Genomic DNA, 115,343 nt, shown 5'->3' on the forward strand with positions numbered 1-115,343 from the left:
GGTATAATATGAAAGGACTGATTATTTATATTGGTCCTTTTTGTTTTATGAATGTATAAGATAAAAAAAACACGCTTTAAGCGTGCGACAAATTGTTTATAAATGTAGGTTAATCTTCACCCGATAATAAATCATCTCCATCAAATGTAAATTCGATTACATCCGTGTAGCTTTCTAATGTTTGTACTTCAAAATCTTTAATCATCTTTCTGTTTTTTATTTATTATAAAGATAAGTATCGTTTTTAATCTCTGCGTAAAATGTATGTGAAGTTTTTGTTAAGTATTTTGTGTATTTGATTTTGTTAACATTGGAGGTTTTTTTTTCATTCTAAAACCATCATTATTGAGGCAAAAAACCTGTTATTATAAAAGAAAAACTTATCTTAGTAGAATTACATAGTTAAAGTTCCGCAGTCATTTTGGAGCTTGTATATTTCCTTATTGATCACTAAATGAAACAGTCTTCATGTCAAAATTAATTAATCTAAAAATTTTTAAGCAGTTTTTACAGTCTAGTAATATTGGCGGTATTCTGTTATTTATCTGTGTTATTCTTTCTTTAATAGTAGCCAATAGTCCCTTAGCAGATTCATTCAGTAAGCTATTAAATACAACTCTAGGTTTTGAAACAGATCATATTCAGTTAAACTATTCGGTACTGCTTTGGATTAACGATGGTTTGATGGCAATATTTTTCCTTTTGGTAGGTTTAGAGATCAAGCGTGAATTGGTAGAGGGTGAATTATCTTCTCCAAAGAAAGCATTACTCCCCATATTAGCTGCTGTGGGTGGAGCTATTTTACCAGCCCTTATTTATTTGTTTATTAATAAAGGATTACCAACTGAGCATGGTTGGGGTATCCCTATGGCTACAGATATCGCTTTCGCCTTGGCTGTGATCACTTTATTGGGTAATCGGGTTCCGGCAAGTCTAAAAATATTTTTAGCGGCTTTAGCAATCGTTGATGATTTGTTGGCTATTTTAGTTATTGCATTGTTTTATAGTGGCGATCTGCATTATAATTATTTATTCATTGCATTAGGAATTTTTGCTTTCTTATTGTTGCTTAATTTTTTTGGAGTAAAAAAAATATGGGCCTATTTGATACCAGGAGTATTTATCTGGTATTTTATTCATCATTCAGGGATACATGCCACCATTGCGGGGGTATTGGTAGCACTATCATTACCAACAAATGCAACAGACGATGAATCACCGTTAGAAAAATTGGAACATATACTCACTTCTCCCGTCAATTTTATCATTATCCCTTTATTTGCAATCGCAAATACCAATATTACTATACAAAGTGAAATGGTGCACGGATTGACCACTGCTTTGGGTATTGGTATAATAGGCGGTTTATTGGTTGGAAAATCTGTTGGGATATTAGGGATATCTTTCATTGCTACGAAATTAAAGTTATGTACGTTGCCTGAAGGTGCAAATTGGAAACATATTTTTGGAGTAGGTTTACTAGGCGGTATAGGGTTTACGATGTCTATCTTTGTATCTATATTAGCTTTTACTGATCCCATGCTTATTGAAGAAGCAAAATTTGCAGTACTCATCGGATCTTTATTTTCAGGAGCAATCGGCTATTTATTTTTAGCAAGTATTGGTAAAAAGACAGCATAGCTAAATAAAAACTAAGCAGATAAAAGGCAGTCCTAATATTAGGACTGCCTTTTTATGTTTTGAACATATCTATGATTTCTGTCATTAAAATTTGAAAATAAATCGAATTAAATAGATTCTGATTATTTTTTTTTCGAGGTAAATCATTTTTGTTAAGAATTAATCTAGAGTGGATCTTGATCATTTAAATTCATTCTTTAAACTAATGGATATTAAGTTAAATTGTCTTTTTTTTGTTACATGATGTACTTGTTACAATAAGGCTTTATAATTTTAATCGTTAATTATCAATATGTTATGGTAATGTTAAAAACATTTTTTCGGAATAATTATGAAAAATCAATCGATTGCGTACATTAGGTAACAACTAAACATATGGTGCTAGGGGAGATTCTTTCAATAGGGTTTAGCACTGATTAAATTACCAAATTAAACCTTTTTCACATTATGAGAAAACTATTACAGTTTCTTAACGAGGATTTTATTGAGCATAAAAAATCGATAAAATACTCCCTTTGGGCGTCCACAGCGCTCGTGTTAATTAGCCATCAGTCATTAGGTAATCCGATGTCAAAATTTGCTGATGTGTCAAGTTATGTAGTCAACACACAGATTACGCAAAACCCTGTTCGAGGAAAAGTTCAGGATGCCGCGACTAAAGAACCCATCGCTGGAGCAACAATTAGAGTCGTGGGAAAGACTTTAGCGACCTCTTCCGATGCGGAGGGTAATTTTCAGATTGATGCAGCCTTAAATGATGTATTGGAAATTACCTATGTCGGTTTTTCAAAGCAATCTGTGAATGTGACATCAACATCACTTCCACTAATTGTTGGGATGCAAGGACAAACTGGTGATTTGGATGAGGTAGTTGTGACAGGATACAGCACACAACGTAAAAAAGATCTGACCGGATCTGTTTCAGTTGTGGATGTTAATCAATTAAAAAGTACACCAGCCGCAAGTGCTGTAGAATCTTTACAGGGACGCGCTACAGGAGTTCAGGTTGTTACAGATGGTGCTCCTGGTGCAACTCCTCAGATAAAAATTCGTGGATATAGTACAATCAATAATAATGAACCATTATATGTCATCGATGGTGTACCTTATGAAGGAAAATTAAGTTGGCTGAATCAAAACGATATTGAAAGCCTGCAGGTCCTAAAAGATGCATCCGCAGCTTCTATATATGGTTCACGAGCCAATAATGGGGTTATCATTGTAACCACCAAATCAGGTAAAACTGGTAAACCTCAAATTAACTTTGATAGTTATTATGGTGTACAATCTCCAAATAAGAGCCGTTTTCCAAAAATGCTGAGTCCACAACAAATTTTAGATATTAATAATGGTCTTAGTAAAGGGAATGAAGTTTTACCGGATTATCTGCTTGCTGGGGCTAAAATAGGAGCTTCAATCACTGCTGCTGATGTTGATATGTCTAAATATAATTATGCAGACAATAAAGAAGAGTTTTATCAAATTACCAAAGCAAATAAGGCTGGTACCAATTGGTTTGATGCATTATCGAGAAATGCACCTACACAATCTTATCAATTAAGTGCTACAGGAGGAGGGGAAAATGCTTCTTATGCAGTCTCTGGAGGTTATTTAGGGCAAGAGGGGACAATTATCCATACTGGATTTGAACGTTTTAATGTGCGGTCAAACACCAATTTCTCAGCTTTTAATAAAAGATTGCGTTTTGGCGAAAATATGCAATATAGTATGACAAAGGGACATGGTATAGGAGTAAACACAAATACAGCAGGTGATTATATCGGTGAAGGAAGTGCTTTAGGTTTTGCTTACCGGATTAAAAATATTATTCCTGTCTATGATGAAGGAGGTAATTTTGCGGGATCTAAAGGTGGTTGGGGAAATGGCGAAAGTCCAGTTGCTATTGCTTATCGTGCAAAAGACGATGTGAACAAAAGTAATTTGTTTTTTGGAAATGCTTTTGGGGAATATGATATCATTAAAGGTCTGACGTTTAAAACAAGCTTTGGTATCAAATATGAAAACTATTATTCAACAGATTATACTTATCCAAATTTAGAGTTTCAGGAAGGTAGTGCAAATAATGGTGTTACAGAAACGTCTGGTTATAATACCGAATGGACCTGGACTAATACATTAAATTACAAGGCTAATTTTAATGATATTCATAAACTAAATATTTTATTGGGTACTGAGGCTATTGATAATACATATCGTCAGGTTCAGGGTAGAGGAAATGACTTTTTTATCAGTGATAATACCGATTTCTTTTACGTGAGTGCTGCTGCCAAAAAATCTGGTGAAAGTGAAGGTGCTTTTGGTTCCTTATTTTCCATTTTTGGAAAGGTAGATTATTCGCTGATGGATCGCTATATTTTTAGTGCTACAGTTCGACGTGATGGATCTTCTAACTTTGGTTCGAATAATAAATATGGTACTTTCCCAGGAGTAAGTGCTGCTTGGCGTCTATCCGAGGAAAATTTTATGAAAAGCGCTACTTGGTTAAGTGATTTAAAGGTTAGAGCGGGTTATGGTATCACAGGAAATCAACGCATACCATCTTTTCAATATCTAAAAAGATACCAGCTTTCGCAAAATTCATCTTCTTATCCGATAAACAGTGCATTGGTGAGCGGGATGTGGATTAGTGATTACCAAAATGAGAATGTAAAATGGGAGCAGGTAAAATCACTGAATATCGGTCTAGATTTTTCAATATTGAATGGAAAATTTGACGGATCATTCGATTGGTATAATAAAAAGACTTCCGATATGCTCTTTGCTTTGCCACTTCCAGCAACTGCGGCAGGTAGGGGTGCATCACCTTATTTGAATATTGGTGATATGCAGAATCAGGGAATTGAACTTTCTGTCAATTACCATCATCAGCAAAAAGATCCAGAAAAATTTAATTTTGATTTAGGCGTGAATTTTTCTAGAAATAAAAATGAAATCTTGTCCTTAGCCCCTGGAGTGGATGAAGTGATTTATGGTGCATTTAGAAGTATGGAAACTTCTGTTATGAAGACAGGTCAACCATTTGGTGCATTTTATGGATATCAGGTAGCTGGAATTTATCAAAATGCGAGTGAATTGGTTAATTTGCCATCTTACGATAAAGCACGTGTTGGCGGTTTTAGATATCAAGACTTAAATGATGATGGTAAAATTGATGCCAATGATAGAACGGTGATCGGAAGTCCTCATCCTGATTTTACCTATTCGATTAATTTTAATGCTAATTACAAAAATTTTGATATGATGATGTATTTCTACGGATCTCAGGGGAATCAGAATTATGAAGCAACACGTTATTTTACGGATATGGGTGTGTTTGATGGACAAAAAAGCGTTCGTGTATTGGATGCATGGTCAGAAGAAAATACTTCAGGTAAAGTTCCTAAGCAGGAATTACCAGGCTATGCTTTTGTAGACATCGAATCAGCTTCATCAACTTATTATATTCAAGATGCAAGCTTTTTTAAAATGAAAAATCTGCAAGTCGGTTATAACTTCAAAACTGAAAAATTATTTGGTGCTGACACGGGAATTAAAAAATTGCGTGCTTATTTGGGTGTAACCAATTTGTTTACGATAACTAAATATGAAGGATTAGATCCTGAAATTACGGCAACACCTTCAAAATATCCAGCATTGGGTGTAGATTTTGGGGTGTATCCACAATCTAGACAATATATGTTGGGCGTGAGTTTAGGATTTTAATTTAATTTTTAAAGTAAGTAAAATGAAAAATATAAAGATATTAATTGGTATTGCTGGGTTAGCAGTCGTGGGGATAAGTGGTTGTGGTAAAGGTTTTCTGGAGAAAAATCCTCAAGGTCAACTCATCGAAGAGCAGGTCAGTATTAAGAAAGGTGTGGAGTCCTCATTAATAGGTGCTTATGCTATACTAAATGGAAATGTTAACGGTACCTGGGGTAACTATGCTTCGGCACCTAGCCAATGGGTTTTTGGAGAAATGATATCGGATAATGCGCACAAAGGCTCTACTCCAACCGATCAGCCTAACATGAATAGTTTAGTGAACTTTGCTCCATTTTCATCAAATGATAATTTGAGTACAATGTGGCAGGTATATTATGAAGGGGTACTTAGAGTTAATAGTACTTTAAAATTACTGGCTCAGGATCAATCAGCAGGTAAAACTGTTCCAGCTGAGCGTGCTAAACAAATTGAAGGAGAAGCGAAAATGTTACGCGCCCATTATTATTTTCTGCTTTGGCGCGTATTCAAAAATATTCCTGTTATTGATGAAAATGTATCGATAGAGGATGCGAAAACGATTAAAAATGATCAAGATATTTTACCTTTAATCGAAAGTGACCTTAAAACTGCTGTTGCAAACTTACCTACAACCAAAATTAATAGTGAGGCTGGACGTATGGATCAATTTGCTGCGAAATCATATTTAGGAAAGTTTTATCTGTATCAGAAAAAATATAAAGAAGCACTTGATTTATTTAAAGATGTTTTATCAGGAAGGGATATTACTGCTATGCCATTTCAAGATAACTATGATGTATTGAAAGAAAATGGTCCTGAAGCGATCATGGTGGCTAAACATGTTATTAATCCAGATGGTTCAGGAGACAATGCTAATGTTGGAGATATGTTAGGCGGTTTAAATGGCGGACCTGTTGGTTGCTGTGGATTTTATCAACCTAGTATTGATTTAGTCAATGCTTATAAAGTGGATGCAAATGGTCTTCCTTTATTAGATGGTTCTTATCGTACTAATCCGTATATTTCAGATTTGACATTGACAGGCGCTGCTCTCGATAATTATAAAGTTAACATTAATTTACGTTTTGATCCACGATTAGATTATACCGTTGGTAGAAGAGATGTTAGTTATTTGGATTACGGAATTTTTCCTGGAGATCCTTGGTTAAGATCTGATAAAGGAGCGCGCCCCCATGCTGGACCATTTTCAGGACTGAAAACAATGATTCCCAAAGCACTCTTTTCTGGTCATACTTCAAATGATGGAGCTTATTTGACTGATTTAGATGTTAACATTATCAGATTGGCTGATGTAATCTTAATGGCAGCTGAATGTGAGGTCGAATTGAATAACTTATCTGAAGCTTTAAAGTATGTTAATTTCATCCGCTTAAGGGCAGCAAAATTACCAGGTAAAACGACCTCTGATGGTTCTCCGGCAGCAGTATATGTTGTAAAGCCGTATCCAACTTTTTCTTCGCAGGATTATGCACGTAATGCAGTTCGTTTTGAGCGTCGATTAGAACTGGCAATGGAAGGGCACAGGTTTTATGATCTGGTAAGATGGGGGACTGCAAAACAAGTAATTGAGAGCTACTCTGCATTTGAAGGTGGGTTTTTGCCCACATTTAAAGGGATTACATTTACACCCAACAAGAATGAAATTTTCCCTATTCCTCAAGTTGAAATCAATGCAAGTATGGGCAACTTAAAACAAAATACAGGTTTCTAATAGTAGTAAAACAAATAAATAGTAAAAGGGTTCTTCATATACTGAAGAACCCTTCTTTATTCTCGATTATTAAGTTAGAGAAATTTAGTATTTGATTGTTAGCATTTAAGTAATAAGGTCTTTCTACAAAATATTTTAAATACCATTAAAGTTGCTTTAAATCATTAATAAATGCATCGACATATTGTTCGTCTGTTGCCCATGATGTTATTAATCTAATGGCAGCATTGTCGTCATCTATTTCTTTCCAAACAAAGAACAAATAATTTTCGTGGAGTTTTGCAATCATATCTTTGGGTAAAATAGGAAAGATCTGATTTGTAGTTGAATTTGTTAAGAAAGAAAAACCTTTGAATTTTACAGTTCTTGCTATTTTCATGGCCATTTTGTTAGCATGATCTGCCAATTCGAAATATAGGTCTTCCTTGAATAATTCAAGAAATTGTATCGCAAGTACACGTCCTTTCGCTAACATTGCACCTCTTTGTTTCAGTACATAATCAAAATCTTCTGCCAGATGCGGATCTTTAAAAATAACAGCTTCGCCTAATAATGCACCATTTTTCGTTCCACCGATATAGAATACATCTGTTAATTTTGCAACATCAGCGAGTGTTAAATCATTATCTTGAGCCATTAAAGCGTGTCCCAATCGAGCACCATCAAGAAATAACAACAAATTATGCGAAAGACAACATGCTGCCAGATCTTCTAATTCTTTTTTGAGATAGATCGTGCCGATCTCAGTTGAATTGGAAATATAAACCATCCGAGGTTTTACTACATGTGGTTTTAGTGCATATTCTTGCAATGCTCTTTCAATAGCAACTGGATTAAGTTTGCCATCAGCGGTTTCTACAGTAATTACTTTATGGCCGGTTGCCTCAATAGCTCCTGTTTCATTAGCCGAAATATGTCCGGTTTTAGCACTGATCACCGCTTCATGGGGGCGTAAAAGAAAAGAAATAACAATTAGGTTGGTCTGCGTGCCTCCGGAAAGAAAATGTATGGTAGCTTGTGGGTTATTGAACTTATTTTTTAAAATATCTTTTGCTTGGATAGCATATTCATCTTCTCCATAACCAAGTTGTTGAACAAGATTTGTTTCTATTAATTTATTGAGAATATTTGGGTGTGTACCCTCAGAATAGTCATTTTTGAAATTGTACATTTTTTTATTTTAATATAACCAAGATAGAAGAGGCATAGTGGTAAATAGCTTCCTTCATTATTTATAACTTACAGCGCCACTCAATAGATCTGTAAAGATAAAATATAATTAATGATTTTATAACAGGTTAAATTTCATTGAATCGTCACAAGTTCACAATTAAATAGGCTAAACCATATCGGAATGATCTATATTAAGCCAAAAAACAAAAAATCACGGAGTGATAGTTCCGTGATTTTTAGATTTTATATGAAGGACGATATTTAACCCTTTTTCTTCTTCATGGTCATCTTAGCTTTTTTGCCGGCACCATAATTATATGTTTTACTATTACTTTCTTTCTTTTGATGGAAAGCTGCACCACGTGTTCCATCATTATCATCATCAATTAATGAGGTATTTCCCTTTTTTGCACTGTAAATTGATAATTTTTCTGGTAAATCAAGAACTTCCATTTTTTGACCTACTGTATGCTCAATTTTTTTGATTTCAGGTAACTCCAAATCTGTTGCAAAAGTAAATGACAGTTGCTCTTCTGTATTTGATTTAATGATTCGTTGTATAAGCGTATCGTTATTCTCGGGGATTTCAAAATGAAAAATATACGGTATTCCCGACAGATCTAATACTTCAGTTCCTTCATTGGCAACGATTAAGATCCGATGAGCATCCTCTTGTTTAAATAATTCGATGTCAGAAATGCTTTTATCTTCAAAAAATAAAGGGTTAAATATAACGATCTCATCGTTATATTTACGGTGTAAGCTTTTCCCTAATTTTTGTGCAGTAAGTTTACTATTAACAAAAATGATCACTTTATCAAAAACTTCGTTGTCCAGCATTAAGCTGTTGAGAAGATTGATTTTAGTTGTGAAATTTGGAACCTGATATAGGAACATATCATTTACATTAAGTTTTTCTGCAGCAAGTTCTTCTACTTCGATCAGGGCTGGTGAAACCATAAAACCATCAATCATCTGGTGCAATTTTTCATGCTCCACTGTACTAAAAACAAGATGCTGACACTTTTTAGCACTTTGAACAAGTTCTTTCACCGGAGTTATCATACCATTTTTAATTACCTCTTCTGCATCATCGATAATTATGGTATGTATTAAATTAAGATTTAAGCCCAATTTAAGGTAGACAGCTCTTGCTCTATTTGGAGTAGAAACAACGATTTCAACACCATCGACAAGTTTTTCAATTTCTTGCTCCATACTACCTCCAGCACGTAATCCAATAATACTAAGGTCTTTATTTTTACTGATCAAATAAAATTGATCAACAATAGCCTGAACACATTCTTGATCAGGAGCTAAAATCAAAACTTTTGGAGCATCAGGAACGTTGAATTTAAGTCCAGAAAGTACACTTAGGATATAAGTTGTCGTTTTACCTGAACCGTCAGGACCTATAGCGATAATATCTTGGCCTCCTAATATCCGAGACATTGATTTCACTTGTATTTCCTTGGGTGTTAAATAACCCAAACTTTCCATGGATTTTTGTAACCGCTTGCTTAATTTTAATTTATCGAAAGACACCTTATTGTCGTATTTAATGAATAATGGACAAAGTTACTTAAAAAATAATTGCAAATAGATGCTTATGGTTCTTTATGGAATATAACTAAATTCAGAGATTTAAAAGCGAAATTTATAGCAGCACCAGTAAAGGTAAAACTACTTTATTTATGACATCATGATAGTTTTCTTCAATTTAGCCTTAAACCGTTCTCAAAATAAGCCATTACGTTTTTCTTATTACCTTATTATGGTTATCTTTAAAAGGAGTCAAAATCATTAGAGAAAGGAATGGAAATGGTCACAGAATTAGAAAAATATTCATTGGTATTTCAACCCTGTGAAAAGGGTATTCAGATGGTAAGGTCAATCAAAGAAAGTTTAAAGAACAAGATTGGATGGTTTTCCAGTTGTCACTCATTGGCACATATTACAATTTGTGAGTATCTCGCGGATCGTGCGACTTTATCAAAGATAAAAAAACAAGTCACAGAGATTCTTAAATATGAAAATTCACAATATGTCTATTTCGATGAATATAGCGCTTTTCCAAAAAATGGTGCTTTTTTCATTGCTCCAGCATTAAAATCTAAACAGTTCTTGAAAAATAAAATGCAGGCCATAACCAGTATCGATTTTGATACGGAAATGTTTAAAAGTACTGAACCTCATTTGACAGTTGGGCGTAAGTTGGATCAGGAAAAGCTTGCAGTAGCTTTTGAAAATTTCAAAGCAATAGATTTAGATTTTTTTTGTTCTAGTATTTTCTTGCGAAGATTTAATCCCATTAGAAAACAATATGATACAATAGAAGAATTTAAATTTGGCAATCTTCCTAAACCTCCTAAAGAAGAGGGACAGTTGTCTTTTGATTTCTAATAAAAGGATAAAAATGTAGTTTTTCGTTTTAGGATTTATATCTTTATTTCCGCAAGATAGATGGCATATTAACGACATAGCAATCCTAATGAGTAAAGATCCTTACCAGCATGAAAAATCTCTTTCAGATGTGCACGAAAGTGTTGAAATCAGTAAGGGCAAATCAAAAATAAAAAAAATCCTCAGTTTTTTTGGACCGGCCTATTTAATTAGTGTAGGTTATATGGATCCTGGGAATTGGGCTACAGATTTAGCCGGGGGAAGTCAGTTTGGCTATGCCCTATTATGGGTTTTGTTGATGAGTAACATCATGGCTTTACTCTTGCAGAGCCTTTGTACCCGTCTAGGAATAGTGAGACGAAAAGATCTCGCACAGTGTAATCGGGAGACATACCCAAAGCGCATGAATTTTGTGCTTTATATCTTGGCAGAAATAGCAATCGCGGCCTGTGATCTCGCGGAAGTATTGGGAATGGCGATCGGATTAAACTTACTTTTTGGAATAGATATCCTTTGGGGCGTATTAATCAGTTTTGCAGATACATTTTTGATTATGTATCTACAGAAGTTAGGTATGCGAAAGATGGAACTTTTCATTATTGGTCTAATTACGATGATTGGTCTGTGCTTTATGGTAGAGATGTTTTTAGTTCAACCTGATTTCGGTGAAGTAATGACCGGCTTTATTCCAAGCTTACCCAATAGCGCTGCACTTTATATTGCAATAGGAATTATCGGAGCTACTGTAATGCCACATAATTTGTATTTACATTCAGCCTTGGTACAAACGCGAAAAATAGACAGAGATGACCATTCCATAAGAAAAGCACTCAAATATAATTTTTTTGATAGTGCAATTGCTTTAAATCTAGCCTTTCTGGTCAATGCCGCTATTCTCATCCTCGCATCAGCCGCTTTTCATAAAAACGGAATGCATGATGTAGCAGATCTGGAAGATGCTTATCACTTATTGGGGAAAACATTAGGAACAGATCTCGCTCCTAAATTATTTGCAGTAGCGTTGATATTGGCAGGTCAAAGTTCTACCGTAACTGGAACCCTTGCAGGACAGATTGTAATGGAAGGATATTTGAGATTACGGATCAGTCCCACCCTCCGAAGAATTATTACTAGATTATTAGCAATTATACCAGCAGTATTGGTCATATTAATTGCTGGAGAATCTCAAGTTGGCTCTTTATTAATTTTTAGTCAGGTTATATTAAGTATGCAGTTGGCATTTGCAGTTATTCCATTAATTCATTTTGTAAGTGATAAGGAAAAGATGGGAAATTTCGTTATAAAGCCTTATATGCAAATATTGGCATGGCTTATAGCTATTATCATCGCCGTACTTAATATCAAACTGGTATATGAGGAAATCTCAACATGGATTATTAAATATGATGTACTCTGGTTAACTATTTTATTAATTCTTGGGGCCGCAGGTATGATCGTTTTGTTGATTATGACCTTTATTTATCCTATACTTCATAAAAATAGAGCAATTGTATTGGATGTCCACCCCCCATTTGAAGATTTAAAGTTTGATGAACCCATATCGTTCAATAAAGTTGTACTTGCTTTGGACTACTCAACTTCAGATACAAAAGCAGTACAGTATGCCCTTTCTATAGCTAATACGAATTCTCATTTTATCTTGGTGCATATTGTTGAAAGTGCAGGCGTGAAATATACGGGAGAAAGTACGGATGACTTAGAGTCTAGACAAGATCTGGAAAGATTAGAGAAATATGCACATTTCTTTTCCGATAGAGCTTATCAAGTTAATTTTGAACTGGGTTATAATAATCGGGTTGCTTCTATTGCGAAGATATGTGAACAATATGAGGCTGACCTATTAATTGTTGGGAGCCATGGACATACGGGAGTTAAGGATTTTGTTTTCGGAGAAACTGTAAATAAATTACGACATGCAGTGAAAATACCCGTTTTTATTGCGCAATAACCTGAAATGATAATTATTTAAGATAAAAGATACTTAAACTGTTAACGATCTTTTTTATATTAGAGAATAAGATAAAATGCGAATGGATAATATGAAACAGGTTTATATAGAAAGAGATGTAGCAGAATTTCTAAATCTTTCTATGTATCAAAATCAGATTACTTTTTTGAGCAATTTGATGCTCTCTTCTAAGAGTGATCAAATTTTAGAAAAAATCCGAATTGAAATTGATACTGAGGGAGCGTGGATGGAACCCTTTTCTTATGAATTAGCCTATCTACCCGTCGGATTATCTGTTAAGATACCCACGGATAAAATTATTGTCAAGCCAATTTATTTCCTTCAATTAAGTGAGGTCGAACGAAGTACTTTTCAAATTAGAGTCTATCAGGACGAAAATTTATTAATAGAAGAAGTAGTGTCTATAGCATTGCATCCCTTATCATTTTTTGGAGGTTTTAATACTCTTCCAGAATTATTAGCATCTTATATTACACCTAATCATCCTTACATTTATGCTGTTAAAAGTAAGGCGATTGCCTATCTAGAACAGCAAAATTTACCTGTTAAATTTGAGGGGTACCAGGCTACAGATCCATCTCGGATTCTTGAAATGATGCGGGCGATATACCATGCTTTGCAAGCGCAAGAAATAGTATACAGCGCATTACCGCCTAGTTTTGAAGAGAATGGACAACGGCTGAGGATGGTTGATGTTATTGCAAAAAAACGTTTTGGTAATTGTATTGATATTAGTTTACTCTACGCAGCATGTTTGGAGGCCATTGATTTGAATCCAATAATAATAGTTACTAAAGGACATGCTTTCGTAGGATGTTGGCTTCATCAAGATCGATTTGCGCAGATTATTAACGAAGATAAAACCGCTATTACTAAACGTTTTGCTAAAGGAATAAGTGAAATTGTTGTTGTTGAGTCAACAAGTGTTTGTAAAGGAGCTAGTATTAACTTTAATCAGGCAATTGATCTTGCGGAAGCGAGCCTGATAGAAAGGAATGATTTCTTACTTTCCATCGACATAAAGCGTGCGCGTGCCAGCGGTATCAAACCGCTGCCATTAAAGATAGATGATTCTTTCGATCTTGAGCATGAGTTTATACGAAATCAAGTAGATTTGAAGATGCAAGAAGAAACGATTGAGGTAGGAAAAATTTATAAAGAATTTGAGGGAAATGATAATAAATCCATCAGTAAGCAGAAAGTCTGGGAAAGAAAGCTGTTAGACCTGTCATTGCGCAACAATCTTCTTAATTTGCGTATGACAAAAAATATGTTGCAGATTATGGATGTAAATATTCATGACCTGGAAGACCTGTTAGTTGATGGTAAAAGTTTTTCGATTAGTGCTAGTGCTGATGCTCCCATACTGAAGCAGTACAATATCTTGAATCCTTCATTACATCCTTCATCGCCAGCCTATCAATTGGCAAAAGAAGAATTAGCACATAACCGTTTATTATCTTATTATCATGCTGATGATTTAGATACAATTCTGACTCATATATCTCGCAATGCCAAATTATCGATCGAAGAGAACGGCTCCAGTACTTTATTCTTAGCTATAGGACTGTTACAGTGGCGGGATAAAAAAACGCTTGCCCAAGTTCGATCTGCTCCAATTATATTAATTCCGGTTGAGCTGATGCGACGTTCTATCAACAGTAAATTTGTCCTCAGAAGCCGCGAAGAAGAGGCGATGATCAATATTACCTTATTAGAGTTTCTTCGTCAAGAACACGGTTTGGATCTCCGGGATCTCGAAGAGCTTCCTAAAGATGGAAAAGGAATCGATGTTGCACAATTGATCGCACAGATGCGAAGAGCAATCATGGGACTTAAGGGATGGGATATTGTAGATCAGGTGATTTTGGGTAATTTCTCTTTTAACAAATTAATTCTTTGGAATGATATTGCACATCAATCTGAAGAAATTGCAAAAAGTAGCATTGTTCGTAGCCTTATCGATGGCCAGTTGCGATTAGATATTGGAAAAGAGGAAGTTCCATTAGATTTTGATAATATAAACCCCTCTGCTTTAGCGTTGCCTATAGCAACAGATGTATCCCAATTAGAAGCAATTTTCACTTCTAATCAGAATCAAAGTTTTGTTTTACATGGTCCTCCTGGGACAGGTAAATCCCAGACGATTACTAACATTATTGCAAATGCACTTTATCAGGGCAAAAAAGTATTGTTTGTTGCTGCGAAGAAAGCCGCATTAGATGTTGTATATAAGCGATTGGCAGCAATAGGTCTATCCAATTTCTGTTTGGAACTCCACTCCAATAAAGCAAAAAAATCAGATGTACTTTCACAGCTTGCAGAAACTTTGGAACAGCCACAGTTGAAGGGTAATTTTAATTTTCAAGATGAGGCCAATCATTTAATAAATGCTAAAAAAGAGTTACAGATTTATATTAGCCAATTGCATAAACAGCAACCTATTGGCTGGAGTTTGTACGATAGTATTACAGCATTAACAACTTTAGAATCTTATCAGTTCGCTAAAATCGATCTCCCTCAAACATTTTTTGATTCTTTGACAAATGAGAAATGGCGAACATGGAAAGATTTGGTAATCGATTTAAATTCTGTTTCAAAGATTATCGCTAATCCTAGTCAGAATCCGTTCAAAGGTATTGCTCTTGTGCAATACTCAAGTGCTATTCAACAGGAAGTTGTATCTTCTGCTGTAGAATTAAATCATACTCTGTTGGAGTATGGACAATTGCTACGTCAGTTCATATCAAATTTTGATATGCCTATTCAGAACTTATCTTGGTCAGATTTGTATTTATTCGATCAGCTTATTAAGTCCTTAACGGAACTTCCTGAGACGGATTTATCGCTTTGGAAGATGCTATTAAGCAAATCGCAAGAAGAGCGATTACAGAAATGGATCTCTGATTTTGAAATATATCAGAGTAGACGTCTGTTTTTATTAAATCATGCCCACAAAAGCGTGCTCGATGCTAATTTGACAGCATTAGAGTCTTTATGGAATGAGGCAAAACAGACCTGGTTTTTACCAAAATGGTTTAAAAAAAGAAAAGTAAAGAAAGGTTTGTCAGCTTTTAGTACCATACCTTTACATGAAGATGAAACCTTCGATCAATTTTTTGCTTATGTCAATGCCTTTCAACAAATAAGGACAGTAGTTGAGTCTAAAGAGTATGAGGCAATCCATCAAGGCTTAGGCAGCTCTTACCTTCAAGAAGATACTAATTTAAAACTTGTGCAGGAGCAAATTGAGACACTGAAAATAATTAATGGACAATTATTAGCATTAAGTAATGTTACAGTAACTGATATTGTACAAAAGTGGATTGAAAAGTCGAAAACAAAAACAACCCAATTGATCCCAAATCAAGAATATACTTTACACAGTTTAACAAAGGTATGGGGTAAACTACTTATTAAGAGTAGTGATTTTCAAACTTTAACGCAATTAGATATTCGGTCTTATCCTGTTCAGGTCGATTGGCTGACTGAAATCGAAGGTAAAATGTCTGGTATTATTGATCAAATTGATTATTTAAAGAATTGGACAAATTATTCGAAAACAAAAGAAAAAGCTATATCATTAGATTTAAACTGGTTTATTGAATTGTATGAAAAAGATGATCTTAAACAAGAACATCTTTTGGAACATTTTGATTACATCATTCATTACAATCTGGCCAATAAAGTGATCGCTTCGCATGAAGCACTTAATATGTTTAATGTCCGATTATTTGAAGATAAGATCGAAAAGTATAAACAAATTGCAAATTCTTTCACTGAATTGACTAAAAAGGAATTATTGTTACGACTAAATGAACGGTTGCCAAATAATACTATTGAAGCTCTTCAAGGATCTGAAATAGCAATTTTACAGCGTGCCATTAAAAATCGGGGACGTGGTGTAAGCATTCGAAAGCTATTCGATCAAATTCCAGCACTACTGCCTCGTTTAGCTCCGTGTATGCTTATGAGTCCAATTTCAGTTGCTCAATATTTTGAGGTAAATCCGGACCAGTTTGATTTATTAATTTTCGATGAAGCTTCTCAATTACCCACTTGTGAAGCTGTCAGTTCTTTAGCTCGATCTAAACATGCGGTTATAGTAGGTGACCCAAAACAAATGCCTCCAACATCATTCTTCATGACGAATAAAGTAGATGAGGAAAATATGGAAATTGAGGACCTTGAAAGTATTTTAGATGACTGTCTTTCTTTATCATTCCCTTCAAAATATTTGTTACGTCATTATCGAAGTAAACACGAAAGTCTTATTGCTTTTAGTAATGCACATTATTATGACAATAAATTATTAACATTTCCATCAGCAGATGATCTAAATAGTCGTGTCACTTACCAGCATGTATCAGGTCATTATGACAAGGGTAAAACCCGACAGAATAAATTCGAAGCACAGGCCATTGTTGAAGATGTCGCAAGACGGTTTCAGAATGCAAAAACTCGAAAACAAAGCGTCGGTATTGTCACCTTTAGTCAAGTACAACAGAATCTTATAGAAGATAAGCTAAACGAGTTGTATCGACTTGATTCGGAGCTGGAAGCATGGGCTACGGAAAGTGATGAACCTATTTTTATTAAAAACCTAGAAAATGTTCAAGGTGATGAACGAGATGTAATTTTGTTTTCAATTGGATATGGACCAGATGAAAATGGTCAAGTGAGTATGAACTTCGGACCGTTGAACAGGGAAGGTGGTTGGAGAAGACTGAATGTTGCGGTAACTCGGGCTCGAGAGGAAATGAAAGTTTTTGCAATACTTAGATCTGATCAGATAAACTTAAATCGTACCGCTTCAGAAGGAGTCGCGGGTTTGAAAAATTTTCTGAATTTTGCCGAAAAAGGACACCTTGTACTAGATGCTAGCCAAATAACCACGACAGATAATCATGCTAATTTAACCCAAAATATCGCAAATAGATTACGTGCCGAAGGATTAATCGTCAATGTCAATATAGGAACATCTGACTATAGAGTTGATTTAGGTATTGTTCATCCCCAACATCCCAAACGCTATATTTTATCGATTTTATTAGATGGACTTAATTATTTTCAAGCGGAAACTACCAACGACCGTGAACTGGTATTACCAAAAATGTTGGAAAGTTTAGGTTGGAATATTTTTAGAATCTGGACATTGGATTGGATTGAGAATGCGGACCTTATAGTGGAATCCATTTTAGAAAAAGTTAATGCATTGCTATTAAAAACAGAAGAGCATGACCATATTTTAGCTAACGTCACAGAAAGTATTCATCAGAATGGATATCATATTGAAGAAATTGATTATTCTCCTATAATTTCTAAACAGATCCCTTATGAGAGCACTCATTTGCCAAAAGCATTTGCTATCGGAGAAGAGGGTTTAGAAGATCTTGGAAATAGGGCATTGATCCATAGACAGATGGAGTTGCTTATTCATCATGAATCACCCATAAGTAAGTCTTTTTTATATAAGCGTATTATGGAACATTGGGAAGCGAAACCTAGTGTTAAAATCGAGCGAATTCTATCTGAAATAATAGTAGATGTTCCTTCGCATGTAACCAAACACCGTCAGCCATTTTATTGGAAGGAACAAAGTGTGGTTGATATCAACTATTATCGGTCAAATGCTGGAATAGGAAGAAATTCAGAAGATATAGCCCCAGAGGAAATTATAGTAGCATTGCAAGAAGCCGTCGAACAGAATTTAAGTATCGTTGAAGATGATTTAGTCCGATACTTGGCTCGTCAATTTGATTTTCAGAAAATGGGTAAGCAAATTGAATTTTCGATGCGTTATGCGATTGGCATAGCTGTCGAAAAACAACTTGTAACACAGGAAGAAGGCCGTATAAAGATGATCGATAATAAATAGTTTTTTTTAATCATTGTTAAATTGTAATGATCAGTTTTATAAAAAAACGAGCGTTATTCTTTAGGATAACGCTCGTGATTTGAAAATTATTTTAATTAAAATTTATAGCCCACCATGATGCCTACCGTTCTGTTTTTAGCATCAAGAGTTTTATCAATACTGCTAAATCCATGACTATAATAGGCATCTAATGTCAATTTGCTAATATCAAGACCTAATCCAATTCGACCATCAAAAGAAAACTTTTTATAATCAGTAGTTGCTGTTGATTTAACGGTTTTAATGTCATAATTCAATTGTGGTCCCAACATAGCACGTAAATTAAAATCGCCATCATTGATTAACTTATATCCTATCTGAAGCGGTAAATTTATCTGATAGAATTTTGGCGTTTTCTCATTCTTGTCAAAAGTATATTCTTTACGTAACAAGCTCACTCCTAAACCCGGTTGAAAGAATAATTCATTTCCAATACGGGCAAACCCAGCGACAGAAACACCCACTTTTCCATTATTATCTTTGACGGATTTGTTACCAAAAGATGTCATGTTATAATTGCTTCCAATTTGAAGTCCATAAGTAACTTCTTGTGCTTTTGCTGCGGCGGACAATCCTAATAATGTCAATCCCATAAGGGCAGTTTTTAATGTTGTTTTCATTTTTCTAAACGTATTTGTATTGATTAATTATTCGTCTTTCCTTTATGACAACATAAAATCATGATACCCTTGAAAAAAATTAAATTATTATCGTTTTATATATTTTAGATTTGAATCAATAAAAAGAAATGAAATTAGTATAAGGGTATAGGCCAGTTCAGTTGTCATAAATAAAAGTAGATTGTTTCATGAATCCGGAAAATTCAATCAATGTCAGAAAATAAAGAAAAGAAATTTGAGCAACTGTTTCGTTTGTACTATAAGGAATTGCACCGTTCTGCATTTCGTTATTTGAGAGATAGTGAGAGCGCTGAAGAGATCGTACAACAAGTATTCTTGCGTCTATGGGAGAAAAATTGGGAGGAAGAAGTACATACATCTTTAAAGGCTTACTTATATCGTGCTGTTTATAATGAAAGTATGAATTTTTTAAAAAAAGAGCAGAGAAAGATGAAATATCAGTCTTATCAGCAAAGTAGGCAAGAATTTGTTCCTGCTGTCGATCAAAGTGCAAAAGATCTTGATCAAAAACTACAAGTAGCACTAGCTAAGCTACCTGAAAAGAGTCGTACTGTTTTTGAGCTGAGCCGTTTTCAAGAGATGAAATATAAAGATATTGCTCAGACATTGGATCTTTCCATTAAAACTGTTGAAGGACATATGACCAAAGCGTTGCGACACTTACGTCTTGAGCTGATGGATTATTTAACTATAATTATTTTTTATATCATTTATATATTATGAATAAGGAATTGCTAGAAAAATACATCATTGGAGAAACCAATGAAGAAGAAAATATTAGAATCAAAAACTGGTTAGAACAAGATATTAGGAATAGATCTGAATATTTAAAAATAAAAGATATGTGGGACCGTTTACCTAAACCACTTGAAGCACCAGAGGTAGATGTCGATCAAGCTTGGGAAAATTTTAAATTCGCTAGAGAAAATAGAGTTGCTGGAGTAATAGAAGTTGCTGAGAATAAAACAGTAATGATGAAATGGAACTGGTGGGCAGCGGCTGGAGTGCTTGTCATCTGTTCATTAGGGTTTTATTTATTTAATAATAGTTATAAGCAAGAAAAAAATCTTTTTAGTGCTACCGCTGTTCTTTCAGATTCACTGCCAGATGGTTCTCAGGTTACACTTAATAAGAACTCAGAAATTGTTTATTCCCGAACATGGATGAGTAAACGGAGAAATGTAAAATTAGAGAAAGGAGAGGTATTTTTTGATGTGTTTAAAGACAAAGAGCATCCTTTTGTGATTAAATCAGGTAAGAGCCAGATTACTGTTGTAGGCACGAGTTTTAATGTGCGTCGTCATGAAGGAGCTACCGAAGTGATTGTAGCAACAGGTTTGGTTAAAGTTTCATACAGCAATAAAGAGGTTTACTTGCATCCTAAAGAAATGATTACGATCCAAGATAATGATACCACTAAAGTATCAGTCAAAAAGATGCCAGACTTGTTTTATAAATACTATGTAGATCGTGAGTTTGTCTTCGAAAATACCAAGTTAGAGCGTGTCGTAGAACTATTAATTAAGGCGTATGATCAAAAAATTGTTATTGATCGCGAAGCAGACAAAAAGCTTTTGTTAACGGCAACATTTCAACAAAATAGTCTAAATCAAATTTTACAGGTCATATCGGACACATTTAAATGTAAGGTTATTATTAAAGATTCAATTATTCATATAACTAGATAATCATGTTTTTGGTAAAATTTATCAATCATATCACTACGAAGCCACTTTTAAAAAAGTTTAGTTACCTATTCATATTTTTAGTTTTGTTTAGCTTTTCAAAAGCGGATGCACAGCAACAGTTAGCGACCCAGATTCAAATGCCTGCTTATTCGAATATGACAGTAGGTCAAATTTTTCAGGTGCTGCATGAAAAGCATGGTACTTTGTTTTCTTTTAATAGCAATATATTGCAGACTGATAGTGTGATTCAAGTATCGGCATATAAGGGATCATTATATGGCTTTTTGGATCATACGTTAGGAAAGGAATATAGTTTTAAGGAAATTGGCAAGCATATTATTATACAATTTACACCGCAACGAATGGCAGTAGACGTTGAAGTGCAGTCGCAGGATAAAAATAAAGTTGTTATCACGGGCTATATCAAAAATATCCGAACCAACACACCTATTTCTGACGCTAGTATTTTTGATCGCGATGCACTACTTTCTACTTTAACCGATAAAAACGGTTATTTCGAACTCGATGTTAAGAAAAAAATTAGCTTGATTGCTGTTAATGTAAGTAAAGCAATGTTTCGTGATACAAGTGTTTTAGTAATTTTTCCCATCGATACAGAAGTTGGCAGTAAAAAAAGAAAGTTTGGTTACTTTACGGAATATGAGCAAGACAATGGTTTTTATCGATCTTTTTTTGGACGAGTATTTTTATCACCGGCTCAAAGTATTCAAAATATGAATCTTGGCGGACTTTTTCTATATAGTCCATATCAGATATCGATGACTCCGGGATTAAGTTCGCATGGTTTTATTCGCTCACAGATTGTTAATAAATTTTCAATAAATATCCTAGGAGGTTCTACTGCGGGGGTAAAAGGTTTAGAAATTGGTGGAGTTTTTAATCTCAATCAATACGATATGGAAGGGTTACAGTTAGTAGGAGGGTTTAATGTCGTGGGAGGCGATGTAAATGGTGTTCAGGTAGCAGGAATATCGAATCAAGTATTTGGTGATGTCAAAGGAGTGCAATTAACAGGAGGGCTAAATAAGGCCGATATGGTGAAAGGAGTTCAAATTTCTGGAATAGGCAATATGATGAAAGAAAGTGCAGGAGCGACACAACTAGCAGGTGGATTTAATCACAGTAAAGGTACTGTCAGCAATCAAGTTGCAGGTATAGCCAACATTGGCAATAAAGTAAAAGGTATTCAGCTTGCTGGGGTAGTTAATATTGCGGATAGCAGCGACTATCCGATTGGCTTATTAAATTTAATTAAAAATGGTGAGAAGAGTATTTCTATTGCCATTGATCAAGATGCATATTTAGGTGTGCAATTCCGATCTGGTGGTCGTGTTCTCTATAGCATTTTAGGAGTACATGCATCATTAAAAGATGATAACACTGCCCGTTATGCTTTTGAAGCAGGTTTAGGAGCGGTTTTTTTACATGGGAACAGGTTTATGCTACGTGCTGAGATATCCAGCCGGAATCAGGTTACAGACAAATTTAAATTATTATCCAATAACCATTCTAGTTTTAGATTAATTCCGGAGCTACGTCTAAATAAAAAACTATCCGTATTCGTAGCCCCTAGCTTTAATTACGTGAGTAAAGAAGATGATGCAGTTACACAGGCGGGGAAAACCCTATGGAAAGTATGGGGACGAGATAAAAACAGAAATTCATTGTTTGGTGGTGGAGCAGTAGGTCTTATGTTAAAATTGTAATCCTGATATTATGAATTTTATAGCCGAGCTTTGTGTATGTACTCATTTTATTGAAATCCTTCTGTATAGATTTCATCATATGGATGAATGAAAAAAGAGCGGTATTATAAACTAACATAGCAATTTCATATTGAACTGAAATATGGAAAACTAATCTAGGAATATGCATAATATAAAAGAGGGTAATCATAAATAATATGATTACCCTCTTTTATTCCAGTAGATAGACAGACTGCTTTAATATAAGCACGATCTACGTCATAAAAAAAGGAGATAACCAAAATTATCTCCTTTTCTATATGTTAAACTGAATAAGAATTACTCAGCAATTACTTCGAAAGGAACTTGAACTTTCACTTCTTTGTGTAAGTTTAAGTTTGCTAAGTATTCACCAATTTCTTTAGGTTCTACTTCGAAAGTAATACGACGACGGTCAACATCAAAACCTTTAGCTTTCAAAGCATCAGCAATTTGAATGCTGTTTACTTTACCGAAGATTTTACCAGTTTCACCAGCTTTAGCACCGATTGATAACTTAATAGTTTCCAACTTAGTAGCTAATTCAGTAGCGTCTTTCTTAATTTTATCTTGTTTGAACTGAGCTTGTTTAATGTTTTCAGCTAAAACTTTCTTTGCTGATACAGTCGCTTGAATAGCAAATCCTTGAGGGATTAAATAATTACGACCGTAACCTGGCTTTACATTTACGATATCATTTTGCTCACCTAAGCCTTTGATATCTTGTTTTAAAATAACTTCCATGTTCTCTAGTCCTCCTTATTTTAATGAATCAGCTAAGTAAGGTAACAAGCCGATGTGACGAGCACGTTTAACCGCTTGAGCTACTTTACGTTGGAATTTCAATGACGTACCAGTTAAACGACGAGGTAAAATTTTACCTTGATCATTCACAAATTTCATCAAGAAGTTAGCATCTTTATAATCGATGTATTTGATACCATTCTTTTTGAAACGGCAATACTTTTTACGATTGTCCTCTACTTTAGGGGCAGTTACGTATTGGATATTTTCGTTAGCCATTAGTTTGATCCCTCCTCAGTTTTAGTTTCCGCTTTTTTGTTGAATGCACCGCTACGTTTTTTCTCGCTATAAGCTTTAGCATGTTTGTCTAAAGCAATAGTTAAGAAACGCATTACACGCTCATCACGTTTGTATTCAACCTCTAATTTATTGATTAATTCTCCTGGAGCCTTGAATTCAGTTAAGTGATAAAACCCAGTTGTTTTTTTCTGGATTGGATACGCTAATTTTTTCAAACCCCAATTGTCTTCAGCGACAATTTCGGCTCCGCCTTCTGCTAAGATGTTTTTGAATTTTGCGATTACTTCTTTCGCAGCATCTTCAGAAAGCAACGGGGTAAGAACGATTACAGATTCGTACTGTTGCATTTTGTTAAATAATTATGTTTATTAATTTTTCTCCGTACTTACGGAAGTGCAAAGATAATTAATAGATTTTAAATATACAATGATTATAGTATGGTATTTTATTTTAGTTTTTGCATTTCTGCTTTAATAGCAGTCTGAATGTTTGCTGATACCGGTATTAAAGGTAGGCGCACATAATCTTGACCGATACCCTTTTCTTGTAGAATATATTTAACCCCACAAGGATTTCCTTCAACAAAACAAAGATCTGTTATTTCAAGCAACGCATTGTGGATCGTCCTAGCTTCAGTAAAACTACCTGCAGTACATAAAGCAGCTAATTTTGAAACTTGAGCTGGATATGCATTTCCAACAACAGAAATGATTCCCACTGCACCTAAAGCCATCATAGGTAAGGTTGCAGGATCGTCACCCGAAATCAGTAAGAAATCAGCTGGTTTATCTCTTAAGATCTCGTTAAACTGAGCAAAGTTGCCAGAAGCTTCTTTTGTTGCAACGATATTCTTAAAATCTTTTGCTAAGCGTATTGTCGTGGCAGGAGTCATGTTGCTTCCTGTACGTCCTGGTACATTATATAAAATAATAGGTAGGGGAGAAGCCTCAGCTATTGCTTTATAGTGCTGATATATTCCTTCCTGTACGGGTTTATTATAATAAGGAGATACGGATAGTATAGCACAGAATCCTGTAGGATCAAAATTTTTGATCTGCTCTACAATCTCTGCCGTATTATTTCCTCCGATACCCGCAACCAATGGTACGCGAGCATTCACCTGTTTGACAGTGAAATCCCAGATACGCTTTCGTTCGTCTTTCGTTAATGTTGCTACTTCACCAGTAGTACCTAAAGAGACTAAATAATTCATACCTGAGTCAATTTGATAGTCAATTAGCTGTGCTAAAGAATCAAAATCAACTGTTCCATCTGCGTTGAAAGGTGTAACTAATGCTACACCAGCTCCATGAAGCTCGTTCATTGTGTTGTTTGTAAAGATTAATATTTAATTTATATACTTGTTGTATCTGCGATCAAAGCTAATAATTCATCTTCAGTGATCATCTTGATGTTTAGTTTTTCTGCTTTTGCTAATTTTGAAGGCCCCATTTTATCTCCCGCTACCAGGTAGCTTAATTTCGCTGAAATACTGGAAACCATTTTACCCCCATTACTTTCTATAAGTGCAGTTAATTCTTCTCTCGAATGATTTGTAAATACACCCGATATCAGAAATGTTTGGCCAGTTAATGCATTACTGTCCAAAATTACTTCTTTCTCTTCAATTTCAAACTGTAAACCGTAAGATTTTAGTTTTGCTATTAAATCTTCGTGGGCCGGTACATGTAAGTATTCATGTATACTTTCCGCAATGCGGATCCCGATATCTTGCACAGTAGCTATTTCTTCAACAGAAGCAGCCTTAATCGCATCGATTGTTTTGAAATGTTGTGCTAGTTTTTTAGCAATTGTTTCGCCAACATGTCGAATTCCTAATGCAAAGAGTAATTTTTCAAATGGCTTTTCTTTGGACTTCTCAATTCCCTTCAACATATTGTCGATAGATTTTTGTCCAAAACGCTCCAATTGCTGTAATTGATCCTGATGATCTTTTAAGCCATAGATATCAACAACATTCTTAAGAATCCCTTTCCTATAGAAAGTTTCTATAGTTTCATCGCCTAATCCTTCTATATCCATCATTTTACGGCCAATGAAGTGTTGCATTTTTCCTATAATCTGAGGCGGGCATCCATCTTCATTTGGACAATAATGAACGGCTTCGCCTTCCTGACGAATCAGTTCGGTATTGCATTCAGGGCAATGTGTCGGATATGCATAAGGTTTGGCAGATGACAATCTTTTATCTACATTAACTGCAAGTATTTTCGGAATGATTTCACCACCTTTTTCTACGAAAACAGTATCTCCCTCATGAAGGTCAAGTCTTGCGATTTCATTCGCATTGTGTAAAGAAGCTCTTTTTACAGTTGTCCCTGCTAAACTAACAGGTTTTAAATTGGCAACAGGAGTTACTGCACCAGTACGTCCGACTTGGTAACTGATGGATTCGAGCTGTGTTTCAACACGTTCAGCCTTGAATTTATAAGAAATAGCCCAACGTGGATTCTTTGCTGTAAATCCCAGTTCCTCTTGTGCGCCATAATCATTTACTTTAATGACAATACCGTCGATTTCATAACTCAGGTCATGTCTTTTATCATCCCAGTAATTGATGAAGGAGAAAACATCATCTAGCGTCTGGCATTTTTGAGTGTGTTCACAAACGTGAAATCCCCATTCTTTGACAGCTTCGAGGCTTTCCCAATGATTATGGAATAGTTTATTTCTGTTTTCACAATATAAAAAGTACAAGAAACAATCCAAAGGCCTTTTGGCGACTTCGGCAGAGTCCTGTAGCTTGATTGTTCCTGCAGCAAAATTACGTGGATTAGCATAAGTTTGTTCCTCGTTCTCTTCCCGCTCTGCATTTAGGCGCAGAAACGCACTTTTATGCATAAAGATTTCACCTCTTATTTCAAACTCTTCAGGATAATTTCCCTTTTTTAGATGAATAGGAATGCTCCTTATTGTTTTGATATTATTGGTCACTACATCGCCCTGTGTTCCATCTCCGCGCGTGACCGCTTTTACCAGTTTACCATTCTGATAAGTAAGGCTGATGGACAACCCATCAAATTTTAATTCACAGATGTATTCAAAGTTATCGCCGATTATTTTACGTACCCGTTGATCAAAATCACGAAGATCGTCTTGATTATAAGTATTACCTAATGATAACATTGGCCAGCGATGTCTAACGGTCTCAAATTTTGTCGTTACATCACCACCAACACGTTGTGTGGGCGAGTTGGGATCTGCGAATTCAGGGTATTGTGCTTCTAAGGCTTCCAATTCTTTCATTTTCAGATCAAAATCATAATCTGAAATAAGGCTTTGAGCTAACACATAATATTGATAATTATAATGGTTGAGCTCTTGCGTTAGTGAAGTTATTTTTTGTTCAATATCCATGGATGACATGTTGCGAATTTACAAATAAAAAGTACGTTTGATCAATTTGTAAACATAAATTAATGAAAAATGCAGCTATTGATGAGAGCTGCATTTTTATGCGTTTTTACATCTTCTTAGTAAAACGTTTAAAAAAAGTTCTCTTGATCCAGATCAGAAAACTTTTGCTTCTTATCTAGGTAGAAATCAGTAATTATTGATTTTTTATATTGTCCAGTTTTATTTTCTGTTGGCATATGATTTTTTCTCTTTTTAGCGTTTTTGAAAATATTCAGGAAGAAAGCCTGATGTGCTCTGCTAACAGCCCAAGCATCTTTAAATTTGCGATCAAAAGCAAATTTAAATAAGGCTGCAAAATCAAACCAGAAACGGATAAATATAACTGTAAATAATTGCCCTATGGGTAGGTTTTTTTGCAACATAAACAAATTGTTCCTGAAGTTTAAATAAGTCTTTTGTGGGTTACTGGCATTTAATGTTCCGCCTCCTACATGGTACACAGTAGAGTCGGGGCAATAACCAATACGGTATCCCATTTTTTTTAAGCGCCAGCAAAGATCTATTTCTTCCATATGGGCGAAAAAATCTTCATCTAATCCTTGTGCTTCTTTCCAAGCCCAACTTTTGATAAATAGGGAGGCTCCTGAAGCCCAAAATATTTCTTTTTCATCATCATATTGGCCAAGATCATATTCTACCTTGTCCATAATACGTCCACAGCAGAATGGGAAGCCATACCGATCGAGGTATCCACCTGCGGCGCCGGCATGTTCAAATTTTGCTTTATTATGGAAAGCAAGTATCTTCGGTTGTGCGGCAACAAGATGTGTATCCCTTTCGAGCATTTCGATGACAGGTTCTATCCAGTTTGGTGTAACCTCGACATCAGAATTAAGCAATACAAAATAATCTGCTTCCACACGCGAAAGGATATGATTATAACCACCCGCAAAACCGTAGTTTTCGGTGTTCTCTAAGATGGTAATTTTAGGATATGAAGCACGTACAAATGATAAAGAGTCATCTGTAGAAGCATTGTCTCCAATTACAAATTCTATATTAGGGTAACTGCTGTTGTATACAGAAGGTAAAAATTTTTCTAAGAAAAATCTCCCGTTCCAATTTAAAATAACAACTGCTACTTTAGGGTAATTTTTCATTTTCTACGTTTTCTTTTCCATCTTCTGTGCGTCCAAAGCCAATATTGTGGCTCTTCACGGATTATTTTTTCCGTAAAAGCATTATGGATATGGGTGATTTCCTTTTCGGAGTAAGAAGATGGATTCTCAATTAATGTTGTAAATTTACAAAAATAATATCCTCTTTTTTCTTTTCTTCCGATGTGGCAAAAAACTACAGGACCATTTGTCATTTTAGAAATTCTTTCAACACCTGTGTAAACAAGCGTTTCCTGATTAAGGAATTGCAGAAAATAGTCGGCATCGGAATATAATGGAGCCTGATCTGCTACAAAAACGCTGACACTTGGTTTTCCTCTTAATTTGGCTAGATGTCTAACGATTTGTTTCATAGGAACCATAATTGCACCGAATCGAGAACGAACCTGATTGTAAACATTATCTATGGTTTTATTATTAAGAGGCTTGTATACAATGAGGGTAGGAGCTTCAGTAATTGCTCCCAGACGATGGATGCCATATTCCCAATTGGCATAATGTGCGGTGACGGCAATAACTGTTCTATTTTGGTTCAGGTGCCTGGTTAATTCATCTTCATCAACTAGTGTGATTCTTTTTTTTACTTCGGTAAGACTGATGTTTTTGAATTTTAGACATTCTAAAATCATATCAGGGAAAAAACGATAAAATTTCTTCGCTATTTTAATGATCTCTTCGTTACTTTTTTCTGGAAAAGAATTTCTAAGGTTATCGAATACGACATTTTTGCGATATCTTATGATATAATAGAATACATAGTACAACACATCAGATATCATATAGATGAACCAAAATGGCATCAAAGCGAAAAGGTATAAAAGTGCTGCTAATGCTTTTTGTTTCATGTAAACGTTGTAACTATTGTAAATCTTACCTGCAAATATCCCTAATTTAAGTTATTTTTGCAGTAGATAAAGTAAAATTCAACGTTTTTTTATGTCAACTCATTTATTATTAACGACTTGCTACCTTCCGCCGGTTTCTTATTTTCATTGTATCCAACAAAATGCATTACCTGTATTGATTGAGAAGTATGATAATTTTCAAAAACAAACTTATCGTTCTAGAACACGGATTGCAACAGCAAATGGTATACAGGAATTAATTGTGCCTATACAGCATAGTAAAAAGGAACGTTCACCAATGTCGGAAAAACGTATTTCTTATGAGTTTGATTGGCAACGATTACATTGGTTGAGTCTTCAAGCAGCATACCGCAATTCTGCTTATTTTGAATATTATGAAGATGATTTTGCACAGTTTTATAATAAGAAGTTCGATTTTCTCTTTGATTTTAATATTGCACAGCTTGAGCTTTTGTTAAAATCATTGAAATTAAAGCGTGAATTGTCGTTTACAGATGAATATTTTAAATCTGTTCCAGATGCGTTAGATTTTAGAGACCGTATACATCCCAAGAAAGAAAGTCTCTTATTAAACCCGAAACCTTATTATCAAGTGTTTGAAGAGAAAAATGGATTTTATCCAGATTTGAGCATTGTGGATTTATTGTTTAGTCAGGGACCGCAGTCAAAAAATTATTTTTAATATAATTGATCATATATAAAACTTTTAGAGTCTATTATTGTAATACAATAATAGATTCGTTTTTTATGAAGAGTATTTTAACAACTGTATTTTGTTTGTTCTTGTGTTGCTCTGTTTTTGCCCAGTCGGGTGTAGATACACTTCATTACCGCAAAGTGTATTATTTTGGTGGAACAGGAATGGGCTTTCCGTTAGGTAAGACAAAAGATGTTCTGTCTCCAAAGTTTTCAGGAAGTTTAGGTTTGGATATTTCATTGAAAAATCCAAAGTATTATCTATATCCAGCTTTGTATACATTATCGTTTGATTACAAGCAAAAGATTCAGGACAATCAGTATCCTTATAAGATAGAGGATGCTAATGCTAATTTTTACATGTTCTCCCTAGCTGGGGGTATTCGTAAACAGCTAAAGAAATTAAATGCCTATGCTTATGCAGGTCCTGGTGTTGGATTCTTGACAGAACCAAGAGTGAAGGTCGATGCTGTCAACAGTATGGCTAAAATTGAAAATCAGAAGAAATTCTCTTTTTCGGGAAAACTCGGGGTTGGTGCTGATTATCGATTTAATGGTTTTTTCCTTGGTTTAGAAGTTGGTTATTTGCATTCTTTTAATAAAATACAGGAAACTCCAATCAATATTATGACTGTTATGGTTGGGCTTAAGTCAGATATAACAAGATTAGGTGATAAAGTAATTAAAGTAATAGGAGTAGATGGTTCAATTAGCGGAAAAGAGACGAAGTAGCGTACTCTTTTCCGATTACGCCTTTAATTATGGATTTTAACAAAATCTTCTGTTTTTTCTCTCTTTTGATTTGCAATCTGATTAATGATGATTTTGAACGCTTCAAGACGGGCTTTTTTCTTGTTATCCGTTTCAATTTCTATCCAGGGTGATAATTTGGTGCCGGTAGTTTTAAATAATGTCTTGATGTAACTGGTATAATCACTCCATTTTTCTTGTGCCTGTTGGTCAAGAGGGCCAATTTTCCATTGTTTTAAAACGTCTGTTCTTCTTTCTTCCAGTCGCTTCGCCTGCTCTTCTTTAGATATACTTAAAAAGAATTTAATGACGATAACTCCATCCTGTATTAAAAGTTCTTCTACTTCATTAACCTGTTTTAAAAATAGCATATGTTGTTCCGGAGTACAGAAACCAAAAACTGGTTCAACAACGGCCCGGTTATACCAGCTTCTGTCAAAGAACACAATTTCCCCTGCATTGGGAAGCTGTTTGAAATAGCGTTGAAAATACCACTGAGTAGATTCTTCTGCAGTCGGTTTAGGGAGGCTGACTACCCTTAATTTTTTGGGATTTAAATATTCTACCAATCTTTCTATTGCGCCACCTTTACCAGCGGCATCTCTACCTTCAAAAATAATCAAAACACGTTTATTGTCTGCAATGACTTTATTTTGAATCGCCGTTAGCTCAATTTGCAGCTCATGTAATTCCTTCTCGTATTCATATGTCTCTAAAAACTTTTTTTCCTTGATTACTTTCTTATCAATCAAGTACTGAAAAACCTCTTTATTGTTTAAAATATTTACAAAGTCTTCTAAATTGAAATCTGCCATATCGATTGTGTTTTAATTGAATTACTCTTTTACAACAATAAATATACCTTAGAAGTTTAATATTCAGTGGAATTTGCATTATTTTTTTTGAGACATAATAAAAACATCCATGCTGTCGTTATAAATACATCAACTCTAATAATGGAATATTTAGGGAGGATAGAAGTTATTAACAAATATTAATTTTGATAATAATTATAAAAAAAATAAAACGAAGCACAATAATTTAATAAGTCAGTCGTTTTAATTACAAATACTTTTCATAAAATAGGTTAATATATGGCTAACGATAAGCTTGAGGTTCCCCACTTCAAGCTTTTCTATTTTTTAGCTAGGCTTAAGCAAGTATAGGTGGTTATATGTAAATAAGACGTCAATTTTTTTTAAAACAGAAGAGTTTTCATTTTGAGAACCTATTTTTGCTTTCAAATCATAAGATATGGAATACATCAATAATGTTAATGCCTTCATTGCTGCCGAGCGAAATCAATTACTTGCACACCCCCTTTATTATAAAATAAAAACTATTGAAGATCTTCAAGTGTTTATGCAAGGGCATATATATGCTGTGTGGGATTTTATGTCGTTATTGAAAGCATTACAGCAGAAATTAACCTGTACAACAACGCCATGGTATCCTTCAAAATTTCCGAATACAAGATATTTAATTAATGAAATTGTTGTTGCCGAGGAATCCGATGAATATATAGACGGTCGTAGATTGAGCCATTTTGAAATGTATCTGGACGCTCTAGATACAATAGGGGGGGATAGTAGTGAAGTTAATAATTTTCTACAGAATGTTTATGAAGGCGGTGATATTTTAAAAGTTATTGCCGAAAGCGCTTTGCATCCAAATATTAAAGAATTCTTAGCATTTACTTTTGATGTTATTGAAAATGGATCAGCTCATGAAATCGCCGCTGCGTTCACTTTTGGAAGAGAAGATTTGATACCGGATATGTTTTCTTCTATTTTAAAAGAGATCCAACTTAATTTCCCAAATTCAAATTTGGAAAAACTGCTCTATTATTTTGAAAGACATATTGAATTGGATGCAGATGAACATGGACCCTTAGCAATGAAAATGATCATGGAGCTGTGTGAGACTGATCCTGTAAAATGGAAGCAAGTGGAAGAGGTTTCAAAAATTGCTCTACAAAAACGTATTAAATTATGGGATGCTATTGACCAGATGCTGTAAACAAAAATGATTTAATGAAGTTTAATCATAGGGTTATTGTAATTTAATATGGGCGTTCTATATTTGTCATTGAAAATAGACTAGTTGTAAGCATATATGTTTTTTCAATATCTACATGAGTTATGGAAATCTTTGATAAGAAGGAAAGTCCGTGTTTTTATCCATGAACAAGAATATGAATTGTCCGATGATAGATCGGGCAATTTTTCTATTATAACGTATAATATTGCAGGTTTACCTCAAGTTATTTCGGCAGCCAAAACAAATCGGTCAACTAGTATCGCGACTATAGGTGTGCTATGTAATGAATTTGACATTGTGCATATTCAAGAAGATTTTAATTACAATACCTTCTTATACGAAGGCGGTAATTCTCATCCTTACCGTACCATCAGTATGGGGTTAGCTATTTTTGGGGATGGCCTGGATAGTTTGTCCCGATATCCGATAACCGATTTTAAGCGAATCGAATGGCAGAATAGGACGGGTTCAGATCGTTTAACACCAAAAGGCTTTAGTCATTGTACTGTGCATTTAGGCTTAGGTGTTGAGGTAGATTTTTATAATATTCATGCTAATTCTCAGGATCATCCGCGTGCAGCAAAGGCTAGGCGGGCTAATTATTTGCAATTGGCTACTTACATCAATAAGTTTTCAGTAGGAAAGGCAATCGTAGTTGCCGGTGATTTTAATTCTCACTTCTCATTCTCTGAAGATAACTTGGTGGAGTTTATGGATAAGACAAAGCTGGCAGATTGCTGGATCATGTTGCAACGTGATCACGTGATTCCAATTATTGACCCCCTGTTTTTATGTGTTGATATTATGGATATTAATAATGAATCAGAATCAATTGATAAAGTCATGTTCAGAAGTAATGATAAGCTGACGTTAATCCCAAAAGTTTATGAAGTAGAGAAAGAAAAGTTTGTCGATCAGTATGGCGAACCTTTGTCTGACCATTGGCCTATTTCAGTTGTTTTCGACTGGAAATTGAATGATGAGGTATAGATTGATATTTTTCCTAAGTAAAATAATTCCTTACAACAGATAGGAAATCAATAATTTTGTTTCGCATGAGATGCATTTATTATTATAGATAATACAAAATTATCTATGTTTGAAAGAAAAAAATATGGCTAACGCGACAGGATATTTAAAAAAGTTACGCTTAGAGGCAAAAAGAAATTTGGTAGAAGGTGAAGTATTTCTTAAAGAAAATGCATTGCGTGATACTGTGGTCAGCCTGCCTTCTGGTTTGCAGTATGAGATCGTAGAAGAGGGCAATGGTAAGAGTCCTAAACTAACCGATAGTGTGAAATGTTTTTATGAAGGACGCCTTATCAATGGAACTGTTTTTGACTCAACCGCCAAGAAGAAGAAACCTGTATCTTTTCCAGTGAATGAAGTGATAGCTGGATGGACAGAAGCACTGCAGCTCATGAAAGAAGGTAGTAAATGGCGTTTGTTTATTCCATCTGCGCTCGGATATGGAGAATTAAGTGTTTCGAAAGAAATTGGTGGAAATGCTGCACTAATTTTTGAAGTAGAGCTTGTATCTGTTCATTAAATTTTTCGGTCTCAATAAGAGAATAAAGCCTCATATGTCATTTGCGCATGCAGGTTTGTTAAGAAAAATGTAAGTTTACTAGGGAGGGAGTTTGTGGGTCGATATGAGTTTTAAAAATTCGTCATTCTAAAATATGTATCCCTGCTGGATGATAGTCTACATAATTAGACTTTCTGTATGACAGGAAATTGAACTCATATTCTGTTTTATTCAGAATAAAAATATAGGTTTGTAGTATGAAGATAGTACAAACCGTTTTTTTGGAAGATGTTCGCGTATTTGCTCCAATTGGATTTTATGTAGAAGAGCAACTATTAGGTAATGAATTTCTGGTAAACGTTTCCGTAAAGTTTGATGCAGGTATTGATGATCACGAGAATTTAGATAAGACCGTGAATTATGAGATTTTATATCAGATCATCCATCGGGTCATGAAGCCAAAAAGGAAGTTATTAGAATCTGCTGCTCACGAAATACTAAAGGCTATACATGATCATTTTTCATTTGCAACAACAATAGATGTTTCTATAAAAAAAATGAATCCTCCCTTTGGTGGAGATGCTGCGCATTCTAAAGTTGCTGTTCAATACTCTTGCATTTAGTAGTAAGCGAGATTGATACAAATTGATAGTTTGAGCTCTCTGTTTCATCGGTATATAAACTAATTTATATACCATTAAATAAATAATCAGGATTATCATTATTATAATATCTAAGACAAAGTCACCAAGGCTTTGTCTTTTTTCTGAAATTTTTAAGACGGATCCAATTGTCTCCCTTTGCTTTGCTTCAAATTTTATGTATAAAGCAATGACCAAATTCTTCCTTATAATAAAATAAATTTTTAAAACCTTTTCTATTTGTTTTAAAAAAATCTCCAATTCTTTTATTGATCATCGTTTATCTGAGAAAAGTTGTAGCTGGAATAGACTAGTGATGTATTCGTTCGAAAATAGAAAGACCAGTTAATTTTCCTGCCTTGAAAGGATAGGGGGGAGGTTGGGAAATAGATCGAGACTGTTTAAAATACAATATATCTTAAGTAATTAGTATTGATTTGGATAAATTGTTTGTTTAAATAGTGGTAGTAAAATATTCTTATATATTCTTTTATATGTTTTTTGAATGAAAATAATATCCTTACGCTGTTCCCTAATGTAATATATTATGTGTAGCACTGTCAGGATGTTAAGTGTGATTTAATATGAGGTGTTTTGTTAAAAAGCTCACTTAACAACCTTGTTCTTGAGCCTTGGTTTGTAATTGGAATAATGAAATGCGAAAGGCATTTAATAATATTGGTTTTACATTTTGAATTTAAGGTGTAAATGAAGCTTTTTGAAGCTGCTTTAAGCTCTTTTTAGTAATTGACCAGCTGATGCGCAGATATGGTGTTACGTGGCTTTAAATTGAGTTTGATTAAAAGTTATTGAAGTCATTAATAATGTAAAGAATGTCTTTAATGATTTTTTTAAGCTTCATTGATGCTGTATGTAAGTACTATACAAGTTGTCATTTACAGCATGTTTTATAATAAAATATGATAGCATTAAAAATTAAAATAGTGTAAATAATTTGTTTTAATTTATGTATTTAATATGTTGATTATTAATATTTTATTGCATTTTTTTTTATCATGTTAATGTCGTCTGACAAAGTTTTAAATGAGTTTTTATGATTTCATGTTTATCAACAGGAATTAAGCACCAGGCAATCTTAGTTAAACATTTTGCTATCTGAAACTAATCAATTCCTGTTTTATGGTTTGATTATAACACTTCGCTTTTATAAAAGAATATTTGTCATGCTCATTCTTATAGGGGAGGTAAAATATTGAGATGCTATTATTTTTAGTTTTCATGTTATTAAGAGCAAATGAATCTACTGTTTAAACCTTGTATGTCTAATTGAAGTATTAATGATTAATAATATGATTGCAAATTTCGCAATGTTAAATCAAATCATATTATTTTTCAATTATCATAGTATTATTTAGTTAAATTAATTCTTTATATCATTTCATGTTTATATTAACTACTTCGTTTACAGTATATACCTGATGTCTTGATGGTAAAATGTATATTTTTGAATCCAAATGTTCATTAAATTTCCCTTATTTGTGATTGTTCGGTAGCTAGCTTTTAATAAAATGATCGAATCAGTTATAAAGTTGGACATCGTTTGGGGGCATTGTTGTCTAGTCAAAGTTCAAATTATTATATCTATTCATGTTTTTTTGAACAATTATAACTTCTGCTTTACTATTTATTAAAAAATGAATTACCTTCATTTAAATTTTAGCATATGAAAAATATCATCCTTTCTCTTTTATGTTTATTTTTTGCAACGGTTGTCAAAAGTCAGACGCACCAGTTGCTCTTTAAGACAGCGTATGGCAATATTAAAGTTGTCTTATATGACTATACACCAGCTCACCGGGATTTAATTTTAAATGCAATCAAGACTCAAGTGTACAAAGACGCTTTATTCAATCGTATTATTTCAGATTTTGTAGTGCAGGGGGGAGAGCATGATATTGATATTGAGAAGCGTGAATCTGCGGATCCGGCCAAAGAAAAACCTCGTCTAGCGGCTGAGTTTGATCCAAGAGCATTTCATAAAGTTGGAGCATTGGGAGCAGGAAGGGACGGAAATGCGGAGAAGGCCTCTTTCCTTAATCAGATCTATTTTGTCGTAGGAAAAAAAATAACAGCAAAAGAGCTTGATGATCTGGAAGTGAAGAAAAAAATAAAATATACTCCTGAGCAAAGAGCAACATATTTAAAAATTGGAGGACAGCCCCGTTTAGATCATGACTTTACCGTCTTTGGAGAAATATATGAAGGATTGGATGTCATTCTAAAGATCAGTAAAGTAAAAACAGACAGTCAGGATTACCCAGTACAGCCCGTTCATTTTGAGCTGTCAGAGATTAAGAATTAAACTATTAAATGTTGAAAAAAAGAGTGATACATCCTTTCTTGTTTAACGGCTGTTTATTCAGATAGTAGAAATTCCGCATAAAAATCAGGTATACCACTAGCTTTTATTTCATGAGCTACCGCAATAATATCAAATGGAACCTGTATGATTTCGGTATGTATTCGGTCTTCATGAAGTTCGACTAAAAGATAAGTTGCATCTTTGCACATCTTTTTTGATCTTCCCACGGAACCTGTGTTGATTGCCCATTTTTTGTCAATATCTTTGATGAAAGGGAGATGTGTATGACCCATAACTATTATATCAGCATGAGTTTTAAAGAAGATATCTTCAAAAGTACTGTTGGGTTCTGATGCATAAAGATATGCTTCATTGCTTTCCAGACTTCCGTGAATCAATTGAATCTTCCAGTGCTTATGTTTGACCTTAAAGTCCAATTGCATTAAGTAAGGGAGCTGCCCCAAGAATAATTTATTTTCATGTGTGATAGTTTCCTTACTGTGTTTAATGGCAATTATGCGGTTCTCAGTTTCTTCAGCATCATGTTTTTCTAATGGGATAATGGGGAGATCGAAAGCTATACGTTCATCGTGATTCCCCATTAAGCAGGGGATTTTTTCGTTTTTGATCAGTTCGATCACTTCATTACCCCAGGGAGCAAAGTCCACAAGATCACCTAAGCAATATTTATAATAAATGTTTTTTGATTGAATATCTGCTAGTACTGCATTCAGTGCAGGAAGGTTTCCGTGTATATCACTAAAAATGGCAATCTGAATCATGATCTAATTTTAAAACAAATTTAGATTATTATCAAGGCTACATATGGTGTTTTTTACTGATTTAATAGTGTTTTTGAATTGGTTTTCAATGACATCCAAATAAAAACAATATAAAATGTACAAAATTATGCGTAGATTTTTCTTATCCTACATCAATTAATTTGAGGCTTTCTTCCGCTAACTTTGTGGTATACAAAAGGAAAAAATATGAAAAATGTAGAAATTATTGCAAAACCGCAAGCAGCTCACTTTGTTGGAGATGGATTTCGAGTACATAATTTAATACCAAGTATTGCTTCTGCTAGTAGGATGAGTCCATTCATTATGCTGGATTATAACTCAACTTACCATTTTCCGCCAAGCGAAATTCCAAAAGGAGTAGGAGTACATCCACATCGTGGATTTGAAACCGTGACTATTGCTTACAAAGGTCGTGTAGAGCACGGAGATAGTTCTGGCGGCGGCGGAGTTATTAAAGAAGGTGATGTTCAATGGATGACTGCTGCATCTGGTATATTGCATAAGGAATTTCATGAAACAGAATGGAGTAAAACCGGAGGAGACTTTCAGATGGTACAGTTGTGGGTCAATTTACCTGCAAAAGATAAGATGAGTACGCCAAAATATCAAGCTATTGCAAATAACGAGCAAACTAAAGTGAAACTTGATCAAGGAGAGATTGAAGTGATTGCAGGAGAGTATCAGGGAAATAAAGGGCCTGCTTCAACTTTTACACCCATGCATGTTATGAATGCTAAGTTGGAAGCTGGAGGAAAAGCATCCTTTTCTTTCCCGGCACATTATAATACTGCCATGATTGTCATTGAAGGAAATATACTAATAAATGGTAAAGATAAGGCTCCAACAGACCATTTTGTTATGTTCGGAAATGAAGGAGAGGAATTTAATGTTCAGGCGTTAGATGAGGCGGTAGTATTGATTATGAGCGGAGAGCCTATTTTAGAATCTATTGTAAGTCACGGACCATTTGTGATGAATACTAGAGCAGAAATCAATCAGGCATTTGAGGATTTTCAAACAGGTAAGTTCGGATATCTGGCTGATTAAGCTAAAAAAGACGTGCAGAAATGTAAAGCAAGCTCCAAAAGTTAAATACTTTTGGGGCTTTTGGTAAAAAGTAATGACCCTATTCTTTAAAATGGCATAGTGCGATTAATTTTTAAGTGGTACTACTGCGAATTTCTTATCTTCAAAATATAGTTGTAACTGTTGTTAGCTTCATCCGCATTGTTTCTATATTTAAAATGCAGTGCTAGGTCTTTTTGCAAGTCTTTAAAAAGAGTCATCATCTGTACTAATGCTAACCAATTATTATCAGTAGACGCATCCGCATATGTTTGCAATATGCTTTGGTACAATTTCGGATCAAGGTGTTTTTCAGCAAATCTTCCCGATTTACCAAATGAAACCTGAAATTGTTTTTCAACCCCGATATGCCAAGCTATTAGATGCATGAACATAGGACGGATTACTGTTTCCATCGTATCTTTGGCATATAGAATTTCCCGGCGGGCAAGTCCTTTGGCAACATATGTGCAGACCCACCAAAACTCATTGCACGTCTCTATGAACATTCTTTCACTAGGTTTAGTGATGTGATAATCATGATCATTAGCAGGAGCGATCTTAGGAAAAAGTAAATCTTTATCTACCCAAACTTCCGTTAAACTATCACTTTTGAAATGTGAGTGGAACTTATCGATAGGGAATAAAGTTAGATCTACACGATTTTCATCTTCAAAAATCATTAAGTAAGCAAAAGTTATCCGATCTTGATCAGGATCATTTCCTAACAACATCTGATCGGGAAGTTGCTGTACCAAGACTTTACCAATAAAAGAGGTCCAATCTTTGTCAGCAATAAAAGATTCGATATCGGTTACAATAAATAATAGATCAAAATCTTGGTATTGATCGGGCTTAATTCTAGGATTTGCACGCGAACCATTCAATAAAACTGCGCGCACCCGATCATCTCTTTTCGCAAAAAAGAGAATTTTATTTTTTATGTTTCTATCGTTCATGATATGAAGGCATGATAAATAATGCTGTAAATTGGTGAAAAAAAAGCAATTAATAAATTATTAGATCTAGTAATACCAGATGTCTTTTTATTTTAAAATAAAAAACGGGAAATATAAAATCATTTTATATTTTGCCGTACTAAATATTTAAGACATATGGCTTCAGGTATATTTGCAATATTGGATGATATTGCTGCTTTAATGGATGATGTTGCGGTTACTAGTAAGATAGCAGCAAGTAAAACCGCAGGAATTCTAGGCGACGATTTGGCTGTAAATGCTGAGAAAGCCACAGGATTTCTATCTTCTCGTGAAATTCCTGTGCTATGGGCTATTACAAAAGGTTCATTTATTAATAAAATTATAATTGTTCCGATTGCACTGTTATTGAATGTTTTCTTTCCTATTGCCATCAAGTTTATTTTAATCATCGGAGGTATCTATTTAGCCTACGAAGGGGTTGAAAAAATTATAGAGTACCTTTTTCATCGCCAGAAAACAGGCCATGAAGTGGTTGTGGAAAGTGAAGAAAATAATAGTGAAACTGAGAAAATAAAAGTGAAATCAGCGATTACCACGGATTTTATTTTATCTGTAGAAATTGTGATTATTGCTTTGGGAACTGTATTAAATGAGAGTCTGACAATTCAGATTCTAACAGTAGCGGTAGTTGCTTTATTTGCGACTGTTGGTGTTTATGGAATTGTCGCATTGATTGTACGTATGGACGATGCAGGGTATAAGCTGATCAAGAGATCTAATGATGAGGGTGCTGTTTCTAAGCTAGGACATTTATTGGTTAATTCCTTACCTGTTGTTATCAAAGTCTTGGCAGTAGTTGGAACAATTGCATTGATTTTAGTCTCTGGTGGTATTTTTGAGCATAATATTGATTATTTGCATCATTTTTTACCTCAGGTTCCTTCATTATTAAAGCAAATAGCTTATGGTGCAGTTGCCGGTTTGGCCGCAGTTTTGCTTATGACAGGGGGAAAGAAGATTTTTGCCAAAAGTTAGTAGAAAATTAGAAGTTTTAAAAAAGGCATCCATCGGATGCCTTTTTTGTACATATATTGTTTCATTAAGATTCTGTAAATAATATAAAAAGAGGAATTGTATAGTATGCTGATATTATTTTAGGGGATTTAACGATTAAACTTTATGACAAATAGGGAAATAGATTTTTTAAGCCATAACGAATCAGCCTGGAATAAACAGGCATTGGATCAAAATGAATGGTCTCAGCCGGTAAGCTCAGCTTTAATTAATGCTGCTAAACAAGGTGTATGGGATGTACATCTTACCCCAGAGCCTTTACCAAAACAATGGTTAGGTGATATTAGGGATAAAAAGATACTTTGTCTTGCTTCAGCTGGCGGTCAGCAGGCTCCCATATTGGCAGCAGCAGGTGCCAAGGTTGTTGTTTTTGATATTTCAGAAGAACAGCTGAGACAAGATTCAATCGTTGCACAGCGAGATGGACTTTCTCTGGAAACGATTCAGGGAAATATGAAAGATCTGAGAATATTTGATGATCACTCATTTGATATTGTCTTTCATCCGATATCAAATCATTATGTCGAAGATGTAAATCCAGTATGGAAGGAGACTTATCGTGTGCTAAAAAAAGATGGATTTTTACTGGCTAGTTTTTTTAATCCAGTTGTATTTATTGGGGATAGAAATCCCCAGGAAATTACCGACGGTATAATTAGGCCCAAATTCAAGTTGCCATATGCAGATCTGAAAGATTTGGATGCTGACGATATTGAGAGAAAGATTGAACGACAGGAAGCATTGGTTTTTGGTCATACTTTAGCGGATCTTATCGGTGGACAATTGCGAGCGGGATTTATGATTGCTGATTTTATAGAAGATTCGCAGCCTCGACCACGATTCTTAATAGATCAGTATCTCCCCACTTTTATTGCAACGAAGGCTGTTAAGCTATAATTTGATGTGAAAATGAGAACTCCCAGATCAAGATCTTAAAAAAAGTATTGCAACGACATGGTAGTCGGGTTCTTTTAAGTAGTTTATCATGTTCAAAAACCTGGATTCAATATGGAGAATTTAAGTAAATTAAAAGGTAGTGCCGAATTTAAAAATCGAATACTTTCGAAAGATGATATTAAGCAGATCACACAGTCTAAAGGACTTTTAGGGATTTCCTTTATAAATTGTCCTGTTCAGGACGACGATATTTTGGAAATTTCTAAACTTAGCAAATTGGTCAATGTTACGCTTGAAAATACCCGTATAACAGATCGTTCGCTTGAATATTTAGCAGAATTGCCAAATTTAAATTACTTGTTCATTACGCAGGCGAATGTATCTGGGCAGGGATTTGAATATTTTATCGGACATAAAAAGTTGAATTGTGTTTGGGCCTGTCATACGAACTTAAATGATGAAACGTTGAAGATTGTTGCGCAGTTGCCTAAACTTAGTATATTGAGAATTGATGCTACGGCTGTTACATTTGAAGGTTTAATGTCAATTGCAGGTAATCCAAAGATTGAGATTGTTGCGAATGATCTATTTAGTAAGGAGCAACTAGAGCAGTTTGAGCAACAACAAAGAACCTTGGCCAAGAAAAAGAAGTCGGTTAATTCACAAGATATTACTGATGCTTCCCAAAAACTACTGCTGTTTTTTAATGCGATGACTGAATGGGAGATATATGCCGCTGTACATGGCTTTACAAATGAAACAAGTTTAAGATGTAAGTTACTTTTTCAGGAACATTGTACTTATAAACCTCGTAAAGGTTATCGACCAGATGGTTTATATTATTCCAACGCACCTAACCATACGTATTCGACGCACAAGATTGTGGATAGTGAGCAGTCAACAAAAAATAAGATCTATCTTTTTACCAAAGACCATATTGATTTTCAGTATCGTTTTATCTTGGTTCGGAATGATGATGAGTGGATGGTAGATGATGCACAAAGATTAGATGGAGGTTGGAAGAAAGTCGGATTGTAATGCAAGTTGGATTAATTTATAAATGTTAATAGTTTTAATGAAATTACTACGGATATAAGATAGGAAGGGCGAATTTAAATTAAATAAAAAGAGAACTGTTGAATTTGGTTATTATTGTTGACTACATATTAAGCGGACTATACAAAGGAATTAATTAACATGGATCCTACAAAAAACAAGCTCCAAATCGGTAAATTGTTATTGATAGCAATTCCATCTGTTTTTATCTTTTTATTGTTCTGGATTGCAACAGTATATATTGGTAATACTTATTTTGGTTCCAAATCGAGTTCTGGACAATTTTTACTCTGGATATTAAGTGGTATCATCAGTTTTATCTGTTATCCAATTGCCTCAAAACAAATTTCTAACCTCGTAGCTTTAAATAAGAATAAGATAAAGTATCCAGTTTTTGAAAGACAAAAATTTGATAAATCTGATTGGTTCTTTTTTATTTTCCTTCATAGTATTACAGCACTTCTATTATTCTGGATCTTTTCTGATTTAGAACACCATGTGCAGATCTATAATTTTTTTGTAGATACCTTTGGGAGGAATTATAAAGGAGCTCCAAATTTTCCAGTTCTATTAATATTTATTTTCGGAACGTTTTTCCTATTGGCCATAGTTTACGTCCTATTTCTTAGGATTAGATATGGTACTTTTAATGAACCTAAGAGTCTTTCAAGTATTGAAGAGAAGAATTTCAAACAAAAGCAGGAAATTTATTTTTCATATGTAGCATCAACGACACTGACGGTAATGATGCTTTATCTGTTGAAGTTGGTATTACTTGTGTAATGTATGGTAAAGATTTTTACTTTTAAATCTCTGTATTAGTAGTTGTTTATTATGTTCAAAACATCCATTTATTGTGTATCATGTAAGAGAAGAACATAAGTTTGGGACCAAGAGATGTAGTAGTATGATTATATTATTATTTTACAGCTTTGTTATTATTGTTATGGATTTAAATGCTGTTTGTATATACGGTATGTGCTTGTTTTTTGTTTCATATCCGAAACTGTTACTTGAACTTCATTTTTAGAAATGTTTGTGTAAACGATCTGTTTTGGGTAATCGTGATTCGGGTTTTCGAAAGTATATCCTTCTTTCTTTTCCACAAAATTAAAGGGTATATCTTTTCCTTTATTCTGATTAAGGACTGAGGCAATAAAGGTTATTCCTTTTTTATCTTGAGTAAGTTCCAGATATTCAGAAACGATTATCTGCCCATGCTTCATCTGGTAAGAAAAGCCTTTCATAGTGGACTCATTTAATTGATCCCAGTGTTCATAGTGCTCTGTGCTATTGATTTTCCATGTTCCTACTAAAAAAAGGGGAAGTTTTGACTGTCCGTAAGAAGCAATGCTTGCTAACCACATGATGCAAAGTAAGGCGGATTTCATATGAGTATTATTAGTTGAACTTACTTTTTGGCCGTATGAGATAATTCTTTCTGTTTTCTATATCATTCAGAAGCAGATAGTCACCGCCGATCGGTTTATAGATGAAATAATTGAATCTCTCTCGTAGTGTTCCATCTTCGTCTATTGTAACAAACTGTTTAAAGTATATGTTTTTTTTAGGCATTGTAATCTGGAAATAACTCGTGCCGTCCCAGCCATTTCCAGAAGATCCATTCCCTGTGCCCCATGTCAGGTGTTTAGATATATTCCAAAAGGAACTTTCTTTCCAATGCTCTTTTTGAACAAATGTTCGTTGGAATAGCGTTGAACTATCGTAAGGCGTCACTGTATATTTTACTTCTTTATCATTCTGGTTGTAAGTTGAAGAATGATAAAAAAGAGCATCAGTAATCAGGTAATGCCAGGTATTATTTTTTAAAAAGAAGAGTTTGTGAGTATTTTTATCCTCACCGGAAATCCTGTCCGTGAAGCTCACTGAAAGATATTTTTGCTGAGAAAGTAAATTTTCTACTTCATTTTGAGTAAATCTCTTATCGTCAGCGATATTTTTAATAGGAATCGCGTTGCTGTCGTTATTTATGATCCATGTCCTGTAGGTATTCTGGTCTATATCAAGGATATAATCATTAAAAGTATCAAAATGGTGGTTTTCATTCTGACGAAACTTAAGTTTAAGGGAATCAGTTAATTGCCCTTTTAGATTAAATTTGTACCAGTTATTTTCAATAAATACGTTGCTGGCTTTCTCTGTACGGCCACCAGTGATTATGATTATAGTGCTGTCGTTAGCTTGTAAAACTGGTTCGATAAACTCACTATCGGTCCTTATTATTTCGTAATAGTCGTCGATTACACTATCAAGTTCTGTATAGCCTTTGTATGGTTCGGGAAGTGCTTCAGTTCGTAATTTAAATTGTTGCCAGTACATCGAGGCATCTGGTAACACTATAATAACAGCGAAAGCAGCAGTCCATATTGCCAGTTTTTTATATTTTGCTTTCTTATTGGGTATTTTCATTGATATAAGGTCTATAGCTATATGCTTTGGACAAACCACTTTTGCTCTTTTTCTTGGGTAAAATTAGTGATTTTTTTGAGGAAGACAATATTTGCGTAATACAGTAAGTTTGTTGAAAAATTAAGGCTACCTGGTGTGAAAGTAGCCTTAATCTTGTAGTCAGATTTTACGGAAACAGTTTTTTGATTTTATCGATTTCAAAATTGTTCTGAGGGTTGAATGACACAGAATTCATATAATGCAATATTGATTTTTTCATTTGTGTTACCTCTAATCTTTTGTTTCGATTTTGGAGTAGATCTGCGGATGAAATTATTATTTTACCTTTTCCAATTTTTCCTTCGATGATTAGTCCTAACGATTGGTTTGTAAACCAGTCATCTATAATACGTACAATGGGTTCAACGTCTTCGCCGAGCTCTTTCAGTTTCAAAGCATTGGCATTGGTAACCAGTCCCCACCATTGGAAATCAGAATAGTAGTCTGTCGGAAATAGCTGTAAAGCAGGGTGATTGGGATTTACCAGTACACCCATTACATGTGGTGGTTGTTTATTTGTCCAAGCTGTGTTCCAAAAGATAGGGGAGTATCCCATCACAATCTCTCCGCCATTTCCTTTTTTAATACTTCCTGCTCTGGGCGAAAATAAAACTTTTCCGCCCTTTTCAAGAATGGTATACGCTTGTTGATCTAAGGTGTCGGTGATGTGTACATCGCCTTCATAAGAGGGTGACGTAGCAGGATAGACCCAGATATTCCAACTGTTACGATTTGATCCTACCTGTACAGTAAGTTTCAGTTGCATAGGCACAAGGATTTCTCGAAGGGGATATTTGATATGACCCAAAATATGCGCATTTCCTAAAGGGATCGTCTGTGTATCGAGATTTCCGCTCGCTATAATACGACCGTCAACTTGTGTGAGATTCCAAGTTGGAACAATATCCTTGATATTATCTTTTCCGAAATGGGCAATTTCTATAGATGCATCTAAACTTTCATCATTATTGTAAACCATTTTAGGAAGCCTGATCAGAGGTACGGTAGGTCCAGAGAATGTCTTAAATTCTTCAGGTGATATGTATCCTTTTTCTTCCCAAAAAGCATCGAGTACACCTACCAATGCAGTACCTTGACCAGGAAAATCACTTAGTCCAAGGAGTTGGAAGCCTGCAAATCCAGGAGTGCGCAAAGCAGCTTCGATATCAGCTTTGTAGGTCATTGCCTGATGTTTACCTGAAGCAAGCAAAAAGCTATCAGCTAAATGTTCTAATTTGTTTTCCTGAAGCGTTTCTTGAAAAACTTCAAAATTATGTGCTTTTAACACCCCTGTGTATTTATCTATTTCTTTAAAATTAGGGTATGCGCACCATTGTCCCACTTCATGAGAAATATAAGGAACTTTATATTTTCCTGTGATATTCAACCAATCAAAATCTGTGGAAGGCGGATTGGCATTGTTGTAGCTTTCGAGACCATCCCCCCATACATAAAGTCTCGGATACATGGCATTATAAAACTCATTCTCTTTAATATCGGGCCATCCTGCTCCCGATGTATAAAGGTGTCTGTTGTCATGTTTCTTTAAATGATTGACAAGTTTGCCTAAGAAATCTCCTTGGTTTTTTCCATCAGGTTCGTTTCCATAAGTATACAGTATAAATGAAGGATGATTCCCGTATGTATCCAATATACGGTCGGATTCTTCATATATCCATTTGTCAAAACCGTTTCCTCCTCCCACTAATGTCCATCCACTACCTTCTACCTGTATATAGATACCTAGTTCATCTGCTGCTTCAAAAGCAGCTTTTGGAGGACACCAAGAGTGAAACCGGACGTGATTTAATCCATGACTTTTGACTACATTGTATATGCGTTTCCATTCGGTTATTTCAGTAGGAGGGTAGCCAGTTAGTGGAAATACAGCACAGTCTAAAGTGCCCCTGAGGAATGTCAATCGATCATTAATTTTAAATTGTGTTCCCGATATCTCTAGTTTTCGCATTCCAAACGAGGTCTGGTATTCTTTCATATTGTGTTCATCTTGCATTTTTACAGAAAGTTGGTACAAAAATGGAGTAAATTCATCCCATTTGTAAAAATCATTCCCCATTGGATAGACCATCTCCGTTTTATTTTTCCCCGGAGCTATTACCTCCCGAATCTCAATACTTGGTGGTTGGTGGACTTTTGGCGTGAATTTGGAAGATGCCTGTAATATAAAGTTTGTATTTTTAGAAGATTGAGATTTATTATCTGTTTGAAGTACGATACGTACTTCTTTCTTTTCTATATCAGGATATACTGCTATTTGCGTAACTGTAATTTTAGGAATAGCACGTATGTGCAATTGTCCCACAATACCGTTCCAGTTTGTTTGGGTATGATCGGAAATACTGTGGGCGTTCATACCGACATCAATGTTTTTAATGCGATTGTCAACCCGTATGCTAATGTGATGATTCCCTGTTTTGAGTTTCCCCAAATTATATTCATGGGGTACTCCCAGTGCATTTTGCATACCGATTTGTTTGCCATCGATCCACAATGTGGTTTCCCAATGAACACGCTCCAGATGCAATACAAGTTCCTGATCGCTCATAGCTTTGGAAATCGTAAAAGCACGGTTATACCATGCTGGACCTACATAGTTTTTATTGGGCTGTAACCAAAATATGGTTTTATAATTATCTTTTTCACGGAATTTTGCATAACGATCTGATTTAAACCAGGTGGAATCAATAATGCGTCCCGTCCATTTTGTATCCTTATCTATTGTATAACCTTGATTATTGGAAGCTAAGGTACCGGGTAAGGTTAGTGTTTCTGTGAAGTCTGTTAACTGCCATTTTTTTGTTACACCCACATCTTCAGGGTCTAGTTTGAATTTCCAGACTCCTTTTAAGTCGATTTGCTGACCACAAACAATTGTTACATAAAAGAGTAATGTAAATAGAAATGCTATTTTTTTCATTTCAATATTTTTAAAGTTTATAATTTGTGTTTGCACTTAATGCGTGTGATAATTGCAAAAGTTGGTGATCATATCAGTATGATTTATGTACAAACATTACAACTTGCTCCATAAGGGCAAGACATTCCAGTAACAAATTTAACACGTGATATTTTTAGAAGAATGTACTATTTAATCAAAAACATGCATTTTTTATTCATTATTGAATGTCTTAAGCACTATTTGATAAGTTTTTTTTAAAATTATTTAATTTCGTTATTCTGAAGCAGTAGAATTATTAAAAAGGTATCACTAAATTTATAGTAATAATTTAAAATATAGAAATTATCATAAAATATGTTCGGTTTTCTTTTTTTAGGACTGGCGTTTCTTTTCATTGTTATTTTTTATTTTGCAATTGGGCGAAATAGGCCGATGTTGATCCTGAATGGGATCTTGACAACGATCATTGGTAGCCTGTCTTTTTTAGGTATTTTTAGGGCTTATCCACCATTATTTATAATGGCTTTAATCGGTAGCATTTTGTTGAATGTTGCTATATATCGGAAAGTGAAGAGCGCTCGGGTAAACGTCACGTTATTATTGATAATTCAGTCGCTTAGGATCGTCATTGAGTATTATCTTTATCAGTTATATCTCGAAAAATTAATTCCTCAGATTATGACATTTAAAGGTTTTAATTTTGATATTATAATAGGGATATTCAGTGTTGTGTTTCTGGTTATTTCCTTATTCAGGAAATCTATCTTGAATAATTGGATATTTGCACTGTGGAATTATGCTGGTATTGTTTCGCTGATTTCTATTGTCCTTATAGGGATATTTTCCTCCCCGGTACCGATACAGCAATTTAGTTTTGATCAGCCCAATGTTGCCGTTCTTTGTTTTCCCTATGCATTACTGCCAACAATTATTGTTCCTATAGCACTATTGTCACATATATTACTGCTAAGAGATAGAAAGCGGTAGAATAATTTTTTATAATTATAATTTAAACAGGTAGAAGCTGTTGAAAGTGCGGAAGTAATATTACTATTTAAGTACAAAGTCTGTCTCTTATCTTGAGAGACAGACTTTGTATAGCAGTATTACTTATTATTGATATTATTGGGTTATCAAATAAGCAGACACTAAATATTTACTTTCTGTTTTCTCAAATTCCGCATCTGGTATAGCTATCTTTATGCTATGCTTGCCTTTTTTTAGTGGTCCTAAATTGATAACACGAGTAGGAACTGGTCCTCCTGGGCACCAAGAACGACGTTCTTTACTGATGTTTCCGAAATATATGCCATTTGGTTGCGTATTATAGATTTCGTAAGGTGTACAGTCCTGGTTCATATCTATACGGATATATTCTTTAGCATCCACATCAATAATGTGCTGTCTCCAATTGTATTCTTCTCCACCTTCAGCTGCACCATGGCCAGATGAAATAAGATAAAGAACAGTCGTCTTGGTGTCTTCAGGTAATTCAAATTCTACCTCTTTACTATTTTTTCCAGCTGTTTTGTCCTTTCCATCTAAACTGTAGTAGCTTAATAGGGAAATTGCTTTTTCCGAAGATAAGGTTGTTTTTTTGTCGCTTATTAAATCAACAGATACGTTGAACGTTAATAATGAACCATCGCATCCGATTACTTCTCTTTGGCCTGCTCCGGTAGTTCCAAATACTTCTGTTACGAGATACATTTCTTTATCGGTTTGTTTGATCGTACTGATCATCTGATCTATTTGAGCTTCGTAAGGTATATGGTCTGGATGACGACTTCTGTACATGAACGGTGTCATAATACGTAATATTTCAAACTGTTCACCCTTTTCCTTGTCAAATTTCTCACCTTTTGGCATAACGACTAAAGTCACTCGGCCAATTCTATCGTAATTATCACAGCCCGCTTTGATTGTAACTTTAACCTTAAGGTTATTGCCGATTTGCTTTATTTCGCTCGGATTTAGCTGGTATAGGTATTCGGAATTAGTGATGCGCGTTACACCTCTAGGAACAGAATTGGTAACAGTTTGGGCATAGCCATCAAAAAAATCAACATTCTTTAAAATATTGATGGTTACGATCTTTTGTTTTAGTTTTCTTAAACTGGCTGTTATATCCTTACCTAATACAGTTATTTTTTGTTTCTTAGGTAGCTGATCGAAAAATAGCTGTGCTTTATCGAGGTCAAAAGCAGACCCATCAGTGCTTACATACATTTGCAATGCTTCAGCCGCATATGGTTTGGTAATATCTGCTGATAAAAACTCTGAAAGCTGTGCAAGCTTGTGGTTTTTTACACTGTCAATTTTTGCATCAACAATTTTACTTTGATTCGTATCTTCTGGTTTTACTCTTCTCTTCTCCCATCCTAGTAATCTTAAAGCAGTGTCTATCTTTAGATAAGGTTTTTTGAAAACCATATAATCATCGTTGGTGGTTGAACCTGTAATTATTGCCTTTCTTAGGTAGCCTTTTGCATTAATATTTACGATGCTTTGTGAAAGATATAAGTATAAGGAATTAGGATCTGCTAAAGCATTGGGTGAGGTATTGGGCTTTGTAAATTGTAATGTAGCACGAACATCTACATCGGCAGTACTTTTAAAATGAAATTTGTTGTTTTTAATAACTGTACTGTCTAATACTGCCTGTCCTTTACTTTGATAAGTCAAATAAATCATTCGGTTGGTAGAATCATAAGTTGGTATGTTGACTATTCCCTGTAATTGAAAGGAAACATCTGTGTTCTTTTGCGCCATCACGTTTGCAAATAATAGGACAGTAAACAAAAGCAATAAATACTTTTTCATATTTGAAATTTCGGTTTAAATTGTATTTGTAATTCTTTCTGTAATAAGTTTTATTCAATTTAAGGTACGAATAGGTCCTTAATGCCGTAAATATCTGTAAAATTTGAAACAAAGCTTCATTTTTATTAAAATACAGTTTCATTTCTATTTGTGTGCACTAGTGCTTTAAAAGACGGTCGCAAGCTCAGTTACTTGGATTTACTTAAAGAAGCATTTTACGTAGTAGTGAATGATAGTTACTTCCGGATATTTAATTTTTATTATATATAAAGTGGATTTAAGATAACCTTTGCTGAACATTGTTTTTTAAATTTATATGCAATTTCTTTTTAATCAAAAAAATTATTTTTAAATTGCAGTAATGAGTCATTTTAATGACGACGTTGTCATATATATTTTTCTTTAATAGTCTAAGAACTAAACATTTTTATCTTAATAAAATAAGTAGTCATGAAAACATGTATCAAACAAATTGGAAGCGCTTTGATTTTAACCGCAACTTTAATCGCTTCATCAATAGAAGCAGAAGCTTGTACAAGAGTGGTTTATAAAGGTCCAAACAACACAATTATTACAGCGAGAAGTATGGATTTTTCCATTCCTATTCCTTCTAACTTATGGCTATTCCCAAGAGGAATCGAGCGCGATGGAAGTACTGGAAAAAATACAATCAAATGGACTTCAAAATACGGGAGCATGACGACTAGTTCGTGGGATATTGCAATATCGGATGGTATGAATGAAAAAGGACTGGTTGCTAATATGCTTTGGTTAGTAAGCTCTAAATATCCCGAATTTTCCAAAGATATTGCCGGGAAAAATGGATTGGCTGTTTCACTATGGGCTCAATATGCTCTAGATAACTTTGCGACAGTAGCTGAAGCTGTCGCACATTTTAAGAAAGAAGAATTTGTTGTTGTAACAGACTTTATCCCAGGAACAGATAAGTTTACTACTGTCCATCTTTCTATGTCAGATGCCAGTGGGGACAATGCTATTCTTGAATACATTAACGGAAAATTAGTCATCCACCATGATCCTGCTTATACTGTAATGACTAATGATCCGATTTTTGAAGAACAACTTGCAATAAATGAATATTGGAAAGGTATTCCTGGAAGTATATTTCTTCCTGGAACAAACCGCGCTGCCGATCGCTATGTAAGAGCGTCATACTATATTAAAGCTGTTCCGCAAACTGATGATACTAGAATTGCAGTAGCGAGTGCATTTAGCGTTATTAGACAGTGCTCAGTACCTTACGGTATTTCTACTGAGGGCTTTCCTAATTTATCAACAACCCGATGGAGAACAGTTTCAGATCAAAAAAATCTCGTTTATTATTTTGAAGATGCATTAAGTCCTAATGCGATCTGGGTAGATTTGAAAAAATTGGATTTTAGTAAGAATGGAAAAATAAAGAAACTTGCATTGGATAAAAATCAAATCTATGCAGGAGAGACATCAGACAAATTTTTAGATACTAAGCCTTTTGTATTTCAGGGAATATAAAACAAAAAATAACAGCCTTACTAAAATTAATTATTGCTACCGCGACTGTTATAACTTTGTTTAAGTTTTAATCTTCCTCAAAAAAGAAATGCCCAACATCTGATGAGCTTTTCTTTTTTGAACCGAGGCTACAATATGGCATACATTTAAACGATTTGTCGAAATGATATAACGAAACCATGTATTTTATCGGTTATCAATTATTGAATTGTATTAAAATTTCTATTTAGTTCCTGAGCTGACATATATGGTCCGACGAGCGTGAATTTAAATAATTAACTAACCTGATCCATCAAGCGAGTTCTACGGGTAATATTAATATAAGATTGGGATTGGTTATTCTTTTATGATGGGAGGCATTGTATGATTTAATAAAATTTGGAGGTAAAGCAGAGCTCCAAAGAAATCTTTGCTATATATTAAAAGATTGTAATTTATGGATTATTAAAATGTTATTTTTGATTTACAGTACTTTTAAACTGTTGTTTTTAACTGGATAAACTGTTATATTTAGATAAAAGTAATTCAGCTTTCCCAATATTCCAATAATATGAGACAGTTAGCAGTTAAAATATTACAGTTGGTAAGAGAAGACAAAGATCTTCAGCCCTTGATGGTAAATGAATCTTTTCAAGATGAATTGGCAATTTTAGAAAGGACTGGTTTTATTAGAAGTTTTAAGCCAGAAATTGGGCAAAGTCCTTATGAATGCTATGATATTACAAGAAAAGGTATTGAACGCCTTATTGAATTAGAGGCATCAAATTATAAAAGAGTAGGCTAATTACCTACTCTTTTTTATTTATGTACCTTTTTAAGGTAATGATTGCGCCTAATTGAAATAAGGTATGTGCATTATGCTTACGCTTAAGATCATTTAGTGTTTTTTCAATTGATGATAAACTGTAAGGATTATGTCCCTTTTCTTTGAGTTCGCGCGCAATTTCAGGCTGTGTTTTGCCTTGCAGTAAGGAGTCAATTAGAAGTTTTTCAAATTCGGTTTGCATTTAATAAAGATAATAAATTCGTACAACTTACGTCTATGTGCTTCTATAAACATGGATATTAGACTACTTTTTAGTTTACACTTGTATCCTAAAATAGCGTCCATTTTATGTAAATAGCCCACAATTCTACTAAAGTAAGCTTTGGTTTATTTCGTAACCATTCTCATTAATGAATTTTGTTAAGATCCCGACGTAGGCATTTTTTTGAATATTTTCTCCTAAAATAATACAACCGCATTCAGTTGACCTGAATGCGGTTGTATTTGTGGAGCCGGAGAGATTCGAACTCTCGTCCAGTCATGGTACTGTGTACGCTTTCTACATGCTTAGCTTCTCTTTAATTGTCGAGCGAGGGAAGGTGAGTTGCTGACCTATACCGTACGCCGTATTTGCTGAGTCTTACAAGTGATTAGCAAAATCACACCTGCCAGTTCTATTGTTCGATGCCCCGAATGTTAAACCAAAGAACAGGATCTAACGGGACAAATAGCTATGTTAAGTCTAACTTAAGCAGCTAAGGCGTAGTTTTCTTCGCCAGTTGTAATTGTGAAAGTTCCGATTAAAGTGCTCTACTAACAACGCACTGCATGCTTACATAACCGTCTCCATCCTGTCAATTCCGGTCGACCCCAATTATGTAGAATACAAAAATACAAATATTATTTCAATTATGAAGGAATATACACGCTTGGAATACAATATATTTTGTATCTTACATATATTGATATACAAACAATTGTTAATCAGAATTGTTATAAGTGTGAAATATTCATTGAATCAAAAAATAAATCTACATGGCTAAGGAAATAAAATCTAAAAATTCGAAAAAGACAAATAAAAAAACGTCTACTCCAGTTGCTAAAAAGAAGTTCGCAGCTGATGTAAGCAATGTAAAAACAATTGCAGAAAAATCGAAAACACCGCGCAAATTAAAGAAATCATCTAAAAAAGAGACTTCAAAAGAGGAATCTAAATTAGTAAAGGCATATAAAAAGCTGAATAAAAAAGTGAAAGAAACACTTTCGGAAATTCAGGAAAAATTGCCCTTTTTTCATGTAGATGAAACGATCAAACGAGTCACTTCTAATAAGAATGATGATGCAATTAAATCTGATAAGAATAAAAAGAAGAAATCAAAGGATAGTAAGTCTTTAAAAAAAGATGCAGTTTCCAAAAGTAAGAAAAAGGATAGTAAAGCTGTCGCAGAAAAAAAGATCGAAGTAAAGAAAGAAGCTGATAAGCCAAAAGTTACTGAAGGTCCTAAACCAGTAACCGCAAGTAAACCTGTAGCAACAGCATCAAAACCAGTCGCTAAACCTGCTGCTGCGAAAGTAGCACCAAAGGTTGCTGAAGCTTCTAAGTCCACAACTGTAAGTAAGCCTGTAGCAACAGCAGCAAAACCTGCTCCTGCGAAAGCAGCTCCAAAGGTAGCGGAAGCTCCGAAAGCCACCACTGCAAGTAAGCCTGCAGCAACAGTATCAAAACCAGTGGCTAAATCTGCTCCTGCGAAAGTAGCTCCAAAGGTAGCAGAAGCTCCGAAAGCCACTACTGCAAGTAAACCTGCAGCAACAGCATCGAAGCCGGCAGCAAAACCAGCTCCTGCGAAAGTAGCTCCAAAGGTAGCGGAAGCTCCGAAAGCCACCACTGTAAGTAAACCTGCAGCAACAGCATCGAAGCCTGCAGCAAAACCAGCTCCTGCGAAAGTAGCTCCAAAGGTAGCGGAAGCTCCGAAAGCCACAACTACAAGTAAATCTACAACAACAGCATCAAAGTCAACGCCTAAAACTGCTCCTGCGAAGGCAACGGCAAAGGTCGCGGAAGCCCCGAAAGTCGCAACTGCAACAGCGTCAAAACCATCTCCTGCAAAAGCAACTAATGTTTCGAAACCAGCAACAGCATCAAAGCCAGTAGCTAAACCTGCTACTACAAAGGTAGCACCAAAGGCTACTGATAGCACAAAATCAGGGGAAGCAGCTAAACCTGCTGTATCACCTTCTGAAGCTAAAGGAAGTCCGGTGACACACCCAAGCCTTGCTCCCGATAATAATGCAAAAGCGGTCAGTGCTGCAAAAGAAAATACCGATAAAAATACGGCAGGTGACGAAAAAGCTGAGCCTACAAAATAGGGACTATTTAAAAAAAAGAATAATAAAAAAGGATGCTTTACGATCATAGAGCATCCTTTTTTTATGCATTGGCAAATATTTACTTTAGTAAACCAGCACGTTTTAATAAAGCTTCTACCTTCGGTTCTTGGCCTCTAAATTGTTTGTACAAACTCATTGGATGTTCAGTGCCACCTTTGGATAAAACGGTATTTTTAAACTTAGTTGCAATCTCTTTGTTAAAAATGCCATTTTGTTTAAAGTAATCAAACGCATCTGCATCTAAAACCTCAGCCCATTTGTAACTGTAGTAACCTGAAGAATAACCGCCATTAAATATATGGGAAAAAGATGTGCTCATTGCATTTTCAGTAACATCAGGATAGAGTTGCGTCGATGCAAACTGTTTATTCTCAAAATTTTTGAGGTTATCGATCGCTGTAGGATCTTGACCATGCCAGCCCATATCTAATTTTCCAAAGCTGAGTTGGCGAAGTGTAGCCATACCTTCTAAAAAGGAAGCACTCTCACGAATTTTTGTAACAAGATCCATTGGGATCGGTTCTCCAGTTTCATAATGCTTAGCAAATAGCGCCAATGCTTCTTGTTCATAACACCAGTTTTCCATAATCTGACTAGGCAATTCGACAAAATCCCAAAACACCGCAGTCCCTGAAAGCGTAGGGTAAACGGTATCTGCTAGCATACCATGTAAAGCATGACCAAATTCATGAAATAAAGTTGTTACCTCATTAAATGTTAAAAGCGATGGTTTGGTTTCAGTAGCAGGAGTGAAATTACACACGATTGAAACATGTGGACGTTCATTTTTACCATCTTTTTTATATTGTGGTTTAAATGAAGTCATCCAGGCACCATTGCGTTTACCTTTTCTTGGAAAAAAGTCAGCATAAAAAACTGCAATGAAATTCCCCAAATCATCTTTTACTTCAAATGTTTGTACATCTTTATGGTACTTGTCAATAGTTTGCACTTCATTGAAGTATAAACCAAATAATTTTCCTGCAATTTCAAATGCTCCTTGCAGTACGTTTTCTAATTTGAAATAAGGTTTTAATTGCTCATCATCAAGCTGAAACTTCTTTTGCTTCAATTTTTCAGCATAGTAAGCTCCGTCCCATTTTTCTAAAATAGCAATATCATCAGTTTCATTGGCAAAAGAGCTTAATTCCTGAAATTCATCTTTTGCCGCTGGTTTTGCTTTGGTCAATAAATCATCTAAGAATGCGTTTACCTTATCTGGATTCTGTGCCATACGCTCTTCTAATACAAAGTGGGCGTGCGTTTGATAGCCTAGAAGTTGTGCGCGTTGAAATCGAAGTTTCGCAATTTTTAATACAATCTCTTCGTTATTATTTTCATTATCCTGATATGCTTTTTTACCGGCGGCAATAGTGATTATTTTACGCAATTCACGATTTTCGGCATAGGTGACAAACGGGATATAGCTTGGATAGTCTAGGGTAAAGATCCAACCTGTTTTTTCTTGAGATCTCGCTAATCCGGCTGCAGCTTCTTTGACTCCGTCTGGCAAACCAGCAAGCTCAGCTTCATCTGTAATATGAAGTTCATAAGCATTGGTATCTGCCAATACGTGTTCCCCGTACTTTAATTTAAGTAGCGAGAGTTCGGTATCAATAGCGCGAAGCTGCTCTTTTTTATCATCAGACAGAAGCGCCCCATTGCGAACAAAATCTTTATAGTTTTTCTCTAATAAAGTTGTTTGCTCTAATGTCAGATCCAACTGTTCTTTTTGATCATAAACCTGCTTTATTCTTTTGAATAGATCAAAATTAAGCGTGATATCATTGCCAAGTGCTGCAAGTTTTGGAGCAACATCTTGAGCGATCTGTTCTAATTCGTCGTTGGTTTCCGCTGAATGTAGATTGAAAAAAATAGTTGATAAACGATCTAAAGACATTCCCGAAAATGCCAATGCAACAATCGTATTGTCGAAAGTAGCAGGTTCAACGGTATTTGCTATGGCATCAATTTCAGTTCTAGTGCTAGCAATAGCTTGATCAAATGCAGGTATATAGTCTTCGTTATTTATTTTAGAAAATGGTGCGGTATTATGAACCGTCTCAAAATGTTGTGTTAAGATACTCATAAAGTAAATTTAGTAGAATATTTTGAACCTATGTAGAAAAATCAAAATTACGACAGCGAGATGATATTCAAAATTGAAAATTCGCTTTATTCATTCTTTAGCTTATAGTTTAAGGTGTATAGGTTTTTTTTGGTTCAAAATAATTCCATAATAAATGTGAGATCTTTCTGGTGAGTTCCTCAGCTTCATTATTTTTAGTCCAGCTTTGATCTTTAATGTTGTTTGTCAATACACAAAATACATAATCACCACTAGGGGCATTTACAAGTACAACTTCACCGCGGGCTTCATCAACAGAGCCTGTTTTAGATGCGGTCTTTACATATGCCGGTATCTGAGAAAGGGATCGTTCGTTGTAAAAGATATTTCCTAAATAACGGTACATTTTATCCGATGCTTTTGTGCTGACAACATTACCTTGGAAAATCAGCGCTACTAAGGTTGCCATTTCTCTGGGGGTAGTCTGTCCCCAACCATATTTTTTCCAGATCTCATTGCGACCTTCGGTACGGGAATTAACTTTTGTATTGACTAAACCTAACTGGTCCATGAGTTGGTTTATGGTCGAACCTCCTCCTGCTAGTTGCTGATTCCAAATAGAGGTGACATTATCACTGTAAGAAATCATGAGACCTATCATAGTGGCAAGATCTGTTTCACTACTATCTTTAAAAAATTGCATCAGACCTGAACCGCCATATTGCTGTGATGATCGGTATGTAAATTTTTGATCCAGTGCCAATTCTCCTTTTTCGATTTTATCAAATATACCTGCTAGTATAGGAACTTTTACGATACTGGCTGTTGGAAAAATGGAGTCAGCCTGGATAAGTACCTCTTTTTGGGTTTTGAGATTTTTTACATAGATACCGATATCTCCATGAAAGTCTTGTGTTAAGGCTCTTAATTGACGGTCTAATTTTTTGTCAATATGCTGAGCACTGGTGCTATAAGGAAATAGGATAGCAATGGTGAGTAGAAGGAATAAATTTTTTGTTCTCATTAGATTTTAATTGTACCTTATAAAAGTAATTATAATAAAAGTATAATTTATCGAAGGAAATATATGAATCTTTTTATGTTATTGTTAGGGTGTAAGCCATCTGGAAGACATGTTGAACAGCATGATATCTATTTTGGTATTGCGGAACGTTTGGGAGAACTGGTTCCATCTATAGAAGCCTATTGGCCCGAGGCAAAAGGGGAGATTCATGTTGATGCCTGGCGAGCAGTGACAAAAGTCGGATCTTATCAAATTTCAATCTCGGAAGAGCCTGTAAACAATGGAAGCTTGAAACTCTATTTTGTTAATATGGGAGGGTATAAACCCAATGATATGGAAGAGTATCATTATAAGGAAATGGTTGTTGCTTATAGCTTGGAGGAAGCAAAGGAAGTCGCAAAAGAAACGGTTTTCTTTAAACATCATATTTCTCCGCATATTGATGATAAATATGGTATCGATGTCGATGATGTATATGAAATTGAAGAGCTTTTATCATCATTATTTAAAGGGAAATATTATGTTAAGATTCGTGAAGAGCAACATGATTTCTTAAAGGAAGATGATATTACGAATGGTTACTTTACGATGGAAATCTTACGAGATCAATTGGAATAAATCAGACAAGTATTGTTATAAAACGTACCTCTATTTTGATTTAGTTTACTTGTAATTTTATAACAAAAAAAAGAAAGTGAATAATTTGAACCATTTATCCCGTAAACAATTCATACAAAATGCCGCGATAGCTGTTGCTGGCGCATCTCTTCCGTTAAGCACATTGAGCGCTAAATCAATCAATCCAATGCATACAGAAATAAAAAGTAAAATGTTGAAATTTAAGAATGTTCGTTTGGAAACAAGTTTTATTTATGATGAAGCTGATGTGATTGGTACTAAGACGGATTTGTTTTATATTGAAGTTGAAAATGGTAAAATATCAAAAATCGGTTCCAATCAAGCCAACGCAGATGCTATTGATGCAAAAGGATTACTAATGTTGCCTTCTTTCAGAGATATGCACATCCATTTGGATAAAACTTTCTATGGAGACAAGTGGCAGGCAATAAGACGTGGAGCTGGCGGTGTGAAGGGCATGATTGCTTTAGAACAAAAAATACTTCCCGATTTATTGAAGAATTCAACTTTCAAAGCAGAGAAACTGATCGAATTATTACAGTCGAAAGGTACAGGATTTGCACGCAGTCATGTTAATATTGAACCTACTTCGAAGTTGCAGTCGCTAAAAAATCTACAAAAAGCGCTTGAGAACAAACATAAAAGTTTTAGTGCTGAGATCGTCGCTTTTCCGCAACATGGCGTATATTATACAGATAGTGTTCCTTATTTAAAGGAAGCAGCACAAATGGATATTGATTTTATCGGTGGGGTAGATCCATATTCTATTGATGGACAAATTGAAAAAACAATAGATTTTACAGTTCAGCTGGCATTGGATAACCAAAAAGGAATAGATATTCATTTGCATGAGTCTGGAGAATCGGGATTGAAAACAGTGGAGTATCTGATTGATAAAGTTAATGAGAACCCTACATTGAAGGGTAAAACCTTTTTAAGTCATTGTTTTGTATTAGGCAAGATTGATAAAGTAAAACAAGAAGAGATTGCTGAAAAATTAGGAACTGCTCAAATCGGTATTGTTTCTACTATTCCTTTCGGCGGTTTAATTATGCCGATCCCCACTTTATATAAGTATAACGTTACGGTTATGACCGGAAATGACAGTATTGTGGATCATTGGAACACATTTGGAACGGGAAGTGTTCTACAAAAGGCTAATTTGATGGCACAGTTGTACGGATATTCGTCTGAGTTTTTATTGTCAAGAAGTTTAAAGATAGCAACGGGAGGCACTTTACCTCTAAATGATAAGGGTGTAAAACAATGGCCAAATGTTGGAGATCAGGCTGATTTTGTCTTGATCAAGGCTAGTTGTTCTGCAGAAGCAGTATCACGGATCTCTGATGTGGAGACTTTGGTACATAAAGGCGAATTGGTATAGATATCCCAAGATTAAAAAAATGGTTGATTATAATCCATTCTCCTCTGTTTTTAGTAAATTGAATTACTAAATTTGAGGAGAAATGGATAACCAGCACGATTATTTTCCAGTTTTAAATATTCAAGAATTTACTGAAGCACCCTCAGGATTTACAAATTTATTGTTTCATGAGATCAGAGGTGCTCGTCATATTGTTGAACCACATAAGCATGATTTTTTAATTATTCTGCTATTTGAGAAGGGGAGTGGTACCCACAGCATTGACTTTAAAAATTATGTGATCGAATCTCAGCAGGTTCATTTTTTATTCCCAGGACAGGTTCATCAATGGCAATTTGATGAAGATACGGTCTGTTATCAATTGATGATTAGCCGTGAATGGTTTGAAAGTTTTCTCCCCGATCTTCGATTTTCCTCTCTTTATTACCAGCAACATCCTGTTTTTCAAATTTCTCGATCGCTTTATACAGCATTGTTTTATGAATTTCGAGCTATAGAACAGGAATTGCAAGAAACAAATATTCTTTGGGAAATTATTCAGACACGTAGCAAATTGATCGGTTTGTTATTGCGCAAGTCTTTTGAGATTACATTCAATGATTTTGAGAAATATCATTCAAATCCGATTATTTCAAAATTTGTACAGCTCATCGATCTTCATTTTAAATCAAATCGGTCGGTAGCTTTTTATGCAGAAAAATTACATATCTCCGCTAATTACCTCAATATAGTTAGTAAAAAAGTGATTAATACCGCCGCATCGACATTGATTCATGACCGTATTTTATTAGAAGCAAAACGTTTGCTTAAAATATCGGAAATGAGTGTTAAGGATATTGTATATGATTTAGGGTTTTATGATCACGCCAGTTTTTCGAAATTTTTTAAAAGTCATACCGGAATGACACCATCTCAATTTAAAGAACAAGGATAATTTTGACAACAGTTGGCATAATCTGTACCTAATCGGTCAGTAGTTGATTTTTATATTTGTTATATAATCATTGATCTTATGTTGCCATCTCATAAATTAATTGCCAAGGGCCATTACACACTAAAAAATGTTCGTTTAGAGACCGGATTCGAATATGAAAACCAAGAGGTAATCGGTACTCTTACTGATCTCTTCTGTATTGAAATTGCAAACGGAAAGATAATAGCTATAAAAGCTAATAATGCAGCTGAAGAAGCTGTTGACATGAAAGGAAGGCTGATGTTACCTGCTTTTAAAGACATGCATATTCATATCGATAAAACTTTATTTGGTTTACCATGGCAAGCGCTATCTCCAAAAAGAAAAACGGTTGCAGATATGATTGCTTATGAGCAAGAGATCATTCCCAGATTGTTGACAACCTCCACAGCACGTGCCGAGCAACTCATTGCTTTATTGCAGGGATATGGTACAACTTATGCGAGAACCCATTTTAATGTAGATCCGACCTCTGGGCTTCAATCTTTTGAAAATCTTTTGCTAGCGCTCGAACATCAAAAAGATTCCTTTCAAGCGGAGCTTGTTGCTTTTCCGCAACACGGGCTTTATTATACAGATTCTGCTCCTATTATGAAAGAAGTAGCGAAGTCTGATCGGGTTGATTTTATAGGCGGACTTGACCCACTCAGTATTGATGGAAGCATAGAGAAGCCTATGGAATTTACTGTACAGTTGGCATTGGATAATAATAAAGGAATAGATATTCATCTTCATGAAGCAGGTCCTTCGGGAATGAAAACAATTCAATATCTTATCGATAAGGCTGTTGAAAATCCTCAGTTACAGGGGAAAATATTTATCAGCCATGCCTTTGCTTTAGCACAACTGAATGCAAAGGAGGTTGAAGAGATTGCTGAGAAATTGGCTTTTGCAAGAGTGGGTATTGCTTCTTCTGTGCCATTTAAAGGACGTCCGATGCCTATTCCAGCATTAAAAAAACATGGAGTAAATGTGCTGATCGGAAATGATAATGTACAGGATTATTGGAGCACATTTGGTACAGGTAATATGCTGCAAAAAGCAAACCTTATAGCAGAGCTATACGGATATGCGACCGAATTGCAGCTTTCACGTACGCTACGCTTTGCTACACAGCAACTCTTGCCTTTAGACGATGAAGGAAAAAAACAATGGCCAAAAGCTAATGATGATGCTAACCTTGTTTTTGTAGATGCGACCTGCTCAGCCGAAGCAGTCTCTAGAATGTCTAATGTACACGCATTTATGCACAACGGAAATCTTTTTGTGACAGATTAAGCTCGTTATGAGCCCAAAGGAGGGGTGATTATAATCTTGACTTTTCGGTAGTATTGCTAAGTTAAATACATAATTTAGTATGTAAAAGATGAAATTACAAAAAATTAACATACAATTGTTCATTCTAAAATATAATTGACGTATTTTTGCAAATCCTAAAATCAATATGGTTTGGTTGGAATAGGGAAAAATAAATATTATGAAAAGAATAGGTGAATCCAAAAAGATTTTTGGTATTACAAAAAATGAAGATTTAGCGACGTTAAAAAAGATATATCGTGACTTAATCAAAGCTTGGCATCCGGATAAATTTCAAGATGAAGTGCAAAAAGAGGAAGCTGAGTTAAAAAGTACAGAAATTATTGAGGCTTACCACTTCTTAGTTAGTATTTCTCCTGAGACTCATGAAGCCAATTTAGAAGAGTATAACAATACGATCAATAACTTTTTTATTGAAGATTTCGAATTTAAGGGTCAAACATTGCGCGTTACATTTCAGGATAAAAGTACTTATGAGTATTTTGGTGTTCCAAAAACAGTGTACACGAAATTTATTAATGCTGAGTCTCGTCCAAGATTTGGTAGAAGACAAATTTTCAACTCATATACATTCCGCAAAAGTGCGAATGCAATGGGAGCATAGTTTAATTGCTTATCATAAAAAAAGCCTTATTGTTATTAACAATAAGGCTTTTTTTATACAATTTTATTTAATTATGCTTCAGATATTGCATTGATAATATCATACTGTGTGATGATATTAATTTTTCCGAATTCATCTTCTACAAGTACAGCTTGTGTATCTTTATTGATCAAAGCCGATATTTTATCAATCGACGTATTTAAGTCAACAAAAGGAAAGGGCTTTGTCATCACTTCTTGTACTGACGAAGATTTCAGAGCTGGATTTTCTAAAAGAGCATTCAAAATATCAGACTCTGTTATTTTTCCGACCACCATTCCCTGCTGTGTTACGGGTATTTGAGAAATATTAAGTGTTTTCATGAAGTTGAACGCTTCAAAGACGGTTTGTTCAACATCTGCTGTTACAATTGCTTGCTCACCTCTTCTTTTTAAGATACTTTTTGCGTTGAGTTTCTCATCTTCTAGAAAGCCACGTTCTCTTAACCAATCTTCATTATACATTTTCCCCATATAACGCGAACCGTGATCATGGAAGATAACGACAACAACATCATTTTCTTTTAAGCGATCTTTTAATTGAATAAGACCTGCTAATGCTGATCCAGCTGAATTTCCGGCAAAAATTCCTTCCTTACGAGCCAGTTCTCTCGTCATTAATGCAGCATCTTTATCGGTAACTTTTTCAAAAAGATCAATTAAACTAAAATCAACATTTTGCGGTAAAAAATCTTCACCAATACCTTCTGTTATGTAAGGGTATATTTCATTTTTATCGAAAATACCGGTTTCCTTATATTTTTTAAATACAGACCCATAAGTATCTATTCCCCATACTTTAATATTAGGATTTTGCTCTCTCAAATATTTGGCTGTACCTGAAATGGTACCTCCAGTACCAACACCCACGACAAGGTGGGTGATTTTCCCTTCAGTTTGTTCCCATATTTCAGGACCAGTTTGTTCATAATGTGCCAGCGCATTTGAAGGGTTATCGTATTGATTGGCTTTCCAGCTATTGGGAACTTCGCGTTCCAGACGGCTCGATACCGAATAATAGGAGCGGGGATCTTCAGGATCCACATTTGTGGGACAAACGATCACTTCTGCGCCAAAGGCACGTAAAGCATCGACTTTCTCTTTGGATTGTTTATCTGTTGTGGTAAAAATACATTTATAGCCCTTGACAACAGCAGCCATGGCTAATCCCATACCTGTATTTCCAGAAGTTCCTTCAATGATTGTTCCTCCTGGTTTTAATAAGCCAGCTTGCTCTGCATCTTCAATCATTTTAAGTGCCATTCTGTCCTTAATCGAATTGCCGGGGTTACTGGTCTCGATCTTCGCTAGGATGGTTCCTTTTAAATCTTTGGTGATTTTGTTTAGCTTAACAAGAGGAGTATTTCCTATTGTTTCTAAAATGTTATTATACCACATAAATTTACTGTTTGTTTATGCAAAAATACCAAAAAATGTCTGTTTCCTAGAATTTCAAATGTTTCACAGTCAACCCATTATTTTTAAGTTGCTTAAGCGCATCAATGCCAATACTGATATGAGCATCTACATATTTCGCTGTTACACTTACATCACTATTAGCAGTCTTTACGCCTTCTGGAATCATAGGTTGGTCCGAAACAAGTAATAAAGCACCCGTTGGAATTTTGTTTGCAAACCCGACACTGAAAATAGTGGCTGTCTCCATATCTACAGCCATAGCACGTATCGTTTTTAAATATTTTTTAAAGTCTTTATCATGCTCCCATACCCGTCTGTTGGTTGTATAGACTGTTCCGGTCCAGTAATCTCTGGAGTGGTCGCGAATAGTAGTTGATATTGCTTTTTGCAATGCAAATGAAGGTAATGAAGGCACTTCAGCGGGGAAATAGTCATTGGATGTACCTTCTCCTCTGATGGCTGCAATTGGTAAGATGAGTTCTCCTACACCAATTTTTTTCTTCAATCCCCCTGTTTTTCCTAAAAATAGGACTGCTTTCGGAGCAATAGCAGACAATAGATCCATGACGGTTGCCGCCATTGGACTCCCCATACCAAAATTGATAATAGTGATTCCGCCTGCCGTAACACTTTGCATGGGTTTATCTTCACCATAAATAGGTGCATTGTCATGCATTTCAGAAAAAATAGTGACGTATTTTGAGAAGTTTGTTAATAAGATATAATTACCAAACTCTTCTAAAGGTCTTCCTGTATAACGTGGTAACCAGTTGTGAACAATCTCTTCTTTTGATTTCAGACCTGGTGTGATAGGGCTATCTACGTTTTTTTTACTTTTTGCCATAATTCATCAATTTAATAATTTAACCTATTTGAAGGAGGGCCGATGGGAAGAAATTTGTGCGGTTAAAAAAAATCCCCCGCGGTAAGCGAGGGATTTCTTATTTAAGCGACTTGCAATTTTTTGATGTCCGACTTTTCAAATTTTTTCGTCGCATATTCTAACGTAATATGCAGTTCTTTTTGATTCGTCTTTTCCTTTGACGTAGGAATTTCAAACATTGCGTCGAGCATAATTGCCTCACAAATACTTCTTAAACCACGAGCTCCAAGTTTAAATTCATCAGCCTTGTCTACGATAAAGTTGTAGACTTCGGTATCAAATTTTAATTCAATTCCTTCGTATTCAAATAATTTTCTGTACTGTTTGATTAACGCATTCTTAGGCTCTGTCAAGATACTTAATAGTGTCTCTTTATCCAATGGGTTCAAATACGTTAATACAGGTAATCTTCCGATTAATTCCGGTATTAAACCAAAACTTTTTAAATCCTGAGGTGTGATGTATTTATAAAGATTTTTTAAATCAATTTCTGCATCATCCTCATTCATTCTGTAACCTACTGTCTGTGTACGAAGACGATTGGCAATTTTCTTTTGAATGCCATCGAATGCGCCACCACAGATAAATAAAATGTTGCTTGTATTGACGGCAATCATTTTTTGATCAGGGTGCTTACGGCCACCTTGAGGTGGTACGTTAACAACTGTTCCTTCTAAGATTTTCAACAATGCTTGCTGAACACCTTCTCCAGATACATCTCTGGTAATAGAAGGGTTATCACTTTTACGTGCTACTTTATCAATTTCATCGATATAGATGATACCGCGTTCAGCTGCAGCAACATCGTAATCTGCCGCCTGTAATAAACGAGTTAATATACTTTCAACATCTTCACCGACATAACCGGCCTCCGTTAATACCGTAGCATCTACGATACTGAAAGGTACATTTAAAATCTTTGCTACCGTTTTGGCCAGTAAAGTTTTACCTGTACCGGTTTCACCTACAACAATTAAATTTGACTTCTCAATTTCAATTTCATCTTGATCAACTTTTTGATTTAGACGTTTGTAATGATTGTATACAGCAACAGAGATCACTTTTTTTGCGTCATCCTGCCCGATAACATACTGATCTAAGTGTTCTTTTATCTCTAAGGGACGAATGAGTTTTAACGCAGTTTGTAATGTTTTACTCTTACGTTGTTTCAATTCTTCCGCTAGAATTTCGCCTGCTTGATTGATACAGCGGTCACAGATGTGAGCTCCATCTCCAGCGATAAGCATTTGGGCATCATTTTTACTCATTCCGCAGAATGAGCAATGAACGCCACTATTATTATTTTTAGCCATTATTATTTAATAATCTCCTTTTTAGGAAGTAAAATCTCGTCAATCATTCCAAAGTCTTTTGCTTCGGAAGCTTTCATCCAGTAATCACGGTCAGAAGATTTTTCTACCCATTCGTAAGTTTGTCCTGAGTGGTCAGCAATAATAGTGTAAAGTTCTTCTTTCAATTTCATCATCTCACGAAGATTGATTTCCATATCTGAAGCAACACCTTGAGCACCGCCGGAAGGTTGGTGGATCATAACACGTGAATGTCTCAATGCAGCACGTTTACCTTTTGCTCCGGCAACCAATAATACAGCACCCATAGAAGCTGCAATACCTGTACAGATTGTAGCAACATCTGGTGCGATATATTGCATCGTGTCATAAATACCTAAACCTGCGTAAACACTACCACCTGGTGAATTGATGTAGATTTGAATATCTCTTTGGGAATCTGTTGATTGTAAAAACAACAATTGTGCCTGAATGATATTTGCTACCTGATCGTTGATACCATCACCTAAGAAAATGATACGATCCATCATTAAACGTGAAAATACATCCATTTGAGCAACGTTTAATTGACGCTCTTCTACGATGTATGGAGTCAAGTTTGTAGGTGTGTTTACTTGCGCACGTGCAATAAATCCATCAACATGTTGACTTCCAATTCTGTGATGCTTGATTGCATATTTTCTGAATTCGTTTTTATCTATATTCATATTCTTTGTGATTCAAATTTATAAGACTAATATAAAACTATATTTTAAATAATAAATACTATACGCCATTTGTTTTACATATGAGTTACAATTCTCTTAAAGTTGATCATAACTCGGCAGCTCTTTTATAAAGGCAAATGATTTGTTTTCAAAATCAATTTTACAATAGTAATGCTGCAATCCATTGCTTACTAAGAGTAACGGAATTTTATGGATAGAATTGTAATTAGCGATCTGTTCGAAGGTCGCCTGTGTAATTTTTATATGTGGCGCCTTAAATTCAGCTAGTACTATCTTTTCTCCTTGATTATTATAGATGATTAAATCACTTCGTTTTTGAAGGTCATTTAGTCGTAAGCCACCTTCTATCTTCATTAAGGACTTAGGATACTTTTTGTTGATATGGAGAAAGTGGACCCAATGCTGGCGAACCCATTCCTCCGGCGTTAAAACAAGCTTCTTTTTTCGTAAATCGTCAAAAATGAAAATGGTTTCATTCTCTTTTGTCAATTTCGCTGGATATGGCGGTAAATTTAACGGAATTGGGTTAAACATAGGACAAAGATACTAATTTTTGAATTATTCAAAATAGATGAGATATAGGATTCGGTTATTCAAATTTTACGGTTCGTCATTTTAGTTGTAATTTAGTGGCATCATGAATATCAGTCCTATTTTAACAGACATTAAAAAACGTAAATTTCAGCCGGTCTATTTATTGCACGGAGAGGAAAGCTATTTTATAGATGTCATAAGTGATGCATTAGAGCATACTGTTCTTAATGATGCTCAGAAAGGTTTTGATCAAACTGTACTTTACGGAAAGGATACTGATTTCTCGACAATTGTGAATGCTGCCAAGCGTTATCCAATGATGAGTGATCACCAGCTGATTATTATTAAAGAGGCTCAGGATCTGAAATGGAAGGATGACGAATTGCTTCTCAAATATGTAGAGCAATGTACAGTGAGTACGGTTTTGGTGTTTGATTATAAATATGGCAAGTTTGACAAACGTAAAAAATTATACAAAGCCATTGAAAAAAAAGGCCTTGTCGTAGAATCAAACAAACTTTATGATGATAAAGTAGCCGCATGGGTTATTTCTTATATCAAAGAACAGGGATGGAATATACACCTTCAAGCAGCTGCTCTACTGTCAGAATATTTAGGTACTGAACTTTCTAAAATTGTCAATGAGCTGAATAAACTGATGCTCAATGTACCAAAGGAAAGAGAAATTGTTGTGTCAGATATTGAACAAAATATTGGTATTTCAAAAGATTTTAATGTTTTTGAACTGAATACTGCTTTAGCGAAACGTAACGCCTTTAAAGCATATCAGATTATAGATTATTTTGCCGCAAATCCAAAAAGTAATCCTTTAGTGTTAGTTCTAGGTACTATAGCTGGATATTTTACGAAGGTCTTAAAATATCATTATATTATTGATAAAAGCACAGCCGCTAAAGAGTTGGGTGTTCATCCTTTTTTTATGAAAGAATATGAACTTGCAGCACGTAACTACAATAGAAGAAAAACATTTACAATCATCGAAGCATTAAAAGATGCAGATTTAAAATCAAAAGGAATGAATGTAGGCGGTAATACGAGTACTAAAGATATCCTGACAGAATTGATTTTTACAATACTCAATTAGCAAATTTTACAGGAAATAACGATTTAAATCGATTCAATATTTTTATAAAAAACCTTTCTCATTTGTTTGAGGAAGGTTTTTTTTATGGAAAAACTAATGTAAATCAATGTTATTTATCTTATTTACAATGATATCGAATTAATGTTATCTTTTTGTAAATTTTAAATTAAACGCTTGTTTAAATTAAACGCTTGTTTAAATTTGCACACGGTTTTTAAAATCCCAATAATGGAATTCAGTGAAAAACAATTAGAAATATTGCATGTCGCAGAAAAGCTTTTTGCTACAAGTGGATTTGATGGTACATCTGTACGTGATATAGCACATGAAGCCCAGGTCAATGTCGCGATGATCAATTATTATTTTGGTTCTAAGGATAAATTGTTAGATGATCTTTTTACTTACCGGGTTGAAAAATTCAAGATGGATGAGAGTATTTTACAATTAACTATTCCTGTGATGGATATCCTTGACGAGATGGTGAAATCTTATATTAAATATATGAATTCTAGTCTGGCGATCTATCATATTTTGGCAATAGAAGCTGGAGTGAAAAAAAGGTTGATGCTTTCCGACTCCTATAAAAATTTAAAAAAGCACAATTTAAATGTCATTTCAAGTATTCTTCAAAAAGGAGTAGATGCTGGCGAGTTTCGATCAGGTAATGATCCAATCTTGATACATGCCACAATGATGGGGACGTTCATGAATTTTCAGATGAACAGATCTTTTCTAAAATCAGAATTAAATCTTACTACTGATGAGGAGTATAGTCAATATATGGAGTCAACTTTAGTAATCCACTTACAAAGAACGATTAAAGCTTTATTAACATATGAATATTAAAATAGGGAAGTTGGCACTCTTACTTTTCTGTCTACAGGGGGTTGCATTTGCGCAACAGGGTGATCCACTCACTTTGCAAGAAGTAATCCGTCTTGCTCAGACACAAAGTCTAGAAGCAAAAGCTTCAGAAACAAAAATTAAAGGAAGAAAATTGGAGCTGGATGCTTCAAAGAATAGTTTACTTCCTGACGCTAAGTTGAGCGGACAATATTTAGCAATGACTTCTCCGGATGTTAAACTTCGGATACCTGTATCATCATCTTCAGATCCGATGGATATTAAAGCTAATCAATTAATGCTGGGACAGGCTTCTGTAAGTATGCCCATCTATACAGGTGGAAAAATTAAAAATAGTATCGCAGCAGCTGGCAATGCTGTGAAGATGGAGGAGTTCTCGGCTTTAGCGTTAAAAGATCAATTGGCAGAACAAGGTATTAGCTTGTATATCAATTTGTATAAAGCGCAACAGACTGCACTTTTAATGGAAGAAAATATTAAAAGATCTGAGCAGCGTGTGACAGATTTTAAAGCGATGGAGGCGAATGGGATCATTCCACGAAATGATCTTTTAAAAGCTGAATTGCAATTGTCTAATTATAAGGTTTCTCTTCAGGAAGCAAAAAAAAATGCGAATGTTTTAAATTACCAGTTGGTTAATTTTTTAAAATTAGATGAGGCAACTCAAGTTTCTGCGATCAATCTGGATGAGGCACCTGTAGTAGGAGATTTTTCTGATGTTCAAACCGCGTTGGCCAATAGAAATGAATTGAAAGCTTTACAGGCACAACATGATATTGCTTTGAATAAAGTCAATATTGAGAAATCTAATGCTTTGCCAAAAATAGCATTAACGGGTGGGTATGCTGCACTGAATGTACATAATTTGGTAACAGTGAAAAATGCGGTGAATGTTGGTGTAGGAGTTTCTTACGATATTGGATCACTTTATAAAAATAAGAAGAATGTCAATATCGCCCGTAATCAAGTAAGTCAAGTGGATGAAAATGTAGTTATTATGAACGACAAAATTAAAGTTCAGGTACAACAGGCGAATGAAAATTATCACCTAACGATTTCTCAAAATCAATTGTATACAGAGGCCGTAAATCAAGCGAATGAAAATTATCGTATTGTAAAGGATAAATATGATAATGGTGTAGCGGATACAGATGATTTATTAGAAGCGGATGTTCAACAGCTACAATCAAAAATTAATTTAGCGATTTCTAAAGCTAATACTGTAGAGAAATATTATGATTTACTTTTAGTAAATGGTCAATTAACAACAAAATAATTATAAATATCAATGGAAAATCAAGAAGAAAAGAAACCATCAAATAAGAAATTTGTCTTCATTCTTATTGCTCTTATCTTAGTTGGAGGAGGGTATGGTGGTTATAAATACATTCACAGTCAGTCGCATGAAACAACAGATGACGCACAGGTTGATAAAAATATGAACCCGATCATTCCTAAAGTAGGTGGTTATATTGCACAAGTATATGTAAAGGATAATGATATTGTTAAAAAGGGAGATACATTATTTACGATTGATACACAGGATTATCTGATAAAGGTAAAAGAAGCTGAAGCTGCTTTGTTGGGCGCAGAGGGATCTTTTGAAGTATCGAAAGCTGATGTAAATGCCACTTCTGCTAATGTAGCGATTTCTGATGCGACGGTTCGTTCTAATATTGGAAGTATTGATGTTGCGCAAATTCGTGCAGAACAAGCTCAAAATGATTTCAACCGGTATTCGAATCTTTATAATAACCATTCAATAACAAAACAGCAATATGAACAGGCTTTAACAACTAAGCTAGAGGCGGAGAAGCAAGTTGAGATTTTAAAACAACAGCGAAATGCGTCAAATTCACAACGTCAGGCTGTGCTGAGTAAAACAAATGTCGCAAGTAAACAAACAGCAGTAGCACAGGCTAATATTGAACGCGCTAAAGCAGCTGTTGACGCCGCTAAATTGAATCTTTCGTATACAGTAGTTACTGCTTCTGCGGACGGTCAGATTTCTAATGTAAAAATAAGACCTGGACAAATGGTTAATCCTGGAGCAGCATTATTTTACATTGTTGATAATCATGAGACCTGGGTTGTTGCTAATTTCAAAGAAACACAGATGAATGATATTCGAATTGGACAAAAGGTAGCAGTTACTGTTGATGCGTATCCAAATATCGAATTTGAAGGTGAAGTGAATTCATTTTCACCGGCAACAGGTTCTAAATTTTCTTTACTTCCTCCGGATAATGCTACTGGTAACTTTGTGAAAACAGTACAGCGTCTTCCTGTGAAGATATTATTAACGAAAGCTAACACAGCTGATCATATTGCTTTATTGCGTCCAGGAATGAACGCTGACGTTGACGTTCACTTAAAATAAGATTATGACAGCTACACTTGATCAGGATAGTCTCATTGAATATGGGTATCGGCGTGTCATCATCACCATTATAGCAGTTCTTTGTGCTTTATTGGAGATTGTGGATACCACCATTGTCAATGTTGCTCTCAATGATATGAAAGGAACATTGGGTGCGACGTTAACGGATATCGCTTGGGTCATTACAGCATATGCAATCGCGAATGTGATCGTGATCCCCATGACAAGTTGGCTATCGCAACAGTTTGGGCGCAGAAATTATTTTGCAGCCTCTATTATTATTTTTACGGTTGCTTCGTTTTTATGTGGCAATTCAACCAATATTTGGGAACTGGTATTTTTTAGATTTATACAGGGAATGGGTGGTGGAGCATTATTAGTTACTGCTCAGACTATTATTACCGAAAGTTATCCTCCGGCAAAGAGAAGTATGGCGCAGGCCATATATGGAATGGGGGTTATTGTTGGACCAACGCTAGGTCCTCCTCTAGGTGGTTATATCGTAGATCATTTCTCTTGGCCTTATATTTTTTATATCAATGTTCCTTTAGGTATTATTGCTGTTCTTTTGACGCTTACATTTGTTAAGAGTCCTAAATATGGTGAAAAACAAGCTGCTAAAGATGTGGATTGGTGGGGTGTGGTTTTCTTGATTATGTTTATTGGTTCTTTACAGTTTGTACTGGAACATGGACAGCAGGATGATTGGTTCTCCAATAGTACAATTGTTATCCTTTCGGTTACATCAGTTTTAGGATTACTGTTTTTCGTCTGGAGAGAGCTGACCTATGATCGGCCGATTGTTAATTTGCGGGTTTTAAAGGATAAAAATCTACAGGTTGGTGTCGTGATGAGCTTTATACTCGGTTTCGGCTTGTTCGGTTCGACATTTGTTATTCCGATTTACACCCAGTCTATTTTGGGATGGACAGCAACAGATGCAGGTTTACTGCTTATTCCGAGTTCTCTGATGACTGGTTTCATGATGCCTTTTATTGGTAAGATGATTCAGAATGGGGTTCCTCAGAAATATATGGTCGCGATAGGTTTATGTGTATTCTTTGGTTTTTCATTTGTGATGTACAGCCGTCTGACAAATGATACGGGAGCGGAACACATGTTTTGGCCTTTAATATTTAGAGGTGTGGGTTTAGGTCTATTGTTCGTGCCAGTAATGACTTTATCATTGTCGACCTTATCGGGTAAAAGTATTGGTGAAGGGGCGGCTTTTACGGGAATGATGCGTCAATTGGGTGGTTCATTTGGTATTGCTTTGATTACGACATTTATTTCTCGCTTTAGTCAAAGCCATCGGGTTAATTTATTAGCTAATTTAGATCCAACTGATTTTGAGGTACAGCAACGTATCAATCAGATGCAGGCTAGTTTTATAGCTAAAGGATTTACCCCGAATGAAGCCTTAGGAAAAGCTTATCAATTATTAGAAGGTTCAGTCATGAAGCAGGCTACTGTTTTATCTTATATGGATGTGTTTTTATACATCGGAATATTATTCATAGCCTGTGTACCATTCGTGCTGATGATCAAACAAGGTAAGAACAAAGTGGATACATCAAGCTTACACTAAATAAGCTAAAAACGTAAAAGAATAGAAACAGCCGTAAATATACATACGGCTGTTTTTTTTTGTGCCTGATTTCGGATTAATGTAAAAAGCAGGTAAAAGTTTATCTGAAAAATAGTGCTAATGAAAAGAACTGAATCTACCAGATCATTTTGATTGTAACAAATCGTTAATTTATTTGTTTCTCAAGTGATGAACTTGTAAACTTAAAACAAGATTTAGATTAGGACAAACTAATGATCGACTTATGAAATTATTACTTATTCTTTTTACAGCTTTTTTTCTTGCCCTGATAGGCACAAAATTAGTCTATGGTTTTTGGAATTTTTTATTTGCAGGTAATCTTGGTATGACTGTTTTTATCATTTTCACTGGTTTGTCGCATTTTAGATTTCAAAAAGGTATGGTGATGATGATGCCAGATTTTATTCCTGCAAAATTATTTTTAGTATACTTAACGGGAGTACTCGAAATTGCCGCTGGAATCGGATTGATGATACCTTCATTAAGAGCAACCACTGCAATATTGCTCATTATCTTTTTTGTTGTCGTTTTCATTGCAAATGTTAATTCTTCGAGAAAGATGATCAATATTTTTAAAGCCGATTATACGGGGCCGGGGATGAATTATTTATATGCACAAAGACTTCCGATGCAGCTTATTTTAATAGCATGGGTATGGTATTTTGGGCTTTATTTAAAATAAAGTTTAAAAAAATCCTCCGTCATCGAGAGATGAGGAGGATTAAACCAATTATAATAGAAGGGGGGAGGGAATATTATTTCGTTAAGATGTTATCAAAAGTGATAGCCATATAGTATAAAGCGCCAAGTGTAGGTCCACCTGCATATTGTATATAATGATTGTTTAATATATTACTTCCACCAAGTTTAATAGTTGTTTTAGGCATCTTGTAACTAACCTGTGCATCAATATTATTATAAGCGGAGACACGGGCATTCACAAGCGGGCTTTCCCAGTCAAATGCATCCTGCCATTTCCAAACAAGATTAAAACCTACATTTGGCAGAATCTGTCTATTTCCGAAAGATAGATTAGATGCCCACTTAGGAGTATTGAATCCGGTAACAAATAAATCAGATTCTTTATTTTTAGTAATATCACTGTAGTTAATATTGCCGGATACTGTATAGTTACCACTGAAGTTATAAGTAATGCCAAGAGAACTTCCATAATTGTTATAACTGTTTTTGGCATTCGTATAAACACGGTAACGAGTTTGTTTGGATCTATTACTAGCTAACATATCAATAACAGATGCATCTGTTGTGATCTTATCTGTAGATGGGACGGCGACTTCTACCTGACCTAAAAATCCATTATAGACATTGCTGTAAAGATCCCAGTCAATAGCTAATTTGTTTTGAAACAATACCGCTTTATAGCCAATTTCGAAAGACTTGATACTTTCTGGCTCTGTTGCCTTTAAATTTGTAACAGCTAAAAGTCCCCGGTTTTTAAGTGCCGCATCATTAGCTGTCAATCCAGTTGCGACATCCTTGTTTACCGCTGCATTAAAACTATTTACAGATTGAAGGGTATATGAATTATCTAAGTATCCAAGTCCTTCATTGATATAGGACAAGCCTCCTACGCGACGTACATTTCCGTTATTGACAAATGATAGTGCTTCAAATAGAGCAGGAAAGCGATATCCATTTTGAAAAGATGCTCTAAGGTTATGTTTTTCTTTTAGGGTATATACTGCTGCAATCCTAGGATTAATTTTAGCTGAGAATTCAGGATTATAATCAACCCGTAATGATCCAAAAAGTTTTAATTTCTCATCCAGAAGAGATTTTGTAATCTGTCCAAAACCACCAACTTTTTTGTAATAGACATTCTCACCAAAAGAACCATTTGACAAAGGCTGACTCCTGTCTGCTATAGGTCTTTTAAAATCCACAAAGTTGTTTCCGTCAGGAACTACTTCATAAATGGTCGCATCACCCCCTATTAATAAGTTGAAAATATTGATGTGTCGGCTTAAATCCCATTGTGCATTAGCGTGGTAAGTTCTGCTCATTTGTTTCAATTGAGCACCACCTGTTGCAGTACCGGTTTTAACGCCTGCATTCAAATGATCCCAATTATTGATTTTAGTAATGGTATTTTTTAGTTCATCAAAATCTTTTGTACCAGGTTCTACACGACCTTTGTCAGCTACTATTCTAGCATTTCTTAAAGCATCTGTTAAAGATATTCCTTCATTTAACTGTGTTTGCAATGAGTTTTTATAAAGATCTCGCCATGCATTATTAGATAAATGAGTCAGGTCTAAATTGTCTGCCAAGGGTTTAATATTATAGGAGTCACCCGTGTTTTCAGTAGAAAGGTAGGTTTTTATAGAATAGTCATTTCCTTTTAATTCTAATTTATGATTTTGAACCTTTACATTATCCAATTGAATTTTATTTCCTCTTTGAAAGACGCCATCCATTTGACCAAATCGGTAGCTATAAGATAATTCCGCATTTTCAGTAAGGCGATAATGTAATGCGGCATCAAATTTTAAATTTTCAACTGTAGGCTTTGAAAGATCTTCCTCTTTGTAACCTGTACGTCTCACAATTAGAGATTGGTTTGATTTACCATTAATGTTCAAACCCGAAAGGGTCACAGCATTATTATTTTCGTCACCATAAATATTCCACCCATCGTAGGCCGGGTTGTTACTACCCGAAAGTTCTGGGAAGCCAGGGTTTGCTGTGTTTAATGTGTTTGGATTTTGATCCTGATAAGAATTAGACAACCAGTCAGTTCCTCTTAAATAGCTAAGATTGACTTTAAATGCAAATTTATTATTGAAAGATTTGGCAAAACGGACGGCATTCTCTGTCAAATTACTCAATTCTCGACCAGTACCGCCGGTATGATTTAGCCCATTTTTGGAGTAAACGCTTAATCCTTCGTATAAAAACGGATTTTTTGTCAATAGATTAGCCATCCCATTAATGGCATTCATACCATAAAGAGCGGAAGAAGCGCCAGGAGTTATTTCTATACTTGCAATATCCAATTCTGTGGGACCTATGGCATTACCTAATGGAACACCTAATGTCGCCGCTTGCATATCTACACCATCAGCCAACTGAACAAATCTAAAGTTATTAGGAATATTGAAACCTCTGGTATTAGGAATTTTGAAAGTAATGCTTGAAGTGGTCATTTGAACACCCTTAACATTTTCAAGTGCATCATAAAAACTAGGGGCAGGAGATTCTCTAATAGCTCTGATATCTAATTTTTCAATTGAAACAGGAGATTTTAAGATACTTTCCTGTGTACGTGATGCCGTGACTACCACTTCTTTTCCGAGAATTGTTTGCGTCAATAATGCTAAATTTAAATTGGATTCTGGACCTGTTACTTCGTAAGTTTTTGTTTCAAAACCAACTCCGGACACTTTTAATGTAAAAGGATATTTTGCCTTTGTGTTGAGTTTAAAATCACCTTTGTTATTCGTTGATGTTCCGTTTACAGTTCCTTGAATTGTAATGGTAATTCCGGGCAAAGGTTCTTTTGTGTTCTGGTCAATAATATGACCGGTGAGTTCAATAATATTGGACCCTTGAGCAAAAGATGGAGTAGTTTTGGCCACCCCAATAATCGCGATGATAATAAAATTTAGTAATGTTCTTTTCATATTTAATATTAAATCTATCGATTTGGTAGACAAATATATTTTTTAGTTTTCATATTACAGCATTTATTTTTAAATAATAGTAATTATTAGTTTTTAACTATCTGCAATTGAGTGCTTATGATTTAATATGAATGTTGTTTTAAGTTACGTTTAGAAAGGTTTTTTTTAAAAAAATCAATATAAAATAGTCAATCTTGATCTGTTAAAAATTGATGATTTTTTTCGTAGACAAGCTACCTGCAGTAATTATTTTCGTTTGATTATATCATTAATATCTTTTCGCTGTATAAGAAAGATAAAAAGAATCACAATAATTTTTTTGGATGTAAGTAGGAGGGAAGAATAAAAAAAATCTAGCTATTAATGATTCAGGTTTTGAACACCCCTACTAGAAATTTAAATCTATTCTGTGCTTACTTGCCTAAATGAATTATAAGCTACACTCACTATAAGAAAAATCAGTTTTATGACCTCATCACTGATCAATGTGCTTGTAATTTTTCTTTAATAGTAATTAATATTTTGGTTGTGAAATAGTTTTCATTATGCTTTTGTTACAAATAGTTTAGTTGATTGCGAAAAACAATCGTTTGCGTTAAGTAAAATATTATATTTTTTAAATAATTTTTTTTAAAATGATTTGTCTTTTATAAATTCGGTTAACACCATTATAACATAAAATATGAAGAATAAATCTTTTTACGTACTCTGTAGTATAGTGCTACTTACTGTATTCTCTTGTAAAGACATTACACAGGATTTGAGTAATTATGACAAGGATGAATCCGGTCTAGGCAAAAAGCAAGCGCTTAATCTGACTAATGAATGGCGCAGCAATCCCTACAAATTAAATGTTGTTTACTTTGTGCCGAATGATTTGGATTCTATACCAAATTTCAGAAAGCGCCTGAGTAAGATATTACTCGATGCGCAGGAAATGTTTGCTTCGAATATGGACCGCGAAGGTTTTGGTCGTAAATCTTTTGGTTTGGATCTGATCAACGATTCTTTAATTAACATTATCTACATTCCAGGTAATTTTGGAAAAGCAACTTATCCTTATGAGGGGGGGAGTGGCGCAGTGAAATCGGAAGTGGATGCTTACTATGCTTTAAATCCTTCTGCAAAGAAAAGCGAGCATAATCTGATTGTCATTCCTACTTACAATAGTGATCCGGCGAATCCAGGAGGTCCGCCATTTTATGGAACGGGTACCACATGTTATGCGCTGGACTATGTGAATTTAGACGCTAAAAATTTAGGAATAGGTGGCGATATCGGGTGGAAAGCAACAGTATGGATTGGAGGAATGATTCATGAGCTAGGTCATGGTCTTAACGCTAGCCATAACCGCATGAATAAAACATTGGCTCCTACTTTAGGTACGGCATTGATGGGAAGTGGTAATTCGACTTATGGCATCTCTACAACTTCGCTGACACAAGCTACTACAGCAACATTTAATAATAGTCAAGTATTCAGTACGGTAACACGTACAGATTGGTACCAAGCAGCCTCTGTAGATATTACATCATTATCAGCTTCTGTAGCGAGCAATAAAATTATTGTTTCAGGTAAGTTTACAGCGACTAAGCCAGTGAAAGATGTCGTGATTTGGCATGATAGAAGTCCATATGGTGGTAATCAGGATTATGATGCTGTGCAATGGTCGACTAAAGTAATTGGCGTTGACAGCTTTAGATTTGAGTGCCCATTGGCAGATTTTTACGATTTAACTGGAGACTATCAGCTTCGTATTGGTTTTATGCATGAGAACGGTAGCCGGTCGACTTATAGTTACTTATATAGTTTTGTCAATAATCTTCCTGATTTGTCTAAAGTTGTTGTTCATAACTTGTTACCGACAACAGGCTGGTCAATCATAGCAGCTGATAGTCAAGAAAATGGTGCGCCTGCAAGCAACGTTTTAGATAAAAATAGAAGTACAATATGGCATACGCCTTGGTCGTCAGCTCAAACGCCACAGCCGCATTATTTTTCTGTGAATATGGGGGCTTTGAGATCTGTAAAAGGAGTCGCTTTTAGAAATCGGGATAACCTAAACGGGGCGATGAAGGATATTAATATTTACTCAAGTACAAATGGTACTAGCTGGTCGTTGGTAAAAACAGCTCAATTGATACAAGTGTCAGGAAGTTGGATCAATGTAGATTTTACATCGGTACTAAATACACAGTATCTAAAAATAGAGTCAACAAGTTCGTGGGGTAATTTCTTCTATTCACATTTAGCGGATTTTGGAGTTTATTCAAATTAATATAGATGATGAAAAAAGAGAGGCCTTGATGATAACAATCAAGGCCTCTCTTTTTTATAGATAATAATTCTTATTTATACATTTCAGCACGCTGTGCTTGTACAACTTCACTATTAATATACTCATCGTAAGTCATCAACTTGTCGATGATACCTTTTGGCGTTAATTCAATAATACGGTTTGCTACCGTTTCAGTTAATTCGTGGTCACGAGAAGTGAATAACATGGAACCTTTAAAATCTACCATACCGTTGTTCAAAGCAGTAATGGATTCTAAGTCCAAGTGATTCGTTGGCTCATCAAAGATTAAGAAGTTTGCACCTTGAAGCATCATTCTGGAGAACATACAGCGCATCTTCTCACCTCCGGAAAGTACTGAACATTTTTTCAAGACTTCTTCTCCAGAGAACAACATCTTACCTAAGAAACCGCGAATAAATTGCTCATCAGCATCAGGGTTTGTTGTGTAATCTCTTAGCCAATCAACCAGATTTTCTGTTCTACCTTCGAAGAAAGGTGAATTATCCATTGGCATATCTGCAGGAGTGATCGTAATACCCCATTTAATATCTCCTTTAAAATCTTTGTCACGTCCTGTAAGGATATCATAGAATGCAGAAGTAATCAGTGAATTGGCTCCTAAGACAGCAATTTTATCACCTTTGTTAATCATGAAGGTGATGTCTTTGAAGAAAACTTCTCCGTTAACTGTTTTGCTCAATCCTTCTACCTGTAAAGTTTGATCTCCTGGTTCTCTGTTCATGGTATTAAACATGATCGCAGGATATTTACGGTTAGAAGGCTTAATTTCATCAATGTTGATCTTATCTAAAGCTTTCTTACGTGAGGTTGCTTGTTTTGATTTTGATGCATTGGCAGAGAAGCGACGAATAAATTCCTGCAGTTCTTTAACCTTATCTTCAGTTTTCTTATTCTGATCAGTACGTTGTTTCAACGCTAATTGAGAAGACTCGTACCAGAAAGAGTAGTTACCGGTATAGATCGTCATTTTACCAAAATCAATATCTACTGTATGCGTACATACAGCATCTAAGAAGTGACGATCATGGGATACAACTAATACGATAGCTTCATAAGAAGCTAAGAAATCTTCTAACCATGCAATTGTATTAATATCAAGATCGTTGGTAGGCTCATCGAGAATCAAAATATCTGGTTTACCAAATAAAGCCTGCGCCAATAAGACACGTACTTTTTGATTACCGTCAATTTCTGAAACTAATTTATAATGGAATTCTTCTTTAATACCTAAACTACTTAAGAGTGTTGCGGCATTTGATTCAGCATTCCAGCCGTCCATTTCAGCAAATAAGCTTTCTAATTCACCAGCGCGTTCACCGTCAGCATCAGAGAAATCTTCTTTCATATAGATCGCATCTTTCTCTTTCATGATTTTGTATAGCTCATGATTACCCATCATTACGGTTTCCAAAACTGTAAATTCGTCAAAAGCATAGTGATCTTGGCTTAATACCGACATTCTATCGCCAGGTGTAAAAGCAACAGAACCTGTAGAAGGATCAATTTCTCCAGAAACAATTTTCAAGAAAGTCGATTTTCCAGCTCCATTGGCACCAATAATACCGTAACAGTTACCAGGCGTGAATTTTAGATTGACATCTTCGAACAATACGCGTTTACCGTAGCGAAGAGAAAGATTGGATACATTAATCATGTTGCAAAGATATGCTTTATTTCTCTCTTTTTTTAGAACATTTTTAAAGGTATTGTAAAGTAAAAGACATGTTATTCTTGAAATTTTGATAACGATATAAAAATATCAATGACACTAAATGCAGTGGATAACTGCTATTTTTATATCAAAATGAAATATCCTGTTAAATAATGTGAAATGTCGGACATCGTTGCTAGAACACAACCTTAATTTCAGTAAATTGCTATTTAATTAATTGAAAAATTAGAAATAGAAAAATATGAAATGTCCAAATTGCAACGAAACTTTATTGATGACAGAGCGTCATCAGGTTGAAATTGATTATTGCCCTATTTGTAGAGGTGTCTGGTTGGATAAAGGAGAACTTGATAAGCTGATGTCTTATGCCGCTGAGCAAAACAAAGTATCTTCAAATACTTATGAAGATCGATCGCTCCGTACAGAGCATAGCAATAGGGAAAGATCCGATTATCGTGAACATTACCGTGAGGGTCACCGTGATGACCATAATAAACATCAACAATATCCTAAAAAGAAGAAATCATTTCTTTCAGATTTCTTTGATTTTGATTAAAATCTGTTCTTAAATTATAACTGTTTTATTATAGCCAGCCAAGGAATAAGTTAGGTTTTTACGGTTGGGTCTGGCTAAAAAATATATGATACCATAGGGAAAAGGTCTGCTGAATACATTACCGTTATTCAGTAGACCTTTTTTACGTCATATGGGCTTTATATTAGAAAAAAAGACAATATGACTTGTAAATATATTTCTATTATAGAATTTAATTTTCATTAGCAGAATTATTATGTTTTTATAACGTGTCTTAATTGAGTTGTTTGGTATATTATTTATTTGATTTTGTCTTTTATGCATAAGATATTGGCAATTGTGAAGAAATTATTTATCCAAATAGTCTCTATGTTTGCAACGCAAAATTTTTATAGAAACGAAAGTGATATTTATTACCAGCATGGTAAAGCGGATGCTAACAATTGGGTTGTTATTATCTGCTATTTCAGAAGTCCAGGCTTCTGATACGTTACGAACATCTTTGGAAGATATAATCAGTAAAGCATTGCTGAATTCCAAGCAAATAGAAACTTCCTATTTGCAGATTGAAGAAAGTAAATTGGCAGTCCAACAACAGCGAATGGAATTGCTCCCCGAAATTTCATTACGTGGTTCTGCTAGTTATGCAACCAATATGCCTGTCTATGATCATGGACTATTTAATAAACCAAGTCAACACGATGTCATTCATTATTTATATGACACTGGGGTTGATTTTTATCTAAATCTTTACAATGGTCATAAAGATATGATGAAAATTGAATCCCGGAAATTGGAACAGGTGCTTGCTTCTATTGCGTGGGCAAATGATAAAGCAGGGATCAAATTGGATGTATGTAATCTGTTTTTAGATCTAGAAAGATCTTATATGGATAAAACCTTAATTGAATCAGATATTATTGATCAGAAAGCCCAGTTAAAAGAAATAAAAAATTTATATACTTCGGGTGTTTTACTCCATAGTGATGTATTGCGTATGGAACTGGAACTTTCTAAACGCGAACTGTTGCTAGTTCAAATTGAACATGATATTCAAGTGTTTAATCAGAAATTAAATTTCATTATTGGTGACGGTGCTGTAATCGTTCCAATACCGCATGATTTTATGGTAAGGGTTGAAAGTTATGATGAATCTTGGGCTTTTGCTAAACACCATGCTTTTGTGTTGCAGCAATCTGAACAGGAAGTGAAAATAAAACAGCTGGCAATTAAGCAATCTAAAGCAAATTATCTACCAGAACTTGGTATTGCTGGTAATTTTACTTTTGCCAATCCACAAATATTTCTATATCCATATAATGATAGTTGGTATAATTTGGGAATCGTGGGCCTCAAATTGAAGGTTCCAATTTCAGCTGTTTATCGCAATAAAAATCTCGTGAGAGTCGCGAAAGTTTCATTGGATAGAGAAGAAGTAAAGCATCATCTGGAAGAAGAGCATATGCAGCGTCAACTTTTGCAAGCACATCTGGATTATAAATTAGCTTGTGTACAACGAGATGTGTGCTTGAAGAATGTTGGTCTTGCCAAAGAAAATGCTCGTATTATCAAAAACCGCTATTTTAAATCATCAGCTCTTGTTACAGATCTGTTAGACGCAGACATGGAGCATCTAAAAACTTTATTTGAACTCGAAACTGCTAAAATAGCAATACAGAAACACTATTATTTTATTGAATTCTTAAAAGGTACTATTTAATGAAACCTAAATCTCGTTGGTCATTGACCGATGCTAAATTGACAAAATTAACGAACTGGATTGCAGCTCTTGTATTATGTGCATTATTGTTCTGGGGAGGACGCACATTATGGATTCGGTTAAACTATGCTTACACAAATGATGCCCAGGTAACTCAATATATCAATCCTATTATCTCCAGAGTGGGAGGGTACATTGTCTCTGTGCATTACCATGATCACCAATTTGTAAAACGCGGTGATACGTTGCTGATTATTGATCAACGTGAATATAGATACGAGGCCGATCAAGCTAATGCTTCTGTATACAAAGAGCATGCTGAAATGAATGTGTTGAGCAGTCAAAAGCAGATTCTAATGGAGGAGCATGAATCATTAAAGAAATCTATTGATGCAAATGAGGCTAGGGTAACCAAGCAACAGCTGGAGTATGACCGGTATAAATTTCTTTATGAAGAAAAATCTGCCACAGCCCAGCAAATGGAAGATGTCAAAGCGACATTAGATGTGTATAAAAGCGAATTGGCAGCACTTCAGCATAAATTGGAAGCTTCGCAAGAGCGTGTCAGAGATGTCGAAGTGCAAAAAACAGTAGTCAGTGCAGAAAAGAATAGATTGTCTGCTGCTGCAGGAAGAAAACATCTGGATGTTGGATACACTGTGGTACGTGCTCCTTATGACGGTATGATTGGCAAACGGAGTATTGAAGAGGGGCAGATGGTTAATGCAGGTGAGGTAGTGGGATTTATTGTTAATGCTGAAACACCGACTTGGGTGACTGCAAATTTTAAAGAAACGCAGTTACGCTATCTGGGTATTCAAGATTCGGTAGAGGTGATCGCTGATGCTTATCCCGATCAAGTCTTTAAAGGGAAAATTATTTCAATTTCCCCTGCTACAGGCTCTTCTTTTTCGTTGTTACCTCCTGATAATGCAACTGGAAATTTTGTTAAAATAGTACAACGTGTTCCAGTGCGAATTGAATTGGATAAAAAGCAGGGTGAACAAATCTTGCGCTCAGGCATGAATGTCAATGTATCGGTTGTTAAAAATAAAAAGTAGTGAAAGAGATATTTAAGGAATGGGTTCCGGAATGGTTGATTAAGCTAATATTATTCAGCTGCTTAATGCCGAGTATGGTATTATTCTTTTTGCCCGGAGCCAATATTCAAGTTACTGCAGGTTATTATGGCAGTCAGCCCAGCGATGTTCAGTTTTTGATAATTCTGTTCTATGCCGGATTTGTTGGCTTTTATATTTTAGAAAGACGTTTTTTTCTCTTTTTTCCAGTAAAGCAATATTATGTTATATTCAATTTATTACAGATATTGAATTGTTTTCTGATGTACTGGATTACGGATATTACCTGGGTCTATGCTTTGCGCTTTTTGCAGGGAATGTTATTTGCAAGTGCGGTCAACCTATCCATATCGATGATTTTTTCAAGGTTAAATAGTGAGCGAGCCAAGGAGGTAAGCTATTCTATCTTTTTCGGAATGTTGCTCTGCAGCTCTCCTTTCAACAGTTTTGTTACTGCAGAGTTTATTGATTCCTTTAATTTCGATGTACTATATCTTTATGCTGCGTTAGCTTTTATGCCGGGCTTATTACTGGTATTGATTTCAATGAAATCAATACGTCATATTAGACCTTATCCTTTGTTTTCACTAGACTGGCCAAGTAGTATCTATTTTAGTGGTGTCATCATTGCCTTTGGTTATATGATGGTGTATGGACAAGAAGTGTACTGGTTTTCGGATCAGCATATGCAGGTTGCATTGTTACTGGGGATTGCTTTGTTAATTTGCTTTATTATTCGTCAGATGATTTTAAAACGCGTGTATGTTGATATTTCCATCTTTAAAAATCGACGCTTACTTTTAGGGTTATTGATCCTTTTTATGATGTATATCGAACGATTTTCACTTTCCGTGTCCAATCAATATTTTTCTCAGGTTTTAAAACTAGATCCGATCCATTTATCCTATGTACAGTGGTTTAATATTTTAGGAATTATAATGGGGGTATTATTTTCCATGTACTGGATTATTGCCCATAAAGCAGTCAAGTGGATCTGGATATTAGGATACTGTTTTTTATTGAGTTTCCATCAGGTGATGTTTTTTTCTTTTGAAAGCGAAGGGAACGATTATTATTTCTGGATTCCTTTATGGCTCCACGGATTTGGGGTTGGATTGATCATGGTGCCTACTATTTTATTTACAATAGCGAGTGTGAAGTCACATTTGGCCGTTTCTGCGGCGGCGGTTTGTCTGGCTATACGGTATTTGGGCTATACCAGTAGTATCGGTTTACAAAATTTCTTCAAATTATTTGACATCAATCAACATCAGATGGTTTTTCAAGACTATCTGCAGCAGAATAATATCATTTTACAGCGTTATTTTGAAAAAGAAAGTGCAACGTTGCTGAAAAATGGTCTTCAGTTTCATGAACATGCAACAGCGGTCAAATTGGTGACAGAACGTGTCAAAAATCAGGCTTTTGTACGTTTTGCAATGGATTATTATGAATTGATGTCACTCATCAGCATTGGTATTTTGATTGTTATTTTTTTATCACCATCGCTTAAAAGTATGTATAAAAAACTTAAGCGGAATATGGTATCTCCCGCTTAGCTTTTGTTAAATATACGAAGCATCCATGTCCAATTATATGAACATGGATGCTTTGTATATTTACTACATGAAGTGATAAAGGAATATAACATCACCTACATATGCAGGTTTAGCATTGTCCTTAATCAATAATGTAGCTTCAATAATAACTTTTATAACACCTCTTAAATTGGTGACAGATTTTACTTTTGCTTGCAACTGAACTTCACTATTAACTAAAACAGCTTGGCCAAATTTTAGATTTTCAATACCGTAATTAATCTCCATTTTCACATTTCTAACCTCGGCGATCTGCTTCCAAAGGTAGGGGATGAGTGAGAGTGTTAAGTATCCATGTGCAATAGTAGATTTGAAAGGTCCTTCGGACTCAGCTTTTTCTTTATCGACATGAATCCATTGATGGTCTAGAGTAGCATCTGCAAAACTATTGATCTGTTTCTGATCAATTTTGTGCCATTCTGATAATCCCAAAAGCTTTCCTTCATAGGATTTATAATCTTCGTAATTGTTTATTGTAAGCATATTTCTTTGATATGTTAGTTGTAAGCTGATTATTTTTGATCATGTATCAGTTTGTTTAAATGAATATAGCGATTATATATTAAAATAAGATTACCATTTTAAGGAATACAGCAAAAGGTTATCTTTTATTTCTTTAATCTTTTGATTGTGAGGTCGGTGTTTAGTTAATGCTATTATAAAAGTTGATGAAAAACTCTATTTTTGACATTAGACTATAAATAATGTTATGCGCGTATACCAAAAAAATGTAGGATGGTTAATTTTGATGATTGGATTTATCTGTTCCTCCTTTATTGTTTCCATAAATATAAAAGAGTATTCATCAAGATTGCAACAAGATTATGATGTTTTATTTGAAAATAGTAATGGTGAGGATATCAATTTAAGCAATCTGAAAGGAAAGGTTGTTGTGATCAACTATTGGGCAAAATGGTGTATGCCCTGTCTAGCTGAGATGCCGGGACTGAATCAACTTTATCTCGACATGAGAGAAAATAGGAATATCATTTTCATGGCAGTAGATATGGACGGCAATGCAGTTAAAGGGGAGCATTTTATGAAAAAAAGAAAGTATAGTATTCCAGTATATCGTATTAAAACAGAGCTACCGGTGGATTTGCAAACGAAATCTATACCAACAACAATTATTCTGGATAGAAAAGGGTTACTGGTAAATAAACATGTAGGGGGAATGAACTTTAAGTCAACTAAATTTAAAGAAGCACTACAGCAGTTGAGTGAGGAATAAAATTATAACAGCCATTTAAATTAGTAAAATGGCTGTTATAAAATATTATTTAGGAAGTTTTGGATTTGCCAAAAAATCATGAAATAGTTTTGTGTTTTGAGCGACTAAATATTCGTAAATTTTTGCCCCATGACTCAGTCTTTTCACACCTAGTTCTGCTAATACAGCGGGTTTTGCGAGTTTATCTGTTAGAAATAAATTAAGCGGTAAACGTGTTGAATTAACAATTTTTTCGATATCTGTTTTAGTTTCTGCTAGTGGTACAAATAAACCATCAGCACCTGCTTCTTCATAAATTTTCGCTCTTTTAATAGTTTCTTCGAGCGCATTTTCATGTTTAGTGGTAAAGGTATCAATTCTAGCATTAATAAATATATTCTTAGTAGTCGATTTAATTGCCTCAATCTTTTCTGTTAAAATACCTGTTTTACCAAGCTTGCGTCCAGACTTAACCACCTTTCCGTCCTCCAAATTGATTCCTACAACGCCCATTTCAGAAAGCTGTGTTACATATTTAGCAACTTCAAATGGGTTGTCCGAATAACCAGATTCAAAATCGACAGAAACAGGTATTTTTACGGATTTCACTATTCTTTCGACTACAAATAATAACTCATTCACAGGTATTTGCTCTCCATCGGCATAGCCAAGTGAATTAGCAATTGCATGACTGGAGGTCCCTAAAGCCTGAAATCCGGCAGATGCCGCTATTTTAGCACTTTGTGCATCCCAGACATTTCCTAAAATCAGCAAGCTACTCTGCTGATGCAGTTTTGTGAATTTTGTATATGACATAATTACGATCTTTTTATTGTAAAACACATCATCCTACATATTTGTTTTTGTAAAAAGCATTATTGAAGACTTATTTTTCTGTAAGACCGAAAATTGCAACGTGTTTATTTTTAATATAAAGATTAAAAGTCTGCTCCGCTATATCATAATGAAGTTCTCTGTTTTCAAGGATTTGATATAAGTCAGATTCAATATTATCACCCATACATGCCCGCATCGTGGTTCCTATATTTGGAAACTCAATCGTATTACTAGTAATGATAAAGGGTCCAAAGAAATTATTACAGCTCGAGTTTCCTGATATCCGGCCCTTTTCAGCGTCAAAAAGTAGGTAAGCATTATATTTCGCTACGTCTTTTCCATTTAAACTAATCAATTTCCACTTATGTCTAGATAAGAATACTGCGGCTGTTGGTAAAGATCTTTTGTTTTTACTTGCTGTTTTTGTCACAATTTTTACAAGATCATACTGATAAGCTGAAGCATCTTGCGGAGGATTTTCGATTTTGGTACGCTTCACTATTAATTTATAAATATAACCTTCCTCGTAATCAAATCCGTTTATATGACTGTAAAAATATTCCCAATCATCTTTGGGAGTAGATCTTACCTGTAAGCATTTCATTTGCCCTACGCCCTGACAATCTACCCATTTATCATTGATTTCTAAGGTCATTTTATCCGAGTTGACCTCAGATTTTTGTACTGTTTTCAGCAGAGTATAACGATAACTAGATTTATTAGGTAGTGAATTTGCTACTTTTGTTCTTCTAATTCGCAGTTCATAATTATAATTAGGATCGTAGGTGAAAGATTCTATTTTAGCATAAAAAGGTTCCCAATCTGCACTATTATAATATTTTACCTGCAATGCCTGCTCTTTCTGGATACCGCTTTTCATTTTAATTGTAAAATCATTTGTTTGCGCCAAAGATGTTAAACTAAATGCTGTAAGAGGTAAAAATATTAGAGATGAAAATTTGATCATATGCTTCATTTGTAAATAGAAAACGTTGTTTGATTAAAAAATATTGTATTTTTAACGCATGAACCTATTAAACAAAGTTATTGTTTTTTCCTTTTTGTTTTTACAATTTCATATCGCATTTACCCAAACCAGCAAACAGCTCTTTAAATCGCAGGTGGCCTTAGGTGAGATTTCTGATAGGAAATTAAATGAATTGTCCGGAATTATCAGTGCGAAACAATCATCCTTTTTTTGGGTGCACAATGATAGTGGAGATAAGGCTCGGGTTTATTTGATCGATAAGAAATGTAGTTTGCTATGTACATATGAACTAGAATCCATTGTTGTGAAGGACTGTGAAGATATCGCGCGCGTAATCATCAATGGAAATTCATTTTTAATTTTAGCAGATATTGGAGATAATAATTCGAAACGTGAAAATATTAAACTTCACATATTTCCTGAGCCAACATATCAGCATGGTGATACGCTAATTCATATTCCGAAGAAAGTAATACGTACCGTTATGTTGCGATATAAGAATGGTCCTCGGGATGCAGAAGCTTTATTTGTTGATCCCGTAGATCGTCAACTTTATGTTATTTCGAAAAGAGATTTTCAATCAACAGTTTACAAGGCTACAATATTTAATAATGTGAAAAAGAATTTCAGCCTATTGACACCCGTTCAAACATTGCCATTTACTTTTACAACTTCCGCAAATATTAGTCCCACAGGTAGTGCGATAATAATTAAGAACTTAACGCAAATATTTTATTGGACTAGAAATAGGAACGAGTCGATTGAACAGGCTCTGTCTAGGAAACCCACATTAATTCCTTATCAGATTGAACCACAAGGGGAAGCTATTACTTTTGGATTAAACGGAGAAGGATTTTATACCATCAGTGAACGTCCGTTTGGACTTAAATCATCACTTTATTTTTTTGAAAAACTATAATACAATGAACATGAAACTCAAATATTGGTTAGTGGCACTATTTTTTTTATTTCTCATTAAAGGTCATGCCGCTACTGTAGATACATTAACAATCAATAGTAAAAGTATGCTTAAAGGGATAAAGGCTGTTGTAATTCTACCTGAAAAATACGATAAGAAAAATCAATATCCCGTGCTTTATCTACTTCATGGTTTTGGTGGACGTTATGATAATTGGGTAAATAATGTTCCTGCTGTAAAAAAGCTTGTTGATAACTATCAATACATAGTTGTCTGTCCTGATGGAGGATTTGATAGCTGGTATTGGGACGTAAAAGGTGATCAAAATTATCAGTATGATACTTTTGTTAGTCAAGAATTAATAACTCACATTGATGCTAATTATTCAACAAAGAAAGATCGATCAGGACGAGCAATAACAGGATTGAGCATGGGAGGACATGGAGCCATGACATTAGCGCTTAATCATCAGGATATATACGGTGCCGCCGGAAGTACCTCTGGTGGATTGGATATTCGTCCTTTTCCTATGAATTGGAATATCAAAAGTAGAATCGGAACCTATACGGCTCATCCTGTTGAATGGGAGAATAAATCAGTTATCAATCAAGTGCATTTGCTTGAACCCAACAAATTGGATTTGATCATAGATTGTGGGAAGGAAGATTTTTTCTATAAAGTAAATGTAGCAATTCATGATAAATTAGATTATAACAATATTCCACATACATTTATTACCCGGTCAGGTGCCCATAACTGGGATTATTGGTCTAAATCAATCATTTATCAGATGGCATTTTTCAATGAGTTCTTTATAAAAAAAGATACTTTTGTAAAAAATTAATAAATAATTGGCTATTATGAATAAATGATTTATTTTTGTTTTCCAAAATCTTTATTAATTAATTATAAACTTATGACACAAAGCCTTGCTAACCACAAGGCTTTTTTTATCTTTGGTAAACACTAAATCAAAATAATGTTACGATCTCTTAGACCTATCTTTTTTGTCTTGTTCTTTTTATTTTTTTCTCAAATTTTTGCTCAGGGCAAATTCCAATATTCTGGATACATTAAAAACGCAGCTAATGGTGAAACTCTAATTGGAGCAGTAATTCGGGATTTGAATTCTAGTCAGATTGCAAGAACAAATAATTATGGATTCTATTCCATTCAGTTGCCTGCCGGAAATCAATCTATTGCTGTATCTTATGTTGGATTTGATGAGCAAGTTTTCAATGTTGTGATTGATCGAGATAGTGTACTCAATGTTGATATGACCCCTGGAGGAAGAAAGCTTGACGAAGTTGTGGTGTCAGGAAGACGGAAGATCGGTAATGTATCTGGTGTGCAAACCGGTTTGGTTAAATTAGAAATAAAAGATATTAAAAATATTCCCGTTGTTTTTGGAGAGCAGGACGTTTTAAAAACAATTCAATTGCTACCAGGTGTGACAAGTGGAGGAGAAGGCAGTAGTTCTTTTTATGTGCGTGGTGGTGGGGGTGATCAGAATTTAATATTACTAGATGAAGCAGCGGTATATAATGCGTCACATTTATTTGGTTTTTTCTCTACATTTAATTCTGATGCGATTAAAGATGTGAATTTTTATAAAGGTGGTATGCCGGCACATTTTGGAGGTAAGGTTTCCTCCGTTATGGACATCAGTATGATTGATGGAAATAACAAGGAGTTTGGTGTAGAAGGAGGTGTGGGCTTAATCGCATCTAGACTTAAAGTGGAAGGACCTATAGTAAAAGACAAAGGGTCTTTTATGATTAGTGGACGTAGAACTTATGCCGATTTATTTCTTAAATTATCGAAGGATGAAGATGTAAACAAAAGCAAATTGTTTTTCTATGACCTGAATGCTAAAGTAAATTATCGTTTTGATAATAAGAATTCCTTGTTTCTATCTGGTTATTTTGGAAAAGATGCCATGGCCTATAGTGATTTGTTTGATTTTAATTGGGGTAATGCGACTGGTACGATACGCTGGAATCACGTTTGGACTAATAAGCTCTTTAGTAACACGACATTTATCTACAGCGATTTTAATTACAACGTGAATATTGAAGATAATTCAAACTTCAAAATCACTTCAAAGATTGAAAATTTGAATTTTAAACAAGATTTTCAATATTATCCTAATAATGATCATCAGATCCGGTTTGGAGTTCAAGCATCTGTTCAGACAATTCGTCCTGCCAGTCTTTTTGGGGGAGAGGGATCCGCAGTAAACACAATTGAGATCGAACCAAGAAAAGGGTTGGAGACGGCTGTTTACGTGTCAGATGAATGGTCTATATCAGATAAATTTAAAGCATTGTACGGTATACGCGTTAATAACTATAGTATGTTAGGGCCTGGTACCATCTATAGTTTTGATGCTGATGGAAATGCCACAGAGAAAACTATTTATGAGAAAAATCAGATAATTCAAAATTATCTCACTGTAGAACCAAGATTGTCATTAAATTATATGTTCAATGACAATCAAAGTATAAAGGCATCCTTAAATCGTAATTCTCAAAACTTGCATCAGCTCACGAATACGACATCAAGCCTTCCAACAGATCAATTTGTTTTAAGTTCCAATAACATCAAACCACAGTTAGCAAATCAAGTATCACTAGGCTATTTTCAGAATTTTGAAAATGCAAAATATGAAGCTTCGGTAGAAGCCTATTACAAAGATCTGCAAAACCAGATTGATTTTAAGAATGGTGCTGACTTACAGGCAAACGAAATGTTGGATGGAGAATTATTATTCGGTAAAGGAAGAGCTTATGGCGTAGAATGGTTTTTGAAAAAAAATAAAGGAAAATTAACAGGATGGTTGAGCTATACGCTATCGAAAAGTGAGCGTCAATTTGATCAGATTAATAATGGAGCATGGTTCAATGCCAGACAAGATAAAACTCATAATGTCGCTTTAGTAGCGATGTATAAGCTGACAGATAAATGGACTTTGGGCTCTACATTTGTTTACTACACAGGTGATGCGGTTACTTTTCCTTCTGGAAAATATCAGGTAGACGGTAAAACCTTGTTTTATTATACAGATCGCAATAGTTATCGGATGCCTAATTATCACCGTCTTGATGTATCTGCAACTTACGATCCAGGTGCCAAGCTCAATAAAAGGTATTCCTCATCGTGGTCTTTTGGGCTGTATAATGCATACAACAGAAAAAATGCGTACTTAATTGATTTTAGAGAGAATGAGGATAATGCTAATATTACGGAGGCTTACCGTATCGCTTTATTCGGTATAATTCCTTCTGTGACCTGGAATTTTAAATTTTAATGATTTTAAAAGTAAGGTACCGATAGGTATTCAAGAAGTTAAATCATCAAATCAAGCAATAGCGTGATGATCTATAAAAATTGATTATTAATGAATAAATAAATTATTGTGATGAATATAAAAACTGTTTTTAATTGTATCGTGTTGGTAACGGCCGTATTTTTAAGTTCATGTGAAGATAAAATAGATTTAGAGTTAGATGCTGTAGTAGGTAAATATGTTATTGTCGGAGATCTGCATAATGCAAATGTGTCTCAAACAATCTCCATTAACCGTGTTGTCGACTTTTCGAATACATCACCCAACGATCCGGTGTTAGGCGCTTATGTGCAAGTGACAAATATGAGTAGTGGCCGTTCTTATCAATTTGCTGATAGGAATAATGGTAGCTATGTTATTGATAGAATGACTTTCAAAGAAGGTGATCGATATGCCTTATCAGTTACAATGTCTGATGGAAGCCATTTTGAGTCAACCTGTATCATGCCTAAATATGTAGCAGTAGATTCCATCGGTTTAGTTCGTAAAAAAAGATTTAATGATGAATATATATATGCTTCATTTGGTTTTAATGATCCAGCTAATCAAGATAACTATTACAAGTATAAGTTGAAATTGAATGATGAGGAATTTAAATTTAGCGATGTATTTAGTGATAAATTTAATGATGGATTATTTGTTGAGCATGAAATAAGTAATGAAGATGAAGACATAAAAGTTGGAGACGAAATTCAAGTTTTGAGACAATGTATCGCCAAGGATGTATACACATACTGGTCCAATGTTAAAGGGTTAAACCCAGGTTCTGCAGCTCCCTCTAATCCGATATCCAATATATCTAATGGGGCACTTGGATATTTTAGTGTTAGTAGTGCGCAATACTATGAACTGAAAGTACTTGAAAAAGCAAATCATAATACTTCGAATCGGTAGTTTTTCTCTAATAAATAAGCTATAGTTTTAGGAAGTGCATATTCTACACGAGGTATTGCTTTAATATTGTCATGAAAAACGATAATTGATCCATTTTCGGTATTTCTGATTGCATTTTTTAAACACTGGTCAGGGGAAAGTGAAAGGTCAAAATCACCGGTTAGAACATCCCACATGATAATTTCATATGCAGAATAGAGTTCTTTTAATTGAGATTTTTTAGCTCTTCCATATGGAGGGCGAAATAGCTTACTTTTGGTAAGCTCTTGACACTGTTGGATGTTTTCGAGATACTTAGCATCGTCAGTTTTCCAGCCTTTTAAATGATTGTAAGTATGATTTCCGACTTGATGGCCTTCAGACAAAATTCTTTCGAATAAATGTGGATTTTTTTTAATATTTTCACCTACGCAAAAAAAAGTCGCTTTGATGTTGTACTGTTTTAAAGTATCTAAAACAAATGGAGTTAATTCCGGAATAGGACCATCATCAAAAGTGAGGTAAATTTTGTTTTCTTTCCTTGATTTATTCCAGATTGATTTTGGATATAATAATTTAAGAAAGAAAGGTGCTTTAACAAGATACATACTTTTTTATTTTAGCAAAAATATTAAAACTATTAGGTTCTTACTATGGACGATAGAAAAAATTATAAGAAAATGGCTTTTATGACCATCATGTTTTCCTTGATGGGGTATGCGGGGTTTGGACAAGGACAAATAACCGTAGAAGAAGCTATTCGAATTACTTTAGAAAGAAACCTGCAAGTTAAGCAGGCTACTTTAAATAAAGATTTAGCGGCGCAGGACGTCTATCAGGCAAAATCTAATTTATATCCCGATTTGAGCATAGGTGTAAATCAGCGATTTAATAATGGATTTGCATTTGACCAGGTATCGGGTACCGTGATCACGGGAAATGAATGGACGAGGACATCAAGCGCTTCTGTGAGTTCTAATGTAACCATTTTTCAAGGTTTTCAGAAGATCAACCAGATTAAAGCTAATAAATTACTATTAGAGTCATCCGCTACGCAAATCGAAAAGATAAAATATGATTTGATGTTATCTGTATTGGTTAATTATTTGGAAGCAATCACAAACAGTGAATTGACGATTGCGAGCCAACAGCAGATTCTTTTATCTAAAGAACAGGTGAAAAATGATTCCATCCAATTTCAAGTAGGTAATAAAACTTTGGCTGATCTTTCTCAATCTAAAAATCAAGTTGCCACGGATGAGCTTAATTTGGTAAATGCTAGAAATGCCTATGAATCTTCTTTATTGACATTGAAACAATTGATGGAGATGTCTCCACAAGCAGAATTGAAATTGGTTAAACCGGAAGTAGAAGCGGTGGATTATGTGCTCGGTCAATATTCGGCAGTTAATGTCTTTGAAAAAGCTAAAAGTTTCAATCCAGAGGTAAAGAAGGCTCAATTAGATAAGGAAGTAGCATTAAAACAAATTGATATTGCCAAAGGAGGCTATTATCCTTCTCTTTCATTAGGAGTGAGTTATGGTACCAATTATTCTTCCAAAGGAAGAAATTTAATTACCGGAGATTATCTTCCTTTTGGTGACCAGTTTAATCAAAATAAATCATTTGGGGCAGGACTGACTTTGTCGGTACCAATTTTTGATAATAATAAGAACCGAATAAATGTATCAAAAGCTAAGATTAATCTAGAATTGGCAGAAACCAGTCAACAGCTTTTAGAAACAAATTTAAATAAAACCGTTAATCAGGCTGTTTTAGACCTTTCTGCCGCAGCACAGCGTTACCAATCTAGTTTAGCGGCTTTTAGTAGCGCGACAGATGCATTTCAAGTGATCAAGGAACGCTATGATATAGGTATGGCAAATGGTATTGAACTGTTTACCGCACAAACAAATAGAAATAAAGCTGAATTTGATTTAATCCAAGCAAAGTATAATATGATCTTTAAAGATAAAATAATTGATTATTATGTTGGAAATCCAATTAAATTTGATGTTAAATAACCCCTTAATGAAAATCTGAAATGGCTAAAAAGAAAAGTAAATTACCAAAAATCATATTAATAAGTGCAGTCGTTATATTAATATTGGTTTTAGTTGGCAGCAAATTGGGATGGTTCGGAAAAGGGGATATCGTTAAAGTTGCTGTAGATCCTGTAAAGGAAATGAATATCAATGAGCTGGTTTCTGCAAGTGGTAAAATTCAACCAGAATTTGAAGTTAAATTGAGTTCTGAGGTATCTGGTGAAGTTGTGGAACTAAATATTAAAGAAGGTGATTTAGTGAAAAAGGGACAAGTTCTCTGTCGTATAAAACCTGATATCTTGCAATCGGGTTATGAACGGTCTATTGCGACTTTGAATTCTCAGAAAGCAAATCTGGCAGCTGCACAACAACAATTAAAACAGCAACAAGCTAATTTTAGTAATGTTGAAGCAACTTACAAGAGAAATCTTGAATTGTTTAACAAAAGAGTAATCTCAGCAGCTGAAATGGACAAAAGCTCGGCAGAATACTACTCAACTTTAGCAGCTATTGAAGCACAAAGACAGACTGTATTATCTACGAAATTTGGTATAGACCAATCTCAGGCAACTGTCAAAGAAGCAAAAGATAATTTAGATCGTACTACAATTTATTCGCCAAGTGACGGTGTCGTGTCATTATTATCTATTGAGTTAGGCGAGCGTGTTGTTGGAACGGCACAGATGGCGGGTACAGAAATCATGCGTATTGCCAATATGGACGCTATGGAGGTGAATGTAGATGTGAATGAAAATGATATTAATCGTGTCCGTGTAGGAAACGAAGCAGAGATTGAAGTTGACGCTTATCAAGATCGTAAATTTAAAGGTATCGTTACTGAAATTGCTTCTTCATCTAAAAATATTGCTACAGTGACTGCTGGTTCATCAACCGAGCAGGTTACAAACTTTAATGTCAAAGTACGTATACAATTGAGCTCTTATGAGGATTTAATTAAGGAGAATAGTGCCTCTCCTTTTAAACCAGGTTTATCTGCAACAGTACAGATCTTTACTAAACATCAGAAGGGGTTGGCTATTCCAATACAATCTGTTACCATAAGAAATGGTACAGGAGCAGATAGTTTAAGCACAGACAGTTTGAAAGAATATGTATTTGTTTTTAACAATGGACTGGTTAAACAAACCGTTGTGAAAACAGGCATTCAGGACGATAAAAATATTATAATTTTATCGGGTCTTAAAAAAGGTGATGAGGTTGTCTCAAGGCCATTTGATGCTATTTCTAAAACTTTAAAGAACGATAGTAAAGTAGAAAAAGTAGATAAAAATAGTTTATAACGTATTTTGATGTAGTATTTATCTGGTTTTCAGATTATTTAGTTTTGTTTTATTTAAATTTTATGTATTTTAAATGAAAACTAAATTATTGTGCTACGTCAGTTTTTTAAATACTTCAAGTTCTCAAGAACTGAACAGAATGGATTCTTTGTACTGAGTATATTGATGCTATTCCTGTTCAGTTTTCCTTTTATAGCCAATTTTTTTAGTAAATCCGACTTAAATTTAGAAAGTTACAATATTCAGGCTTTTACATCTGTTGAAAATGATACAACAGGTGTTGATCAATCGAATGATTATCGGTCTTTAGGAGATCAAAAGGATAAAGATCCTTATGATAAAGGGGGTGAAGGTAGTTTATTTCGATTTGATCCCAATCGTTTGGATAAAGCAGGCTGGATAAAACTGGGATTGAAAGAGAAACAGGTTCAGGTCATACTCAATTATAGAGAAAAAGGAGGCCGATTTTATAAAAAGGAAGATTTAGCTAAGATCTATTCTATCTCTCCGGCTAAATTTAAGCAATTGGAAAATTATATTGAAATTGCACCAACGACAGTTAAAAATCAGGTTCAAAATATAGAAAAAAATAGTGCAGGTTGGTTTACAAATAATGCTGAAAATAAATTAAAACCATTAGAGGTCGACATAAACAATGCGGATACTACTGCTTTTATAGCGCTAAGAGGTATCGGTTCAACTTTTGCCAAAAGGATTGTGAAATATAGAGAGTCTCTGGGTGGCTTTGTATCTGTTGATCAGATTAAAGAGATTTATGGGCTGCCTGTTGAAACATTTGATGCCATACTTCCTTTTCTAAAGATTAGCCCTCATCATGCAGTTTCAAAATTAACAATTAACGAGCTGGATGTAAAGTCTTTGTCTAAACATCCTTATATTAGTTTTAAGCAAAGTACTGCAATCGTCAATTACAGAAATCAACATGGTCATTTTCGTAATTTGGAAGATTTAAAAAAGGTCATCTTATTAGATGATGATTTTTTGCGTAAACTTGCTCCGTATTTAATCTTTTAAAGATGCTTGAAGAAAAATTAAAACATATTATTCGGGATGTATATGATTTCCCTAAACCTGGAATTGTTTTTAAGGATATTACACCGTTACTGCAAAATGCGCAGCTGTGTGAAGAGATGGTTGATGCTTTTGTAGAACAGGTAAAGGATTGTAAACTTGATGCTGTTGCTGGTATTGAGAGCAGAGGTTTTCTGTTTGGAATGATGTTGGCCAATCGTTTGAAGATTCCTTTTGTTCCCATCCGTAAGCAGGGCAAATTACCCTTTCATACAATTTCAGAGTCTTATGCTCTTGAATATGGGCAGGCGACTATAGAAATGCATGAAGATGCCTTTCCAAAAGGTAGTAGAATCCTGATCCATGATGACTTGCTGGCTACAGGTGGCACTGTAGTGGCTGCAAGTAAATTGATTGAAAAATTAGGTGGTGAAATAGCTGGATATTGTTTTGTCATCAGCCTAGATTTTTTAAATAGCCAGGGAAGATTAACCCGGTTTAGTCCCCATGTTTTTTCATTAGCACATTATAAATAATTTAATTTATAAAAACCCTCAACATATTTTATGGAATGGATCTCAGACCCACAGATTTGGATTTCACTACTGACATTGACAGTACTGGAAGTCGTGCTCGGAATAGATAATATTGTTTTTATCTCTATTCTTAGCGGTAAACTCCCTGCCGAACAGCAAAAGAAAGCCCGTCAGTTAGGTTTGATGTTGGCATTAGTGACTCGTGTGCTTCTGTTATTTTCAATTAAATGGATCATGTCTTTGACGGAACCATTTATTAATCTTGCAACTACTTTTGGTATCAACAATCCGGACTGGTCTCGTTATCTCGAATTGTCAGGTAGGGATCTGATTCTATTTATTGGAGGTCTATTTTTAATTTATAAAAGTACGACCGAGATACATCATAAAATGGACGGGCATACAGAAGAACATACAGTCAATAAAAAGGGCGTAACTTTTTTAAGTACAATTTTTCAGATATTAATCTTAGATATTGTTTTTTCATTGGACTCTGTGATCACTGCAGTTGGTATGGTCGATCAAATAGGAGTGATGGTTGCGGCAGTAATTATTGCTGTTGTTATCATGTTACTATCCTCCGAGCAGATCAGTAAATTTGTCAATAATTATCCTTCCGTGAAAATGCTGGCTTTGTCTTTTCTTCTTTTGATCGGGGTATCGCTGACAGCAGAAGCATTTGATCAGCATATTCCAAAAGGCTATATTTATTTTGCAATGGCTTTTTCTGTTTTAGTCGAATTTTTAAATATTAAAAGTGAGAAAAAACAAATGCATAAACAGCATGATAAATAGATGAAGATTTAAAATAAAAATGCGGGGGTAATCATTTTTGATTACCCCCGCATTTTTGTTGCTTATTATAAGCTTAATTCCGCAGCCTGTGCGATTTTCTTAGGAATATCCGTGTTTTCCATTTTGTGAGTAAATAGTTCAGAACCAGCTCCGATTGCATAAACAGGAACGTAACCTGCAGAGTGATTACCAGAAGCCCATGAAATATTAGCGACTTCATTTAATGTTTTGACAGCTTCAGCTACTAGTTTTTCATCATTCGCATACAGGCTTTTTTCTGTTGCGTTAACATGTTTGATAAAACTATTCTCATAAGCCTGGAACATAGATTTTTCTTGACGTTCATTGACTTTAATTTTTGTCCATAAACCAAGATTCTCAGCAAGTACACTTTTGATCTGTTCCCAAGTTGTCTTAGGTTGTTCTACACGTATTTTAGTAATTATTTTAGAAAGTTCTCCTTGAGAAACTTTTTGATTTACGAGGGCTTTGAAGTTTAAATTGCTACTTCCATTTCCTAAAGTCATACCACCTGTTTCGTGGTCTGCGGTAATAATGATCAATGTTTCTTCCGGATGTTTTAAGTAAAAATCATAAGCAACCTGTACGGAGCTATTGAAATCGACTACTTCATGCAGTGTAGTTGCCGCATCATTGCTGTGGCTGGACCAATCAATCTTTCCTCCCTCGACCATTAAGAAAAAACCTTTATCATTATTTTTTGTCAGTGACTCAATTGCTACTTCCGTAATTTCTTTAAGATTGAGATCTCCATCTTTTTGATCGATTGCAAATTTTAAGGATTCTGGATCAGTATCTTTAGTGTTAATCAAGATCATCTTATCTGCTTTTGATTTCAATCGATGATAATCCGATTTTCCAAAAGCTAATGTATAACCTGATTTTTCAAATAATGTGAAAATTGGCGTTACAGATTCTTTGGCAGCATTCGTATTAGGATTTAAGAAACCAGATCCTCCAAAAAAATCAAAGTTTGATTTAGGAATATCTGTTGCTATTTCATAATATTTATTTCTGCTAGTTTGATGTGCATAGAATGAAGCAGGAGTAGCATGATCAATGCTGACACTGGTTGTGATGCCGACTTTTAACCCTTTTTCTTTAGCCGCATAAGCGATGCTTTTTAAAGGTTTTGTTTGTGTTGAGTCCATTCCAATAACACCATTTTTTGTTTTTGATCCTACAGCAAGTGCTGTTCCACCAGCAGCAGAATCGGTAATGCCATTGGATAGGGAGTATGTGGAAGCAAAAGAAGCGACAGGAAAAAGCGAAAATACTAAAGGTTTCAAACCGATTCTATTTTCAAGGTCTGCTAAATAGACTTCTGTAGAATTGACCTGATTTAGTCCCATACCATCACCGATCATATAGAATATATATTTAGGTTTATTTTGAGCAAATAAAATAGATAGAGATGCTAAATAGAAAAATGTCGTTGCGAGTGTGCGTTTAATCATGTTTAATAATAATTGATTTTGGTATCTATAGTCTTAATATCATATTAAAGGGCTAATATAGCAAACCCATATTTGTTTAATGTTAAGTTTTCGTTACAAGTCTGGATAAGTCTATAATGTCAGGATATTAGAATCCGAATTTTCGTGGAAAATAGCTTAGAGACAGCATGAAATACTGGGTTAGATTGTTGCGATAGCCCTGTGTAAATTCGGTTACCCCATTGTAGATATACAGTCCTTTATTCTCCTGCAAAAGATCGTATGCAGCCAATTTGATTTCAAGATTATTACCTTTCATCATGCGATAAGTTGTGTTGGCATTCCAGATCAATACATGATCTTTAAAGGCTTCAGATTTGGACAACCGGCTTGTGGCATTGCTGTTGACCTGCCAGCGTTTGGTCAAAGAGTAGCTCATGCTAAGTGCAGAACTCCAAAAATTGGAAACATAGTCATTATTGCTATTCCCTAATTTGTTATGTCTGCTATATCGGTTCCAGCTGTTCGTCCAACCTATCTGATAGCGGTCAACAAGGGTATAATAGGAATCTAATTGTATGTTCTGACCATTAGTTAGCATTTCCTGTTTTTCATGATCTAAGTATTGAAACTTATTTCCCCAGTTGAGACCTCCATTCAATCGCATATTCAGGGTTTGATTTTTACCGATCAGATAGGATTTGTTCAAGTAACCTGAAATATTATAGAGTTGCATCAGATCTGTTATCTGCGTGACATAGTTCTGTTGCTGGCCCGGTATATAAACAATGCTGTCTGTTAAACCATTTTTGTATAAGGTAAGGCTTAAATTTATATTAGCAGAATATCCATGTTGTCGTTGTTCATTATAATTGCTGCTCAGCGAAATGCGGCTGCGATTCGTCTTGTTGAGATGATCAGCTCCAAAGTAACGGAAAGCAACATTACTATTATCATAGATGGGGCGTAATCGATCTAAATTGGGATACTCCTCGTCATATTCGACGTTGATCTGACTATACATGTAATACTTTCCGTTTTTATTATAGTAATTGCTGATACCTAATTTGGGTAATAAAGTCATAAAATCTTGATCCAGATTTCGGTAATCCAAAGTTGAACTGTTTTTTTCGTTATGAATACGGGTACCTAAGGTGACATTGAGGTTCATTGAACTACTATAACGGCCTTGCATATTGCTGTAGCCTAAACTTCTGGAGTAGTTAAGAGCAGGTTCATATTGGATTCTATCAAACGTGCTGATGTGGCTGAGGTCGGTATTTTGTTCCAGATGGTTTCCTACCAAGTTTTGAACTTGATTGTCTGTATTGGTATGGTTATAATTCAATTTCTGTATCAACCGCCAGTTATTATAGTTTGCCGTGAACTGTATATTATGGGTTTGTTCTTTTAGGTTGTTATCGTAGAGGCGGTGATCTTCACGATTGAGGCTGTCGTTATCATGGTTGACGTAGTTAGTCTTCCGTTCATTTTTATTATTTTGTTCACTGATATCACTGTTTAACTGTAAGCCATAGGTTATTAATTTCCAAAAAGTTTTATCACCTTTAGTTGTCATCCTCATGTTGGGACTTGAATTGACACCGTAGACATCCAAATTTGTACTGAAATTAAGTCGTTTTAGTCGATTGTTCGAATTGTTGCTGAAGGTGTTATTTGCATGATTTTCGGCATAATTGTATCGGTCTGTACCAGTCGATTCTTCTTGGTTATTTTGTTGGTATGCAAATATATTGGCCGTAAAACTATTTTGTCTTGCTCCAATTTTCCCTCCGGTATTGGTGTACTTAAAGTCCATCTGCTGGTTTTGACGATGGTTTTGACTGCTATTATCATTGGTACGGGTATTATTGTTTTGTTCTTCGGAGAGGAGTGTTGTAGTCGAGTGGTTTTCACTACGGATATTGTCCCAGCGTGTCAATGCATTACCGATGATATTATGTTTGCGGTTTACCTCATTGGTCCCGATGACATCATATTGATACCTTGTACCCAACACATGTTGATTGTTGATGCCAGTACCTAAAAAATCAGAGTCAAAATCAGCATTGATACCAACGCCTTTAAAGCTGGTATTTTTCAAGAGCTGATCCATATTTTGTAAGTTTTTGTTGCTGTTATTTCCGGAGTAACCTAAGGTAAACTGCGATTTGCTTTTGGAGATGTTAAAATTGGCATGTTGTTGATAACGACCTTTAGTTCCTAGTGCCGCAGATAAATTTCCAAAATACATGTTTTCCTTGCCTTTTTTTAAGGACACATTCATTTCATATTTGACATCATGCGGGTTTTTTTCTTTTTCTTCCTGATTACGCTTGTCGTACACTTGCAATTTTTGTACGGCATCTTTTGAAAGATTTTGTAAGACTATAGTTTTATCACTGCCAAAAAACTCCTTACCATTGACCAGTACATTCGGTATTTCACGCCCGTTGTAGGTTAGACTACCATCGCCCCAAACGACAACACCAGGAAGTTTACGGAGTAAATCTTCTACCACCGCATTGCTATCCAATTTAAACGCGTCGGCATTAAACTCTAGCGTGTCTCCATTCATGCGTACTGGTGGCAAAACTTCGACCTCCTCGAGTTCATTTTCTACAAACGCCATATGGATCTTTCCAAAGTCTTTTGCTTCGTCCTTTTTGAGCATAAATTCTCGTATCACTTTTTGAAAACCTTGATAGCGTAATTCCAGTAAATAAGGTTTATCTGCAGTAAGATCATTCACTACAAACTTGCCGTATGTATCGGTTAGGCTTACTTTTTCAACAGATTCTTTCCCTTTTTCGTAAATAGATACAGAAGCAGAACGTAATATATTCTTGTGTAGGGTGTCGATTGCTATTCCTTGAATCTTTGTTTGCGCATATAGCGTTCCGCTACAGAAAAATGCGATGAGAATATAGCGGGTAAAGGTATATAACATGAAGATTATTTTAATTTGAAACGTACAAAAATGGGATTATTGTTTTTTTCTAATGCTTTGAGGCGATCACTTACAGGATGACGTTCATCCACAGATTTACCCATTGCTTGACGGATATCTTCTGGAAATAAAATTGAATACATAAACTCCCCATCAGTACCTAAGGTACTACGATCCATAAAGGCAAGATAATCATTGCTCTTGTCTGGAATGATATTTTGAAGGCCAATGATCTCTTTCGTTGTTGGATTAAGTGCTATGGGAAAACTTCCGTTTTTTTGTAGTTGGATGATTAAATAATCGCGGTAGGGAAAGACATCACCAATACCTGTTATAACGCCCTGGTGTGCATTGATATACTGAAATAACGGCATATAGTCTTTAATTTTGACGACTTCATCTAGGTTTAAAGTGTTTCTTAACGGAAATATAAACTGATAGACCTTTGAAACGCCCAAAGAGTCTAGTTCAAAAAGTTGCGTGCTGTAGGTAAAACTGGCGTAGGCTTTATTGTTTTTTTTGACCTCACTTAATGAACCATAAGAATTGTAAGGTTGATAAATGCTATCCATTTTTTGAAAAGTAACGATAGTACTGTCTTCTAGACGTAACGCTTTGGTCTCCATATTTTTTTTATCGTGAAATTGTGGAGTCAAATAATGCCAAGAAGAACTTCCAATAGTGGTGGTAGCGTGACTTGTCGTGTCTGGTTTGATAGCTACAGTGTCAATGAAATTTCCATCCCAGTCAACGTTTATGTAGCGCATGCCTTGTGTAAGCCTGAAACCTTTTTTTGTTGCTACGATATTATTAAATAACAAATGATCATCTTTTACTTTTTTTACACCTGGTATTTGATCGAAAATCTTGATCAGATTGCCTTTTATATCATAGAGGTACAAATAACCCTTGCCTGATAGTATACCAATTCGATCAGGGGTTAGTGTGCATCTATAGACTTGATCCAATAATTGGTTTTTGCTAGCTTTTAGGGGGATATATTCTAAATCGCTGATGCGCTCTGAAATCGTACCACCCATGGCAGTTTCGGGAACAATACGTATTTTTTCCACAGGAATATCTTTGGAATAAATGAGACGTTGAGCTAAAAGAGCGCTGGGCTGCAATAATAGCATTGCTAGGTACACTAATATGAATCGCATTATGAGGTTTATTTATTTGGTTAAATTGCCCGATGTTATCCTTTAAAAAAACTTTTGAGACGAAAATTAGGCTTATTGATTATTTGTTGAAAATAAATATATTTTCTCGTAAATAAAATTGCTAAAGCAAGACAATCGATTGCATAATAATTGATTAAGCTTATTTTATTTCATCTATTCTTTTACCGGATGTTGATTCTTGTAATTTGATGTTTTTTCAAGTCTTATTTTCATTGTATTATATTGCAATAAAACAATTCTTGGTATGTAATTGTTACAACAAGGTGAAATTGTAGCATAGCACTTGATCGTGAAGTGTAACTTAAAGTAACGGATAAACTAAAATTTGAACATTATGGAAATTAACCTTTTAAATTCTGCTAAAGAATTTTTTAATGATGAAGTCTTATCTAAGCTCGGTAATTCCGTAGGGGAAGATAAAGAAAAAGTGAAATCAGCTATTGGAGCAATTGTTCCTACTGTTTTCTTAGGGTTGCAAAAAGAGTCAGGAACTGGCTTAGCTGCAATTGTAGAGAAAGCTAAACAATATTATGGAGATTTTAATTTTGGTGACTTTTTAAAAACCAATACTGAAACAGGACGTATTAATGGATTGGTAGATGCAGAGCCTATTGAACCTCATCACAATGACCTTTTACAATCTATCTTTGGAGACAAGTTTAATTCAATTATTTCGAGCTTAGGCAGCCTTGTTGGAGGCAATGAATCCACTGTTGAAAAGTTATTAAGTGTTTCATTACCTGCTGTATTCTCGGGTTTAACACAAAATGGAACAAATTGGGATGTAAGTGCAATCGGTCGATTATTAAATGAAAATAAGGATAATTTTACAGCCGCATTGCCTTCAGGATTAGGACTAGCGGCATTTGGAACTTCTTTTGCTCAGGCGGATCAAATTAGATCCTCTTCTACTGATAGTGAATTACACGATAGCAGTATTACGGATAAGCCTGTAGAAGCAATATTGGTATCAGTGCCAGTTACAAAAGAGGAACCTAAAGTAACTCACCCAGAAGAGGTCACAAATGAAGCTGTTTCCAAAGATGAGGAGCTATCTATTGAAACGCCTCCGCTTGTTCCACCGCCACCTGTACATCATGATACCCCCGTGGGTGTAGCACCTCCGATTGTACCTCCTATAGATCATGTGCCTATTATCCCACCTCCTCCTTCAGGCCCTTTTGTTGATCCATTACATACAGAAACCCCGTCTTCTGGCGGTGGAGGAATTTGGAAAATATTAATACCCATCGTAATTATTGCTGTTCTTTGGTTCTTATTCGGGAAAGGCTGTAAAGGGGAGAAAGATCAAGTAGTTGTTACCGATAGCATGAATACAACAGCTGTAGACACAAGTTTGACTGTTGTTGCTGTTACTCCGGTAGTTCGCGAAAGTTTAGAGGTGATTTTGCCGGATGGTGTAAAGTTAAAAGCCTATAAAGGTGGTATTGAAGATCAGCTGGTGCAGTTTCTAAAAACAGACTACAAAGCGCTAAGCGAGGATGAACTGAAAGATAAGTGGTTTAATTTTGATAATTTAAATTTTGAAACAGGTACGGCTAAAGTGCTTCCTGAAAGTCAAGTTCAATTAGAAAACATAGCGGCAATTCTAAAAGCTTTCCCTGCAGCAACTGTGAAGATTGGCGGATATACAGATAAAACTGGTAATGAGGATTTTAATAAGAAATTATCTACAGATCGCGCTGAGGTAGTTAAAGTATATTTGATTGGAAAAGGGCCTAGTAGTCAGGTTATTGGCGCTGAAGGTTATGGTTCTGAGTTTGCAAAAGCAGCAGCTGATGCACCTGAAGCGGAACGCGTATTGGATCGTATCGTTGCTATAAGCGTACGATAGGTCCAATTGGAACAGAAAAAGGAGGTGAACGAAGTTCATCTCCTTTTTTTTATTTCACTATAATATTGCATTTTTGCGGATATGGAAAACAAGCTAAAGGAAATTTTAAAATCTGACTTTGAAAAATATATGCGTTTTGCAGTACATTCGGGCGCAGGATTTGGATTTGACATTTTCGGTGAATATGCAGTATCGGTATTAAATTTTTATGTGGGAAGTGCAATTTTAACCTATGAAAACAAACTTGAGGCTTCCTTGTATTTGCTTGAATTATACAATAAGGGACTTGGTGGGATTATCACGGACGAAGATCGTGAAGAGCTGGCTCGAGTTTTTGCTCAAGACCCAACTCTTGACTATGGTGTATTAAAACCTATTTTTGGCTAATCTTGTTTGGTCCAAACCAGGTTTTCGATGGCATAACCAGATTTACGCGCATATTCCAAATAGGCTAATTTAATAGCTTCAGGTATTGTTTTTTCTCTGGATAATATCCACATATAATCCAAATTGTCTCCAAAAATAAGTGCATATCGATAATCTTGATCAATTTTCACTACATGATAACCACTGTAAAATGGACCGAAAAAGGATACCTTTAAAGCCGCTTTTTTTGATGAATCAATAGGCTTTGCTTTACCGATTGACTGTTTCCATTTATTTTTTTGGTCATGAAATCCCTGATTATTTACCGCAATGCTACCATCATTATTTTTGTTATAAGTAGCAGTAACCTGTGACAGACCTTTTTCCCATTTAAAATCTAGCCGTGCTATTTCATACCACTTGCCTAAGTAACGATCTATGTCAAAAGGTTCGATGACTTTGACTTTGGATTTTACTGGTTTTAACGCATTGTAAGCGAACGTAATAGCAGCGGTAGCGGCGAGTATGAGAAGTGATTTTTTTTTATCCATAATAATGATGATTTGTTCATAAATCTGTGAGCTGTTCCTATGGGTACATGCAATAAAAACGCCAAAGTGGAGACGAATGTTTAGTCATTTATGAAAATAAAAGTAGTAATTTCGTCATTTTAAAATTTAGTACCATGTATTCAAGAGAAGAAGTAAAACAGTTGAAGGAGACTTTTTGGACCCGATTTGGACAGTATATGGCTTTAAATAACTCTGCTGATGGAGAGAAGATCAATTGGGTAAACTATAGAACCGGTATTAAAAATCTACGCTTTAAGATGGAAGCGGATAAACGTCTTTCTTTAATAGCAATCGAGTGGAGTCATCGTGATCTATCAATGCGTAAGCTCATGATGGAGCAATTTGAAGAGTATAAAAACATTCTAACAGCTATGCTAGGAGAGGAATGGATCTGGGATCTGGAGGTGGAAGATGAACAAGGGAAATCTGTGAGTATGATCTATATGACTATGGAGGGGAAAAGTATTTTTAAACAAGAAGACTGGCCTGATCTAATATCATTTTTCAAACAAAGGTTAATTGCTCTCGATGAATTTTGGTGTGATGCCCAATATGGGTTTGAAATTTTCAAAAGTTAAATTATTACGTCAATAGGGTTTTATTTGAGGATGTAATTTTTACCTTTGCGCTAAAATTGTATTGTTTATGAAAAATATACTAAAAAGTCTTATTGTACTCGCAATGACTTTGCAGATTTCTTCCGTATTCGCATGGGGATCTACTGGACATCGTGTTGTTGCTGAGGTCGCAGAACGTCATCTGACAAAAAAAGCAAAAAAGAATATTCAAAAAATAATTGGCAATCAGAAACTAGCTTATTGGGCCAACTGGGGTGATTTTATAAAGTCTGATCCGCATGATGAATTTAAAAAATTAGGGAATTCTCATTTTATAAATACTAATCCGCACTTACCTTGGGCTGATTTTCAGTTAGCAATGGAAAATTCCAGTGAAGAAAATTTATACAAGACGGTGTTGCGCTTGGAAAAATCATTTGCAGAAAAAGAGCTATCGCTTGAAAAAAAGAAACAAAATCTATACATGCTGATCCATTTAATCGGTGATGCGCATCAGCCGATGCACGTAAGTAGAGCCGAAGATCAAGGTGGAAATAAAATTGAGGTGAGCTGGTTCGGAAAAAAATCTAATATACACCGCGTATGGGATTCAGATTTGATCGATGGTGAAAAGTATAGCTATACCGAATATGCAACGGTACTGGATATTTTGAGTAAAAATGAAGTTAAGCAAGTACAAGGTGGTACATTAGCGAGCTGGTTGTATGAGTCAAATCAGCTTTCAGATAAAATCTATGCAGATGTTGAGCTCAACGCAAACTTATCTTATAACTACATTTATAACAATATTTATAAAGCAGAAAATTGTATGCTTAGAGGTGGTTTACGTTTGGCAAAAATCTTGAATGATGTTTTTGGTTAATCATTAGTCTTATAAAATAAAAAAGGGAAATGAATGTATTCATTTCCCTTTTTTATTTTCGGTATTATTGTTGTTGTCAGATTAATATAACGAATTTTCTTGTCGTTTTTATTTTTACGCCTTAATATATGACCATATCACTACTGTTCAAGAAGATAACACCATTTGCCAAGCCCTATAAAAACCTCATCTTTTATACCTTAGTTTTAACCTTGGTCGGATCTTTTGCCGCGCAGATTAATGCCTTCATCTTAAAATATACGGTAGATACTATCAGTGACTTGATGGTCGCTAAAGAACCGCTGTCTAGAGGTATGCATTTGATCGGGATTATCTCTGCTGTTCTTTTGGTAAAAGAGATTGTCTATTCCTTTATTCAGTTTGGACAGAAATTCTACGGTGAAAAACTACGTATATTTATTGCAAGAGATTTTTCACAACAGATTGTAGAAAAAATATTGACGTATAAAATGGCTTTTTATACGTCAGAAGAAAATGAAAGCGGAAAATTGCAGACACGGATTGATTCGGGAATTAGCTCGCTGACACGTTTAGTTCAGAATTTCTTTATCGATATCCTTCCTTTATTTGCGAATGCCATCGTGGCGCTCGTATGTATGTTTATGGCTAATGTGTACGTCGGATTGGTTGGGCTCGCAGTTATACCAATTTATTTCTACATCAGTCAAACACAAGCTGGAAAACTCAGTGGATTTAGACGGCAGATGCGAAAATATAGAGAATCCAAGAATAATAGAATCATTAATTTAATTGACTCTATATTGGTCATAAAATCTTTTGTACGCGAACCTGAAGAAGCAGACCGTCATGAGAAGATTCAATTTGAAATGACGGAAAATCAGATGCAAACACGAAAGACGAGTTTCATTTTTGATAGTCTAAAGAATTTTATTGAGCAGATAGCAGTTGTTGCAATTATTGTTTTAACTGCTTTTCTGGTGCTGGACAATCAGATTACAATTGGAGCGATTATGTTTCATATTATGTTATTTTCAAATGTTTCAGCTCCGATTCGTCAACTGCATCGTATCTATGATGAGGTAAATGATGCTTTAATCTACTCGGAATCTTTTTTTGAAATATTGGAGTCTGATGATTTGATTGAGGGAAGCGGTACTTTTATACCGGATAAGATCAAAGGCCATATTGTGATTGAAGATGTATCATTTGAATATCCTAACGGAACGCATGCACTAAGAGATATTTCTTTTCAAATCAAACCAAATCAGATCACAGCGCTTGTTGGACTAAGTGGTGCTGGGAAAAGTACGGTTATTAATCTTTTGGATAAGTTCTATGAACCTACAGCTGGTCGAATTCTATTAGATGGTGTTGATCTTAAAAACTATGACACTAAATTTTTAAGAAAAAATATTGGGATGGTTCTTCAGCGCAACCATATTTTTAAAGGATCGATTTTTGAAAATATTGAATATGGAAAGATCGGTAGTAGTAAAGAGGAAATCGTTAAGGCAGCTAAAGAAGCTTACATTCACGAACAGATTATGGAGTTGCCTCAAGGTTACGATTCTGGAGCCCATTTGCTTTCAGGGGGGCAACAGCAACGAATAGCGATTGCCCGCTTGTTTTTGAAAAATCCTCCGATTATTTTTCTAGACGAACCTACTGCAAATTTGGATGCCATTGCTACTGAACAAATAAAAAATAGTTTGGATGCTATAAAAAAGGATCGGACGGTTATTATTGTTTCTCATAGTATTTCCCAAATTATAGATTCCAATGAAATAGTGGTGATGGAAAAGGGTAGGGTAGTCGAGAAGGGCATTCATGAAGATTTATACGATCATCGTGGCACTTATTATAAGATCTTTTCTGCTATGGCTAATAGTCTTAATTTGGATAAAATTAGTAAAACATTAAATCATTAATGATTTTTGCTGTGCAGATACATTCCTACTACTACAAGTAAAATACCGGTTGTAGCCAAGTTGTTTGGGAAAGCAGTTTGCAATATGATAATTTCCCCTATTAATGTGAAAATCACTTCCATAGCCTGTGTTGCCTCAACTGCGGCAAGTGCTTTATGGTCATGTTGCACTAATTCTGTCCCTTTAAAAAAAAGTAGCGTTGCGATAACACCAGAAAATAAGGCTATTAATAAGGTCTGTAACAATTGACTTTGATCGGGAAGTCCATGCTCCTGAAAGCCAAAGAACATCAGAATAATCCAGAATGGCATGCTTGCGAGCGTCATACCCAATGTACGCTGGTACGTGTCCAATGAGCCTTTTGTTAAGGCCATCATTTTACGGTTACCAACAGGATAAGCAATTGCGGCTATTAGTACAGGAATAGTTCCGAGCAATATTGTTGACAACGGAGTAGATTTAGCCTCAGAAATTTGCATGACTAGGATACCCAAAAAGATGATACAGGAAAAAAATAAGGTCGCTTTAGAAAATGGCTGTCGATTTTCTTTACGTTGCATGAAATGACCTATAAACATACCGGCAATAATGGTAAATTCAAAGGTTCCTGCAACTAACCAGGAAGGACCATAGCTTGCCCCAAATGTCAACAGAGCATAGAAAATTCCAAATCCAAGTGTACTCCAGAGCAACCATTGCCCTAGATTTCTCTTCATTTCAATCAATAATTGTTTTAAATTTCCACGTATAATAACGATAAGTAACAATATCGGTAGCATCCATACAAAACGTAAGGCTGAAGACCACTGCCATCCACCTCCAGAAACTGCCATGATGCGGTTGAGGACAAAAGTGCTAGCAAAAAATAATGAGGCTAATATACCAAATGAAAGTGCTTTTGATTTAGTGGTAAGGAGCATGTTTATATAAGAATCAGGATTTGTAACTTCTAAAGTAATTAATGAATAGGACAATGTCAAGACCGATTATATGATATGTCTTGAAAAGATATTCTTTATTTATGCATCAATTGTTACTAAAATTTGTTTATTTTGCATCCTTAATAAAACATGAGTAAGAAAATTAATCATTATGATTATACAACCAAGAACTAGAGGATTTATTTGTTTAACCTCGCATCCAGAAGGAACTGCGAAAAACATTAAAAACCAGATTGAATACGTAAAATCTAAAGGTGAAATTGCTAATGGCCCTAAGAAAGTATTGGTCATTGGTGCATCAACAGGATTCGGTATTGCATCTCGTATTTCAGCAGCATTCGGTTCTGGAGCAGCAACAATTGGCGTATTTTTTGAAAAACCGGCAGCTGAAGGGAAACCTGGTACAGCTGGTTGGTACAATACTGCTGCTTTTGAAAAAGAAGCACATGAGGCTGGTCTTTATGCAAAAAGTATCAATGGTGATGCTTTTTCTGATGAAATCAAAAAACAAACTATAGCATTAATCAAGCAGGATTTAGGTCAAGTTGATTTAATAATCTATAGTTTAGCTTCTCCGAGACGGACACATCCAAAAACAGGTGTTTCATATGCTTCTGTTTTGAAACCGATTGATGTTCCTTTTACAAATAAAACAGTGGATTTTCATACTGGTGTGATTTCTGATATCACGATTAATCCGATTGATAATGAAGAAGATATTGCGAATACAGTAGCAGTAATGGGGGGAGAAGATTGGAAATTTTGGATTGAAGATTTAAAAGAAGCTGGTGTATTAGCAGATGGTGTTAAAACAGTGGCTTATTCGTATATCGGTCCTGAGTTAACATTCCCGATTTACCGTAACGGTACAATTGGCCGTGCGAAGGATGATTTAGAAGGTACTGTACCTGCTTTAAATGATTTATTGAAAGATATTAACGGTATTTCGTACGTTTCGGTTAATAAAGCTTTGGTAACGCAATCAAGTTCTGCAATTCCTGTTGTTCCTTTATATATTTCTTTACTATACAAAGTGATGAAAGAAAAAGGTATTCACGAAGGTACAATTGAGCAGATGCAACGTTTATTTGCAGAGCGTCTTTACACAGCTGACGGTAAAGTTCAATTGGATGAAAAAGGTCGTATCCGTGTAGATGATTTGGAAATGAGAGCTGATGTTCAAGCAGAAGTAGCGGCACTTTGGGAAAAAGCCTGTACAGAGAACCTATCAGAAATTTCTGACATTCAAGGTTACCGTGACGAATTCTTTAACCTATTTGGTTTTAATTTTGATAGTATCGACTATAATGCAGATACAAATGAATTGGTAAACGTACCAAGCATTTAAGCTGTTACTATTATATAATAAATAAAGGCGACCATTGGACGCCTTTATTTATTATATGCTATTTTATGACACTTTTAAAGATTGTCGAAAATTGCTTCGTTCTGCAGATTGACTTTATTTATAAAAAAAAAGAGACTGTCTCCTTATTAGGTAACA

General features: G+C 35.0%; 93 protein-coding genes and 1 other RNA gene. 57 read left to right on the plus strand and 37 right to left on the minus strand.

Annotation, left to right across the window (positions count from 1 at the left end; all coding sequences use genetic code 11):
• The first annotated feature begins 468 nt into the window (after positions 1-468).
• The 3 genes from nhaA to EDF66_RS13445 all read left to right on the plus strand — a co-directional run bounded on the left by nhaA (position 469) and on the right by EDF66_RS13445 (position 7,117).
• A complete protein-coding gene (gene nhaA / locus EDF66_RS13435) occupies positions 469-1,641 on the plus strand; it encodes a Na+/H+ antiporter NhaA (RefSeq protein ID WP_132843220.1) in 1,173 nt (390 codons plus the stop codon).
• Between the two features lie 447 nt (positions 1,642-2,088).
• Entirely contained in the window at positions 2,089-5,364 is a 3,276-nt protein-coding gene (locus EDF66_RS13440; RefSeq protein WP_132843222.1) for a SusC/RagA family TonB-linked outer membrane protein, read from the plus strand.
• A 22-nt stretch (positions 5,365-5,386) separates the two neighbouring features.
• Positions 5,387-7,117, plus strand: a complete 1,731-nt coding sequence (locus EDF66_RS13445; RefSeq protein WP_132843223.1) for a RagB/SusD family nutrient uptake outer membrane protein — start codon at positions 5,387-5,389, stop codon at positions 7,115-7,117.
• Between the two features lie 145 nt (positions 7,118-7,262).
• Here the strand turns inward: EDF66_RS13445 and EDF66_RS13450 are convergent, their stop codons facing one another.
• Together EDF66_RS13450 and EDF66_RS13455 are read right to left on the minus strand one after the other, a co-directional pair.
• On the minus strand, positions 7,263-8,288 hold the full coding sequence (locus EDF66_RS13450) for a threonine aldolase family protein (protein ID WP_132843225.1): 1,026 nt from the start codon (positions 8,286-8,288) through the stop codon (positions 7,263-7,265).
• Positions 8,289-8,551: 263 nt separating this feature from the next.
• Positions 8,552-9,790 (minus strand): DEAD/DEAH box helicase, encoded by a 1,239-nt coding sequence (locus EDF66_RS13455; RefSeq protein WP_259193748.1) that lies wholly within the window; start codon positions 9,788-9,790, stop codon positions 8,552-8,554.
• A 321-nt stretch (positions 9,791-10,111) separates the two neighbouring features.
• Here EDF66_RS13455 and EDF66_RS13460 point away from each other — a divergent pair, with 321 nt between their 5' ends.
• The 3 genes from EDF66_RS13460 (at position 10,112) to EDF66_RS13470 (ending at position 18,561) form a co-directional block, all read left to right on the plus strand.
• Positions 10,112-10,693, plus strand: coding sequence for a 2'-5' RNA ligase family protein (locus tag EDF66_RS13460; protein WP_132843228.1), 582 nt, complete (start codon positions 10,112-10,114; stop codon positions 10,691-10,693).
• An 88-nt stretch (positions 10,694-10,781) separates the two neighbouring features.
• Positions 10,782-12,662, plus strand: a complete 1,881-nt coding sequence (locus EDF66_RS13465) for an Nramp family divalent metal transporter (protein WP_132843230.1) — start codon at positions 10,782-10,784, stop codon at positions 12,660-12,662.
• Between the two features lie 82 nt (positions 12,663-12,744).
• Positions 12,745-18,561: a DUF4011 domain-containing protein gene (locus EDF66_RS13470; protein WP_165902444.1), complete on the plus strand. Its 5,817-nt coding sequence runs from the start codon at positions 12,745-12,747 to the stop codon at positions 18,559-18,561.
• 95 nt (positions 18,562-18,656) lie between these two features.
• On the opposite strand, the gene EDF66_RS13475 is transcribed toward EDF66_RS13470, so the two are convergent.
• Positions 18,657-19,220, minus strand: a complete 564-nt coding sequence (locus EDF66_RS13475) for a porin family protein (RefSeq protein ID WP_132843233.1) — start codon at positions 19,218-19,220, stop codon at positions 18,657-18,659.
• Between the two features lie 210 nt (positions 19,221-19,430).
• On the opposite strand from EDF66_RS13475, the gene EDF66_RS13480 reads away from it, so the two are divergent.
• Genes EDF66_RS13480 through EDF66_RS13490 form a run of 3 tightly spaced genes read left to right on the plus strand, consistent with a single transcriptional unit; the run spans position 19,431 to position 22,656 of the window.
• Positions 19,431-19,964 (plus strand): RNA polymerase sigma-70 factor, encoded by a 534-nt coding sequence (locus EDF66_RS13480; RefSeq protein WP_132843235.1) that lies wholly within the window; start codon positions 19,431-19,433, stop codon positions 19,962-19,964.
• A complete protein-coding gene (locus EDF66_RS13485; protein ID WP_132843237.1) occupies positions 19,961-20,929 on the plus strand; it encodes a FecR family protein in 969 nt (322 codons plus the stop codon). The genes EDF66_RS13480 and EDF66_RS13485 overlap by 4 nt, the downstream gene beginning before the upstream one ends.
• A gap of 2 nt (positions 20,930-20,931) precedes the next feature.
• Complete coding sequence (locus tag EDF66_RS13490; RefSeq protein ID WP_132843238.1) at positions 20,932-22,656, plus strand: hypothetical protein; 1,725 nt, start codon at positions 20,932-20,934, stop codon at positions 22,654-22,656.
• Between the two features lie 318 nt (positions 22,657-22,974).
• Here EDF66_RS13490 and rplI read toward each other — a convergent pair whose 3' ends face one another.
• The 7 genes from rplI to EDF66_RS13525 all read right to left on the minus strand — a co-directional run bounded on the left by rplI (position 22,975) and on the right by EDF66_RS13525 (position 29,119).
• On the minus strand, positions 22,975-23,418 hold the full coding sequence (gene rplI / locus EDF66_RS13495; RefSeq protein ID WP_021191491.1) for a 50S ribosomal protein L9: 444 nt from the start codon (positions 23,416-23,418) through the stop codon (positions 22,975-22,977).
• Between the two features lie 15 nt (positions 23,419-23,433).
• Positions 23,434-23,697 carry a 30S ribosomal protein S18 gene (gene rpsR / locus EDF66_RS13500; RefSeq protein ID WP_021191490.1) on the minus strand — a complete coding sequence of 88 codons (264 nt, stop codon included), beginning with the start codon at positions 23,695-23,697 and terminating at the stop codon, positions 23,434-23,436.
• Entirely contained in the window at positions 23,697-24,065 is a 369-nt protein-coding gene (rpsF, locus tag EDF66_RS13505) for a 30S ribosomal protein S6 (RefSeq protein ID WP_021191489.1), read from the minus strand. The genes rpsR and rpsF overlap by 1 nt, the downstream gene beginning before the upstream one ends.
• A 98-nt stretch (positions 24,066-24,163) precedes the next feature.
• Positions 24,164-25,042, minus strand: coding sequence for a 4-hydroxy-tetrahydrodipicolinate synthase (dapA, locus tag EDF66_RS13510; protein ID WP_132843240.1), 879 nt, complete (start codon positions 25,040-25,042; stop codon positions 24,164-24,166).
• 29 nt (positions 25,043-25,071) lie between these two features.
• Positions 25,072-27,105 carry an NAD-dependent DNA ligase LigA gene (gene ligA, locus EDF66_RS13515; RefSeq protein WP_132843241.1) on the minus strand — a complete coding sequence of 678 codons (2,034 nt, stop codon included), beginning with the start codon at positions 27,103-27,105 and terminating at the stop codon, positions 25,072-25,074.
• A 119-nt stretch (positions 27,106-27,224) separates the two neighbouring features.
• Positions 27,225-28,256: a glycosyltransferase family 2 protein gene (locus EDF66_RS13520; protein WP_132843242.1), complete on the minus strand. Its 1,032-nt coding sequence runs from the start codon at positions 28,254-28,256 to the stop codon at positions 27,225-27,227.
• Positions 28,253-29,119, minus strand: coding sequence for a lysophospholipid acyltransferase family protein (locus tag EDF66_RS13525; protein ID WP_132843244.1), 867 nt, complete (start codon positions 29,117-29,119; stop codon positions 28,253-28,255). Before EDF66_RS13525 ends, EDF66_RS13520 begins: the two co-directional genes overlap by 4 nt.
• A gap of 91 nt (positions 29,120-29,210) precedes the next feature.
• Between EDF66_RS13525 and EDF66_RS13530 the strand changes: the two genes are divergently transcribed.
• Positions 29,211-29,822, plus strand: a complete 612-nt coding sequence (locus EDF66_RS13530; RefSeq protein WP_132843245.1) for a WbqC family protein — start codon at positions 29,211-29,213, stop codon at positions 29,820-29,822.
• Between the two features lie 65 nt (positions 29,823-29,887).
• A complete protein-coding gene (locus EDF66_RS13535; protein ID WP_132843247.1) occupies positions 29,888-30,568 on the plus strand; it encodes an outer membrane beta-barrel protein in 681 nt (226 codons plus the stop codon).
• Between the two features lie 23 nt (positions 30,569-30,591).
• Here EDF66_RS13535 and ppk2 read toward each other — a convergent pair whose 3' ends face one another.
• A complete protein-coding gene (gene ppk2 / locus EDF66_RS13540; RefSeq protein ID WP_132843256.1) occupies positions 30,592-31,401 on the minus strand; it encodes a polyphosphate kinase 2 in 810 nt (269 codons plus the stop codon).
• Positions 31,402-31,840: 439 nt separating this feature from the next.
• Between ppk2 and EDF66_RS13545 the strand changes: the two genes are divergently transcribed.
• The 5 genes from EDF66_RS13545 to EDF66_RS13565 all read left to right on the plus strand — a co-directional run bounded on the left by EDF66_RS13545 (position 31,841) and on the right by EDF66_RS13565 (position 37,118).
• Positions 31,841-32,605, plus strand: a complete 765-nt coding sequence (locus EDF66_RS13545; RefSeq protein WP_132843258.1) for a DUF3050 domain-containing protein — start codon at positions 31,841-31,843, stop codon at positions 32,603-32,605.
• Positions 32,606-32,701: 96 nt separating this feature from the next.
• A complete protein-coding gene (locus EDF66_RS13550) occupies positions 32,702-33,616 on the plus strand; it encodes an endonuclease (protein ID WP_132843260.1) in 915 nt (304 codons plus the stop codon).
• A gap of 124 nt (positions 33,617-33,740) precedes the next feature.
• A complete protein-coding gene (locus EDF66_RS13555) occupies positions 33,741-34,175 on the plus strand; it encodes an FKBP-type peptidyl-prolyl cis-trans isomerase (protein ID WP_132843262.1) in 435 nt (144 codons plus the stop codon).
• 236 nt (positions 34,176-34,411) lie between these two features.
• Positions 34,412-34,777 (plus strand): dihydroneopterin aldolase, encoded by a 366-nt coding sequence (gene folB / locus EDF66_RS13560; protein WP_132843264.1) that lies wholly within the window; start codon positions 34,412-34,414, stop codon positions 34,775-34,777.
• 1,702 nt (positions 34,778-36,479) lie between these two features.
• Positions 36,480-37,118, plus strand: a complete 639-nt coding sequence (locus EDF66_RS13565; protein ID WP_132843266.1) for a peptidylprolyl isomerase — start codon at positions 36,480-36,482, stop codon at positions 37,116-37,118.
• 53 nt (positions 37,119-37,171) lie between these two features.
• On the opposite strand, the gene EDF66_RS13570 is transcribed toward EDF66_RS13565, so the two are convergent.
• Complete coding sequence (locus tag EDF66_RS13570; protein ID WP_132843268.1) at positions 37,172-37,900, minus strand: metallophosphoesterase family protein; 729 nt, start codon at positions 37,898-37,900, stop codon at positions 37,172-37,174.
• A 207-nt stretch (positions 37,901-38,107) separates the two neighbouring features.
• Here EDF66_RS13570 and EDF66_RS13575 point away from each other — a divergent pair, with 207 nt between their 5' ends.
• Entirely contained in the window at positions 38,108-38,968 is an 861-nt protein-coding gene (locus EDF66_RS13575) for a pirin family protein (RefSeq protein ID WP_132843270.1), read from the plus strand.
• Between the two features lie 122 nt (positions 38,969-39,090).
• On the opposite strand, the gene EDF66_RS13580 is transcribed toward EDF66_RS13575, so the two are convergent.
• Complete coding sequence (locus tag EDF66_RS13580) at positions 39,091-39,945, minus strand: aminoglycoside 6-adenylyltransferase (protein ID WP_132843272.1); 855 nt, start codon at positions 39,943-39,945, stop codon at positions 39,091-39,093.
• Positions 39,946-40,101: 156 nt separating this feature from the next.
• Between EDF66_RS13580 and EDF66_RS13585 the strand changes: the two genes are divergently transcribed.
• The 4 genes from EDF66_RS13585 (at position 40,102) to EDF66_RS13600 (ending at position 43,737) form a co-directional block, all read left to right on the plus strand.
• On the plus strand, positions 40,102-40,962 hold the full coding sequence (locus tag EDF66_RS13585) for a DUF808 domain-containing protein (protein ID WP_132843274.1): 861 nt from the start codon (positions 40,102-40,104) through the stop codon (positions 40,960-40,962).
• 144 nt (positions 40,963-41,106) lie between these two features.
• Entirely contained in the window at positions 41,107-41,898 is a 792-nt protein-coding gene (locus EDF66_RS13590) for a class I SAM-dependent methyltransferase (RefSeq protein ID WP_132843276.1), read from the plus strand.
• 111 nt (positions 41,899-42,009) lie between these two features.
• A complete protein-coding gene (locus EDF66_RS13595) occupies positions 42,010-42,936 on the plus strand; it encodes an NTF2 fold immunity protein (RefSeq protein WP_132843278.1) in 927 nt (308 codons plus the stop codon).
• A 159-nt stretch (positions 42,937-43,095) separates the two neighbouring features.
• A complete protein-coding gene (locus EDF66_RS13600) occupies positions 43,096-43,737 on the plus strand; it encodes a hypothetical protein (RefSeq protein ID WP_132843280.1) in 642 nt (213 codons plus the stop codon).
• Positions 43,738-43,898: 161 nt separating this feature from the next.
• On the opposite strand, the gene EDF66_RS13605 is transcribed toward EDF66_RS13600, so the two are convergent.
• From EDF66_RS13605 to EDF66_RS13615, 3 genes are all read right to left on the minus strand, one after another.
• Positions 43,899-44,345 carry a DUF6265 family protein gene (locus EDF66_RS13605; RefSeq protein WP_132843281.1) on the minus strand — a complete coding sequence of 149 codons (447 nt, stop codon included), beginning with the start codon at positions 44,343-44,345 and terminating at the stop codon, positions 43,899-43,901.
• A gap of 10 nt (positions 44,346-44,355) precedes the next feature.
• Positions 44,356-45,384, minus strand: a complete 1,029-nt coding sequence (locus EDF66_RS13610; protein WP_132843283.1) for a hypothetical protein — start codon at positions 45,382-45,384, stop codon at positions 44,356-44,358.
• Between the two features lie 166 nt (positions 45,385-45,550).
• Positions 45,551-48,361 (minus strand): sugar-binding domain-containing protein, encoded by a 2,811-nt coding sequence (locus EDF66_RS13615; RefSeq protein ID WP_132843285.1) that lies wholly within the window; start codon positions 48,359-48,361, stop codon positions 45,551-45,553.
• A 336-nt stretch (positions 48,362-48,697) separates the two neighbouring features.
• Here EDF66_RS13615 and EDF66_RS13620 point away from each other — a divergent pair, with 336 nt between their 5' ends.
• On the plus strand, positions 48,698-49,330 hold the full coding sequence (locus tag EDF66_RS13620) for a hypothetical protein (protein ID WP_165902445.1): 633 nt from the start codon (positions 48,698-48,700) through the stop codon (positions 49,328-49,330).
• Positions 49,331-49,465: 135 nt separating this feature from the next.
• Here the strand turns inward: EDF66_RS13620 and EDF66_RS13625 are convergent, their stop codons facing one another.
• The gene (locus EDF66_RS13625; protein WP_132843288.1) at positions 49,466-51,166 is read right to left on the minus strand and encodes a peptide-N-glycosidase F-related protein; all 1,701 of its coding nucleotides are present in this window, start codon (positions 51,164-51,166) and stop codon (positions 49,466-49,468) included.
• 450 nt (positions 51,167-51,616) lie between these two features.
• Between EDF66_RS13625 and EDF66_RS13630 the strand changes: the two genes are divergently transcribed.
• Both EDF66_RS13630 and EDF66_RS13635 read left to right on the plus strand, forming a co-directional pair.
• A complete protein-coding gene (locus EDF66_RS13630; protein WP_132843290.1) occupies positions 51,617-52,678 on the plus strand; it encodes a linear amide C-N hydrolase in 1,062 nt (353 codons plus the stop codon).
• A gap of 550 nt (positions 52,679-53,228) precedes the next feature.
• Positions 53,229-53,462, plus strand: coding sequence for a hypothetical protein (locus tag EDF66_RS13635; RefSeq protein WP_132843291.1), 234 nt, complete (start codon positions 53,229-53,231; stop codon positions 53,460-53,462).
• A gap of 4 nt (positions 53,463-53,466) precedes the next feature.
• Here EDF66_RS13635 and EDF66_RS13640 read toward each other — a convergent pair whose 3' ends face one another.
• Positions 53,467-53,685, minus strand: a complete 219-nt coding sequence (locus EDF66_RS13640; RefSeq protein WP_132773706.1) for a helix-turn-helix transcriptional regulator — start codon at positions 53,683-53,685, stop codon at positions 53,467-53,469.
• A gap of 263 nt (positions 53,686-53,948) precedes the next feature.
• Positions 53,949-54,316, minus strand: a transfer-messenger RNA (tmRNA) gene (gene ssrA / locus EDF66_RS13645).
• Positions 54,317-54,479: 163 nt separating this feature from the next.
• Here ssrA and EDF66_RS13650 point away from each other — a divergent pair.
• Entirely contained in the window at positions 54,480-55,811 is a 1,332-nt protein-coding gene (locus tag EDF66_RS13650; protein ID WP_132843293.1) for a hypothetical protein, read from the plus strand.
• Positions 55,812-55,890: 79 nt separating this feature from the next.
• Here EDF66_RS13650 and EDF66_RS13655 read toward each other — a convergent pair whose 3' ends face one another.
• Both EDF66_RS13655 and EDF66_RS13660 read right to left on the minus strand, forming a co-directional pair.
• A complete protein-coding gene (locus EDF66_RS13655) occupies positions 55,891-57,921 on the minus strand; it encodes a M3 family metallopeptidase (protein WP_132843294.1) in 2,031 nt (676 codons plus the stop codon).
• Between the two features lie 109 nt (positions 57,922-58,030).
• Positions 58,031-58,924 (minus strand): serine hydrolase, encoded by an 894-nt coding sequence (locus EDF66_RS13660; RefSeq protein ID WP_132843296.1) that lies wholly within the window; start codon positions 58,922-58,924, stop codon positions 58,031-58,033.
• 63 nt (positions 58,925-58,987) lie between these two features.
• Here EDF66_RS13660 and EDF66_RS13665 point away from each other — a divergent pair, with 63 nt between their 5' ends.
• From EDF66_RS13665 to EDF66_RS13685, 5 genes are all read left to right on the plus strand, one after another.
• On the plus strand, positions 58,988-59,542 hold the full coding sequence (locus EDF66_RS13665; RefSeq protein ID WP_132843298.1) for a DUF1543 domain-containing protein: 555 nt from the start codon (positions 58,988-58,990) through the stop codon (positions 59,540-59,542).
• A 76-nt stretch (positions 59,543-59,618) separates the two neighbouring features.
• Positions 59,619-60,947 (plus strand): amidohydrolase, encoded by a 1,329-nt coding sequence (locus EDF66_RS13670; protein ID WP_243656048.1) that lies wholly within the window; start codon positions 59,619-59,621, stop codon positions 60,945-60,947.
• Between the two features lie 82 nt (positions 60,948-61,029).
• Positions 61,030-61,881 carry an AraC family transcriptional regulator gene (locus EDF66_RS13675; RefSeq protein WP_132843299.1) on the plus strand — a complete coding sequence of 284 codons (852 nt, stop codon included), beginning with the start codon at positions 61,030-61,032 and terminating at the stop codon, positions 61,879-61,881.
• Between the two features lie 78 nt (positions 61,882-61,959).
• A complete protein-coding gene (locus tag EDF66_RS13680; RefSeq protein ID WP_132843301.1) occupies positions 61,960-63,198 on the plus strand; it encodes an amidohydrolase in 1,239 nt (412 codons plus the stop codon).
• Positions 63,199-63,397: 199 nt separating this feature from the next.
• Positions 63,398-63,841, plus strand: coding sequence for a KTSC domain-containing protein (locus EDF66_RS13685; RefSeq protein ID WP_132773691.1), 444 nt, complete (start codon positions 63,398-63,400; stop codon positions 63,839-63,841).
• Positions 63,842-63,912: 71 nt separating this feature from the next.
• Here the strand turns inward: EDF66_RS13685 and EDF66_RS13690 are convergent, their stop codons facing one another.
• The 5 genes from EDF66_RS13690 to EDF66_RS13710 form a co-directional block, all read right to left on the minus strand.
• On the minus strand, positions 63,913-65,277 hold the full coding sequence (locus EDF66_RS13690; RefSeq protein WP_132843303.1) for a pyridoxal-phosphate dependent enzyme: 1,365 nt from the start codon (positions 65,275-65,277) through the stop codon (positions 63,913-63,915).
• A 46-nt stretch (positions 65,278-65,323) separates the two neighbouring features.
• Complete coding sequence (locus EDF66_RS13695) at positions 65,324-66,142, minus strand: AMP nucleosidase (protein WP_021188870.1); 819 nt, start codon at positions 66,140-66,142, stop codon at positions 65,324-65,326.
• A 101-nt stretch (positions 66,143-66,243) separates the two neighbouring features.
• A complete protein-coding gene (clpX, locus tag EDF66_RS13700; protein ID WP_132773687.1) occupies positions 66,244-67,494 on the minus strand; it encodes an ATP-dependent Clp protease ATP-binding subunit ClpX in 1,251 nt (416 codons plus the stop codon).
• Between the two features lie 2 nt (positions 67,495-67,496).
• A complete protein-coding gene (gene clpP, locus EDF66_RS13705; RefSeq protein ID WP_132773685.1) occupies positions 67,497-68,198 on the minus strand; it encodes an ATP-dependent Clp endopeptidase proteolytic subunit ClpP in 702 nt (233 codons plus the stop codon).
• A 96-nt stretch (positions 68,199-68,294) separates the two neighbouring features.
• On the minus strand, positions 68,295-68,753 hold the full coding sequence (locus tag EDF66_RS13710; protein WP_132843305.1) for a type I restriction enzyme HsdR N-terminal domain-containing protein: 459 nt from the start codon (positions 68,751-68,753) through the stop codon (positions 68,295-68,297).
• 103 nt (positions 68,754-68,856) lie between these two features.
• Between EDF66_RS13710 and holA the strand changes: the two genes are divergently transcribed.
• The 6 genes from holA to EDF66_RS13740 all read left to right on the plus strand — a co-directional run bounded on the left by holA (position 68,857) and on the right by EDF66_RS13740 (position 75,393).
• Positions 68,857-69,858: a DNA polymerase III subunit delta gene (holA, locus tag EDF66_RS13715; protein WP_132843307.1), complete on the plus strand. Its 1,002-nt coding sequence runs from the start codon at positions 68,857-68,859 to the stop codon at positions 69,856-69,858.
• Positions 69,859-70,086: 228 nt separating this feature from the next.
• Complete coding sequence (locus tag EDF66_RS13720) at positions 70,087-70,704, plus strand: TetR family transcriptional regulator (protein WP_132843309.1); 618 nt, start codon at positions 70,087-70,089, stop codon at positions 70,702-70,704.
• Positions 70,694-71,998 carry a TolC family protein gene (locus EDF66_RS13725; RefSeq protein WP_132843311.1) on the plus strand — a complete coding sequence of 435 codons (1,305 nt, stop codon included), beginning with the start codon at positions 70,694-70,696 and terminating at the stop codon, positions 71,996-71,998. The genes EDF66_RS13720 and EDF66_RS13725 overlap by 11 nt, the downstream gene beginning before the upstream one ends.
• A 12-nt stretch (positions 71,999-72,010) precedes the next feature.
• Positions 72,011-73,102, plus strand: coding sequence for an HlyD family secretion protein (locus EDF66_RS13730; protein ID WP_021188463.1), 1,092 nt, complete (start codon positions 72,011-72,013; stop codon positions 73,100-73,102).
• Between the two features lie 4 nt (positions 73,103-73,106).
• The gene (locus EDF66_RS13735) at positions 73,107-74,690 is read left to right on the plus strand and encodes an MDR family MFS transporter (RefSeq protein ID WP_021188462.1); all 1,584 of its coding nucleotides are present in this window, start codon (positions 73,107-73,109) and stop codon (positions 74,688-74,690) included.
• Positions 74,691-74,934: 244 nt separating this feature from the next.
• Entirely contained in the window at positions 74,935-75,393 is a 459-nt protein-coding gene (locus tag EDF66_RS13740; protein ID WP_132843313.1) for a hypothetical protein, read from the plus strand.
• Positions 75,394-75,466: 73 nt separating this feature from the next.
• Here the strand turns inward: EDF66_RS13740 and EDF66_RS13745 are convergent, their stop codons facing one another.
• A complete protein-coding gene (locus EDF66_RS13745; RefSeq protein WP_132843314.1) occupies positions 75,467-78,355 on the minus strand; it encodes a TonB-dependent receptor in 2,889 nt (962 codons plus the stop codon).
• 682 nt (positions 78,356-79,037) lie between these two features.
• On the opposite strand from EDF66_RS13745, the gene EDF66_RS13750 reads away from it, so the two are divergent.
• Positions 79,038-80,633 (plus strand): discoidin domain-containing protein, encoded by a 1,596-nt coding sequence (locus EDF66_RS13750; protein ID WP_132843316.1) that lies wholly within the window; start codon positions 79,038-79,040, stop codon positions 80,631-80,633.
• A 70-nt stretch (positions 80,634-80,703) separates the two neighbouring features.
• Here the strand turns inward: EDF66_RS13750 and EDF66_RS13755 are convergent, their stop codons facing one another.
• Positions 80,704-82,329 (minus strand): ABC-F family ATP-binding cassette domain-containing protein, encoded by a 1,626-nt coding sequence (locus tag EDF66_RS13755; protein WP_132773672.1) that lies wholly within the window; start codon positions 82,327-82,329, stop codon positions 80,704-80,706.
• 259 nt (positions 82,330-82,588) lie between these two features.
• On the opposite strand from EDF66_RS13755, the gene EDF66_RS13760 reads away from it, so the two are divergent.
• The 4 genes from EDF66_RS13760 (at position 82,589) to EDF66_RS13775 (ending at position 87,240) form a co-directional block, all read left to right on the plus strand.
• Entirely contained in the window at positions 82,589-82,903 is a 315-nt protein-coding gene (locus EDF66_RS13760) for a zf-TFIIB domain-containing protein (RefSeq protein WP_132843318.1), read from the plus strand.
• Between the two features lie 412 nt (positions 82,904-83,315).
• A complete protein-coding gene (locus EDF66_RS13765; RefSeq protein ID WP_207898637.1) occupies positions 83,316-84,602 on the plus strand; it encodes a TolC family protein in 1,287 nt (428 codons plus the stop codon).
• A complete protein-coding gene (locus tag EDF66_RS13770; RefSeq protein ID WP_132843322.1) occupies positions 84,602-85,663 on the plus strand; it encodes an HlyD family secretion protein in 1,062 nt (353 codons plus the stop codon). Before EDF66_RS13765 ends, EDF66_RS13770 begins: the two co-directional genes overlap by 1 nt.
• Positions 85,663-87,240: a beta-carotene 15,15'-monooxygenase gene (locus EDF66_RS13775; RefSeq protein WP_132843324.1), complete on the plus strand. Its 1,578-nt coding sequence runs from the start codon at positions 85,663-85,665 to the stop codon at positions 87,238-87,240. The genes EDF66_RS13770 and EDF66_RS13775 overlap by 1 nt, the downstream gene beginning before the upstream one ends.
• A gap of 63 nt (positions 87,241-87,303) precedes the next feature.
• Here EDF66_RS13775 and EDF66_RS13780 read toward each other — a convergent pair whose 3' ends face one another.
• On the minus strand, positions 87,304-87,762 hold the full coding sequence (locus EDF66_RS13780) for a MaoC family dehydratase (RefSeq protein WP_132843326.1): 459 nt from the start codon (positions 87,760-87,762) through the stop codon (positions 87,304-87,306).
• Between the two features lie 226 nt (positions 87,763-87,988).
• On the opposite strand from EDF66_RS13780, the gene EDF66_RS13785 reads away from it, so the two are divergent.
• Positions 87,989-88,510: a TlpA family protein disulfide reductase gene (locus EDF66_RS13785; RefSeq protein WP_132843327.1), complete on the plus strand. Its 522-nt coding sequence runs from the start codon at positions 87,989-87,991 to the stop codon at positions 88,508-88,510.
• Between the two features lie 45 nt (positions 88,511-88,555).
• Here EDF66_RS13785 and EDF66_RS13790 read toward each other — a convergent pair whose 3' ends face one another.
• Entirely contained in the window at positions 88,556-89,305 is a 750-nt protein-coding gene (locus EDF66_RS13790) for an isocitrate lyase/phosphoenolpyruvate mutase family protein (RefSeq protein WP_132843329.1), read from the minus strand.
• A gap of 70 nt (positions 89,306-89,375) precedes the next feature.
• Entirely contained in the window at positions 89,376-90,293 is a 918-nt protein-coding gene (locus tag EDF66_RS13795; RefSeq protein ID WP_165902446.1) for a DUF4377 domain-containing protein, read from the minus strand.
• Positions 90,294-90,351: 58 nt separating this feature from the next.
• On the opposite strand from EDF66_RS13795, the gene EDF66_RS13800 reads away from it, so the two are divergent.
• The 4 genes from EDF66_RS13800 (at position 90,352) to EDF66_RS13815 (ending at position 95,476) form a co-directional block, all read left to right on the plus strand.
• Positions 90,352-91,233, plus strand: coding sequence for a hypothetical protein (locus tag EDF66_RS13800; protein WP_132843333.1), 882 nt, complete (start codon positions 90,352-90,354; stop codon positions 91,231-91,233).
• Positions 91,234-91,237: 4 nt separating this feature from the next.
• Positions 91,238-92,077: an alpha/beta hydrolase gene (locus tag EDF66_RS13805; RefSeq protein WP_132843334.1), complete on the plus strand. Its 840-nt coding sequence runs from the start codon at positions 91,238-91,240 to the stop codon at positions 92,075-92,077.
• A gap of 135 nt (positions 92,078-92,212) precedes the next feature.
• Positions 92,213-94,543 (plus strand): TonB-dependent receptor domain-containing protein, encoded by a 2,331-nt coding sequence (locus EDF66_RS13810; protein WP_132843336.1) that lies wholly within the window; start codon positions 92,213-92,215, stop codon positions 94,541-94,543.
• A 111-nt stretch (positions 94,544-94,654) separates the two neighbouring features.
• Complete coding sequence (locus EDF66_RS13815; RefSeq protein WP_132772932.1) at positions 94,655-95,476, plus strand: DUF4249 domain-containing protein; 822 nt, start codon at positions 94,655-94,657, stop codon at positions 95,474-95,476.
• Here EDF66_RS13815 and EDF66_RS13820 read toward each other — a convergent pair.
• A complete protein-coding gene (locus EDF66_RS13820) occupies positions 95,455-96,063 on the minus strand; it encodes a polysaccharide deacetylase family protein (RefSeq protein ID WP_132843338.1) in 609 nt (202 codons plus the stop codon). The two genes, EDF66_RS13815 and EDF66_RS13820, sit on opposite strands and share 22 nt — an antisense overlap.
• Positions 96,064-96,108: 45 nt before the next feature.
• On the opposite strand from EDF66_RS13820, the gene EDF66_RS13825 reads away from it, so the two are divergent.
• From EDF66_RS13825 to EDF66_RS13845, 5 genes are all read left to right on the plus strand, one after another.
• Positions 96,109-97,479, plus strand: coding sequence for a TolC family protein (locus EDF66_RS13825; protein WP_132772929.1), 1,371 nt, complete (start codon positions 96,109-96,111; stop codon positions 97,477-97,479).
• A 20-nt stretch (positions 97,480-97,499) separates the two neighbouring features.
• A complete protein-coding gene (locus tag EDF66_RS13830) occupies positions 97,500-98,801 on the plus strand; it encodes an efflux RND transporter periplasmic adaptor subunit (protein ID WP_132772927.1) in 1,302 nt (433 codons plus the stop codon).
• Between the two features lie 90 nt (positions 98,802-98,891).
• Positions 98,892-99,836, plus strand: coding sequence for a ComEA family DNA-binding protein (locus EDF66_RS13835; protein ID WP_132772925.1), 945 nt, complete (start codon positions 98,892-98,894; stop codon positions 99,834-99,836).
• Positions 99,837-99,838: 2 nt separating this feature from the next.
• Complete coding sequence (locus tag EDF66_RS13840) at positions 99,839-100,369, plus strand: adenine phosphoribosyltransferase (protein WP_132843339.1); 531 nt, start codon at positions 99,839-99,841, stop codon at positions 100,367-100,369.
• Positions 100,370-100,399: 30 nt separating this feature from the next.
• Entirely contained in the window at positions 100,400-101,164 is a 765-nt protein-coding gene (locus EDF66_RS13845) for a TerC family protein (protein ID WP_132772921.1), read from the plus strand.
• Positions 101,165-101,229: 65 nt separating this feature from the next.
• Here the strand turns inward: EDF66_RS13845 and EDF66_RS13850 are convergent, their stop codons facing one another.
• From EDF66_RS13850 to EDF66_RS13860, 3 genes are all read right to left on the minus strand, one after another.
• On the minus strand, positions 101,230-102,642 hold the full coding sequence (locus EDF66_RS13850; protein ID WP_132843341.1) for an alkaline phosphatase: 1,413 nt from the start codon (positions 102,640-102,642) through the stop codon (positions 101,230-101,232).
• Between the two features lie 127 nt (positions 102,643-102,769).
• A complete protein-coding gene (locus tag EDF66_RS13855; RefSeq protein WP_132843343.1) occupies positions 102,770-105,571 on the minus strand; it encodes a hypothetical protein in 2,802 nt (933 codons plus the stop codon).
• Between the two features lie 5 nt (positions 105,572-105,576).
• Positions 105,577-106,734, minus strand: coding sequence for a 6-bladed beta-propeller (locus EDF66_RS13860; RefSeq protein WP_132843344.1), 1,158 nt, complete (start codon positions 106,732-106,734; stop codon positions 105,577-105,579).
• A gap of 355 nt (positions 106,735-107,089) precedes the next feature.
• Between EDF66_RS13860 and EDF66_RS13865 the strand changes: the two genes are divergently transcribed.
• Both EDF66_RS13865 and EDF66_RS13870 read left to right on the plus strand, forming a co-directional pair.
• Positions 107,090-108,610 carry an OmpA family protein gene (locus EDF66_RS13865; RefSeq protein WP_132843346.1) on the plus strand — a complete coding sequence of 507 codons (1,521 nt, stop codon included), beginning with the start codon at positions 107,090-107,092 and terminating at the stop codon, positions 108,608-108,610.
• Between the two features lie 81 nt (positions 108,611-108,691).
• The gene (locus tag EDF66_RS13870) at positions 108,692-108,997 is read left to right on the plus strand and encodes a hypothetical protein (RefSeq protein WP_132843348.1); all 306 of its coding nucleotides are present in this window, start codon (positions 108,692-108,694) and stop codon (positions 108,995-108,997) included.
• On the opposite strand, the gene EDF66_RS13875 is transcribed toward EDF66_RS13870, so the two are convergent.
• On the minus strand, positions 108,994-109,527 hold the full coding sequence (locus tag EDF66_RS13875) for a lipocalin family protein (protein ID WP_132843349.1): 534 nt from the start codon (positions 109,525-109,527) through the stop codon (positions 108,994-108,996). The two genes, EDF66_RS13870 and EDF66_RS13875, sit on opposite strands and share 4 nt — an antisense overlap.
• A gap of 134 nt (positions 109,528-109,661) precedes the next feature.
• Between EDF66_RS13875 and EDF66_RS13880 the strand changes: the two genes are divergently transcribed.
• The 3 genes from EDF66_RS13880 (at position 109,662) to EDF66_RS13890 (ending at position 112,898) form a co-directional block, all read left to right on the plus strand.
• Entirely contained in the window at positions 109,662-110,126 is a 465-nt protein-coding gene (locus EDF66_RS13880) for a DUF4268 domain-containing protein (RefSeq protein ID WP_132843351.1), read from the plus strand.
• 67 nt (positions 110,127-110,193) lie between these two features.
• Positions 110,194-110,988: a S1/P1 nuclease gene (locus tag EDF66_RS13885; protein WP_132843353.1), complete on the plus strand. Its 795-nt coding sequence runs from the start codon at positions 110,194-110,196 to the stop codon at positions 110,986-110,988.
• A gap of 128 nt (positions 110,989-111,116) precedes the next feature.
• A complete protein-coding gene (locus EDF66_RS13890) occupies positions 111,117-112,898 on the plus strand; it encodes an ABC transporter ATP-binding protein (protein WP_132843355.1) in 1,782 nt (593 codons plus the stop codon).
• Here the strand turns inward: EDF66_RS13890 and EDF66_RS13895 are convergent.
• Entirely contained in the window at positions 112,895-113,818 is a 924-nt protein-coding gene (locus tag EDF66_RS13895; protein ID WP_132843356.1) for a multidrug resistance efflux transporter family protein, read from the minus strand. The two genes, EDF66_RS13890 and EDF66_RS13895, sit on opposite strands and share 4 nt — an antisense overlap.
• Before the next feature lie 172 nt (positions 113,819-113,990).
• Between EDF66_RS13895 and fabV the strand changes: the two genes are divergently transcribed.
• Entirely contained in the window at positions 113,991-115,187 is a 1,197-nt protein-coding gene (fabV, locus tag EDF66_RS13900) for an enoyl-ACP reductase FabV (protein ID WP_132843358.1), read from the plus strand.
• The last annotated feature ends 156 nt before the right edge of the window (positions 115,188-115,343 follow it).

The sequence above is a fragment of the Sphingobacterium sp. JUb20 genome (assembly GCF_004342035.1).
Classification (GTDB): domain Bacteria; phylum Bacteroidota; class Bacteroidia; order Sphingobacteriales; family Sphingobacteriaceae; genus Sphingobacterium; species Sphingobacterium anhuiense.

Bases quoted from the DNA above. Each gene is read 5' to 3' on its own strand.
- nhaA (WP_132843220.1), top strand. From the start codon at position 469: ATGTCAAAATTAATTAATCTAAAAATTTTTAAGCAGTTTTTACAGTCT.
- EDF66_RS13440 (WP_132843222.1), top strand. From the start codon at position 2,089: ATGAGAAAACTATTACAGTTTCTTAACGAGGATTTTATTGAGCATAAA.
- EDF66_RS13445 (WP_132843223.1), top strand. From the start codon at position 5,387: ATGAAAAATATAAAGATATTAATTGGTATTGCTGGGTTAGCAGTCGTG.
- EDF66_RS13450 (WP_132843225.1), bottom strand. From the start codon at position 8,288: ATGTACAATTTCAAAAATGACTATTCTGAGGGTACACACCCAAATATT.
- EDF66_RS13455 (WP_259193748.1), bottom strand. From the start codon at position 9,790: ATGGAAAGTTTGGGTTATTTAACACCCAAGGAAATACAAGTGAAATCA.
- EDF66_RS13460 (WP_132843228.1), top strand. From the start codon at position 10,112: ATGGTCACAGAATTAGAAAAATATTCATTGGTATTTCAACCCTGTGAA.
- EDF66_RS13465 (WP_132843230.1), top strand. From the start codon at position 10,782: ATGAGTAAAGATCCTTACCAGCATGAAAAATCTCTTTCAGATGTGCAC.
- EDF66_RS13470 (WP_165902444.1), top strand. From the start codon at position 12,745: ATGGATAATATGAAACAGGTTTATATAGAAAGAGATGTAGCAGAATTT.
- EDF66_RS13475 (WP_132843233.1), bottom strand. From the start codon at position 19,220: ATGAAAACAACATTAAAAACTGCCCTTATGGGATTGACATTATTAGGA.
- EDF66_RS13480 (WP_132843235.1), top strand. From the start codon at position 19,431: ATGTCAGAAAATAAAGAAAAGAAATTTGAGCAACTGTTTCGTTTGTAC.
- EDF66_RS13485 (WP_132843237.1), top strand. From the start codon at position 19,961: ATGAATAAGGAATTGCTAGAAAAATACATCATTGGAGAAACCAATGAA.
- EDF66_RS13490 (WP_132843238.1), top strand. From the start codon at position 20,932: ATGTTTTTGGTAAAATTTATCAATCATATCACTACGAAGCCACTTTTA.
- rplI (WP_021191491.1), bottom strand. From the start codon at position 23,418: ATGGAAGTTATTTTAAAACAAGATATCAAAGGCTTAGGTGAGCAAAAT.
- rpsR (WP_021191490.1), bottom strand. From the start codon at position 23,697: ATGGCTAACGAAAATATCCAATACGTAACTGCCCCTAAAGTAGAGGAC.
- rpsF (WP_021191489.1), bottom strand. From the start codon at position 24,065: ATGCAACAGTACGAATCTGTAATCGTTCTTACCCCGTTGCTTTCTGAA.
- dapA (WP_132843240.1), bottom strand. From the start codon at position 25,042: ATGAACGAGCTTCATGGAGCTGGTGTAGCATTAGTTACACCTTTCAAC.
- ligA (WP_132843241.1), bottom strand. From the start codon at position 27,105: ATGTCATCCATGGATATTGAACAAAAAATAACTTCACTAACGCAAGAG.
- EDF66_RS13520 (WP_132843242.1), bottom strand. From the start codon at position 28,256: ATGAAAAATTACCCTAAAGTAGCAGTTGTTATTTTAAATTGGAACGGG.
- EDF66_RS13525 (WP_132843244.1), bottom strand. From the start codon at position 29,119: ATGAAACAAAAAGCATTAGCAGCACTTTTATACCTTTTCGCTTTGATG.
- EDF66_RS13530 (WP_132843245.1), top strand. From the start codon at position 29,211: ATGTCAACTCATTTATTATTAACGACTTGCTACCTTCCGCCGGTTTCT.
- EDF66_RS13535 (WP_132843247.1), top strand. From the start codon at position 29,888: ATGAAGAGTATTTTAACAACTGTATTTTGTTTGTTCTTGTGTTGCTCT.
- ppk2 (WP_132843256.1), bottom strand. From the start codon at position 31,401: ATGGCAGATTTCAATTTAGAAGACTTTGTAAATATTTTAAACAATAAA.
- EDF66_RS13545 (WP_132843258.1), top strand. From the start codon at position 31,841: ATGGAATACATCAATAATGTTAATGCCTTCATTGCTGCCGAGCGAAAT.
- EDF66_RS13550 (WP_132843260.1), top strand. From the start codon at position 32,702: ATGTTTTTTCAATATCTACATGAGTTATGGAAATCTTTGATAAGAAGG.
- EDF66_RS13555 (WP_132843262.1), top strand. From the start codon at position 33,741: ATGGCTAACGCGACAGGATATTTAAAAAAGTTACGCTTAGAGGCAAAA.
- folB (WP_132843264.1), top strand. From the start codon at position 34,412: ATGAAGATAGTACAAACCGTTTTTTTGGAAGATGTTCGCGTATTTGCT.
- EDF66_RS13565 (WP_132843266.1), top strand. From the start codon at position 36,480: ATGAAAAATATCATCCTTTCTCTTTTATGTTTATTTTTTGCAACGGTT.
- EDF66_RS13570 (WP_132843268.1), bottom strand. From the start codon at position 37,900: ATGATTCAGATTGCCATTTTTAGTGATATACACGGAAACCTTCCTGCA.
- EDF66_RS13575 (WP_132843270.1), top strand. From the start codon at position 38,108: ATGAAAAATGTAGAAATTATTGCAAAACCGCAAGCAGCTCACTTTGTT.
- EDF66_RS13580 (WP_132843272.1), bottom strand. From the start codon at position 39,945: ATGAACGATAGAAACATAAAAAATAAAATTCTCTTTTTTGCGAAAAGA.
- EDF66_RS13585 (WP_132843274.1), top strand. From the start codon at position 40,102: ATGGCTTCAGGTATATTTGCAATATTGGATGATATTGCTGCTTTAATG.
- EDF66_RS13590 (WP_132843276.1), top strand. From the start codon at position 41,107: ATGACAAATAGGGAAATAGATTTTTTAAGCCATAACGAATCAGCCTGG.
- EDF66_RS13595 (WP_132843278.1), top strand. From the start codon at position 42,010: ATGGAGAATTTAAGTAAATTAAAAGGTAGTGCCGAATTTAAAAATCGA.
- EDF66_RS13600 (WP_132843280.1), top strand. From the start codon at position 43,096: ATGGATCCTACAAAAAACAAGCTCCAAATCGGTAAATTGTTATTGATA.
- EDF66_RS13605 (WP_132843281.1), bottom strand. From the start codon at position 44,345: ATGAAATCCGCCTTACTTTGCATCATGTGGTTAGCAAGCATTGCTTCT.
- EDF66_RS13610 (WP_132843283.1), bottom strand. From the start codon at position 45,384: ATGAAAATACCCAATAAGAAAGCAAAATATAAAAAACTGGCAATATGG.
- EDF66_RS13615 (WP_132843285.1), bottom strand. From the start codon at position 48,361: ATGAAAAAAATAGCATTTCTATTTACATTACTCTTTTATGTAACAATT.
- EDF66_RS13620 (WP_165902445.1), top strand. From the start codon at position 48,698: ATGTTCGGTTTTCTTTTTTTAGGACTGGCGTTTCTTTTCATTGTTATT.
- EDF66_RS13625 (WP_132843288.1), bottom strand. From the start codon at position 51,166: ATGAAAAAGTATTTATTGCTTTTGTTTACTGTCCTATTATTTGCAAAC.
- EDF66_RS13630 (WP_132843290.1), top strand. From the start codon at position 51,617: ATGAAAACATGTATCAAACAAATTGGAAGCGCTTTGATTTTAACCGCA.
- EDF66_RS13635 (WP_132843291.1), top strand. From the start codon at position 53,229: ATGAGACAGTTAGCAGTTAAAATATTACAGTTGGTAAGAGAAGACAAA.
- EDF66_RS13640 (WP_132773706.1), bottom strand. From the start codon at position 53,685: ATGCAAACCGAATTTGAAAAACTTCTAATTGACTCCTTACTGCAAGGC.
- EDF66_RS13650 (WP_132843293.1), top strand. From the start codon at position 54,480: ATGGCTAAGGAAATAAAATCTAAAAATTCGAAAAAGACAAATAAAAAA.
- EDF66_RS13655 (WP_132843294.1), bottom strand. From the start codon at position 57,921: ATGAGTATCTTAACACAACATTTTGAGACGGTTCATAATACCGCACCA.
- EDF66_RS13660 (WP_132843296.1), bottom strand. From the start codon at position 58,924: ATGAGAACAAAAAATTTATTCCTTCTACTCACCATTGCTATCCTATTT.
- EDF66_RS13665 (WP_132843298.1), top strand. From the start codon at position 58,988: ATGAATCTTTTTATGTTATTGTTAGGGTGTAAGCCATCTGGAAGACAT.
- EDF66_RS13675 (WP_132843299.1), top strand. From the start codon at position 61,030: ATGGATAACCAGCACGATTATTTTCCAGTTTTAAATATTCAAGAATTT.
- EDF66_RS13680 (WP_132843301.1), top strand. From the start codon at position 61,960: ATGTTGCCATCTCATAAATTAATTGCCAAGGGCCATTACACACTAAAA.
- EDF66_RS13685 (WP_132773691.1), top strand. From the start codon at position 63,398: ATGAAAAGAATAGGTGAATCCAAAAAGATTTTTGGTATTACAAAAAAT.
- EDF66_RS13690 (WP_132843303.1), bottom strand. From the start codon at position 65,277: ATGTGGTATAATAACATTTTAGAAACAATAGGAAATACTCCTCTTGTT.
- EDF66_RS13695 (WP_021188870.1), bottom strand. From the start codon at position 66,142: ATGGCAAAAAGTAAAAAAAACGTAGATAGCCCTATCACACCAGGTCTG.
- clpX (WP_132773687.1), bottom strand. From the start codon at position 67,494: ATGGCTAAAAATAATAATAGTGGCGTTCATTGCTCATTCTGCGGAATG.
- clpP (WP_132773685.1), bottom strand. From the start codon at position 68,198: ATGAATATAGATAAAAACGAATTCAGAAAATATGCAATCAAGCATCAC.
- EDF66_RS13710 (WP_132843305.1), bottom strand. From the start codon at position 68,753: ATGTTTAACCCAATTCCGTTAAATTTACCGCCATATCCAGCGAAATTG.
- holA (WP_132843307.1), top strand. From the start codon at position 68,857: ATGAATATCAGTCCTATTTTAACAGACATTAAAAAACGTAAATTTCAG.
- EDF66_RS13720 (WP_132843309.1), top strand. From the start codon at position 70,087: ATGGAATTCAGTGAAAAACAATTAGAAATATTGCATGTCGCAGAAAAG.
- EDF66_RS13725 (WP_132843311.1), top strand. From the start codon at position 70,694: ATGAATATTAAAATAGGGAAGTTGGCACTCTTACTTTTCTGTCTACAG.
- EDF66_RS13730 (WP_021188463.1), top strand. From the start codon at position 72,011: ATGGAAAATCAAGAAGAAAAGAAACCATCAAATAAGAAATTTGTCTTC.
- EDF66_RS13735 (WP_021188462.1), top strand. From the start codon at position 73,107: ATGACAGCTACACTTGATCAGGATAGTCTCATTGAATATGGGTATCGG.
- EDF66_RS13740 (WP_132843313.1), top strand. From the start codon at position 74,935: ATGAAATTATTACTTATTCTTTTTACAGCTTTTTTTCTTGCCCTGATA.
- EDF66_RS13745 (WP_132843314.1), bottom strand. From the start codon at position 78,355: ATGAAAAGAACATTACTAAATTTTATTATCATCGCGATTATTGGGGTG.
- EDF66_RS13750 (WP_132843316.1), top strand. From the start codon at position 79,038: ATGAAGAATAAATCTTTTTACGTACTCTGTAGTATAGTGCTACTTACT.
- EDF66_RS13755 (WP_132773672.1), bottom strand. From the start codon at position 82,329: ATGATTAATGTATCCAATCTTTCTCTTCGCTACGGTAAACGCGTATTG.
- EDF66_RS13760 (WP_132843318.1), top strand. From the start codon at position 82,589: ATGAAATGTCCAAATTGCAACGAAACTTTATTGATGACAGAGCGTCAT.
- EDF66_RS13765 (WP_207898637.1), top strand. From the start codon at position 83,316: ATGCTAACAATTGGGTTGTTATTATCTGCTATTTCAGAAGTCCAGGCT.
- EDF66_RS13770 (WP_132843322.1), top strand. From the start codon at position 84,602: ATGAAACCTAAATCTCGTTGGTCATTGACCGATGCTAAATTGACAAAA.
- EDF66_RS13780 (WP_132843326.1), bottom strand. From the start codon at position 87,762: ATGCTTACAATAAACAATTACGAAGATTATAAATCCTATGAAGGAAAG.
- EDF66_RS13785 (WP_132843327.1), top strand. From the start codon at position 87,989: ATGCGCGTATACCAAAAAAATGTAGGATGGTTAATTTTGATGATTGGA.
- EDF66_RS13790 (WP_132843329.1), bottom strand. From the start codon at position 89,305: ATGTCATATACAAAATTCACAAAACTGCATCAGCAGAGTAGCTTGCTG.
- EDF66_RS13795 (WP_165902446.1), bottom strand. From the start codon at position 90,293: ATGATCAAATTTTCATCTCTAATATTTTTACCTCTTACAGCATTTAGT.
- EDF66_RS13800 (WP_132843333.1), top strand. From the start codon at position 90,352: ATGAACCTATTAAACAAAGTTATTGTTTTTTCCTTTTTGTTTTTACAA.
- EDF66_RS13805 (WP_132843334.1), top strand. From the start codon at position 91,238: ATGAACATGAAACTCAAATATTGGTTAGTGGCACTATTTTTTTTATTT.
- EDF66_RS13810 (WP_132843336.1), top strand. From the start codon at position 92,213: ATGTTACGATCTCTTAGACCTATCTTTTTTGTCTTGTTCTTTTTATTT.
- EDF66_RS13815 (WP_132772932.1), top strand. From the start codon at position 94,655: ATGAATATAAAAACTGTTTTTAATTGTATCGTGTTGGTAACGGCCGTA.
- EDF66_RS13820 (WP_132843338.1), bottom strand. From the start codon at position 96,063: ATGTATCTTGTTAAAGCACCTTTCTTTCTTAAATTATTATATCCAAAA.
- EDF66_RS13825 (WP_132772929.1), top strand. From the start codon at position 96,109: ATGGACGATAGAAAAAATTATAAGAAAATGGCTTTTATGACCATCATG.
- EDF66_RS13830 (WP_132772927.1), top strand. From the start codon at position 97,500: ATGGCTAAAAAGAAAAGTAAATTACCAAAAATCATATTAATAAGTGCA.
- EDF66_RS13840 (WP_132843339.1), top strand. From the start codon at position 99,839: ATGCTTGAAGAAAAATTAAAACATATTATTCGGGATGTATATGATTTC.
- EDF66_RS13845 (WP_132772921.1), top strand. From the start codon at position 100,400: ATGGAATGGATCTCAGACCCACAGATTTGGATTTCACTACTGACATTG.
- EDF66_RS13850 (WP_132843341.1), bottom strand. From the start codon at position 102,642: ATGATTAAACGCACACTCGCAACGACATTTTTCTATTTAGCATCTCTA.
- EDF66_RS13855 (WP_132843343.1), bottom strand. From the start codon at position 105,571: ATGTTATATACCTTTACCCGCTATATTCTCATCGCATTTTTCTGTAGC.
- EDF66_RS13860 (WP_132843344.1), bottom strand. From the start codon at position 106,734: ATGCGATTCATATTAGTGTACCTAGCAATGCTATTATTGCAGCCCAGC.
- EDF66_RS13865 (WP_132843346.1), top strand. From the start codon at position 107,090: ATGGAAATTAACCTTTTAAATTCTGCTAAAGAATTTTTTAATGATGAA.
- EDF66_RS13870 (WP_132843348.1), top strand. From the start codon at position 108,692: ATGGAAAACAAGCTAAAGGAAATTTTAAAATCTGACTTTGAAAAATAT.
- EDF66_RS13875 (WP_132843349.1), bottom strand. From the start codon at position 109,527: ATGGATAAAAAAAAATCACTTCTCATACTCGCCGCTACCGCTGCTATT.
- EDF66_RS13880 (WP_132843351.1), top strand. From the start codon at position 109,662: ATGTATTCAAGAGAAGAAGTAAAACAGTTGAAGGAGACTTTTTGGACC.
- EDF66_RS13885 (WP_132843353.1), top strand. From the start codon at position 110,194: ATGAAAAATATACTAAAAAGTCTTATTGTACTCGCAATGACTTTGCAG.
- EDF66_RS13890 (WP_132843355.1), top strand. From the start codon at position 111,117: ATGACCATATCACTACTGTTCAAGAAGATAACACCATTTGCCAAGCCC.
- EDF66_RS13895 (WP_132843356.1), bottom strand. From the start codon at position 113,818: ATGCTCCTTACCACTAAATCAAAAGCACTTTCATTTGGTATATTAGCC.
- fabV (WP_132843358.1), top strand. From the start codon at position 113,991: ATGATTATACAACCAAGAACTAGAGGATTTATTTGTTTAACCTCGCAT.